Source organism: Leptospira sanjuanensis, assembly GCF_022267375.1.
Taxonomy (GTDB): Bacteria; Spirochaetota; Leptospiria; order Leptospirales; family Leptospiraceae; genus Leptospira; species Leptospira sanjuanensis.
The window spans coordinates 2,690,001-2,780,000 of sequence record NZ_JAIZBH010000001.1; the positions used below are offsets into that span (position 1 = coordinate 2,690,001).

The following is a 90,000-nucleotide window of genomic DNA, read 5'->3' on the forward strand; positions in this document are numbered from 1 at the left end:
TCCTTTCAAAGGGAAGACGGTTCTGGATCAGGAATATCTAATAGACTTTATCTTCGGCGAAAAATACCGACTCCCGTCAGAAAATTTCGACAAGAAGGAAGCGCCTCCTCTTTACGTGGCCGTTACCAATCTTGCAAAACTCCAAACGGAATACATCAAAGCGTCCGCTGCGAACGCGCTCAACCTTTTGAAAGCGGCGACTTCTCTTCCGATCGCTACGCGAGGAAAATGGAAACTCGACGGTCAATTTTACGGGGACGGCGGAATCGCGGACCCGATTCCGGTGGAGAAGGTGATCGAAGCGGGATATAAGGATATTACGGTTGTCTTAAATACCAACGAGAACGAATTTTCGGATCCGATCTCTAAATTTTCCGGTTGGCTTGCCTATCCTTCCAACAACAAACTCAACCATATGATTACGAAAGTGCATCACACGATGTACAACCGCGCGATTCAGATTCTCAAACATCCTCCGAAGGACGTTAGAATCCAAGTGATCTCCCCTGCTCGCCAAGAACTTTCGATGGTGACCACAAGCGCCGAAAAACTCACACGCTCCATCAATCGCGGCATCGACGCGGGTTTCAAAGCGGTCGCTTCGATCAAAGAAGAATTCTCCCATTTCAAAACAAAATTGAAAGACAAAGGCTGGAAAATTCTTTAATCGGATCGGATTCGAAAAACCCGAATACGATTCGATGATCAATTTCTAATTGAGCACGGTGGACGCAGGATTGATCGCTTCGATTCCGATCTGTGAAAACGGAACGGGCTTTCGTTTGTGTATGTCCATAAAAAACCAATGTGCCACGCAAACGGCAACGAGCTTTCCGTCCGAAAGACGATACGCATACTGATCGTGAAAGGCTTTTATCTTTCCCTCGAATCGAATCTTGGATTCGATTCGGATCCTCTCCGGATACGTAAGTTCGTTTTTATATTCCAATTCCACCTTCGTAAGAACCGGGCTGATTCCGAACTCTTTGAGCAAGCGGTTCATATCGACTCCCGATTGAACCATCGCCCTGAATCTCGCCTCGTCGAAATATCCTAAAAACACGATATTGTTTACGTGTTTGTTTTGATCGATCTCCTGCCAACGTACTTCCGTAAAGTATTCCTGTTTACGAAAAAGCAGCGGTTCTTCCGGGGTTACATTCGAGTTCTGCATTGAATGGGCTTTCCTTTCGATCGACGTTGATCTCTTTTTCTGAAAGAAACAACAAAGACCGTAAAACCGCTTGCTCACGATTGAGAACAAGTCCGAACGATTCGTTCCCGAAAAGACGTCGTTTATTCCCGTAACTTGTCGCTTGATTCCGTTCGACTACGGACCGTTTTTTCGCACAAAAATCGAAACGGCGAAGATATATGACAGGTTCGGACAACTACTTTAATAATATAGAATATTCAATCTTCAAAAAATATTTCTTATGGGCGATTCCGTTTTACCGCGGCGGAAGATTCGTGAGACTGAACAAAAACTAAAGGAGATTTTTTATGAAAGCAAATTGGATTCGGATTCGAAACGCGGCTACCGTCGGATCGGTGGCGGCCGTCTTGGAAGGTTTTTTGATCTTTTTTGCGGACCCGAACGCTTCCCGCTGGATCTTGATACAATCGATGTTGTTCTGGTTTTCCTGCGGCTTGATCGTAAGCGTGGCGGAGATCGGACTTCCGAAATTTTTATCCTCCGTGTTATTGACGGAACTTTTGAATCTTCCCTGGTTTATCGCCTTAGTGGTGATTCCCGGAAATTACGGACATCTGATCCCGTTGATCGTAGCCAGTTTGATTTTCGGAACCGTAATTGGAGGACTGAATCTTCTCTTAAAAACGCCGCAACCCGACTTTCCGGAAACATAAAATTCGAACTTACGAATATTCTTATTTTTGAATTTATCTTTCCTTCTTTTCCAACCGGGCAAACGAAAAGGTGTCCTTTTTAAGTTTTGAAGAATTCCACTTCCGACTTGAGTTTTCCCGCCTGCGAATTCAATTGAATCGCGAGTTCGTCGATCTGCGTCACGACTTGATTTAAAAACTCGGTCGTTTCCGAAATCGATACGATCGTTTTGGAAAACTCGGTCGAAGTCTGCGCTTGTTCCTGCGTATGATTTCGGATCTCGTCGGAAGAAAGGGAAAGATCCGCAAACGCGGACTTAACTTGATCGCTCGCCGTTAATTGTGAATCGGATAATAATGCGACTTCGGACACTCGATCCAAAGTGGTCCCGACCGTTTCTCCGATTTTTTGGAACGCTGTCTGCGTGGACTCGATGACTTCTCTTCCGCTCTTTGTTGCGTTGAGCGCCTCGGTGATCGCGGACGTGATTCGTTTCGCGTTGTCCTGGGTTTGTTCGCCGAGTTTTGCGATCTCTTGCGCGACGACGGCAAAACCTTTTCCCGCTTCTCCGGCTCTGGCCGCTTCGATCGCGGCATTCAAAGAAAGTAATCCGATCCGATCGGTGATATCGCGGATCACATTAACGGTCGCACCCATCTTTGCCGTGCTTTCTTCGATCGCTTCCATCGCCTTTTGCGTTCCTCGGAGGGCTTCTTCTCCGCTTCTGGTTTCATCCTTCATACGATCGGCGTCGCCTTTGGTTTCCAACAAGGCCAAGTGAACCTGGCGGATTCTCCCTTCCAGCTCCGCGAGCGAAGACTGCGCTTTTTTTGCGATCTGCGTCTGGCTTTCCGCGCGGGAAGCAGTGGAATGTATCGAAGCCGCGATTTCTTCCACGCCAGAACTCATCTGTTCGGTGGAAGCGGCTTGATCCTGCATCTTCCTGGATAATTCCCTCGTGTTCTCTCCGAGCGATTTGGAACTTCCCGAAAGTTTTTCAGATTCGCGGACGACGCTCTTCACGATAATACGAAGTCGCTTAATAAATTCGTTCAAGGCTCGGCTGTTGGAACCGAGTTCGTCGCTCGAAACCATCGGAAGAACCTGTGTCAGATTCCCGTCCGACATTTCTCCGAAAATGCGGATCATGTTTTCCGAATTTCTACGGATCGTCGAGGAAAGCTGATACGAGGCTACTCCGACCGCGATGAGCATAAAAACGAGGGTGAGAATCAAAGGAATCGTAACGTCTCCGAGTTTGATCCAGCCGGAAGTTTCCTCGACCAACAGATATCCGAGGATGATGATCGGAAGCATCGCGATCGAGGAAATCGTACTGAAGATTCTCGCGTGAACTCCCACGGTTTTGATCTTGTTAGAATCGGTTTGAACCTCGTTCAGTCGATCGGATTCCAGAACGTCGACGAACATGGATTCCGTTAAAAAGAAATGCGAAACTCCTAATATAGGATAGATGATCGCGGGCAAAAACAAGAAAGGGATCGATTCCAAAACGGTCGGCTCGAAGAACAGGTGCATGACTCTCCAAGCGGCGAAAATTCCGTAACTCCACTGAACCACGTAGAAAACGGTGTTGTTTAAAGGAAAGTTGAGAATCCTCGTTTTGACATCGGACCGTTCCTTCGAATTGAGAGCGAACCATTGCTTGTCTTCCAAATTTTTCAGAAGTTTTCCGAGAATCATAAATCGAACGGACGGAACGACGAACGAGGTAAAAAGCGCGATCGTCGACGAGATGATCAAAGCGATCGACTGATCGAAATCGTATCCCCCAGCCGAAATGATGAACAACACCGCAAGCGGAACCGCCAATATCGAAGTCAATAATTCCAAACCAACGGTCAATTTCCATCGTAACTTACGGGATTCAAACTGATTCATTCTCTGCTCTTTTCCTAAAAATCGAAGACAATCATTCGGACTTGGACCCGTCCGATCCACACATTATCATCCGACGAAGGATTTTTTATTCGAATACGATTCAGCGAAGAATCGTATTGAAATTATTTTTTTCGCTCCGTATTCCAAAAAGCCCGCATTCTGACACAAAAATTACAGACGTTAAATCCGGATTAGGCGGCGTCCTTCTCCTCTTCGGAAACAAGAACGAAACGAAGATCCTTTCCCGAAAGAATTAAAAAATCCAGCGTCCGACGATACAGCCTCTTGATCACGGAATAACTCCAACCGAACCAGAACGAAATCTCCTCGTGCGTATAGATCGTTTCCGTTTTCAAAAGTTTTTTCCTCAGCTTTTCCTTGGATCGCAACAAAACATCCGCGGCTTCGTTTCCTTTTGAAAAAAGAATCTGTTGTTTGATTTCCATTCTTTCCAAAACGGCCAGCTCGCGCCTTCGCGCCTCGAACCGCTTTTCCATTCTTTCTTTGAGAAAATCACGGACGGAATTTCCGGACGCGAGGAGAACGCTTTTCAAAAGAAGAATATCCTGTCTCTCAAGGAATAGATTGTGTTTGAGCTTGAAGATCAAAACGCCTCTCGGATCGAAGCCTCGCAGCGTTTCGTTCAGAAAAATACGGTGTAGGGAGGCTTTCGTCTCGTAACCGGGCTCGTCCGAAATCCTGCAAGGAAGGTCGTTCGCCTCGAACGTAACGGCTTCCCGTCTGCGGAAGCGGATCTCCTTTTTCCACTGGTTCAAAACGAGATGTCTTAAGAACACGATCGCATACGCCGGAAAATTCCTGAATCCGCGCGTTTCGTACAATTCCGAAAAATATTCGATTTTTTGAATAAACTTGAGAAGAACTTCCGCCCTCCCGTCCTCGTCGAGAGAATATTTGTGAACGGCGATTCTCCGTATCCAAAACTCCGCCTGTTCGATCAGCGCCTTCGCGTTTCCCGTATTTTTATACGTTAAATAAGAATTTATGAATATACGATCCAATTCCGTTGTGTCTTGCATGGTCGGTAAAAATTCGTACCGATCCGCCGACGTCCAATTTTATTCATAAGGGAAGAATTCTCCGATTGATCAAAATCAAACCTTGAAAGCCTAAAATCCGTAATTTTTTGATTGGAAAACGCGTTCGAGAAGGATACACTCTTTGCGAAGAGAAACAATATGCAAAGATTCATCAAAAAAATTTTAGTCCCCGTGGACGGTTCGGAGAGTTCCAAAAAGGCGCTTGAGATGGGAATCGCGATCGCGAAAGCGGCGAACGCGAGTCTTACGGTTTTGGAAGTCGTGGAAGAATTCGGTCCGCTTCCGGGTTATTACGAAAAAGCTCCCGAAGGAAAGGACAGAGTGAAATGGATTTCGGAACAAAGATTCGAAAAAATCCATTCTCCTTTGGACGAATCGCCCGAAATCAAATGGGATCGTTTGGTTCTGGAAGGATATCCGGCCGACACGATCGTGGAAACCGCAGCAAAAGGAAATTATGATATGATTGTGATCGGTTCGAGAGGACTTTCCGCCGTGGGAAGATTTCTGGTCGGTTCGGTTTCGGATCGGATCGTTCATCACGCGACCTGTTCGGTCACGGTAGTTCGTTAAACACGAGTTAGGCGGGCATCACGTCGGGTCCGAATTCCGCGCCCGGCAGCAGAGTGACTCCCGGAATATTTTTCCAATCGGGATGATCTCCGATATGTCTGTATCGATGTTCCCAAACGATCCTGTCCCGAACGACTAAGAACACTCCGGGCATTTGCAGAGGATTGCTGCCCGGAATTCCGTAAAAATGTCCTTTGAACGTGGCCCTCGCCGTTCCGATCAAAACCTCGGGACCGGCGAGCTGAACCAAGTCCGCCGTTTCCAAACCGAGATCTTTGTAAAATTCCGTCTTCGCATCGGCGACGACGCTTGCATCCTCCCAAACCCCGGCAAAGAATTCTTCCGCATCCTTTACTTTTCCCGGAAAAAAAAACAATACCGGCGGAAAGGAAAGGCAGATTTCGGAAATCTCCTTGAGATCGTGGATCGCTTCGCGGCTGAAGATACAACCCGAATGACGTAGAAAAACCAAAAGACTCAGGCGGTGCGGCAGACAGGGAAGAATCGTCTTGCTCCTCAGATGAATTCCGACCGCTTCCCTTGTCTTGAAACTCTCCGGAAGAAATTCCATACTTCCAGTATGCCTTCTTAAATTTCCTTGTAAATCGATTGATTTCTTCGTTTTCGAAAAATTAATTGCAAGCATGGAATTACTCACACTCGATAAAGTCGCCGCCGTTTTGACCCTGACTTTGATGGAAATCGTTCTCGGAATCGATAATATCGTCTTTCTCTCCATCGTTTCCGGAAAACTTCCCAAGAACCAACAAAATCAAGCAAGAAACATAGGACTGATTCTGGCGCTCGGCTTTAGAATCGGTTTGTTGTTTGCGGTCAGTTGGCTCGCATCCCTGACCTCCCCTCTTCTGACGGTCGCCGATTTCGGAATTTCCGGAAGGGATTTGATTATGCTCGGCGGAGGTTTGTTCCTCATCGCAAAAAGTACGAGCGAGATTCACGGCAAGGTGGAAGGAATCGAAGAGGATGATTCCAAATCGAAAAAGGAAAAAATTTCTTTCTGGGGTGTGATCGTTCAGCTTATCATTTTGGACATCATCTTTTCCGTGGACTCCATCATAACGGCAGTAGGACTTTCCGGTCAATTTCAGGTGATGGTTGCGGCGGTCGTTTTGTCGATGGTCGTGATGTTGATTTTTTCGGGAACGGTCAGTGATTTTATCAACGAACACCCTACGATGAAAGTGCTCGCGCTTGCGTTTTTAATTATGATCGGAGCGATGTTGTTCGCGGACGGTCTTCACTTTCACATTCCGAAAGGATACGTCTACTTTTCGATGGCGTTCTCACTCGGGGTGGAACTGATCAACATGAGAATCAGAAAAGCAAGCGTTAAGAAATCCTAATCCCCGCCTTTTGATTCCAAATAGACCATTGGAGTCGATACAGAGGCGCGAACGCCTGTTGCACCTTACGTTTCTTGAGTTCGTGGATCAAATTCGCGTTCCACAACCGATATTCTTGGAGGGCCGTTCTCGCGGCCCGTTCGCTCAGTTGATCCAAGGCCTTGGAAGGGTCTGATTTTTTTTCGAGACTTTTCAATTCCTGAAACCATGTGTTTTCCAAGGAATCGATCTTCGGTTCCACCAGAGCTTTGGCGTCGGGATAAAACCTCTGAATCTCTCGATAGAATTTTTCGTGCGTCCACCAAAGGGAAGTGTCCAATGTCGCGCTCGGTTGTTCGAAATTCTTTTCTAAAAACGTTGTGCCCGGAAATCCCGCGGGAAGAAACAAGGAGATCGAAGGAATCGCCGTTCCCGTAAACCAAAAACGGTTCTGAGAGGTTTTCGGTTTCAACTCGGCCACAAAAGAAGCGGTCGTACCGTTAGGCGTAATCGGTCCGGTCGCGTGCAGACAAACCGAGCCCATGTCCGAGGAAGAAGGATAAAAACGTCCGCCGGCACTTCCCGGTTCCCCTTCCTGTCTGAGAATTTCCATCGCGGCCTTCGGATCTAAATTCCCTTTTTTGAATGTTCCCATCGAGGCAGTTCTCGCCCTTCTTACCTTACACTTGCTGAAAAAAGTGAAGAAAGAATCCGAGAACGCTTTGCGGAAAGAAAACGGTTCGCCGTGATTCGCCCAACCTTTTTGAACCGCGGTTTCGATCGCCGAGGGATGAATCGCGTCGTAATCGTTTTCCAACGTAAGCCCGTTGGAGATCGAATAAAATCCTTCGATCTTTTTCCAAGCCCAAAATTTTCCCGCGGTTTCAAGCACGAAGGCGTTTTGAAAATCCGCGATCAAAAAACTATTGTGATAGTAAAAGGACGAATTCGTATAACCGCCGCAAGCGTCTTGTCCGAATTGTTCGAGCAACTGAAGAATCGTTTCGCGCGCGGCTTCCGCGCTGTCGCTTCTTTCCAATGCAAGACGCAAGAGGTCCATTCCCGTCAGACCCTGATTCTTTTTTTCAAAAGGAATTTTCGTAAAGACCGCTTCGTTGCCGATGACGACCCCCGAAGCGTTCGCTCCCATCTCCGCTCCCCACATCTGAAACGGTTTGGAAAGAATCACTTCTCGTGTTTGTTTTATGCCGGGAACTTGGATGTATGTACAACGGGTTTGTTTTTCCCCGGTTCGAGGAAGAACGCGCAATAACGCCTGCGCTTCGTTCGGTTCGCGATCGGAATTCTTCCCGAAGATCATAGAACCGGTTCCGGTAAATGAAGGTGTGGCAACGAACGTATCACACATGATCCGCAGAAGTTCTTCGTTTTAAACAGAAAGGCAAGCCGTTTTTCGCCGGCGCGTTCTCCGGAATCCGAATTCGAATCACGGATTATAATTCGTTACGAATCGTTACGATTGTTGCTGAAAGAATAGATTCTTATAAATCTCCGGAAGCAAGGCCGGCTTCTGAGTTGCAAAGTTGAACCAAAGAAATTCTCCCTTTGCGGTCGCGACACAATCCCCTTCTCGATTCCACATCGTACAAGAGATATGAAACGACCGGGAAGTCACCGCGTCCACCTGCATCGTTATATCCAAAGTATCGGGATAACGAACCTGCTTTCTATAATCCACGTCGATATGAGTGATCACCGGTCCGCCCTCGGACGGACGATCGGGAGTGTCCCAAAGATTGAGGTCCGTAAAGTAATTGGCGCGGGCGTTTTCAAAATACTTTGCATAAACGACATGATTCACATGTCCGAACGCGTCCATATCCCCCCAAGCCACTTTCTGGTAATAACTGTATTGATAACGAATCGGTTTAGGCATAACGAGCGACCAAGTAACTTAGCAAACCCCTCTCTATGGATCGGCGCTTAGGAAGCGAGTTAGCCAAATGACAGCGGAGTGTTGGCATTCGGCTCTCAACAAAGTTGAGAAATCGAGCGTGCAACTTACTTCCCCTACTCAAACAGAGCAGAGCAACAAAACATTTCAACTGACGCCTATTCCAAATCAACTTCCTGATTCCTTCTCCATAGATTCAAAATTCTGAATGAAATCAAAACGCACTCTGCCGAAGTCGCTGCACTCCTTCAGCCAGACGCTTTTTTATGAAATCAAAACGCACTCTGCCTGTAAGCCGGATTCTGTCCTCTCCGTGAGGAGATGGATGACCATTTATCTTGCTCCGAAAGTTACCGATCGGAGTCTTTGCTCTCTACCCGCGGCCCCGCGGAAACGGCAAAAAGGCCGCCTATTTGAGATTGCACCCGGGAGGGTTTACCGTTCCCGATTCCTCTCGGAACCGGAGGTGGGCTCTTACCCCGCCATTTCACCCTTACCGCCGGATTCCCCGACGGCGGTATCCTTTCTGTTGCACTTTCCATACTCTTTGCTTTGAAATTGCTCTCAAAGTAAGAATTCCGGGCATTACCCGGTCCCGTGTTTCCAGGTGTCCGGACTTTCCTCACCCTTTTTGAAAACCAAAAAGCAGCGCGATCATCCGGCAGAATGCTTGGTTTCGACTATTTTAAAGGCTTTCAGTAAAACGAGAAAAAAAAGAAAGAATCTAAGAATCTCACCTAAATTCTGGCACGGCACTTGCATATATATAGACAGAACACTGGAACTGGGGTGATAAGATGAACAAGTTTGCAACAATTGCTCTCTTTTTAAGCATTTTTACCGGACTTTATGCAATGCCAGAGGCCCAAAAGGTCGAGGAAGAGCTTAATAAGTTTACACCAGAGAATGAAATCCAATTAGCAAATAAGCTAAGCGCGTTGGGAAGTCTGAAACAAAAAGTGAGAGACTACAACTCTGCGATCGACCTTTACAACCAATCTCTCACCGTTCGTGAGAAAATGGGAGAAAAAGAATCCGCAGGTTACGCGCTGGTTCTCTATCTCAAATCCATCTCCGAGTTCCGCCAAGGTAAATCCTGCCAAGCTCTCGAGAACATCAAAAACGTAATTTCCATTTATCAGAAAATCGGGGACATCGATTCCGCCCTGAACGCCGAGGAAGAAGCCTATAAAAAATACCAAGAAGCTTGTTCCATCCATATGGAGAATGTTGCGAACGCTCAGTAATCAAACACCGAGCCCACTAATTCATCCCATCTCTAGTTCTAACTGACTTGGCCCGCCCGAAAGGGCGGGATTTTTTTTGATTTGACTCTTCTCCTTTCAAGACTAACCTGAAATTCCGGATTTTGAAGTTTTCTGACTTCCATCGTCGTCTAAATTGATCCGGTATAAAAAAACAATTCGGAGCAGCCTATGAAAATAAACTATAACTGGAAGAACGTAGATCATTCGAAAGCGGCCGAGGAATACGCGGACAGCAAATTGGATCGAGTTTCCAAATATCTTCATACGGTTCAGTCTTTCGAGATCTCTTTTGAAATGATTCACGGAGAAGTCAGCGCCAATCTGAATCTCCACGGAGACGGAAACAAATTCAACGCACAAAATTCGAACAAGGATATCTACGCTTGCATCGACGGCTTGGAAGATAAGATCGTAAAACAAGTCAGCAAACATCACGATAAAAAAGCAACCCACTGATCCGACCTCAAATTCATCCGGTGGGAACTCCCGCCGGATCCAAGTGAAAGAATGAACCCTCCATGTCCTTTTCCAGAAAATTAGAAGAAGCGAATCAATACTTAAGCGACGGAGATTTCGACAAGGCACAAAAAAGTTTCGATTCCCTTTTGGCCGAAGAACCCGAACATCCCGAAATCGTCGCGGGATATTTCATCTCCTCGTATTGGGACAATCGTCTGGATCGGATTCACAACGCGAAGGAAGGAAGGGAAAGAAGCCATCTTCTCGTTCAATATTTCGCCGAATTTCAAAACGCATTCGAGCTCCGAAAGTTCACGGGAACTTCTTCTTTGCGTGCCGTTTCGGAATCGGTTTTATCCGAAGCCGTCGACCAGCTCAAGATTTCGGTTCAAAGGGAAGGTCTTCACTTCCAAGATCCTTCCGCGCTTTTGGGTTTGATCCGGGAACTCATCCGCTTCCGCGATTACCGCAACGCTCTTGAAATCTTAAATTATTCCTCTTCGGTGGAACGGAATTCTCCCGAGTTTTTATATCTGCGCGCTGAGTCCTTGTTTCAAACCGGAGAAGAACGAAAATCTCTCGTGCTCTTTCGAGAGGCGTTTCTAAAAGATCCGTCCGCCGCCCCGATCGCCGTTATCAAAGCGGAACCGATTCTTTTTTGGATCGAAAAATTAAGGGATTCGTATCAGGAAGAATCGGATTTGAAAGAAGTTCTTCCCGTCGTTTTGGCCGAGCAGGGAATCTTCGAGGAAACGAGAAATTATTCCGAAAAGGAAATGCTCGTATATTATCAAAATCTAATCCGTCTGAAGGACACTCTCAACTCGAGAAAGGATCTGTATGACTTTAAGATTCGCTGTAGAATTCTTCAGCACGCTTGTCTGATTCTGGACGTTTACAGAGGAATGCAATACAGCGAAATCTATCAGGAATCCAAGAGAATTCTGGACAGCGTAGATCCCGGCTTTTTTCAAAGAAGACAGGACGAAATCAAGAAATAAGTTCCGAGCGGTGTAAACGATCCGTTTGTCTTGTCGGTCGAAGTTTTGCCGTGGGAACGGGAAGTTTGTGGTAGTTCCTACGTTTATTTTACCGAGCGATTTCGGATGGATGTGGTAGTTCCTACGTTTTTTCCACACATAGCTCGGAAGACGCCAACGGCGTATGAGTTCCTACATTCGATCGGAGGATTTCAGAACAATCGGGTTATAGGAAGGAGTTCCCACACAAAAATCAGAGATCCAGGAGACGACCGTGCGACCAACTTGTTTGTGGGCAAAAGTTTTGCTGCGGGAAATTGCAGGAGTTCCCACATGATTCAGGACCAACGGAAATGTATGAGTTCCAACATAACCGCATTTCACGGCCAATCTTTCCAATGACTGAAGTGACCAGGGGAATCACGCCGCTTCCAAAAAAAGGGCGGTGCTGAAAAGAACCGACAACAACCCTTGTTTAGTTGTTGCCTTGCGTAAATTCCAGAATTTTATCCAGCTCTTCCACCATTCTCAGATCGCCCCGTTCGGAAAAATATTTCCGGAGAGAATCGATCGTTCTTCTGGCTTCGGCTGTGGATGGAATTTGTTTCAGAAGCGCTTTGTCGGCTTCGGACTCGAACGTACCGGAGGAAGGAATGTCTTGAAAGCTGCCCGCTTCGGATTGTCCGAACACGGTTCCGGCTCTTTCGCTTTGAATTCCATCGCCCGGATTTGCAAATCGGTTGTAGGTTACGAAGACGATTGCAAGCGCCAAAATGGCCGAAAAAGATAATTGCAGGCCGCGGTTTGCGACAACGTTTTCACGAATTTTTTCCCATCCGTTTTCACGTTCGGGTTGGATTGCCTTGAGTTGATTTTTCAATCGAACCTGGAAATCTTCGCTTAGATTTATATTGCGAAGTTGTTTGTCTCTGAGTTCGGACATCGTTTTCACAAGAGAATTTTCAATCTTGAGTAAATCACCGTCTTCCTTTCGCAGAAAAAGCGGAATCTTGAATTTTGACTGTAAACTTTTCATCTTTCTTACCTAAAGTATCCTTCACCCTTACCGTCTTGTAAAATCAAGTGCTTCAGGAACTCCTTCGCCTTAAAGAGTCTGCTCTTTACGGTTCCCACGTTGGTTCCCAAAACTTCGGCGATCTGCGCGTAGGACATTTCCTCGAAGTATCGGAGCTCGATCACCTCTTTGTAGAGATCTTCCAACTCGTTGATTTTGCTAATTAGATAGTTGGACTCATCACTAAGTTCAATTTTTTTTTCGAATCCTACACGATCGTCCGTTACCTGATATTCCTTATCGTCCATGGAATTCTCTTTAGCTCGTTTCCGTTTCGCTAACAAGTCCTTGGATTTGTTGACCACGATTCGATAAAGCCAAGTATAAACGCCCGATTCCGCCCGAAAGTTTCGAATGGATCGATAACCGGAGATGAGAGCGTCTTGTACGATATCCTCCGCATCGTCTCCGTCTTTTACCATCGAGATGGCCTTGCGATAGAGTCTTTCTCGGAACGGATTGACGAGCTGGATATAAGCCTCGTCGTCCCCTTCCTTGATCTTTTTGAGAAGGCCGATTTCGATCTCTCTTAAGGTGGGCTTTTTGGGAATGATTTGTTTTTGTTCCATGTGGTAGAAGGTGAATCCCTGATTCAAAGTTCTCCAAGGAAGCGGATATGGCAATCCGGAAACGTATGGAATCAGAAAGGAATCAAGGTTCCTGTAGAGAAAGATTGATCAAAACGAGGGTTTCGGTAAGAATCATCGGCACCCGAAATCTAAGACCGTAGACGAATCTCGATTTGTGATCGATGACTTCCGGTCCGGCCCAGACGATGTCGCCTTCAAACTCGAGACGTTTACCGGACTTCTTTTCGATCACGGAACCGTGAACCGGTTCGGCCGCGTTCAAGTCTTCGCCGTTTAAGATCAGGCAAATCCCCGTCTCGGAAATATTTCCTAATTTTGCGTGCAGAGTGATCAGACCGAATTCGATTTGTATGATATAGTCGGCATAACTACCCGGATAGTAGCGGTGACTTCTCGGTTGAGGATCGGGATTACCGGACATACAAAGATCAGGGTTACAACGGAATGACGGTTTGTCGAGAAGGTTTTTGTGGATCGAATAATCCCGCAGGAACGCGCAAAAAAAGAGAGAACGGATTCATACGCGTAACGTATAGACAACGAAATTGTTTCTCCGAAAAAGAAGCGTTAAATTCCCGTTAGTCGAGAATTCTTCTTTATCAAAATTGAAAGTAGATGAATGGAATTTCAAGATCCGGAGTAAACAACGCAAGAACGACCGCGATCACCGGATAAAGAGAAAACTCGAGCCACGCGGGCGGATTCCATTCTTTCTTTTTTTCGAAGATCCAATAACCGAGCCATTGTCCGACGATGATACAAAGAATGACGGGAATTCCCGTTTTGAGCATGTACGGCCGCAAACCGCCTTCGGTGTATACGAACAAACGTTTCAACATGACCCATTCTTTTTCTACGGATTCCGCTCGAAACCAAGTTCCCACCGAAATCGAAATCAAGTTGGTGACGACGATTTGAATCGGAACTCCGATCTTTTCTGGAAGAAGACGGAAGTTCGGAAAATATTTTTCCTTGAAGCTTTTGAACATCGCCTCGATCAACAGAATCGTTCCCTGACAACTTCCCCAGATAATGAAGGTCCAATTGGCTCCGTGCCAAAAACCGGCAATGAACATCGTAATCCAAAGATTGAATCTATGTCGGACCGCGCCCGCACGGTTTCCTCCTAGGGAGATATAGACGTAATCTCGGAGCCAAGTCGAAAGAGTGATGTGCCATCGTCTCCAGTATTCGGTGACGCTTTTTCCGATAAACGGCATACGAAAGTTCTCGGGAAGTTCGTATCCGAGCAGAAGAGCGGACGCATACGCCATGTCCGTATAACCGCTGAAGTCGCAATAAATCTGAATCAAAAACAAGGTCGCCGCGAGCCAGATGGCGGCGGTTCCAAAGTTCTCCGGATGCGAAAAGATCTTATCGACGATGGGAGCCACGTTATCCGAAAGAACGACCTTCTTGATATACCCGAGAATAAAATAACGGATCGCCTTTCGAAACGGAATTTCCGTCATATTCTTAACCGTTTCCATCTGCGGTAAAAAGGTTCTCGCGGTTACGATCGGTCCTGCAACGAGCTGCGGAAAAAAGGAAACGAACAAAGCGAAACGCAGAAAACTTTTTTCGGGGAGAATTTGACCGCGATATACGTCGATCGTATAACTCAAAGATTGAAACGTATAAAACGAAATTCCCACGGGGAGAATGATATGAAGAATCGGCAACGCGTTAGTCACACCGAAATGACCGAGGAAAAGATTGATCGAATCCGCAAAGAAATTATAATATTTGAAAAAACCGAGAATAAACACTAGGTTCAGAACAAGGCTGACGGTGATCAGAATAAAACGTGTTCTTTGATTTTGGGAAGAATGGATTCTCGCGGCGAGAACGAAGTCGATAACGGTCGAAAGAAGAATCAATCCTCCGAATCTCCAATCCCAGCTCATGTAAAAGTAGTAGCTGACGACGAGAAGAAAGAAATGCGTGATTGTGAGCGCTTTGGCTTCTTTTCCGAAAAAAAACGGAATCAGATACCAGTAAACCAGGAATACGAAGATAAAAAATAAGCAAAATTCTAAAGTAGGAAAAAGCAAACTTCCGCTCCCGATGTTCCCTCTATCTTTTTTTCGAACACGGTTCCGGTCAAGGAATTATGCCTGCGCTTCCTTCCGTGTTCGAACTCGATTTTCCCCTCTCAAAAAAGAAAAATCTTGCATAATTTTTCGGGAAAGGATTCAATTCTCAGAAATCTGATTAAGGGGTTGTCCTTTCATGCAACAAAATAAGTTTCGTAAGGCTATCGTAGCAATTCTTGTCCCAATGATTCTTCTCGTTTCTTTCGCGAATTGTTTCGGTAAGTTTGCGATCGTAAGAAAATTCTATAACGCAAACGAAGATTTGAACATCGGAACGGGAATGCTCGCCAAAATGATCAAAACGATCCTGTTTTGGATTCCTTTTGTTTGGCTTATGGCGATCGGTTTCTTCTTCGATTTAGTTCTTTTCAATCTTATCGAATTCTGGTCCGGAAGCAATCCGATCGGACTGAACGAATATGATGAAAACGGAAAGTTCGTAAAATCATATGAAGAAAAGGGAGAAAAACTTTTGCTTAGCTATTCCGATTTCGGAAAGAGATTGGATATCAAATTGGAAAAAGAAGGAAATTCTCAGAACCTAATCGTTTTCCGTGCAGAACCCGGTAAATTCTTCGTTGAAAAGAACGGAAAACTCGAAGAAATCATCGTGACTTCCGAAACCGTAGGATCCAAAACGATTCTGAAAATGGCGGAACAAGGAAAGTTGAAATCCACAAAAGTGATCGATACAAAAACCTTAAGCGACCTAGAAGCAAAACTCGCTTCGGATTCTCTCTAAGAATAACGAACGGTAATCAGGGATTTTTCCCTGATTACTACTTCTTATTACTGCACTGCCTTCACTCGATCGGGCAGTTTTAACACACCGTATTTTCCGATCTTCCGTTTCGCAAACCAACCCTGATTGACCTCCAACGCATACAAAGCCTTTTCGCTGGAATGATAGAGTTCCGTGGTTTGATTCGGCTTCATATCGTGTATGTCCGTGATTCTTTTGTCGCGGTTGAAATACGCGATGCTGAGAGGAATCCAAGTGTTCTTCATCCAAAAACTCAAGTAATCCGGTTCGGAAAATACGAATAACATTCCTTCGTTTTCGGCGAGATGTTTTCGATACATCAAACCTCGCGCACGATCCGTGGGAGTGTTTACGACTTCGACGAGCAGAGGATGTTCGTCCACGTAAATCGTAATCTTTTCGGAATCACGCGCCGATACGTTAGACGAAACCAGAAGAATCGCGATGAATAAGAAAAGAAGTTCGAATTTGGGTCGAATCGCTCGAATCTTTTTTAAAAAAACGGATTCTTTCGGGAGATCTTTCTTCGGAGTTCCGACAAAATCCGCCGTGAACAAGTACGGCCCCACCCTGAACTGTGGGTGGGGGGTGAGGTGGTGGGAAGAATCGGGGAAATTCTCCAATATCACAACATCCGATTTTTGACAACGGAATTTTTTCGTTACGATTTGTCGGAACATTTCGAATGAAACTCTCTTAGCCGCAAAATCGAAAGCCGACTTAAAACTGAGCCGGTCTTTTTTCGAGGAATGCGCTCATTCCTTCCTTGGATTGTCCCCCGTCGAAACAGGCGCCGAACGCTTTTTCTTCGATGGAAATTCCGTCTTTCAAGGAAACGTCCAGACCTTGCTGAATGGTCTTCTTCACTCTTTCGATCGCCTGGGGCCCTTTTTTCAAAATGGAATTCGCAATCGTTTTAGAAAAAGCTAATAGATCTTCGCCCTCTTTTACGAGTTTGTTGAGAATTCCGATTCTATATCCTTCTTCCGCGGTAATCATATCGCCCGTAACGACGAGTTCGATCGCTCTTGCGTAACCGATCAATCGCGCAAGTCTTTGCGTTCCTCCGAAACCGGGAATCAGTCCCAAGGAAACTTCCGGCAAACCGAGTTTCGCTTTTTCGGAACCGACTCGAATATCGCAAGCCAGCGCGAGTTCCATTCCTCCGCCGAGAGAAAATCCGTTGATCGCCGCGATCGAAACGATTCTGGATTGATGCAATTTTTGGAATACTCCGTTGCCGAGTTTGGAGAATTCTTCCCCTTGTGCGACGTTTAGGTCCTTCATCTCAGCGATGTCCGCGCCTGCGACGAAGGCCTTGCCTTCTCCCGTTACGATGAGAACGCGGATGTCTTTATCGTTTTCAAGAGCTTCCACTTCCCGACCGATCTGACTCAGAACTTCCTTATTGAGAGCGTTGAGAGCGGAAGGTCTTTGGATCGTAAGAACCGCGATTTGTCCTTCCTTAGTTACGTTGATTAATTTTTCACTCATTTCTTTGATTACTCCACTTCTACGATGAGAAAGAGGGTGTCGTCCTCCAGTGCTATGTTTCCGAAAAAGGTTTCCACGGCCTTCTGCACCTTAGCTTTGAAGACTCCGATATCTTTTTCGAATCGATTCTCATTCAATATTTCAAGAAGCCCTTCCGTTCCAAGAAGTTTTCCTTCCTCGTTCTTGTTTTCTATCAAACCGTCCGTGTATAAAAAGAAACGATCGTGTTCGACAAGAGGAAGTTTAACCTGCTCCGCAATCGGCTTTTTGATTCCGAAACCGAGAATCGCACCTTCGGTTTCGATCTCATGAAATTCTTTTGTGAATGATCCGTGAATCAAATACGGATGCCCCGCGTTGGAAAAGGTGATTTCTTTGGAAATAAAATCCAAAAACATATAAATCGCGGAAGCGTGATAGGATTGAAATTGTTTTTGCAAAGAATCGTCTATGTAATCCATCAAACGCGAGGGATGCACCTTAAGAATATAAGGCATCGTGGAAACCATGATCTTTACCATGGAAGCGACAAGCGCCGAGGCGATTCCGTGTCCCGCAATGTCCGTCAAAAAAATTCCCGTGTTTCCTTCCCGGAGTTGAACAAAGTCGAAGAAGTCGCCGCCGATATGATTCGGAGTGATCCGCATCACTTCGTAACGGATTCCCTTGATGCTCAATCGACCGGGAAACAGATTCTCCTGAACCTGTTTGGCAACCGTGAGATCCTGCTGGATGTATTTGTATTCCAGATCGAGTTCGGAAGAAATCGAAATCAGTCGTTTAACGATGATTACCGAAGAGGTTCCGATCACGATACAAAGTCCGTAGACTACGTCGGGTACGAAAAGAATTCTAGGAAAATCGTCGAGTCCGAGTTCGACCCGCTTGATCGTAACGAAAAAGATATGCAGACAAATCGCGATGATTCCCGTCAAAAAACAGGAGCCTTTTTTCAAGCGGAACATCTGAAAGATCACGATCAGGGAAATGAGTAAAAAATAATTGTTATAGATCTGAAGACTTTCCAAATCCTGAAATCGATAAAAGGATTCGTGAAAGAGATTCATCATCAGAAAGATGATGACGATGTTTGAGATCTGAATCACCCAAGAAAGAAATCTCTCCTGAAACGAAAGAACCAAACTCATCACGTTGATTAGAAAGATCACTCCGAGATACAAAACTCCTCGCTCCGAATTGCGTACTTCGGGAATCGCAAGCGTCGGATACATCGTGAAGTGAAGGAGAAACGCAAGACGGATAAAGGACTGATCGATTCTCGTCTGATCCTTCCACGCTTCCGCTTCGCTGTAATTGAATTCCCTTTCAAAAAACGTAAAGGGATTCAGAAAGCCGGATTTCAACTTAGCGAATTGTCTGATCCAGGTCATACCGAGTGATTTCCGATCCGGAAAGATAAATTTTTAGATTCCAACCCGATTCCAAATACTTGTCGAGTTTTTCCGAAAGTTCGAGAGCTTCCTTTTCGTCGTTTACGCGGATGAAGAACGAACCCGATCTCGCCTTATAGTTGTAAGGAAACCGTTCGCTTAACAAAAGAGTCACCCTCGTATGATCCGCACGCGTCTCGATCACGATATGAGATACGTGTTTGCGGTTGATGATTCTTTCATGAATGGGAAGATCCCAGGGATTCGTTTCCGCGGAAAAGAGCGGGCCGATCCAAAATAAAGCAGGCAATAGGAAATAGAACATCATCGTTTCTGAATTTCCCGACCCTGGGAATTTTGTTGTCCAAATTTACAAGGCTCCCGGTTTAACGCAAACCATTCCGTTTCAAAGATTCTTTTTTTTCAAAATGATGACGAACGGATTGGGATTTACATTTTTCAAGGAGCCTGGAAAAATCTTTCCTATGCAATTATTCCGCTTTCATGTCTTGGAAAAACATTTCCGAGCGTTATGGATCGTATCCGTCATTTTCGGGATTTCCGATTGCAAACCAACTTCATTCCTAATGGGAAATAATCCGTATTATCGGCTCTTTACAACCCATCCGATCACTCGAGCGGAGCGTTATTCTCTTTCCAATCCTTGGCAGGAAAGAATTTCAAGCCTCGGCGAAGAGGAGCAAAACTTTATTCAAGAAATGAATCGAATCGACGGATTTCAGGATTCTCCCTTGCCCGAAGCGGATCTGATCGTTTGGAAGTCTCGTCTTAGCGCTGTTAGACAATCTCTTCCGAATTCGGTGAATTCTTTTTTGGACAAATCCTTGTTTCGAGTGATTCTTTGTAAAAACTTGGGAAGCACCGGCTTGAGCAGTTTCGTTTACGATCGTTCCGGTCCGTTAGGCGGAGTCGTTTTTTTGGACACGGGAATGTTGACCAAAACCGCGAACGATTGGATCACTCAAAAGGAGAATTCTTCCTTTGCTCCCGGAACATTGAAACTCAACGTGAAAATCGAGTCCGACTCGAACGATACGATCGAGACGGCTCTCGAATACATTCTGCTTCACGAAATCGGTCACATCCTAAGCGTTCAAAAAAGGATTGTGCCGGACTTCCGCGAAAAGAACCGAGACTTTAGTACATTCGAATTTTCTAATGGAGTTTGGGTAAATGAAAACGATTCCGTTTTCGACGATTCGTTTCAGATGCGCAAAAAAATCAGATTCTATTCTTCCCAACCGATTTCTTTCGATTCCGAATGGGCAGGCATTTATCCGGTTCTGGAAAAAACTCCTTTCCCTACTTTATACTCCTCGATCAACGGAGACGACTTCTTTGCGGACGCATTCGTTTCCTATGTTCATACGATTTTACAAAAGAAGATCTGGAATTTGGAAATCAAGCAAGAGAACGGGGTAAAAGTTTTTGAGATGAAGAATGGAATCCAAGAACCTCGTTGTAAAAAACAAAAGGAATTCTTGGATCGTCTGTTTGCCGAGATGAAGTAATCGCGGACTTTTTTTTTGACTCTCTAAAGTTGTTCCGACAAGAATGAAGCTTTTTACTTGCAAAAAGTATGATTTTCTGATAGAGCGGAATTTGCCGTTTTTTCCCGCCTCCTCTCCACCGCCGCCCGAAACAAGGGCGGGGCTGTTTCGTTTTTCAGCAAGATTGTCGGAACTACGGCCGCATTTTTATTCACTGCTGCATTTCCCCTTTTTTTCTCGAAACTGGAAACTCGATTCCTAAACGCCGATCCATAGAGAGGCGTTTGCAGAGTTTACTGGGTCGCAATTCTTCGCTACGCAAAGAGCCTACATAAAACTCAGCAGCTCGCTTCCTATGGGTCGCGAGAAACTCAGCAGAACGCTTCCCTATGGGTCGCGAGAAACTCAGCAGAACGCTTCCTATGGGTCGCGAGAAACTCAGCAGAACGCTTCCTATGGGTCGCGAGAAACTCAGCAGCTCGCTTCCTATGGGTCGCGAGAAACTCAGCAGCTCGCTTCCTATGGGTCGCGAGAAACTCAGCAGAACGCTTCCTATGGGTCGCGAGAAACTCAGCAGAACGCTTCCTATGGGTCGCGAGAAACTCAGCAGAACGCTTCCTATGGGTCGCGTTCTATATCTTAAATTTATTGATCAGACGAATCAGACCTTCGGATTGGGTGTGCATGTTTTTGGAAAAACCGGTGAGGTCGTCCGCCCCACTCGCGATTTCCTGCGTTCCATCCGAAATGCTCACGATCGTTTTTGTGATCTCATCGGTGGCGCGTTTTTGTTCCTGAACCGCTTCTTCGATCTGAAGACTGAAACTCATAAGAGAACTCGCGCTCTGATGAATCTTTTCCGTGTTCTTTTCCTGCGTATTCACCGAATCGAGAACGTTCTTCGCGGAAACCCCGAACATATCCACCGAACTTCGGAGCTTCGCAAGAATATCGGACGCTTCTTTAACCTTGCTCGTTCCGTTCATCACGGCGCGGTTCGTGGATTCCACGAGTTGTCCGATCTCTTGAACGCTGTTGGAAGTTTGCGACGCGAGTTTGGAGATTTCCTCCGCAACGACCGCAAACCCTTTTCCGGCCTCTCCCGCGCGGGCGGCTTCGATCGCGGCGTTTAACGCGAGTAAGTTGGTCTTTTCGGAAATATCGGTGATGATGGAAAGAATCTCGTTGATCCGGGAAGCGCTGTCTCCGATCTCATCCATCGCCTTGGTGGACTGATTCATGGAACTCTCGCCGGTCGTCGCTTGCTGTTGCGATTCTCCCGCGAGGGATGCAAGAGACTTCATCTCGTCGTTGATTCTCGCGATTTGTTCCTTCAACAAGACCACGTTCCCGTCGATGTCCTTCATGTGCGAAATCGCGCGATCCATGGACTTGCCTACATTCTCCGCGGATGCGGCCAACTCTTCGATCGCAGCCGAGGATTCTTCCGATGCGGAAGCCTGCTCCTGAGCGACGTCGTAAAAACTTTTGGAAGACTCGGCCATCTGATCCGAAGTCGAATTCAAAGACTCGGAAGAACCCTTGATCTCCAAGATGATGCTCTTGAGATTATTCTTCATATGATCCAAGGAAAGAAGAAGTTTTCCTACTTCGTCCTTGCGTTCATAGGAATTTTCCACCACAAGATTTCCGGAGGAAACCTCCTCCGAAAAGGAGATGGCCGTGTTGATTCCGTGCGTAATCAATTTTTGGAATATTAGATTGAATACGATTACGATGATGATCATCGTAAACAGAGACGTAGCGATCGTCTCCGCAATCACTCTTGAAAGATTTTTCCAGAAGATGCTGTCCGGAACGCTGACTTCCAAGATCCATTTCTTATTGTAATTCCCCAAATAGAAGGAATAAAAGAAATGCGTCGCTCCTCCTCGTTCGTAAGCTTGAATCTCGTCCTTCAGACTTCCTTCCAGGATTTTTTTCTTCCATTCGGGATCTTGAATTTCCTTTCCGACGAGCTCGGGCTGCAATCCGTTCGCAGCATAATAACCTCCGGGAGAAATCAAACTCAGATATCCTTCTCCTTGATACGGCCGAATCGGTTCGAGCATCTCCTGCATGTTTTCCATCGTGATATCCATCCCCACGACGCCCGCGACTTCGCCGTTTCTGCGAACCGGTTTTACGACGGATATCATCAGGATCTCGCGACCCGAAACGGGATACGCAAACGGATCGGCGATAAAATCGATTCCCGTTTTTTTGGGAACGTTATAAAAGTATCCGCTCGCATCCTGATTTTCGTAATAGATGACCGGCTCCAATACCAAAGGTTTGTCCGCGCCTGCAGCCTTATTGATGTAAGGAATAAATCTTCCCGTCGCGTCGTAGCCTTGTCGATTGACGTATTTCGAATCCAAAGAATCGAATTTACCCGGTTCGAATACGGACCAAGCTCCGAAATAATTCGGATCGCTCTTTGCAAGATCCTTTAACGTTTCGATCGTTTCCTCTCGGGTCGGTCTTGCGTGCGAAAGTTGAAATTCAAGACCGCGCAAGCCGCCGAGAGCCTTGTCGAAAAAGTCCCGAATTTCGAACGCGTATCTCGACGCAACCATCGCGGAAGAATCCTGAATATCCCGCGAAAGTTTAAAGTACGTCGTAATCGTATTGATGGTGGTAATCGCGATGCTTCCCGCCAAAAGTACGAGTGCAAGATATAACGATATTCGAAACCTGATGCTCATGAATCTTCCTGTGCTTCTTTATATTTTTTTAAAAACTATGCGAGAATCCGACGCTGAACCAGAATAAATGCGCCGGAATTTTCTGCAATAAATACGATTCTCGGATCGCCTGTCTCAAGGAACCGTCCCCCGCGTCCGGAATCAAAGGACTGTTCGCGATCTGATCGAGCAGGTATTGATTGATCGGACCGTTGACCTTCGAAGGATCCACGATCAACCCGTCTTTCGTGTTTCGGTTAACGTACCCGCCGGTGGCTCCGTAGTAGTTGTCCGTGTCGTACATATACAGATTCGGACGGTATACGTGATTTCCTTTGACGAAGAATTTGCCGAAGTAAAAGGTCAAGCTGCTCGTGATGTCCTGAATCCCGTAGCGGTTGTCCACGATGTTGTTGGACATCTCGTATCCGATGTTGACCGCGGGAGTAATTCTGAAAAATTTCTCCGCAAAATACTCGTGACTCATGTAGAGAGAAAGATAATTCTTACCGGCCGCCAAACTCGCGTTTTCCGCACTCAGCTGAGTATAAAAGGAAATCGTAGGACTCACGTAGGAAAGAAACGGAAGTTGCCAAAAGATATAATATTCCTGCCAAGCGAGGCGGGTCACCTGATTGGAGGTATTGTTCGAGCTGGTGACACCCTGCGCCGCGAGAGAATTATAACCTCCTAATGGAGCCGAAACATACGCCGGGTTTTTGTTGAACGTATTGTAAAACCAAGTTCCCACGGTGAATTTTCCCCAACTCGTCTTCTCGAACGTATAATAGAACGCATAGAACAATCCGTCCGCACGTTTCATACCGTTTTGTTCCTTATACGGTTTCGGAACCAGACCTCCACAGGTTGCACCGGTCGCGAGCGTTCCGTTCATCACGTTGTTCTGCGTATCGTAGACGCAGCTTTGATTCAGAAGATCCGGATTCGGGGCGGTGAACGGATTTCCTTGTCCGGGGTAGGCAGGACCGGGACCGCCGGGAAATAATTGAAAACGTCCGTCGTTGTCCTTATCGTTTCTTTCCGTTAGCTGGAAGTTTCCCCAAAACTGAATCTTAAAACCTTTCAACGGAGTATTGATGTCGATCGTGGGTTGATACGAAGGAACGATCGTAGTGGAAGGGTAGCTTTCGTTTCTTCGGCGATTTGCCATCTCTCCGGAAAAACTGAGCCCCCTCCAGATAAAGTCCGTTACGATCTCGTGCGTCACGTCGATCGTCGTGTCGTTTCCTTGGGAAGAAGCATGAGGCGGTTCCCGTTCGATCGGCGTTGCGATTCCTGCATACGGGTTTTGATGAGGAGGCGGTTCGGATTTCGCACCGGAGGATTTATCCGAAGAGATCGTATTTTTATTCTTATCTTGCGGTCTTTCGTATGTTACGCTGACCACGTTTTCTTTCGCAAAATAACGGATAAAGTCTTCGTTCTCCGCGAGAAGAACTTTCTCGTCGTCCTCCAAAACGACCTTGCCTCGGTAGATCGAACCGTTTTTAAGTCGGACGATATCGGCGGCAAAAAGGGAAGAACTCCAAACGAGGAAAAAACAGAATACGAGAAGAAGGGAAATTTTGAGCCTCATACGTTTACAACCTTGTCAATTTTTTATTTCATATTTTGCGAATTTTCAAGTAGAAATGATTCTTCAAATTGCTCTTTTGTATTTCGCGCGCAACCCGAGGAGAATAACAGAAATTAGAAATAGAGAGAAGAATCAACCAGTAAAAAACATTTTCTTTCGACGAACGGAAAGTCTGCGATCTTGCAGAAGGAATCCGCTTAAAAAGCGAGCAAAATGATTTAAGACAAAATTGCGTCTTTTCTGAGAAATATTTTTTAAAATTTCGATCGTATCCGATTCACCGCGAGTAGAATCAGTCGAGTGGATTCGATCTGAATGGAACATTCATTTTTTTTTACAGAACGAATTTCTAATTTCTGATTTCACAACATTCGCGCCGGATTATATAAAGGTATCTGAATTTTATAATTTCGCGCCGGAGTAGAAAAAAGATTTCGAATCGATTGAATTTTAAAGCAAGAAGATACGAATAACAATATCGAACCAACACGATCGTTTTTATGAGAGACCATTCAAGACATAAACAGCCCTTATACGATCTACGCAAAGCGCAGCGGTGCGATCACGCATGAAACCGGAAAAAGAAGGTTCCATCGAAACGTTAAGACGACAGTATGAGGAAGCAATCCAAAAGACGAAAGTTTTGGAAGAAACCGTCCGCGAAAACGAAACCCTCAAAGCGTCCTTACAAAAGGCCGAGATTCGGATTTCACAGATCATCGAAAATTCTCCCGATGCGATCGTGATCCTGGACATCTCCACCGGCAAATTTCAATCGGTAAATCAAAGAGCGGTCGATATTTTCGGATTTACAAAGGAAGAATTTCAGCAAATCGGTCCGGTCGATATCAGCCCACCTCGGCAAGAGGACGGAAGAACGAGCTTCGAAGCCGCTACCGCCTACATTCAAAGAGCCATTCAGGGAGAATTGGTCACGTTCGAATGGCTGCATCGGGCAAAATCGGGAGAAATCATTCCTTGCGAAGTCCGTTTGATTGCCCTGCTTGGAGAAAACATTCTCATCCGAGGAAGTATATTAGATTTTCGTGATCAAAAGAAAATCAAGGACGAACTGAAAGAGAATCAGAAACGTCTCGAATCCGCAATCTACGGAGCCGAACTGGGACTTTGGGAATGGGACGTAGAAACCAACGGAAACAAATACAACGATTATTGGGCGGAGATGCTCGGTTATAAACTCGAAGATCTCGAGCCGCACGTGAATACATGGCAATCGCTGATTCATCCGGACGATCTTGCGCACGTCAACACGGCGTTGCAGAGTTATATTGCGGGCAAATCCCCCGTTTACGAAGCCGAGTTCCGCATGAAATGCGGCGACGGCTCCTGGAAATGGATTTTTACCGCGGGAAAATTCACGGACTTCGATGCGAACGGAAAGCCGCTTAAGATGTATGGAATTCACGCGGACATAGATCGACGTAAAAAGGCGGAACAGGAACTCAAGGAAAAGGAAGCGGCCCTTTCCCGATCTCAGAAACTTTCGGGACTCGGTTCCTGGGAATACGATCGCTCGACCGGCAAAATCGCGGTTTCCGAACAACTCGGAAAAATCTACGAACGACCGAACGGAATCGAAGACGGAATCAAGGAACTGGAATTCGTTCACCCCGAGGATCGCGACCGTGTCCGCCATTACTTCGGAGAAGCGATCAAAAACAAATACATTCGAGAAATCGAATATAGGATCGTAACCCCGACGGGAAAAATCAAAACGGTATTCAATCAAAGCGAATTGATCCTGGATGAAAAGGGAGAAGTCGTTAAGATCATCGGATCGGTTTTGGACGTCAGCGAAAAAAGAAAAAACGAAAGACTTCTTCAATTCCGTCTCGGATTCGAGACGATCACGACCGCAGTCTCAAGAGCGATCATCAACCTTCCTCTATCCTCCATCTCGCAGACCATCCATTCCGGTTTGGAAAAACTGGGAACGTTTTTGAACATGCAGCGTGTCAATATCGTATTCTACAACGAAACCTTTACGACAAGAAAAGTGGTGCACGAATGGATCGATCCGAAAGCTGCGATCCGAACCTCGAACCTCAACCAAGTCGAAACGATCGATCCACATAGTTTTTTTACGGCAGAGATGCGCATGGGAAGAATCGCAAAAATCGCCAAGGTGGAAGATCTTCCGGTCGAAGCGGTTTCGGATCGGCAACTTTTGACGAACAACGGAATTCAATCCTTTACGGCGGTTCCGCTTCTCATCGGAGGAGTTCTCAAAGGAAGACTCGGATTCGGTTCAGAAAAAATCGGAAACATCCAAGAGGCAGAACTCGACACATTAGAAAATCAGCTTTTACGCAACTTTGCGGAGATCGTAATCAACGCGCTCGAACGAAAACGCGTGGATGAAGAATTAACCCAAGAGAGGGATCTTCTTTCTTCCATCACGGAGAACAGCGCGACGTCGATCGTGGTCTTGAATCCCCAGGGAAAAATTCTCTACGCGAATAAAAGTTCGGAACACGTTCTCGGAATCGAACTCACCGACATCACATCCAGAAGTTACAACTCGAAACAATGGGAAGCCAAATCGGTGGACGGCGGAGAATGGAAAGAGGAAGATCAACCGTTTACAGTCGTTATGCGAACGGGCAAACCGGTCTACGACATCCGTCATTCGATCGTGACATCGGACAAACAAATCAAATATCTTTCCGTAAACGGTTCTCCCGTAAAAAACCAGGAAGGCGAAATCATATCCCTAGTATTCCTCGTAACCGACATCACCGAAAACGTGTTAAACGAACGAGAGCTCCGAGAGAGCGAGGATCGTCTACGGCTCGCACTCAACGCGGCGAATATGGGAAGCTGGAGCTGGGACATTCGAGAAGACCGCATAACGTGGTCAGAAAAGGCGTTTCAGATTTTTCGGATCAAGCCGGAAGACTTCGGAGGAAATCTCCGATCGATTATGGATTTGGTTCATCCCGAAGACCGTCCTAGTTTGGACAAACTCATGCGAGAAGTGCTTTCGGGCGAAAGAGGGGCCGAAGGAGACGATATTTACTTTCAACACAGGGTCTTATTCGGAGACGGAGAAATCGCCTGGGTGGAAGCGAAGGCGAAACTCTTTCGAGATAAACATTCGAATCCTCTTCGCGTAGTCGGAACCGTAACCGACGTCACCGAACGAAAAAGAGCCGAGGAAGAATTGAAGGCCTCCGAATTGAGGTTCCAGACCTTTTATCAATTTTCGAACGAAGCGATTCTTCTCGTCGAACGGGGAAAAATCCGTATTTCGGATTCGAACCTTGCGTTTCAGAAATTATTCGGATATACGGCAGCGGAAGCGATCGGGCTCAACGTCGCACGTTTATTGTCCAAAGAATCACTCCAAGACCTTCTTTCGAAAAAGTTTCTCATCGGCAGCAAGGATTCGATGGAAGTCGTCGCCAAAAAGAAGAACGGAAATTTATTTCCTGCGATTATCAGCCAAAGAGTGTTCGTAAGCAAAGGTAGCACCTATTATTCCGTCAACATCATCGACACGACTCCGTTCAAGGAAGCCGAGGAACTTCGGATCATAAACGACGAGATCCGCGTTCGAAACAGATTGATCGAAATCCAAAAGACCGAACTTGAAAACACTCTCGACAATTTGAAGAAGACGCAGTCGCAGCTCATTCAAAGCGAAAAGATGGCCGCTCTGGGACAACTCATGGCGGGAATCGCGCACGAGATCAACAACCCGATCGGAGCGGTTCAAGCTTCCAATCAGAACATTCAGGAATGTTTAAATCGATTTCGTTCCCTATTGCCCGGAGTTCAAATCGCGATGGGAACCTTGAATGCTGAAATGAGGGAACTCTCAGCCGAGTTTATCGAAAGCGCGATCCAGAGCAACGAACACTATACGGGAATGGAACAGAGAAACCGTAAGAAGGCGATCACAAGCGTGCTGGAATCCAAGAAGATCCCCACACGTCTCGCGGTTTCCTACGCGGACACGTTAGTCGACATGGGCATCGGAGAACTCAACGAAAAATTCATTCCACTTCTACTGCTCGACCAATCCGAATTGATTTTGGAATATTCTTCCCTCGAGTCCTACTTTTTTAGGAATACAAAAACGGTCCAAGTCGCCGTGGATCGGATTTCCAAAATTCTATACGCTCTCAAAAACTTTTCGCACTTCGATATCGCAGGGGAAAAAATTCTCGCATCCGTCAAGGACACGATCGAAACCGTTCTAACGATCTATCACAATCAACTCAAGAAGGGTGTGGATCTTCAGAAGGACTTCGACGATGTCCCGCCGATTCTTTGTTATCCGGACGACCTTCTCCATATCTGGACCAATCTCATCTACAATTCTTTGCAGGCGATGCAGTTCAAAGGGGCGATCACCATCCGATTGAAACAGGTAAACGGAGAATTGATGGTGGATGTGAAAGACAATGGCCCCGGTATTCCGCAGGAGATACAGGATAAAATCTTCGAACCGTTTTTTACGACAAAAGCTCCGGGAGAAGGAAGCGGACTCGGTTTGGATATCGTGAAAAAGATCGTACAAAAACACGAAGGAAGAATCGAACTCGAAAGCGTTCCGGGCAGCACATCGTTTCGGATCTACTTACCGATCGAGAATTAAAACCACGCTGTAAGAAAAATCCTGTCGTAGTTCCGACAATCTCCCGTGAAAACGCGCGCCCCGCCCTAATTGGGTGGAGGAGGCGGGTCCGCGGGAAAAAATCGGAAAATTTTCTATATCACGAAATCGGACTTACGTCAAATCGAATTGTTTCGTTTTCTTAAATGTTCCGACAGGAAACAAAGAATGATTCTTGCGAAAAACTTACTCCCATTGGGTCTGTTGCGCTCAGCTTCGCTGAGAATCAACGCCGATCCATGGAGAGGCGCTTATCCCTCTAACGCAGTCGTAATCGTGGAGACGAGTTCGCGTTCGTCCCAAGGTTTTTTCAGATAAGAGCGCAGATTGATTTCTTTTTTCAGGGCTTCGATGGACGAATCGTCCGCGTGACCGGTCACGATCACCTTTTGAATCTCCGGATATTTGCTGTGAACCTGTCTAAGGAATTCGTCTCCCTTAACGTTAGGCATCAACCAATCGGAAATAATAATAAGAATACGAACATCTTCATGAATTAACTCTTCGATGATCTGCCAAGCCTCTCCGGCGTCGAGCGCCGTTTCGTACCTGTACCCGTCTCCTAGATGACGTTTCACCTGGGATTTCATGCTCATGAGGATCAGAGCTTCATCGTCTACAAAAAGAATTGCCTTATCCAACTGAAATACTCACCTATTCTATTCGACTTATCGAATCGTCAAAAAACGCAAGGCGTTACGTTATTTGGAAAAAAAATAATGGCAAGCGAATTTTGGAAAAAAGTAATCACCGGCCTCAAATCGTAACTTGGGGTATGGGGAGAATCTCCGCAGCCGGTTCCATGATATAATATCCCTGACAATATTCCACACCTAAGGAGCGAACGGTATCGAATTCTCCCCTTCCGGCTACGAATTCGGCAATCACCTTTGCTCCGATCCGGTGCGCCATCTCCGTCATTGCAGAGGCGAGAAGATAGGGAGTTTTACTAAGGTGAATTCCTTGGATGAATTTTCCGTCGATCTTGATATAATCGGGATCGATTTCCATCAGCCTCTCGAAGTTCGATTGATCTACCCCGAAATCGTCGATTGCGATCTTACATCCGCATTCCTTGAGTTCCTTCAAGGTCTCCAGACCTCTTTCCCCTCCTCGAAGACGGTCGGTTTCCAGAATTTCCAGCGTTAGGCGATCCGGTGCGATTTCGTAATGCTGCAAACGGCTGATGACCCAAAGCGCAAATCCCTTTTTTTCCAGATCCGATTCGGAAATGTTCACGGAAAAAGAATATTCCGGATATTTGGCAAAGTAGCGGATCGATTTTTCGATCATGATCGGCGTCAAAAGACGGATGATTCCCGTGGATCTTGCGATCGAAATAAAACTCGCGGGCGAGTATACTCTATCTCCTTCCTGAATTCTCGCGAGACATTCAAATTTCGTAATCTTCTCGAGTTTGTTGTCGTAGATTCCCTGAAAATACGGAATCACATTACCCGCGTTAATCGCGTCGTTCAATTTTCTTCCCAGAACGAGATTGATCTGATACTGATCCCCTTCCTCCATCGCGTTGGAGTAATTCATCAGTTCGAGTTCCCCGTTTTGGGCGGCGTGCATCATCGCGATTCTCGCTTTGTAATAAAGCGAAGACTGATGCGTCGCGACTCCGATCGAAACGTTCACGCGGAACGAAATCCCGTCCGCCTCGATGTATTCCGAACGTAAAAGAATTCGAAACGCTACCAACAAAGAATGGAACTTGCTCTCCTCCACGTTGGAAAGAATGGCAACTTCGTCCTGATAGAGATGAAAGAGACTTCCCGACTTCTCCATAAATGCGGAAAGAGAGGTCAGAAACTGATTCAGAACCTTATGATATACTCCCACTCCGAAATGATGCGTGGTCGAAGTGGAGGATTCGATCCGAATGACAGCAAGAGTGGACTGTAGTCCCTGCGTTTCCCGTTCGTCCAAGGCTCTTCGCAGACTTTCGAGATTGGGCCGCCCCGTTTCCCGATCGAACAAAAGAGTCGTTTCGAGTTTATGGTTCAATGCCAATAAGGACTGATCCGAAAAATAGGACTTCAATGCTTCGCGGATGGTAAGAATGAGATCGTTCGAATCCCAGGGTTTGGATAAATATCTGTATAAGTTCGCGTGATTCAACGCATTCCCGACGGCGTCCGCGGAAGCCTGACCGGTAAGCATGATCTTTCTGATTTCCGGTTTTTTATCGTGAATGCGGATGAGAAGTTCGTCCCCTTTCACTCCCGGCATCACTTGATCGCAGACGATTACGGGGACGTCGATTCCTTTCGAGACGTATTCTTCCAAAATCTCCCAAGCGGATTCCGCGTCTTCCGCGGTTTCGATATCGTATTCTTTTCCGAAGGCGAGCTTGAGTTGTTCTTTCAGTCCTCTCAATATGATGAGTTCGTCGTCGACCAAAAGGATGACAGGTTTCGAGTCCTTGTTTTCTTCCTGAGGATTTTGGGTTCCGTCCATTCAATGATCCTAAAACGGTAATTCGTTTAACATTTTTCTTTACCGCGTTTCCCAACGCTCAATGTGGCTTTATCAAAAGTTCAAGTTGCAAGGCCCGATTAAAATCGAATCCTCAAACACGCGTTAGTGTTTTTGAAAATCGAATCCACAAAGCCGGACCGAGTTCTTATATTGACAACCGAGTCTGCCATTCTACTCTTCCCAATTGGAAGCCAATTATTTTTTATAATTCTTCATTAAATCCGGAAGGTTTTCATGATTCTTGTAAATTTCGAAAACGAAAAAGAAATTAGTTTACCCGAAAATTCATCACCGCAGAGCCTGTTAGAAATCAGTTTGTCTCATGGAATTCCTCATACGCACGCTTGCGGAGGAAACGCCCGTTGTTCCACGTGCCGCGTATTGGTTCTGGAGAATTCTTCCAATCTATCCGAACCTGAACAAAATGAAATGGATTTGTCGCAAAAGAAAGGATTTCCGGAATCCGTTCGTCTTGCTTGTCAAGCCAAAGTATTGGGTGACGTTCGTGTCCGAAGAATCGTCTTAGACGACGAAGACTACAATCTTACGATCCCCGGCTCCGCCGCGATCTCGGGAGAAGAAAAAGAAATCGCCATATTGTTCAGCGATATCCGCGACTTTACGAGTTTCTCCGAATCGCATCTTCCTTACGACGTAATTCATATTCTCAACCGTTACTTTTACAAGATGGGCGACATCGTTTTAAAACACGGAGGCAAGATCGACAAGTATATCGGAGACGGATTGATGGCTTTGTTCGGAGTGGACGGAGGTTCTTCCGAAGAGGTTTGTCTTTCCGCGATCCGAGCCGCCAAGGAAATGGAAATCGAACTCTATTCCTTAAACGAATATCTCAAAACTCACTTCCACACGAACTTTAGGATCGGAGTCGGAGTACATTATGGAAGTTGCATATTAGGACAATTAGGACATCCCGCGAACATGTCGTTCACCGCGATCGGAGATTCCGTCAACATGGCGAGCCGGATCGAATCCAAAACCAAAAAGGCGGGAGTTTCCGTTTTGATTTCGGAATCCGCTTACGCGCAAGTCAGGGATCGAGTTCTCAAAGGAAAAACGTTTTCCACGCAGCTCAAGGGTAAAACCGGGGATTACAAACTCTACGAGGTGAAGGAGATTCTCAAGAAGGCAAGTCTAAACGTTTGGGAAGAAGCTAGAAATTCTTTGAGGAGAATCATTCTCGTTCGCGACGCAGGAAGCTGGTTGAAACTCGTCTATCATCTCGCCTGTCTCTTCGACGAAAAGGAAAACTGGATCGGACTTTCCGCGGCAAACGCTTTCCGACACTTCGCGCATCTTTCCGAAAACGGAGACTTGGTTCAGAACTACTATCAAATCAAAGATCTGCGGGAAACGTTCAACGAAAAGATGCAGACTTCCTTTTCGTTTGCGGACTTTCTCGCGTTGGCCGGAGCGGTCGCGATCGAAAAATCGGGAGGCCCCCGCCTTCACGTCGAACCCGGTAAAACGGATAAACCCGTAAACGAGGTCGTGCAGATTCTCCCTTTGGGAATGCAAACGCAAAGAGATCAACTTCCTTGTCTGAACAAGATGGGACTTAGCGTGCAAGATCTCGTTTTGATTTCGGGAGCGCGCACGATCGGATGGCTCGGAGGAGAATCGTTTACCGCAAATCCGTACAACTTCGACAACAGTTACTTTCACGTCCTGCTCAAGGCCGGATTGGAAGGACCGCTTTTGATTCCGAACGATCGAGAACTTTTGAAAAACGACGAATCACGCGCCTTCGTTTTGGAATACGCCCTGGATCAGAATCGGTTTTTCGAAGATTTTACGAAAACGTATTTCAAACTTACGGCTTGATACGAACCGCGGGGAAATTTTTTTCTTGAACGAAAAGAATCCGCGTTTATGTTGATCGATCTACAAGTTTAGGAGATTGAAATGCAATCCGAATCCGCTACCCGTTTCACGCTCGACGCAAAAGGCGAAGAGCTGTTCCTCATTTATCTGAAGAATATTTTTTTCACGATCATCACAGCCGGGATTTATTTTTTTTGGGCGAAGGTAAACACCCAAAAATTCCTCCACAGGCATATTTCATTCCAAGGACAACGTTTCGATTATCACGGCACCGGAAAAGAAAACTTCATCGGCTTTTTAAAGGGGATCGGAATCATGATCGCAGCCGGAGCGGTCTACGCCGGTCTGTTTTATATCGCTTCGAAACTGGGAGTTTGGGCGTTGGCGATTCTGATCATTCTCCTTTATTCCGTGCTTTTGCTGGCAATTCCCTATATAATCATAGGATCGAGAAAATATTTTCTGAGCCGAACTTCGTTTAACAATATCCGTTTTCGTTTCAGCGGAAAAGTCGTTCCTCTTGTGAAGCTTTTCGTTCCAAACGCGCTTTTGAGCCTGGTTACGCTCGGATTTTACAGCGCTTGGTTTATCAACAAACTCGAAAAATTCTTCATCGAACATTCGCATCTGGGAAACGCCAACTTTTCGTACGACGGGAAAGGCAAGGAGCTGTTCGTTCTTTATGTGAAAGGGTTTTTCTTTACGCTGATCACCGCCGGAATTTATTCCTTCTGGTTTCACGCCAATCTCCACAACTACTATTGGAATCACACGAAGTTTCAAGGAATCTCGTTTCGTTCCGATTTAAAACCCGGGGCCATCTTCGTAAACATGCTCATGTCGATCGTGCTCGTATTCTTCACGTTGGGAATCGGAATTCCCTGGGCGTATCTTCGTTCGATTCGTATGATTATGAATTCGTTGTCTTTGGAGACCGCACCGGATCTTTCCGGAATCAAAAGCGTCAAAGATCCCGACGCGAGCGCATTGGCGGACGGATTGCACGAAGCGGGAGAAGCGATCAGCTCGGTGTTCGGCAACTGACGAATGCCCGATCTTTTCTACGACGGCAAAACCGCCGCTCCGGTCTCCGGGACGCTCGTTCCGCAGGAGACCGGTCTCCTCTTTCTCTCAGAAACGCTTCCCGAAGGAAGAAATACATTCCATTTTTCTTATACACAAATCCGATCGCTTGAAAAACTCGGAAACGAATATAGACTCCAACTCGACGACCGCCAGGAAACGCAAAACGATCTGATTTTCACGTTCGATTCTCCGCAAAAAGCGCAACTGATTCAGGCGCACCGTAGGAAGTCGTTCGCCAACGATTTCAAAGGAATTCTTTCCCGTTTTTTGCTTTTGCCTGCGTTGCCTCAGATCCTCGTTGCCGGAATTCTCGCGGTCGGAATCGGAACTCTGATTATGACGAAGTTGGATCGACTTTATGTAATCGTCCCCGAATCCGCGGACAGATCCCTCGGAGAAATGATCTCGAAACAATTCGAAACGAACTACTCCGAATGCAAAAACGCGGAACTCTCGCAGAGCGTAAAAAAAATCCGCAACACGATCGTATCTCCGAAAAAACGGGATCGGTATTCCATCCGCATTCTCAAAAGCGAAGAGGTAAACGCGTTTGCGTTGCCCGGCGGAACCATCTACATCCTTTCCGGACTTTTGGAAGAATCCGAATCGCCGGAAGAAGTCGCGGCCATCCTCGCGCACGAAATCGCGCACGTGGAAAATCGTCACGGAATTCGGCAGATGATTCGACTGCTCGGAATTTCTCTTGTTGTGAAACTCTCGATCGGAATCGGATTCGACGATATCGGAACGCTCGAAACGATTACGGAGATCGTAAACACTCTCACCATTCTCCGCTACTCGCGCGAGTTCGAAGAGGAAGCGGACGGAGAAGCGTTCGAAACCTTAAAAAAATCCGGCATTGGTCTCGGCGGATTCGTGAACTTCTTTGAAAGGGAAGAAGCGAAGTTGGGAAAGAAATCGCCGCAAAGCGGAAAGAAAAAAGCGGAGGAACAAAAGGAATGGAACGCAGCGAAAATTTTAGATTGGTTTAGTACGCACCCGGACAATCAAAGTCGCATTCAAAAGGCCAAGGATTTTTCCAAAGGAATGAAGGCGAAACAAAGAGGAATCCGAATCGATCGATGGAAAACGATTCGGGAAAATTGTTCGTAAGATTACTTCGCGTCTTCCAAGGGAAAGAGTTCCTGAACCGTATTCCCTAAAGCCCTGTCAAAGTCCTCGAATGACTTGAGAATTTCCTGAATCAGAATTTCTCCGTTCGAAAAATCTTCCAGACGATCCAATATCTCTTCTTCTATCTCGTGATGAAACTGCGTATCTTTCATTTTGTTTCCAGTGTCTTATTTATAAGAATACTGAAGATTAGAGGAAAAAAAGGAGGGAAAGCTACGGAGGCCGAAGATTTTTTCTTAAATCGATTCCCAAATTTTTTCCCGAAAAAACTATTGTGCAAGATGATTCCCTTTCAACCCATTCTAAATTCGCTTAAAAGCTACGAAGCCGGTAAACCGATCGAACTCGTCGTACGGGAATTCGGGATCGATCCGCACCAAGTCATCAAACTCGGTTCCAACGAAAACCCGTTCGGCTGCGCACAACCAGTCGTCGAAGCCGTTCAAAAGGCCGCTTCCACGATGTCGTATTATCCGGACGATTCTTACCTGGATCTGAAAACCGCGTTAGGCGAAAGATTCGGCGTGACCCCCGATCGGATCATTCCCGGCAACGGAAGCGATCAGGTTTTGGATTTCGCTTGCCGTTGCGTCCTCGGACCGGGAGATCCGATTCTCATCAATCGAATCACGTTCGCGATGTATAAGATCTACGCGCTTCAATGCGGCGCTAAAGTTCATTCCACGGAAACCGTTCCGCACGATCTAAACGCGTTTCTGGATCTCACGAAGTCCGTGAAACCGAAAATCGTCTTTTTATGCACTCCTTCCAATCCGGTCGGCGACGCGCTCGACAAATCGGACGTTTACGAATTTTTAAGAAGGATTCCCGAGGACACGTTAGTCGTCATTGATGCCGCATATATGGAATTCGGAAACAAAAAGGATCCGAACAAGTTCATTCCAGCAAAAGAAGTCACCGATCTTTTTCCGAACGTATTTTATACGGGGACATTTTCCAAGGTTTACGGACTCGGAGGAATGCGGATCGGATACGGAATCGGAAACAAGGAATTGATCTCCAATCTGTATAAGATGCGTCCTCCGTTCAGCGTCGCCAATCTCTCCGCGCTCGCGGCCACGACCGCCCTGCAAAACGAATCGCACGTGGAATCCTATCTCGAAAACAATCTAAACGAGATGAAACGATACGAAGAGTTCGCAAAAGAACAGCGGATCGAATTTATGAATTCGTACGCGAACTTCATTACGCTTTTTGCAAGAAAGAACGGGAGATCTTCCACGGAAATCGCGCAATCCCTACTGCGTCAGGGAATCATTCTCCGCGATTTGAAAAGTTACGAATTGGGCGCGCTTCGAATCACGATCGGAAGACCGGACCAAAACGATCGGGTTCTCGACGCTTTGCGCAAAGAATTCGGATAAATTGCGGTTTTGTAATCAAATCGCAATTCTTCCTTTAAAAAAAGATTTTAGATTTTGATCGAAACGCACGAAACGTTTATTAAACCTCGCCGGTCTTACGGCCAAGGAGGAAAGATGTTCCAATCCGAATTCAAACAAAAAAAGACGAAAGAAACGATTCAGTCGATTCAACAGCGAAATTCCGAATCCAACCGGATTCAAACGGAAACGGGAAAAGGTTTTAAACTGGAAGCCGACACGAAACAAGTCAAGGCTCGTCCGGAACTTTACGACAAATAATCAATTCGCCGCGCTCTTCGAACGATCGAAGTCATTCAATCCCCTTTTTTCCAAGAAGTTTTTTCCCAGACCTTTTCCAGATATTCCTTCAACTTCAACTCGGCTCCGTTTCCCGTCGGAAAGTAAAAACGGGGCGGGTGATCTGCATATTCGTCCGGGAAATAATTTTGTTCCTTAAACCCTCCGAAATCGTGCGGATAAATATAACCTTGGGAGGCTCCTTCCTTTTTATGAAGAAAGGTGGGCGCGTTTCGAAGACGATTCGGAATTTTAATCCCGGTTCCTTTTTCTCGAACGAAAGAAAGCGCCGCTCCCAATCCCTTGTAGCTCGCATTCGATTTGGGGCAGGAGGCTAAGAAGGTCGTGACGTGCGCGAGAATCAATCTTCCTTCCGGCATTCCGATCGCCTCTAACGCGTGTAAGCCGGAAACCGCGAGGGGCAAACCGTTTACGGAAGCGTTTCCCACGTCCTCACTCGCGAGAATGATCAATCTTCGCATAATAAAAAGAGGATCTTCCCCTCCTTCCAAAAGAACGGCGAGATAATACAAGGCCGCGTCGGGATCGCTTCCCCGCACCGATTTGATAAACGCGGAAATCACGTCGTAGTGCGATTCTCCGCTTTTGTCGTATTCGATCACGCGGCTTTCTAGATATTCCTCCACGTCCGATTTGGAAATCGTATGACCTTCCGGAAAACTGAAGCTGAGTCCTTCGAGGTTCGAAAGAAGTTTCCTTCCGTCCCCGCCCGAAAAACGGATCAGCGTTTCCTTCGCTTGGTCGTTTAGATTTATCGAATATGCAAGATTTTGAATGCCTCTTTCCAAAAGGGAGGATTGTTCCTCCAGGCTCAAAGGTTCGATTTTCAGGATTTGACAACGGGATAAAAGAGGTCTTGTGATTCGGAAGGCCGGGTTTTCGGTCGTGGCGCCGATCAGTACGAGATGGCCCGTTTCCACTCCTTTCAAAAGACTGTCCTGCTGCGAAGCGCTGAAGCGGTGGATCTCGTCCAAAAACAAAAGGATGGTTCCTTCCCGTTCCGCTCGTTCCAAAAGTTTTTTGATTTCGGCGACACCGGTGGAAACGGCGTTGTATTCGACATACGGAAGATTCCATTTGCGGCAAAGAATTCCGGCTAACGTGGATTTTCCGGTTCCCGGCGGACCGTAAAGAATGATGGAAACGGGAGATCGATAGTTGACGAGTTGTTTGGTGGCCCTCGCCTGACCGATGACCTCTTCGAAACTGGAAGGACGGATTTTATGCGCAAGAGGGGGAATCGGCTTCTTTGTAAAAAGATCGCTCAAGAAACTTCCAACTCGTTTTTGATTTTTCGAAGACAGGTTCGGATCGTCGCGTTGCAGACGTCGCAGGCGCTGTGACAACAAACCAAGGATTGTTCCCGGATATTTCCCTGCAGAACGTTTTCGATCAGGGCTTGGATCCGAATCGGAAGATCGAACAGATCCAGATTCTCTCGGATGACTTCTTCTCTCGTTTTCGGAAATAGATTGGGTTGATTCGTTTCCAAGAGTTTAACCTTGAACCAAAAATTCTTTCATTCGATTGGACTGCGTTTGCAAGCCGAACGGCTCACATTCCGCCTCCGACCCAACCGAATTGAATCAGATAATAGAATACTATAAAACGCGGAATTCGAAAAAGACAACCCTGAAAAAACAAAACGTATCTCATTTTCATCGCGCCCGCCGCCAAAGAAACCCAGGAATACGGAAGCGGAGTCAATGCGGCCAAGACCACGGCCCAAAAACCGTATCGATGCAGATAGTGTTCTAGCTTTTGTTCGTGTTTTTTGACGAAGCTCGCGATTCCTTCTATCTTAGGCAGAAGAATTCTCCCGGTAAGATACGAAATCGTTCCTCCGATGAGACTTCCGATCGAAGCGGATGCGATGACTAAAATCGAATTCAACTTTCCCGCGACGGCGATCATCAAGAACACGTCGGGCGGAATAAAGACGTGTAAAGAATCCGCGAGCATGATTCCGATTCCCACTCCGAAAACCCCGGTGATCTCGATGAACTTTTGGGAAACCGCGAGCACGGGTTCTGGAAAAACACGCGCCAAAAACACGACTCCCAATACGAGAATCACGATTCCGACTAACGTTTGACGGAATAATTTACGTACGACTCGATCCGGTTCTTTTCCCGGAACTTCTTCATTTTCTGTGGAACATTCTTTCGAGGTCATCTCTGCTCAACTTTACTAAGGTGGGTCTTCCGTGCGGACAACGGGAAGGATTTTCGCAATAACTCAGTCTGTTTAAAATTTCGGCGAGGATCGGATCGGAAAGTTGATCCCCTTTTTTGATCGCGGAACGACAGGCAACACACTTCGCCATTAGATCGTATAACTCGGGTTCGGTGGATTCCTTTCCTTCGGTTCGGTTTAAAAAATCGAGAATGATTTCCTTTTCCTCTCCCGGTTCCATATAAGCCGGAATTTCCCGAAGAACCACGCTGTCCTCCCCGAGCGGATCGAGGTGAATTCCGACTTCTTCGTATTCCTTACGTCGGTTTAAAATTTCTTCCTGTTCCTGTTTGGAAACGTCGATTCGAATCGGCGTCAAAAGCGGCTGGATTCCGTAATTCTTCTTTTCTAGTTTTCGAAGAACTTCTTCGTATCGGATTCGTTCGTGCGCCGTATGTTGATCGATGATGTAAAAACCGTCTTCCGCTTCCGCGAGGATAAACGTTTCGAATAGAACTCCGAAGTGTTTTTTCGGAACAAAGGAAGAATGTTTCACCCGTTCGTCGGTAAGCGCCGAAAGAGAAGCTCCCGGTCCCATTCTTTCCAGATCGAAACCTTCCTGTCTGGGAATTTCGCTGAACAACTCTCGACTGAGCAGCGGACTCTCCTGCGCTCGGGAAGAAGAATGCGCCTGATACAAAGAACTCGTTTTAAACGCATCGGGTGTCGGTCTTAAAAGACGTTTTTTCAATTCTAAAAAACTGACCGGAGTGCTAGATCGCAATTCCTTTTGAATGAGAGTGAGAAAAAATCCGTTGAAACCTTCCTCGTCCAAAAAGCGGATTTCTTTTTTGGCCGGATGGACGTTAACGTCGACTCGGGAAGGATCGATATCGAAAAATAAAAAACAATACGGATGTCCGTTCGGAGGAAGCAGTTCGTCATACGCTTTTTTTAAAAGAACGGAGCTGTACTTGATTTCGATCGGTCTTCCGTTGATGAAGATGAATTGTCCGGTCCGATTCGATTTATAAAAATCGGGATCGCTGATATAACCGTAGGCTTTGATTCCGCCCCGTTCCAAACTCACTTCCAAAAGATGATCCCGGAAATTCTCCCCGAACAGATCGATGATCCGATCCTTTTTATTTTCTCTGGAAGGAAGAACGAACACTTCCTTTCCGTCTTGAAAAAGACGAAAGCGAACGTCTTCTCTCGCAAGCGCTTGCGTCGTTACGCGGTCGCGGATCTTTTTATCTTCGGAGCGGATCGACTTTAGGAATTTTCTGCGGACGGGAGTGTTAAAGAAAAGTTCTTCCACGAGAATTTTCGTTCCCGTAAATCCGGGAATTTCTTCTCGATCGGAAATCGTTCCTCCGGTCGAACGGATCTTCCAAGCGGTTTTCTGATCCTTGGTCCCGCTTTCCAACGTTAGGCGGGACACCGACGCGATGGAAGCGAGCGCTTCGCCGCGGAATCCGTAACTCAAAACGGATTCAAGATCCTTATAATCTCGGATCTTACTCGTGGCATGTCGTTTTAACGCAGGTTCCAAATCTTCGGGAGCGATTCCCGAACCGTTATCGGTGATCCGCAACAAGGAGAGACCGCCGTCCTTGGATTCGATGTCCACTTGAGTCGCACCCGCGTCCATGGAATTTTCCATCAGCTCTTTCACGACGGAATGCGCGGATTCGATGACCTCGCCGGCGGCGATTTGATTGATGAGTTCCGGACTGAGTTCTTGGATTTTCCCCATGGATGGTTCCAATGTCGGAACTCCGACCAAGACTGTCAATCGGGGAAATGGTCGAAAACCGGCGGAGTAGCGAATCTTTCCAAACTTCCTCCGAATCGGGAATCTTCGTAAACGGTAGAAGCTTACAATCGGAACGATTCTTTTTTTCAACGTTTTTATCCTGAATCCGCAAACCGTTTCCGGATTTCCCAAAAGAATGACAACGCGCTTGAACCTACGAACAAATGTCTGTCATATTATAAACGGAATATTAAATTTTACGAATACTCCATTCAAACGAAAAACAAACCGAAAACGTTTCACTACAATCCGCGGATGTTTCATTCACATGGAAGCCTGTTTCATAAAATTATTTCCAAATGCTGAAAATTATTAAGCGAAGTCCGGTTTCTAGATTCGGATTCGTTTGCGGCTCTGTTTCGTTCCCGTGAAAAATAAAAAGATTAGAGTAAGATAGGCCGAAGACGAACCGACTACAAACAAAGGACATACAATGTTTAAAAAGATTTTTCTTACTCTGCTGACGGGAACGATCGCAGCGACTCTTTGCTCCTGCGAAGACAAAAAGAAAGACGACACAAGTCTTCTTTTTCTTCTTCTCGGATCCGCAAGCGGCGCGATAGGAACGGCGCCCTCCTGCAAAGACGCTTCGTTTTGCAGGACGTTTATTGCGACAAACAACGGCGCCGGTTACAACGGAAACTTAGGCGGAATCGCGGGAGCCGACGCAAAATGTATGGCCGCAAGACCAAGCGGTTTAAACGGAACGTATAAAGCGTTGCTCGTTTCTTTTAACGTCCGCGAAGTCGTTTTTGCCGGAGACGGAAGTCCGGGTCTGATCGATTGGGTCTTGTATCCGAATAAACAATATCGAAGAAGCGACGGAACCACCGTTACGTTTACGACCAACGCAAACTCGACCGTCACCGCAAACCTTGCAAACGGAATCGATGCGGGAGCGCAGAAGTTCTTTTGGAACGGTTTCAACGGAGGTCCGGGAACCTTTCCTTGGGAAGTTGCATCCGATTGCAACGCGTGGGCTTCCAACGACGGAAACAATGCAGGGCAAGCCGGAAACACGACTTCGACCAATCCGAACGATGTTCCCGGAGGAGCGTTTACGGTAGATACGTGGAACTGTAACGCAAACTTAAATCTTCTCTGCGTCGAACAGTAAGTAAAATGGAGAATGGCGAGCCTAGGCCGCCATTTTCCACTCCGAATCAACCCGTTTCTAAGAGCGAGTCTAAAGACCTTAGATGTGGGAACTCTTACAAAAAGAAATAGAAGCGAATCTATGAAATTCTGTGCCAGAAACGCAATGTGTGGGAACTCTCACAAATGTTAGGAACTTGACAGCCGTTTCTTTTAGAGTTATGAGTCGCGCTCTAAATCCAACCAGTTCCTAGCATCCTAAATCTTCAGAATGTGAGATCAAAGCGGAAACCGACTTCGTTCCTTTCTTGTTTACTTGGAATCGCATTCGTTAAAAATAAATCATCCTATAAATTAACAGTCATATTTAAAATTTAGATTATTCAAAATAAAAATCAAAAGCATTTTTGTCAAAACCTCCGTATCCAGAATCGCCTAACAAAGAAATTCGACGCAAAGACCGCGACTTTAAAAAAAAGGAGCCGGTTTCGAACGCTTCTAAATGGAAGCAAAAAAAAGGGTGAAAAACACATAGTAATTTATGAAAAAAGCCGCGCTCGAAACGTTGTAAAAGTGAGAGCACAAAAAGGATTACATTTTTTGAATATGTTTCCGATAATAAATGGGATGCGATTCAAGGAAGGCCAAGGATGAATTTCGAAAAAGAATACGATCTGGAAAAACTTGTAAACAATTGTCTGGATTTGCTGTCGATTCAGCGTTTGGACGGCACCGTTTTGCAAGTAAATCCTTCGTTCGAGCGCGTTCTCGGATGGACGGAAGAGGAACTCGTCGGCAGACAACCGTTTCATCTTCTTCACCCGGACGACGAAGAAGCTACCTTTCAGGAATTCGAAAAATTAAATCAGGGACTTCCCACTCTTTCTTTTCAAAACCGATTCCGTTGCAGGGATGGAAACTATAAATTCTTCGCCTGGACCGCATTTCCCGATCTAAAGGCGGGTTTAATCTATGTGACGGGACGGGATATTTCCGAACTCGTCGAAACAAATCAAAAGGTCAATCAACTCGCTGCGGATCTCAAGGAAGCGAACGACCAATTGTTCGAACAGGCTTCCAGCGACCCATTGACAAAACTTAAAAATAGAAGAGCGTTCAACGAGGAAATGAACTGCATCGTTCATCAATCTCTCACCAAAGGACATTCCCTTTCGCTTCTGATGATCGATGTGGATTACTTTAAGGACTACAACGATCAATTCGGGCATCTCGCGGGAGATCAGGTTTTGATCGACCTTTCTTCACTGTTGACCCAAACGCTCCGCCAACACGACGTGATCGCAAGATACGGAGGGGAGGAATTCATCGTCGCCATGCCCGATACTTCCGAAACGGCCGCGAGCCAAATCGCGGAACGGCTTCTTCAAATCATCCGTGAATTCCCCTGGAAAAAAAGATCCGTAACGATCAGCATCGGAGTTTCCACCCTCTCCGGAAATCAAAAATCCCGGATCGAAAACAACGTTCATCTTATGAATCTGATAGAATCCGCCGACCGGGCCTTGTATCATTCTAAGATGTGCGGAAGAGATCGGACGACTCACAGTTCTCGAATCGCATCCGAAAGCCAATCCTTGTAATCGAAAAGATCCAGTTCTTCCTCCATCGAAAAGAACCGGCTTCCATACAAAGGATTTCGCTTAACAATTTGGAAAAATCTTTTCAGGAAGGTGCGTATGGGTTATAAAAAGGAATACAATCTAGAAAAATTCTACCAGTATTCCCTGGATTTATTTTCGATCCAAAGACTGGACGGAACGGTCATCTCGGTGAATCCTTCGTTCCACAGAATCCTAGGATGGACCGAAGAGGAACTTCTCGGAAAAACTCCCTTTCATCTGCTGCATCCGGACGATCAGGACATGATTAAAATGGAATTCGAAAAATTGGACGGAGGCATTCCTAGAACTTCCATCCAAAATCGGGTTCGCTGCACCGATGGGAGTTATAAACATTTTGCATGGACCGGATATCCGGATCTAGAAGCGGGATTGGTCTATGTTACCGGAAGAGACATCACCGAAACGATCGAGTCGAATCAAAAGATCAGTCAACTCGCATCGGAACTGAAGGAAGCCAATGATCGATTGTTTGAGCAGGCCACGACCGATCCTTTGACAAAATTGAAAAATCGAAGAGCCTTTACGGAAGAACTTCAATATCTGATGCATCACGCTCAAAATCACAAAAGTCATCTTTCTTTGCTCATGATCGACGTGGACCATTTCAAAGAATACAACGACAAATTCGGTCATCCGGCGGGCGATGCGATATTAGTAAATCTCGCCAAGTTACTCACCGAAACTCTTCCAAAAAACGCAACGCTGGCCCGATACGGAGGAGAAGAATTCATCGTAGCTCTACCCGACACGTCGCGAACGCGCGCGATCGAAGTGGCCGAAAAATTGACCTCCACAATCAGAAAATTCGATTGGGAAAATAGGAGTATAACGATCAGCATCGGCGCTGCAACAACCGGACCGATGTTAAACGAAGTCAACCATGCGTTCGACGCGAAAGAACTTTTAGAAAATGCAGACAAAGCCCTTTACGTCTCGAAAGCAACCGGAAGAAATCGGGCGACTCATAGCCACTCGGAAGCATAAAGACAGTGCATCAAAGGATAAATTTTTCAAAATTCAGCCCAAGAGGAACAAGAATCCCCGATCAGCATTATTCGTTTTTATAAAAACGAATGGATATTGAATAATATTCTATAAATCGAATGTATTCTTTGATCTCCGAATAAACTCGATTCCGTTTTTTTCTTTAATATTCTTATTTCTGCCAGTAAAATACCGATCATTAAACGAATTGGGTTTCGAGAAAAAAGATAACGATATGTATAACGGAATCAAATACGACATCGAAAAGTTTTTCGATTATTCTCTCGATATGCTTTGCATCGCTAAAATCGACGGATACATTTTCAAGATCAATCCTTCCTTTCAAAAAGCGTTCGGTTGGGCGACCGAGGAATTGCTGGCGTTTAATTCTTATTCTTACCTGCATCCGGAGGACGTGGAACCGACTTACAAGGTAATCGAGGAACTCATACAAGGAATTCCGATTTTATCGTTTCAAAACCGATATCGTTGCTCCGACGGAAACTATAAGAATTTTTCCTGGACCGCGTTCCCGGATCGATCCGCCGGTTTGATTTATGCGATCGGAAGAGACATCACCGAAATCGTGGAGTCGAATCGAAAGCTCAATCAGCTCGCGGCCGAATTGAAGAACGCAAACGATCGATTGTTCGAACAAGCCTCCACCGACCCCCTTACGAAATTAAAAAACAGAAGAACCTTCAACGAAGAGTTGCAATTCTTAATCGAAGCCGCTCGTAGAAAGAAGGGATTTCTTTCCTTAATCATGATCGACGTCGATCATTTCAAAGAATACAACGACCGCTTCGGTCATCCAGCGGGAGATAGGGTTCTCGTAGGATTGGCCCGTGTTCTTACCGAAACGCTGCGGGTAAGCGACCTTTTAGCCCGATTCGGGGGAGAAGAATTCGTAATCGCCTTGCCCGATATGCCCGAACCAAAGGCGATCGAAGTGGCGGAACGATTGGTGACGATGGTTCGAAAACAATCCTGGGAAAACACTCCGATCACGATCAGCGCGGGGATCTCGACCCTCGATTTCGGAAAACAGACGGATCAATCCCCGTACGCCGATTGTGCGTCGGAAATCATCGAAGAAGCGGATCAGGCCTTATATCGCTCGAAAGCGAACGGAAGAAATTGTCACACGCATAGTTCCAAAACATTCTAAATTTTAAATATTCAAAAATCCGAATCAGTCCAATCTCTAAATTGAAACGCGATCGAAATCCTAACCTTCTTTCCCTTGCGTTTTGATGAACGGCTCTTTCGGAGATAGAAAATATCCGCTTAAACTCGCGATCAAAACCGGAGTAAAACTGTAAAGTCCGGTCAGTTCGGACAACAAAATCGTGGTCGAAATCGGCGTTTTGGTTACGGAAGAATTTACGGCCGCCATCAGACAGATCATTAGAAAGGATTCGTTTTCGCTCGGAAGAATTCCGAACAAAAGTTTTCCGGCGCAGGCTCCGAGAAAAAACAGAGGAATGATGATTCCCCCTCTCCATCCGGTGGAAACGGTAGTCGTAATCGCGAACGTCTTCCAGAAAATCAGCGCGACCAAAAAGAGGAGAGTGAATTTTCCTTCCACAATCTGATTGAGCTGATCGTGGCCGAAAAATCGGGTCAACGGAATCTGCCAAGCGATCAAACCCAATACGAGACCGCCCAACAAGGTTTTCCAATAGATCGGTCCGGGAATTTTAGAATACGCCCAACGGTTTGCGACGAACAATCCGTGAAACATCCAGCCCAAGGCCGCGCCGATCCCCCCCAGCAAAAGTGCATATAAGAAATCTTGAATGTCTCCGGGAACGTATTGCGGAAACTGCCAGGTAGGCTGCAAACCTGCGTGCGTCATCCAAAGAAATACGAAAAACGCCGAGGTGCTGGATAAGAACGCGGGAAGAAGAGCCTTATAGTATTCGACTACGTGTCTGTGTTGCAGAATCTCAAGCGCAAATAACGCGCCCCCGAGAGGGGAACCGAAAAGGGAGGTAAAACCGGCGGCCATTCCGGCTATCGTCATGGATCTGTATTCTTCTCCCGTGAGTCTAAGTTTTTCCGCGAACCAATTTCCGAATGAACCGGTGATTTGTACGAGAGGCGCCTCCGGTCCCGCGCTTCCCCCCGCCGAGATGCTCAACAAAGAGGAAAGAGCCATGGAAGGATTTTGACTCGCTTCGAGTTTTCCGCCGCGAAACCGTATATTATCGATTACTAATGAGATTTCTCCGGGTTCTCCCAAAAGATGAATGATGAGTCCGACGAGCAAACCGCAGACGGCCATAAACGGAACCGTATAAACGCCGGAAACCGCGGACGCGAAACGGATGAGATATTCCAAGAGCATCCAAAACGCGGCTGAAAAAAGTCCGCCCGCAACTCCGAGGATCAGATAAAAAAACGTGAGCCTCGAAAGCATAAAGGGATTCTTTTTGGAAAGAACCAAAACCCTGGATCGAAGAAGTTCCGCGATCGTGATCATAGATGTGCTGTTAGACGAAGAATACTTCTTCTTTCTTACCGGAGACGATCTCACCGATCAGATGAACGGATTCTCCCGTGGATTCCAAAAACTCCTTGGCTGAGTTTACGTTTTCCTCGGAAACGACGAGCATATAACCGATTCCCATGTTGAAGGTAGCGAACAATTCGAGTTCGTCGAGTTTGTGGTCCTTTTTGATTTTTTCGAAAAAATATCCGGAAGGAATCCTGTCCTTGAAAAACTTCGCCTGCGATCCGGCAGGAAGAACTCTCGGAACATTCTCCTGATAACCTCCGCCCGTGATGTGCACCATTCCCTTTACGGGAACTTTTTGCAGAAGTTTTAATATACTGGAAACGTAGATGCGCGTCGGTTTGAGCGCGTAATCTTTGAGAAACTTGACCTGTTCCGGATCGGAAGGAAGATGTTTTCCATCCTTTAAGAGAAGTTTTCGAATGAGCGAAAAACCGTTGCTGTGAGGACCGCTGGATTCGAGTCCTAAGATTTTATCTCCGGGACGAATCAAAGAACCGTCGATCATCTGATCCTTTTCCACCGCGCCGACCACAAAACCCGCGAGATCGAATTCGTCCTCTTTCATCGTACCGGGATGTTCCGCGGTTTCTCCTCCGAGCAAGGAAGCGTTGGACAACTTACATCCGTGAACGATACCCGCGACGATCTTTTCCATTTTTTCGGGATCGAGTTTTCCGCAGGCGATATAATCCAAAAAGAAAAGAGGTTCTCCCCCGCAGACAAGAATGTCGTTTACGCACATCGCGACGAGATCGATTCCCACCGTGTCGAACGTATTCAAAAGACGGGCGAGTTCGATTTTTGTTCCGACACCGTCGGTTCCGGAAAGTAGAATGGGTTGATTGTATTTTTTAAGAACGCTGACGTCGTAGGCTCCTGCAAAACCGCCGAGGCCGCCGAGAACTCTCGGACCGTGTGTGGATTCCACGTTTTGTTTGATCTTTCGGACGAACTCTTGTCCTTTTTCAGTGTCCACACCCGCACTTTTGTATGTGATCTTTTCTTCCATTCCCAAAGTCCCGACTCTTTTTTAGGAATAGCTTGAGAAATAGGAGATCCCTGCACACAAAAAAAAACCGGACTCTTAAGGGAAATCCGGCACTTAAGGACGAAGATTCGGGAATTCAGGAAATCATTTCATTTGGTCGATCTGCTCCATTGCGGTTAATTCTTCTTTTGCGGCCGTTCTTGCTTTCAGATTCGTATCGCCCGGTTTTAAATCCACGGCTTGTCCGGCTTCGATCAAAACTTTTGCGTTGTCGGATTTACGGGTGATCTCGACGGCTCCTTCACGAACCGCAAAGGTTCCGGATTCGTCTTTGCCGTTCACTCTTCCCCAAAATTGAGTTCCGCGAACTGCGGCCACAACGGTAGGAGTGTCGACGAGCAGGCTCTGGCCTTTCGCGAGTTTGCCGGCCTTAATCAAAACGTTTCCTTCGCTCACTTGAAAGGAAGCGCTATCCGCGTTGAGTGCCGCCAAGGTCGCCGTGCTTCCCCCCAAAAGACGGAAACTTCCCAGTTTGGAAGTAAGATCCAAAACCGCATCGGCATCGGTTTTCACGGATTGTTTTTCGGTCACGTTTGCGAGCGGAGAAAGTTCCTTTCCTGTTTCGACGACGGAAGCCTTTCCTTTGAGAAAGGTAACGACTGCGTCGGAACTTTCGGCCGCTTGGCGTTTACAAACCGTGCAAAGAGAAAGAACAGCGATCGCTGTTAGTAAACGGATCATAGTTACTCCGAGATGAATCCTCTATGGAGGAGTTTTCGTATTATACTCTAGTTCGAAAAAAACGGATCGAATTTTTAGAGGAAAGTTAGGAAATTTATTTCAAAAAAAGAAAAACGGTTTTTGGAAATTTATTTCCAAAGAAAGCGCTTTTAAAAATTAGGAAAAAAATTTCCCGGATGCGGAGAAGTCGGATTCTCCCGTTACGATCAAAAATTCCGCGCCTGACGCGGTGGTGAATTTTTTGTGTTTGGATCCCGCGTTCGCCCTGTGGAAATCTCCGGCTTGCATCGTAGCTCCCGCGATGTTTAAGTCGCCTTTTATCAAAAGACAATCCTCGGCGCTACTATGAGAATGCGCTGGAAAAACCGCGTTCGGTTCCATCCGTATCATGAGCGTTACGGTTTGTCGCTTTGTATCGTGGTTGAGAATTTTGTATTCCACTCCCTCGAACGGACTCTTTTTCCAGAGAGAGATTTCGCCGTCTCGGACAAAGAGGAAGTCTTCGGCCGGAGTTCCGTCCACAAGGAAGGAGGATATAATCGTATCTCTTACGGAAGATTCGGGTAGGATCTCGTTTAAAGAAGAAAGCGCTTGTAAATGAAAAATTTCTTCGAGTTCCGCATTCGCGGGAAAGGGATCAAAGACCTCGTTCGGAAAAACGAAATCCTCCCAGCGTTCTCTCGGTTCCGGATTGGAGTGCGAAGTCATATTTCTATCACCCTACTTTTCTATACGTTCTACAAGGGAATTCGGATTCTTTTTTTTCGCAAATTTGTAGAGTTCCGACAAGATTCATGAATTCTGCTGGAATACAGGAGGTTTTTCTGATAGAGGAAAATTTGCGGAACTACTCCCGCCACCTCACCCCACCACCCAAAATCTGGGCGGGGCGCGCTCTGTGTTACGGCAAAATCCGTAGGAACTACCACAAAATCCCTCACCACAATCCTTTCACGACCAATCCTTGAGTTTGTCTCGCAATTCCAAAAGTCCCGTTCGAATTCGCGACTTCACCGTTCCTAAAGGAAGTTTGTATTTTTCAGCGATTTCGCTCTGACTGAGTCCGCTCCAATACGCTTCCTGCAAAAGAACCGAAATTTCCGGAGCTAAAGAAGCGACCGCCTCGCGAACACGAGTCAGCAACGAAGAATCCATGGCCGCTTGAAAAACGGAATCCCGGGCGACACCCGGTTTTTCCGTAAATATTTCCCGAAACTCCGTGTTTTGTTTTCGATTCTTATAATCGGAAGAACGCAACTTGGAAACCGCCGCGTTACGCGCAATCGTAGTCATCCAAGTCAAGGGAGAAGATCGTTCCGGCTTGAATTGATCCGCCTTGTTCCACAAAATCGTGAATACTTCCTGGAGAATCTCTTCGGCTTCTTCGCGATTCATTAGAATTTTATAAATTACGGAATAAAGGAGCGATCCGTAGAGATCGTAAAATTTTTCGAGCGACTTGGGATCTTTTCGAACGATTCCTTCCAGGAGCGACTGTGCCTCGGAAGAATTTTTCCCGAAAAAAGAGGATGCGGACAAAGTTACGCTCTGGTTCGCGATCCCAAAAGATCGGACGCAAGCGTAGAATGGAACGGATCTTCGCTGTTTAAGAGGAGCTTGTATGTAAGAGAGGCGGATTGCAAACCGTTATGACTCGAATTCTGCATCGTTACATCCGTTTGCAAAGAATCAAAAACGGCGTCTCCGATCTTTCCGGCAACTTGCAGAGAATTCAAAAGATGCCGAACCGTCCCCTCGTTTCCGTCGTAGATTTTCACTCCCGGAAAATTCGTTTCAATGATTTGCTTTAAAAAAACGTAATGCGTGCAGCCCAACACCAGATTGTCTACATTCTTCTCTTTCAAATCCTTCAAAATCGGTTCGAGATATTTTTCGGCCTCGTCGAATTTTCCCTGATCCACGAGACCGGCCAATCCGGGACAAGAAACCGGGAGGATCAATTCTTCCGCTCTTAATTCCTTTTTGAGCTTCTGCAGTTTCTCTTCTCTTTGCGTGACGGGAGTAGCCAGAAGAGCGATTTTTTTTCCGGGATTTTGTTGGATCGCCGGTTTGATTGCTGGTTCCATTCCGAAAATCGGGATCGTAAATTCTTTTCGAAGCGTTTCAGCCGCGGCGGAAGTCGCGGTATTACACGCGAGTAGAATCGCCGCAACGTTCTCCTCTTGCAATCGAATACAAACGTTTCGTACGATCTCCAGAATCGCCGAGGCGTCCTTTTCGCCGTACGGACTATTCTTTAGATCTCCGTAATATACGACTTCAAGCGGAATTTGGTATTTTAGAATTTCCTTAAGAACGGACAAGCCGCCCATACCGGAATCCATCAGTCCGATGCGCAGCGGCTCTTTCAAACTCGAGTCCCCATTCTCCTTTTCCAACCGACGTTAGGCGGAAGCGATGTACTCCGTAATTTTATCGCGAAGAGTTTTGTAGATCCAGTCGAACTTTTCCTCGTTTTCCTCGAGAAGAGTCACTCTGAAGCCGTCCTTTAACGTGCAGAAGGCGGACAAAGGAACCACGCAGATTCCCGTGGAAGCGAGCAGATAATACACGAATCTTCGATCATTTGCGGCGGAGCCGAGAAGCGGCTGGATGAACTCGTCCGCCTTTTGATTCTCCACCTTCAACCTCATCTTCGAATTCAGAACTCCGTCGTCGAACGCCACGGTCAGATAAAACGCGCCTTTGGGCTCGACGACCTTCACCCCTTTTATTCCCGCGAAGTATTCGGTCGCGGCGTGTGCGCGTTTTTTGAACTTCTCGTTTCTTCGTTTTAAGTGCGGAATAAACTCAGGATGAGAATACACTTCCGGAATCGCCATTTGCGGCAAAGTGGTGGAACAAACCTCGAGCATCTTGGCGTCTAACAGCGATTTTACGTAACGGCTGAAGACCGGATCCTTGTCCTTGTTGAAAATTTCGAGCCAACCGCAGCGTCCGCCCGGCCAAGGAAATTCTTTGGATATGGATCGTAACGCCATTCCGGGAACCTTGTCCCCGATGACTTCCGAAAGATGAAGGGGACCATGATCCGAATAATTCACGTGCGCGTAGGTTTCGTCGCAGATCAGCATGAGATCGTATTTTTCGCAGATGGCTACGATCTTCTTCATCAAGGTTTTATCATATACTGCGCCGGTCGGATTGTCCGGGTTGATCAAAAGAATTCCCGCGATAGAATCGTTGTAACGCACCTTGTTCTCGATATCCTCGAGATCGGGCATCCAATTGTGTTCGGGTAAAAGATTATACGTTAGGTGTTCGTACCCGCTGTGCGCGGCTTCCGCGGAGGAAATCGTGGAATACGCGGGGCTCGGTCCGAGAACGCGGGCCTCTCTTCTCATAAAGCCGAAAATCTTCGCGACCGCGTCGCCGAGTCCGTTGAAGAATAAAAGATCGTCCGCGGTGATCTGCGCTCCGCCTCTTTCGTTCACTTTCTGGGCGAGGAAGGTGCGGGTAGGTTCGTAACCTTGCGTGGCCGTGTAGGCCCAAGACTTGTCTTTCAATACGAGGTTGGAAACGATCTCTTTCATCCAATCGGGAATTGTTTCTCCCTTTTGAATCGGATCACCGATGTTTTCATACGTGATCTGAAGACCGAGAGCCTCCAGTTTTTTTGCGACGGCTACGATCTGTCTGATTTCATAGATCAGAGCGTCCGCTCCGCTGTGAACGATGTTTCTTCTCATCCCGTCTTTCTTTTTCCTCTAAAAATTCTATTCTACTTATTTCTGAATCAGCTTAACCGGAAGTTCGAGCATCGCCTTCTCCCGATAGATGCGGAGTTTGATCTTGCCGCCCAATCCCACTATTCCAACCTGTTCGCGCAGATCATTAATATTTTTAATCGGAGTTCCGTTCGCCTCGAGAATAAAATCGTAACGTTTGATTCCGCCAAGTTCCGCCGAAGATTGCGGGTCCATGTCGTAGACAAGAACTCCCGTCCAAGATTCCGGAATCCCCAATGCGATCCTGTGATCGGGAAGCGGGACGGTAGCCATCACTCCGAGAATCGCAGGTCGAATGTGTCTGCCTTGATTCGACTCGATCATACGAATGATCTTCAACGCATAGTTACTTGGAATCGCAAAACCGATGCCGGAGTTCCGTCCAGTTTCGCTTCGGATCAAACGGTTGATTCCGATGACTTCTCCATAGATGTTCAAAAGCGGGCCGCCGCTGCTCCCGGGATTGATCATACTGTCGGTTTGGATATGCGTCTGACCGGTCTCGTCCAAATCTTCCCTGTATTTTGCGGAGACGACTCCGACGCTGAAGGAACGTTCTAAACCGAAGGGAGAACCGATCGCGATCGCCCAATCCCCTACTTCGATTTGATCCGAGTTGCCGAAGACGATCGGCTTTAAACCGGAACCTTCCCGGATTTTTAAAAGTGCGATGTCCGCTCGTTCGTGACTTCCCACGTATTTCGCGGAGTGAACGCTTCCGTTCGAAGTGATGACTTCTATGCTTTCCGCGCCTTCGATCACGTGATAATTCGTGACGATATAACCTTTTTCATGCACGAAGAATCCGCTTCCGAAAGACGCCAATCTCTCGTTTCTAAAATCGAAGTAGTGATACGGACTGGAAATCGATTCGCTCTTTTTCGTTCGGATCGAGACGACGGAATCCTTTACAAGATGATAAACGTTGCGGAATGAATTCTGAATTTCGATCGCGGATTTTTGTTCGCCGGGGCTGATCGGACGTTTACCGGAGAAAAGAGAAGACAACGAACAATCCTTGGGAAAAATCAGAACCGCAATCAAAATGGTAAAAAGAATTCCGTTGATTAAGACTACCTTCGGGAGCGAGCGTAAAAATTCCATGTCAGAACCTAACTTCAATTCTCTCAATACGAAGAACAACCGTAAATTCAAAAGCGCTTTGAAAATAGGAAGAATCGGATTCTTAGTCTTTCTTTGTTTCGCTCTGCAAGGTTGTGCGGGTTATCTCTGGCATTTGGGAACGGGGCAACTCGACATTCTACTCAAACGAAAGTCGATCGAATCCGTATTGCAGGACCCGAACACACAACCGGACGTAAAAGAAAAACTTAAGTCCGTCGAAAGTTTCCGCGAATACGGAATCAAAGAATTGGCTCTCGATCCGGCGGCCGGGTTCAAGTCGTATGTTCAACTCGATCGGGAAGAATTGGGCTGGCACGTGGCAGCCTGTTATCCTTTGAAATTGGAATCTTATACTTGGTGGTTTCCGATCGCGGGCACGGTTCCTTACAAGGGCTACTTCGATTTAGCAAAGGCGAAGGAAGAGGAAAAAGAACTCAAAGAAAAAGGATTCGATACGAGAATTCGAATCACGGCCGGATATTCCACGCTCGGCTGGTTCGAAGATCCGATCTTTTCCTCGCAGCTGGACGGGAAGCCGCACGAGATCGCCTCGCTCGTGTTTCACGAAATGGCGCACGCGACCGTGTATTTTCCGGGGGATTCTTCGTTTAATGAAAGTTATGCGAGTTTCGTCGAGGAAGAAGGCGCGTTCCGTTATCTGGAATCGATCGAAGGAAAGGATAGCCCGATCAAAAAGCAGATTCTCCTTCATAAGGAAGAATCCCAAAAGCTCAAAAAACTACTCGTGGAAACCGCGGACAAACTCAAGAGCTTATACGCCACAGGTGCGTCCGATTCCGAAAAACTCGAGGGGAAAAAGAAAATATTCGATGCGTTCAAGGAATCGCTTCTTCTTGCAAAAGAAGAATTCAAAACGTTTGAGGTTGAAAAACTCGCCGCAAAAAACTGGAACAACGAGGACTTCGTGGGTTATCTTCGGTATCATTCCGGCACGGATTTTTTTAAAAACGAATTCCAAAAGACCGGCGGCGACTTCGCCAAGTTTCACGAAAGAATGAGAACTCTCGTAAATCTCTCCAAAGAGGAACGTAAGAAACTGCTGGAAAGCCGCGGAGAATAAGGAAAGAACCGGTTTACGGATCGGCGAATAAGGTAAGGACGGCTCCTATCCCGTTCGCAAATTCTATTCTTCTAATATAAAACTATTCGTATAAAGTCTATAACCGTTCCAAACCCGATCGAGCGGATGCGCCTCTTTGATGGCGTCTAACGTTTCCTGAAAGCGGATGTAAAGAGGGATTCTCGTTCCGCTTCGTTTGGTAAATCGTTTTAAAAAATCCACGTGAGCCGTGTCCGTCTGATCTCCGATAAAGATCACTCCGGGGCTCAGAAAATTCTGAGCGATCCAGTAAAAAGAATCCCTGAAGTTCTGAACGTCGTAACGTTCCTCGTCGAGATAGGAAGAAGTGTAAATCCAATTCCCTTTTCTCAACGTTCCGTACGATTCGGGAAGGGAACGTCCCCCGAAACTCAGACTGACTTGGTTGACGATCTCAAGCGGCTCCTGCAGAATATAAAGACGGCTTTTCGGATCGGAACCGATTCTGCCCGAACCGACTTCGAACGCTTCCAAATCCTTGAGGGATTTTTTCCAACCTTCTTGCGGCCTAACTCCCGTTAAAAATTGAATCTGATATTCCGGAGCGAATTCTTCTTTGGTGGAAAACGCTGGATTAGCAAGAAGCGATTCGGGATCGTTGACAAGATAAAACTTATCCTCGGTTCTCGGCACCAAGGGAATTCTAAAATGATACGAGCTCAAATACAAATAAGTGAGTTTGTTCTTCGTAAGTTTTATGTTTCTCCTATATTCGTTCTCGAGTTCTTCCCTAAGTAAAACCTCGTAACCGCCGCGTCCGGCTTCCTCCAAATAACGGAACAAAGAAGCTCTGAGTTTTCGGTTGTCCTTAAACGCAAGATCTCCTTTGGACTTGCCCTTTAAAAAACGGATGTAAAAGGATTCAACCCCCAAATCCATTACGGCGAGAAATTCCTGATCCGCCGGAATTTTTTCTTTGAGTCGTTCTGCGACGGAGGAAAAAACGCCGATGTCCTTATAATCCGGATTCGCGTTCAAGATCAAAGACCTTGCCAAGGAGATAAAATCCTTTGCGACCGCAAGATCGAAGAATACTTCCGAGTTGTTCTTTTTAAAACAAAGCTTCTGAAGATAGGTGATCCAATCCAAAAGTTCGGTCCTTTCTTTCGCGCTGAAGTTTTTTCCGCGTTTGGCGCGGATCGTAGAATTTAAGAATTCGATAAACTCGCTCGGAGATTTCGAGGATGCTTTTTCATAGAGAACCAGCCATTCCGTTTTTTCATCTCCTTCGGAGAGCGCCGGATTTTTTCCCTGAAGAAACTCGAGCTTATTCAAAAGAATATTCTTATCTTTGAATATGATTTTATAATCGTTCCCCGTTTTGAATTTGGAACCGATCCGATCCGCCCAATCCTTCGACTTGGAGAATTCTCCCCTGGAAAGCAACGCCTGCGCGTAACCCAAAACCATCCGTAGCGCCCGGGATTTGCCGCCCGAGTTCCATTCGTAGTCGACGAGAGATTCGGCGAGAAGATCGGTTTCCTCGTTTTCCTGAAACGGAACGCAATACAAGATCAAATGATACAAAAGGCTTCTTTCCTCCGGATCCAAAGATTCGAAAAGCTTCGGAGAATTTCCGTGAACTTCGGAATACAGAGAATACGGAGAAAACCAAGCGCCCGTGATTTCGCTTTTCCAATTACGGAACAATCGTTCCCTAAATCTTCCCGTATCTTCCTCGTCCTCTTTTTTCTTTATGACCTCGAGAGCCTCTTTCCAATTTCCGGATAGAATCAGATACAATTCTTCCTTGCGGTAGATCTGATTTTTGGAAAAGGACACGCCTTGCAGAAAGTATTTCTGCGCATATAACCCCTGGAGAATCTCCTCCACGTTTTTGGTTTCTTCCGCGTCGTTTGCGTTTTCGAGAGCGATTTTTCCCGCGAACTCCCCGATTTCCGGCTCGTAAAGCGTTCTTGCAAATTTTAGAATATTCTTATAATATAAATAAGGATCGTAAAACGGAGATATGAAACTTTCCTCGACTTTCAAAGAAGCGGGAAAAACGGGAATTCCGTTTCGAAACGAAAACAAGGATTGGAGCAGATTCTTTTTTGCCGCATCGGTCACGTCATCGGGATCGTAAGAATCGCAATCGGAAAGAGTTTGATCCAAATAACACGTAAGAAGCGCCGAAAACAAAACGGAATCCTTGACCGAAGTTTCTTTCGCGTTTTTCAAAAGTTCTCCGTAAACTTCCTTCATCTTTGTTCCGGGAGAAAGCTTCCATTTCAATCGAAGTAAATCCAATTCTCCGGAAAGAACGGGATCGGCTCCGTTTTGATAGGAACGAACCGTGTAAGCGTGCGTATAAGCGTCCCGAACGTTTTCCTTTCGTTCGCTTTGTCTCGCGGTCGACTGGGAAACTCCGCTTCGTTTCGGAGATTCTTTTTTGCGCAGAACGGTCGATCCCAAGTGAACGCTTCCGGCAACTTCTCCGTTTAAAATATTTTCCGGCGCGACGGTTTTACAAACGGCCTTCGTAAAACAAATCGAAACGTTCCGAATCCCCGATGCGTTTAACACTTCGTAGACCTCGGATATTTTTCCGAGATCGGGTTTTTGATTTTCGTAGAACAAAGCTGAAGAAATCTCGTTTCGATTGTGGAACAAATCCCGGATCGAAAAATGAAAGGAAGAATTCGTTTCTCCGAAAGAATTATCTCCCGGAACATCGGGAAACGAACCTACGATCAAGTCCGTGTCTAGAAGTCTCGAAAGGACGGAGTTCGAAGAAAGTTTGAGAATCTTAAGCGTAGAATCCGTGTTAGGCGATCCGTCCGCGATCGCGGCGCTGCGAAGAACTCTTCTGTCCTTTTCCTGCAACGGTTTTAGATGAGAAGGTCGAAAAATCAAGGAGGACCGTTTCGGAAGAAGATCTTGAACCGTTTCCAAATCGATCGAATCTCCGAGTTGGACGAACCAAACTTTCTGAGTCGAAAAGGGAATTTTTCCCGAAGTCGAAATTCGCTTTAAAACTTCCGCAACTCCGTCCTTCGACTCGATCCATTCCTCCTGCGACGAGGTCGCTCGGTGAATCCGTATCTTATCCTTTCCGGTTTCGATTCGCAAATACCCTTCCCCGATTTCCAGTAAATCGGATACGGACGGTTCTTCGGAAAAAATTCCGAGATATCCGTCCAGGTTCGGATTTTTCCGCATCATCGAAACGAGTTCCGCTTCCAAATTCCTAGTCGTAGTTTGATATTCTTTCAACAGCGCTTCCGAACGTTCTCGTTTTTCCAATGCGTTTTGGATCGCGGCATAAACCGTTTTTTGCTTTTTAAGAAGATTCTGCAGTTTGGCGACTTCGACGGTAAAAGTTGGATCATCGGATTCGTGCGGAATTCTTACAAACTGACGATATAGATTCAGTTTGTGCAGGCGGTCCAAATTCTTAAATCCGTCAGCCGGCCTTCCTGACTCGAAGTTGATTTCGGATTGTATTTTAAATAGTTTGTGTATTACGAAATACTTAAGTTCGCTTATCAAATGCGGGTTCGACATCAAAAGCCCGGCGGCTCGTTCGATCTTCTCCCTCGCTTTGGAGAAATTCCTTTCCTTTTTATGAATCTCCGCCTGGGTTACAAGAGTCTCGATCCATTCCTGAACGTAATAGAATTCGTTTGCGGATTCGGCTGCGAGATCCAAAGTGGCGAGCGCCTTTTCGGTATCACCCAATCGAACATACAAAGAGGAGCGGCTGATCGAATACAAAAGCCGTTCCTTTCTGGAATACGGATCGCCCGCCAGACCCACGACTTCCTTCGGAACCATCGAAGGGTTTTCCAGAAGGCCCGCGGCGCGGCCGAACAATTCAAAACCGGTTATAACGTCTCCCATTCGAAACGCCTGTTCTCCTTGATAGTAATAAACCAAGGCCAACGTCGGATCGTGATCCGGATAAGAATTATAAAATCGTAATATACATTTTTTGGTTTCGGAGTGAATCTCGTCTTCCCTGTTCTTCGTATCTCCCAGACAGTCCCGAATGAATTTTCCTTTGGAAAAAAGAAGGCGTTCCGCGGCCAGTCCGAGAGTTTCATTTTCCAACTTCGGATCCTCTTTCGCGTTTTCCAGATGCGCGAAATAGGAATAGAGTCCCCTTTTAAAGGAGATTCTCGCCTTGGAAGCGAAACCGTTTTCGGTTTCGAACGTCTCGGCTTCCGCGTATTTTTCGATCGAACTTTTAAATTCTTCCCGTTTAAAGTGAAGATAACCCAAATCGTTCAGCGAATTCGATCGGATCAGAGAACCTGCAAGAGTGGAATCCAAACCCTTCGATTTGATATACGACATTCTCTTGTTGATCTCTTCGATCGCCCGTTCGGCTTCCATCGATTGTATGAGGTTGTTCACCCGAATTCCGCTCGTCATCAAAGGTTGAAACTTGGGAGAAATCGCTTCCGGAAATCTTCCCTCGCCCGAAATTCGCACTCCGTCGGGAAGCGCGACTTCCCAAATCACGTCCCAAAAATAATCCCAGAACGTGAGTTTGACTCCTTTCGGAATCCAATCGGTTCCGCCTCGTTTCGATACGATCCGGTCCGCTTCCTCCAGATGAGAGAATGATACTTTATATTTTCCTAATTTTTGATAACAAAGCGCGAGACCGTTGTGAAGATTGACAGGATCGATCCATCCGTCGTCCCCGTTTAAGGACAATGCGTCCTTGTAATAAAGTACCGCATTGGAAAATTCTCCCGATTCCATATAAGAAAGACCGGTTAACGTGAACAATAGGGCCAGCTTGAGTTTGTATTGCTGCAACTTTTCCGCGCTGTCCTTTCCTACGAGAGTCTTTTTGGATTCGTTCTCGAAATACAACGCGGACGCCGCCTTGAGTTTTGCGATAGCGGACTTGTAGTCTGCCACGTAAATCGAAGACCGTGCGGAGTTAAAAAGGAACATCGCCTTTTGGCGGTAGTTCTCGAATTGCGTTTTGGAGATGATAAAGTCGGAAAGCGAATCGACCTTGGAATACTGCTCGTTGGCTCTCGGATAATTCTTCAAAAGAAAATAATTGTTTCCGAGGTTCAACCTCAGATCGGAAAGCGCTTTTTTGTTTTCGAAATTCTCCCCTAAGAGTTCGAGAACCTGACTGTAAAGTTCGATGTTCTCTTCGAAATTCTTTTCCGGAAAATATTTTTTATAAACGCCCGAATACTTCTCTTCGTCGTTCGGCTGATCCTCTCCCGATTTTCTGTTTTTGAGAATATCGATGTATTGATACATCCAACCCAAAAGCTGGTAGGCTTCGTAGTATCGAGGATCGGCGAAGATGATCCATCTGAGTTCATATTCGGCTTGTTTAAAGTCCCGGAGGATCTCCTCTTTTCTCGCGGCCGTCATCGAGTTAGCCGTATTATAATACGTTTCCCGAATCACGCTCCGATTGACGAGATAATACGAATAACCGTATAACGTAGCCAAATCCAGAACCGGTCTCGCACGGGGAACGGCAATCTTGTAGTATTGATTGATGTAGGCAAGCCCCTCTTCCGCAAGAGGGTCAATGCTGCGGATATCGATTACGTCGAGTTGATTCAAAAGGGCCTTTCGTTTTTCTTCGCTTAACGATCCGGAGAGTTTGAATACGGAATCGACCATCATCCTTTGATAATATACCGCGTATTCCTTATATAAGGTTTCGAGAAACAGATTTCTGCTTTTGACGAGAAACATGTTTTCCGTGTTATAGAAATAATGGAAGGCGGCGTCCTGTAAATTTCCGCGACGATCATGATCCCGCGCCTTGTTCTCAAAGTAGATAAAGGAACGTTCGATTTCCTTTTCGTCCAAATCGACTCCGAGAAGAGGATCGTATTTTTCCAAATAGATGCGGAGTTCGTCGAACGACTTCTGAACTTCTCCGAGCCCTTTGAAGTTGTTCGATTTTAACAGATGTCCCTTTAAAAAAAGCGGATCGGTTTCGGGAACGGCGCTCAAAAAAGTATTCAACAAAGAATTACTTTCTTCGAACGAACCCTTTCCGTTCAACCCCAGGGATTTAACGTATAAGAAATATTGAAAGAGCCGCTGCGATTTTTTATCCAAAGAATTGGAAGCGATAGAAACTTCCGCGGCGTTCGTGCGTTCGGCAAAATTCTTTCCTTGAACGACTTCTCGATCGATCTGTTCGTACAAAAGCCGAAGATCCTCTTTCCCCGCCTGCGGATCGTTGGCCACCCGAAAAAACGTTTCGGGGATTTTGTAGCCGTGCGAGGGAGCATCCTTGTATTGAAGATCCCCCGATTTTCGATAGATGTCCCGAATTCGATAATACGAAGGATAGTGATTTAGAATTTCATCATATACTTTCAGGGAATGATTCACGTCCCCCGCCTTTCTCGCAAAATCACCTTCTTCCTCCAAAAGAGAGGCGAGCAGATCCTTTCCTACGGAAGGAACGGTCCGCATTTGATCGTAGTATTTTCTAAGCTCTTGGATCGCGAGCGCAGGAGACGCCTTTCGTTCTCCCGCAAGAAACAAACCGTATCCGAGGCCGGATACCGGATTCAAACGGGAAGCGATGATTTCTTTTCTGACGGAATCGGCGACATTCGTATGTCTGGTTTCTTTCGCTTCTTCGTATTTCAACAAGAGCGCTTTGGCGCGGATCAAAGGATAAATCGGATCTTCGGAAAAATAAAATTCGATCGCGTCGATCGCCAAAAGAAAATCCTCGAAACTCTGTTTATCCCTGTATTTCAAAGCGAGTTCGTATTGGGAAATGATGTCCTTTTCTTTGGAAACGGAACCGGAAGCGGGAATAAAATAGATATTAAGAGTATTATAATATGCGGCCGTAAATAGGATCGAACCTCCGTTAAACGAAGAGAACTTCGAATCGAACAAAGAATCGTTTCCCGATGTCAACTGACGCACAGAGCCCGTTTGTAAATCCTTACGAACGATCAAACTATTATCCCTTTCGTCGAGTCGTCCGTTTCCGTTCGAATCGTTTCGGATCGAAGTATAGTACAAATACCGCCTATCCGAGGAAAGAGAAGGAGAAAAATTCAGATATCCGTCCTTGGTCAAACGCGTCTTTGCACCGGAAACGAGATCCAAAAGATACACGTCCCCCGTCGGACTTTCGTGATACGAAAGATATACGATCGACTTTCCGTCCGCGGACCACTGAGGAGAATCTCCCCCTTCCTGTGTCAGAAGTTTCATCGGCTTTTCGCCTTCCGTGTCGAGAACGACAAGATTCTGAACCCCCGGAGTCATACGATCGGAGGAGAAGACTACGTGTCGATTGTCCGGAGAAAAACTCGGATTTGTGTCCGTATAAGAATCCTTTTTACCCGGTTCTTCAAAATCAGGATTCGTTAATATTATAAAATCCGAATTTAAGAATCGTTTCCCCTGGAGAATCTTTTCGGCCCAAAGATTCGGATCCATTTCGAGCAAAACCAAATCCCCGGACGAATCGTATTGTTCGGAAACGAAGACCAGTTTTTTTCCGTTCGGGCTGATCGCCGGTTTAAATTCGGGCGCGGGGTGTTCGGTTATCGGAACCGTGATCGAACTCTTTAAATCCCGAAACCAAATGTCGTAGTTTCCCTTTTGCCCGGTCGTATAGAACAAATATCTTCCGTCGGCGGTCGTCGAGTTGTATAAGTTATTTCCTCTTTGCACCGTAAGAGGAAAGGGCTTTTCGTTTTCGGGCGTGAAGTAGTTTACGGCGATGGAGGAATAATTGAACTCCAAGGGTTTGATCTTAGCGGAAGCGCGAAAGATCGAACATTGATAGAGAAATAAAAAGCTGCAGAAGAACGAAAGAGTCAATCGCATGGGAACTATTCCTTCCGCGCCCATTTGCCGGGAGTTTTTTCGTAGAATTCTCCCTTTTCCACAAGACGATACCAGGTTTGTTCGAGATGTGTTTTGAGTTGCTCGGGGCTTTCTTTTGACCCGGCGCTTTTCCGTTCTCCGCCCGCGCGAGAAGATACGACCTTGTTTCTGTGATCGTTTGCAAGCGCGATCAAGGAATCGATTCTTGATCTCACTTCCTTTTTGGAAAGTTCGTTCTTGATACCCGCTTCGGAAGAAGCCGGATTGATTCTCAGCTTACCGTCCAGACCTTCCGCTAAAAAACCCTCTTCTTTCCAAGTTTTGATCTCGGGCGCAAGATAGGCTAGAGCCCTTAAGGACATTAGAATATTCTTATCTCCTCCCGCGTAATTGTCTCCGGAAAAATCCTTTTTCCAAATTTCGGAACCCGCCGAAGAGGTCTTAATCGAGGAGATGAGCCATCCGTCCTTTTCCAGAATCCGATCCTCTCCGATCATCTGTTTTTCGGAGGAAGTCTGCGTCTGCGTGAAGGTGATCAACGGGGATTTGATGATACAACCCGAAAAAAAAGCGGCCGAAACAAAGGATAAGAATATTAGATTTTTTTGATTGAGAATCGAGGGTTTCATCCTGGTCTCCTTACTGATACGTATCGATTTCGGATCTCGCTCTTTTGAGAAAGTTCGCGAGAGGCATTCTCTGTTGGGATATCTGACTGTTTTCCAAATTGATGATCGTATTTAAAATGGAACGTTTAAACTGAATGACCGCGTAGACGAGCCCCTTGGATAACTCGACTTCGATCTTATCCACGGCGTAGCTGTTGTAAATAAAATCCGTGAAAACGTTCGAAGGGGTGAAAATGTTCACCGCGCTTTTTGCGAAGTCCTGACCGATTTGAAAGACGCTGAAGAACAAATTGATGTTCGGAATCGGATCCGCGAGATTTCTCCCCGAAACGTTGAGGTCGGCCTTGATCTTACCGTCGTCGATTTTGGATCTGCTTTTCGGGGGAAGAAGTTGTTTGAGATCGATGTCCTTGATTTGAACGACCGCACTAAACTCCATCTTTTCGGGTTTTCCTTCCCCTACGTTTACGAGAATATCCTTTCCGTTCACCAAACCGTCGAGAGTAAACACTTTCAAATATTCTAATTTAAGAAAGTTCTCCGAGTAGTCTATGCGCGCCGACAAACCCGGTTGGCCGTTTTTCGGCTTCACGTAGTCGAACGGAATTCCGCTGATCGAAGGATGCGTGCCGACGATCTGTTTGATCGTGAGATTCGGAACCGGAATTCTCCCGTAGGTTTTGATGAACTTTTCCTTATTCCCTTCGATGAGATTCTGCGTAGTCTTCAAAGAAAGATCGTGAACGAAAGGAAACTCGGCGTTCAAACCTTCGATCCGATAGAGTTTACATTCCTCTCCCGGACAAAACGCGTTCGCATAACCGAAGTTAGAGTTTTTGGAAAGAAGACTTCCGTTCGCGATGGAATTTTTCAGACGAAACTGAATCGCAAACAAACCTTCGAAATTGATTCCCTTAAATAGATAGGCGATCTTTTCGGATTTTAAAACGATGCTTCCTTTCAGATCGGGGATTAGATTTCCGAAAACTCCCTCTTCGTTTTTGGAAGCGGCGCGTAGATTTCCCGCGACTTCCATCCTGAACTTGGACTCGAACGCGGTAAGATCGAACTTCTGCAGCGCGATGGAGGAATCCTTGGCGATCTTTACGTCCAAATCGGTCTTGAGATCGCGGACCTGGATCCCCGGTAAGTCAAAAAGAAGTTTCCCGAAGATCGACTGCGCTCCGTCAACGATGGAATAATCGACCGCGCCCGTAAGAGTGATTTTATTTCCGAGATTGTTCCGAACCGGCACAAGACTTTCGCGAAGAGAAAGGGGCAAGGTCGGCGTCAAACGATCCAGTTCCGTTTTTAAAACGAGCGAAGCGAGATTCATCCGAAAACCCTTCGTCAAAAATACGTTTCCCAGAGTTGAAATCGAAAGCGATTCCTTTCCTTCGGTCCCTTTCGCGATCAGCGATAAAGAATCCAGACGGACGACGTCGGGCACGAAAGGTTTTCCGAATTGAATCCGGGATTTTAAATCCAGATTCACCGGAATCGGAGCGGACTTTCCTCTTCCCATCGGAAACCGAAACCCCGCAAGTTGAACGGCTCCATTCACATTCAAAGAATGGAATGTTCCGCCGATCTTCATCTGCAGCCCGAGAATTCCGTTCAGCGTTTTCGCGTAATCGGTCAGATTGAGGTTCTGAACCGCAAGATCCAAATCGACCTCTGAACCGCGCGTGATACTTCCCGTAGCGGCAAGCCCGATTCCGTTGTAAGTCACGAGAAACTGTTTGAGTTCGAGATTCTCCAAAATGGGAAGCGGCTTACCGGCGTTAGGCGAATCTTCCGTAAGCGGATGAAGAATGGAATCGGCCAAAATTTTGAGTTCGGGAATCCTATGATTTTTTCCGCCGATCGATACAAACAAATCCTTTGCGGAAAGATCGGCCGAAACTTTCAAACGTGTGTCTTTTCCGGAAATCGTGATCGGAGCCAGACGCAATTCTCCGTCCAACTGCATCTTGGGAACTCCGGGAATCGTGGATAAAAAATCGGAAAGCGGTTTTAGACGAATCGATGATTTGGAAATCGAGAACTGAACGTTTCGTTCCTTGGAGGAAACGCCCGCGATTTCTCCCGCTCCGAACAACCAAACGTCCTGATTGACTTTGAGTTCGAGAGCGTCTAACTTTAGCTTATCCTCTTTTTCTAAATAACCGATTTCGTATTTGAGTCCGAAACCGAACGGCGCAAGAAGTTGATTGCGAACCCGGATCGGAACCGAATCGGAACCGATGTCCGCTTTCGAAACGAGCATCCCTCCGGGAATGGAATCGTCTCGGGACAATTCAAGACCGAGACGGAAGGGCTGATCCAAAGACTTCGAACTGTCTTCGAAATAAACGCGCACCGTTTTTTCGGGATTCATTTTAAAGCGAACTGAGTCGACTAACTGTAAAATCCGAACGTTCAAAGGAATCTTTCGAAAACGAACCGTATCCAATTCCAATCCGAGATTGAATCCGTCGATCCCCGCCTTATACGAGGAAGCTCCCGACTCCGAGGAAACGTGAACGAAGATGTCCTTGAGTTCGAGACCCAGATACGCGCTGACGGGAATGTAGGTCGAAATTTCTTCCAAGGGAGAGGAAGGTTCTTCCTTTTGCGGAGGCGCAGGCGAGGAAGAAGCGAATAACTTCGCGATATTCCATTCTCCCTTTTTTTGTAAGAGATCGACCTGCAATCCTACGACCGCGACCCGCGAAAGTTTGGCTCTTCCGAAAAAGACCCAGGGCAGATTGTAAGAGAGTTCGATTTCTTTTGCGGAGAGAACCGGTCGTTCCTCGAAGGCCGCGTCCGATTTTAAAAGAAGATTTTCAAGTGCGATTCCGTACAAAAGGGAGAACTTCGTTACGGTAAAACTCGCGCTTCCTCGAATCGATCCTTCGAGAGCCTTGGAAAGAATCCACTGCCCCGTGAATCGATTGAAAACCAGTTTGTAAATAAATAATAGACTAAGAAGAGAAAAATAAAGACGTCTATGCTTTTGGAAATGACGTTTGAAAGTTTCCACGACTTCTGAACGGATCAGTATTCGAAAGATTCAAGAGCCTCTTCCAGAGTCTTATAGATTTCAAAGATGCTGGCGAGTTTTGTAATCTCCATTAAGTTCTCGATATCGGAATTCAAGTTCGTAAAAACCATTCTTCCTTTTAAGCCGTCGATGTGTTTGTAAATATTCAAAAACATACCGAGCCCGGCGGAGTTAATAAAGGGAACTTTTTTTAAATCGATGATAAATTTCGGAACGTCACCTTTGGAAATGTACTCTTCGATTTTCTGACCTAACTCGAACTCATTTCCCGCTTTTATCGGCCCTTCAATCTTGATGATGTGGACGTCGTTTTTAGTGGTGACTTTGATTTTCATAACCCTGACTTGGATATTGGATGCAAGTATAGTTTAATTTCCTGGCAATTTGTAAAGAGAATTTTTAAGCAGAGCACTAAAAATCAGGGTAAAAACTAGTCTCATAAAACGGAAAGTTCCTCTCTTGTAGCAAACGATCGTCTCTTACGTTCAAGGGAATAATTCTGGACAAAAAGCCGACTCCTACGATTCTTACGGGTAACTCTTATGGCCGAAAGACCTCCTCTCCTTTCCGTAATCATTCCCATCTACAACGAAGAAAAAACCATTCCCGAACTCACGAGAAGGTTGGGCGTTCTTCAAAATCTCTTAGCCTCCGAACATTCCTTTAAAAAGGACGATCTTGAAATTCTTTTCGTAAACGACGGTTCGAGAGACGGAAGCTTCGACGTATTGAAAAAATTCTGCGGAGCGACGAACGGTTATAAACTCGTAAACCTTTCCAGAAATTACGGACATCAAACCGCGATCACCGCCGGAATCGACACGGCGCTCGGCGACGCTGTCGTCGTCATGGACGGAGATCTGCAGGATCCGCCAGAATTCGTAAGCGATCTCTACGGAAAACTGCAGGAAGGGTATGACGTAGTCTATGCGAAACGGAAAAAAAGACCGGGTGAATCCTGGTTCAAACTTTTTACGGCCCATGTATTTTATAGAATTCTAAAGAAGATCACTCGGTTCGACATTCCGATCGACACGGGAGATTTTAGAATCATGAGCCGAAGAGTGACGAACGTTCTCTGCACGATGCGGGAACAACACCGTTATATCCGCGGTTTGATTTCCTGGATCGGTTTCAAACAAACCGGACTCGAATACGAAAGAGAGGAACGTTTCGAAGGAGTCACGAAATTCTCCGTAGGAAAGATGCTCAAGTTCGCGTTAGACGGAATCACTTCCTTTTCCTCGGCTCCTCTCAAACTCGCTTCGTATCTCGGCTTTTTCACGGCGTTCGGCGGAGGTCTCTACGCGTTATTCGTCATCTATCTGCGAATTTTCACCGCGGAAACGATCACAGGCTGGAGTTCCATGATGATCGTCGTACTCATCTTAGGCGGAACCCAACTTTTGGCGCTCGGGATGATCGGAGAATACTTAAGTAGGGTCAACGACGAATCGAAAAACAGACCCTTGTACGTGATCGAAAACGTGTATTCCAACGTTTCCCCGAATCGGAAATCGATCCGAAAGAAATCCTAAAACGCAGGAGTTCGCTCCGGAGAAGAATATGAAACAAGATAAATTCAAGATCCTGGGCATCCTCCTCTGTGTCGTTTCCCTCGGACTCGCGTTTTATATGGGTTTCCGCAACTGGGAAATTTTTATCCGCACCTGCACTCTCAAAGATCTTTTGACCTGGGATGAAAACATCCGCCTCAACGTCGTTCTAGATCAGTACCAGGATTTTCGGGATTTCAAATTGTGGAGGGCCTTTTTTCCGTTTTTAGAATCACCCACTTGGCCTCCGTTACGCTCCCTTCTTTCGTTGATTCTTCTTTTGACTCCGGGAGATATGCCGATCACTTGGAAGGATTCCTTTCTCGGTCTCGTATTTTACGTTCTTTGTTTTCCCACGATTCTCTATGTCGTTTATCAAATCACGGGTTCGTTTTTAAAAGCCGGTCTGACCGCGATTCTTACGCTCGCTTTGACATTGCATACGACCGAAGCCCCTTCCTATAGCCTTTCTTCGATGCTCGAAACGCAGGGAATGTTTTTTCTTTTATGGACGTATTATACTCTTTATAAGATTTATTTTCATACGGAAGAGAACGTCTTTCTTTCCGAGTTCGCCAAAAAGGATAGAATGGAATTGTCCGTTTTTCTTTCCTTATTCGGTTTGTTTTTCACGAAATACCCGTATGGACTTCTTCTTTTTATCGCGATTTTTCTCTACGAGGTCGCTTCGAAGCCGAAAGAATATTCCGAAATTCTAAAGTTTTCTTTGACGCAGAGATACAAAGGTTTACGGAGAATTTTCGTCATTCTCGTAGTTTTGCTGGTTTTATCGCTTCCCACGTTGCGCGTCTTGACAAATCTGAATCTGGATCAGAGGCAGTTCAAACTCATCATCTACTATTGCACCGTTTTGTTGTTCATCGACTTCAACGTATTCTTATTTTCGCAAAGGGAGAAGTGGAAACAAATCGCCCCTTCCTCTATCCGTGTTTTATACGTCTACGCAATCGCGCCTTCTCTCGCTTGGATCTTCGCCAATCCCGACCGCGTCATGAGTTTGATCAACGCGCAGATGATCGTAAACGAATACGTGAAGAGTTTCATCTTCGCGTTGTTTTCTTCCCCTACTGCTACGAGCCCCGTCAGTCACGTATTCCAAGAACCTTGGATCTTCCGCGTCTTTTTCTTCGGAGTGATCGCGCTCATTCTTTGGTTTTTTAAATCGAGAATTCGGGAAGGCAAGAAGGGCGTCCTTGCCTCGGCAGCGCAGACGTTGCGCGATCCTTTGGTCGCGGTAACGTGTATTCTATTTTTGCAATATATCATCATCGATGCGACCACGGGGAACAAACAACTCAGACACGTATTTCCTCCTCTGCCAGCGCTGTTCACCGTCTTCGCGCTTTGGATCTTTCGCTTTATCGAAGACAAGTCCAAACAAATTTCGTACGCCGCGGCCGGATTTGGAATGGTCTTGTTCGTTTGGAGCGGAAGTCTTTATGTGCGGGAAGGCGGTCTCTTGCGAGCCAGCTTTGAGAAGGTTCAGTATTTCTGCCTGAAAGGATTTCAGGCGGATCTCTTTCAACCGGCCCGCGACTTAACGGCGAAGATTTCCCCGGAAGGAAAATACATCGTGTTCAACGGTTTTCACGAGGATTTCAACTTCGATAAGAAAGGAAGATTGATCGCTTCGGAAATAGATCTTCTGATGAGGATGAAAACCTTCTCGAAAGGAAAATATAGAAACGATTCCAGGCACAAGTGGAAGTCTTGGGAAGAATTCTCCGCGGCGCTTGTCATCGCGCCTACTTGCGGACAAAAGGAATTGATGGATAAGTTTGCGATTCGCGCCGCCGCAGTAGGCAAAAGCACGACTCTCAAAAAAGAGTACAAACATCCTTCCGGAAATTATTGCCTCCGAGAATACTCGATTCACTAGGTTTCAATTTATAATTCTGAACGGCCGAAAGAACGGGATCGTTTCGAAAAGAAAATGAATTGCACGAAAGCTGAAGTCCGGTATAACCTGACTTCAGTTTTAAGCCGTTATGCAATCGTCGTGGATCTTTCCTTCCATTCTTTTTTCCTTAACGACGGTCGTTATCCTCAATCTTGTCTATTTATTTCTATATTGGTCCGAAAGACATCAATTCCTTCTCTTTTGGCTTCTTTCTTGGTTTTTCCAGCTCGTGTTTCTCCTAGGGAATTTTTCGAGAGCGCTTCTGGGACCGATCGAATGGGTTTCAATTCTTACGCATACGGCCGACGTTACGAGAGGGTTCTTTCTGATCGCGGGCGCGTTTCTCTTTACAAAAAGGGAATTTCCGAAATGGATCTATGTATCCCTTTTGATCGGCGTCCTTTGGGCCGTTCTGGAAGAAATTTATTTCCAAGGTTCCGATCTCGCATCGGCCCCGATTTATTTTCTGGTCGGAGGTGCGCACATTTATTCGGGGATCATTCTTTTAAAACTTCCTTCCACGCGATATAAGGGAGGAAGGATCGGCGGATGGAGTTTTATTCTCTGGGGAATTCACATTCTGGATTATCCCTTTTTAAGACCGATCGAAGAATTCGCGATCGTCGGCTTTTTTCTCGGGGGACTTTTTCGGATGACGAGTGCGCTTTCGATCTTAATCGTTTATTTCGAATGGTCGAAGGAATCCGAAAACAGATTGGATTCACTTTACAAAAAGATCATAGACACTTCTCAAGAAGGGATTTGGATCCTGGACAAAGACGGAAACACGACCTTCGCGAACAATAAAATCGGCGAACTCTACGGCATAACCCCGGAAACGATGCTCGGTCGAAACATCTTGGATCTCGTGGAAGAAGATCGAAAACAAGCAGTGGCGGATCGGCTCGAAGCGCGAAAGAAAGGAATCGCCGAAGTTTCCGAATACAACTTCGTCAATCATAAGGGAGAACAGAAATACGCGATCGCATCCGCCAATCCCCTTTACGACGATCATGGAAATTACGACGGCGCCCTCGCAATGATCGTGGACATCACTTCTCTCAAGTTAGTGGAGCAGAAACTAAGGGAAAGCGAAAGACAGATTTCGACGATCATCAGCAATATTTCCGGAATCGTATATCGGTGTAAAAACGATCCTCCTCGATGGACGATGGATTACATCAGCGAAGGCTGCCTTCAGCTTACGGGATATTCTCCGGAGGAATTCGTCGGAAAGAAAACATTAGATTTCGGTGATATTATCTTGGAAGAAGACCGAGCCGAGGTCGAATCGGGGGTTCTTCATTCGGTCGAATCGAAAACACCCTATCAAATCACCTATCGAATCCGAAAAAAAGACGGTAAGATCCAATGGTGTTTCGAACAAGGCATCGGAGTTTTTTCGCCCGACGGACAATTGCAAGGATTGGAGGGCGTGATCATCGATTATTCTCTTCCGAAACAAGCCGAGGAGTTGATCAGCAATTCGCTCAAGGAAAAGGAACTTTTATTACGCGAAATCCATCACCGGGTCAAAAATTACATGCAGGTTTTATCGAGCCTCATCGGATTACAATCGGAATATTCCGCCGATCCGAACGCGCGCAAGGTTTTGGAGGACAGTCAAAACCGAATCGCGTCGATGGCGATGATTCACGAAACGTTATATTCGAAAAGCGTGGAGAGCCAGACCTTCCTTCCCGATTACATCCGAAAGCTAATCTCGAATCTGATGCGTTTTTTCGGATACGACGAGGGAGAATTACAGACGATCGTTTACTGCGATTCCATCGTTCTCAATCAATCGATTTTGATTCCGCTCGGATTGATCCTGAACGAGCTCATCACAAACTCGATGAAGCACGCATTCCCGAAAATCCGCGGACTGAAAAAACTCACGGTAAGTTTTAAATCGGATGAACGCGGTTATTCCCGTCTCGAAGTGAGCGACAACGGTCCCGGAAAGTTTCCTAATTCCCTACCGAAAAAGGATTCATTAGGGACGGAACTCGTTCAACTTCTTACGTATCAACTCAAAGGAACTCTGGAAGAATCGAAGACCTCCGAAGGATTCACGACGATCGTCACCTTTCCGCCGAACCAAAAATAAACGGAAATCCGATTAAACGCACTTCCCGGAAATGTTAAACGAAATCGAACGTTTACGCCGGCGCCGTGTCCGCGGAATCTACTTTCTCTAAGATTCGGTTCTCCCGTTTTCCGGGAACCCTCGACGCGACTTCTTCGAACGTGTTTCGGTATTGTTCGTGATTGGTTCCCATCATCTTATCCCAAAAGTTGAAATACAGGGAATAATTGCAATTGAAGTATTTATGATGCATGTTGTGGTGCGTGGTCGTATTGTGCCAGTTCGTAAACTTGCTTCTTAAAAACCAGGAAGGAAAGAGTTCAAAGGACAAATGTCCCAGGACGTTCAAAGAAGTCATATAGATAAAAAATACGATCATCGCTCCTTGGTGCAAAGGTAGAATCATCGCCGCTAGAGGAATAATCCCCGATTCGATCACCGCTTCCAGAGGATGAAAGGAAAACGCGGCCCAAGGGGAAGGATTCGTGGATTTATGATGCACGAGATGAACGTGTTTGAACAGAAGTTTGTTGTGCATCAGACGATGCGTCCAGTAAAAATAAGTATCGTGCAGAACGATCAACGCGAATATGCTGAAAATCAAATATACCGTTCCGTAATCGGAAACCTTATCGTAAATCAGGTTGTATCCGTTCACTTGAGCCCAAGCCGTATACACTCCTGACAACGCAAAGACAAAAAAAGTAAGAAGGGAATATTTGACTTCGTGAAGGATTCTTTCCCGCTCCGGAGTTTTTCCTTGAATGAGTTTATGGGAAAGACGTTTACCCAAAAAAATCCAGACAATCAAAAAAGCGGTTCCCGCAAAGAGCAAATAACGGACCAACAAGGTTCCCCAGACGATTCCGAAAAAACCGGAGTAACCCACCTTCGAAAGCAATTCTTCCATTCTTTAACCTCCGCATCCGTACGATTCGACTCGCGGATTCGATCTCATTATGAACGCAAAGATCTATTTAAGCTTGCTCTTTTCAAAATCGTTCAGGTTTATTTTCGGTTCGGCCCGGTTTTTTCGATATTCGGTGGGCGTCAAAGAAGTCAGTTCCTTAAAGGCTCTATTGAAAGGCCCTAAGGATTGATATCCGAGATCCATCGCGATCCGAATCACCGGGATCTCATCCTTTTCGGAATCGAGTAGAATTTCGCAGGCTTCCTGGATTCTATATCGATTTAAAAAATCGTTAAAATTGCGGAATCCTAAATTCCCGTTGATGAGCCTTCGTAGTTTGTATTCGTGAACCTGAAGTTCTTCCGCGAGACTTCGAATCGTCAAACCTTCGAAACGATACATCTTTTCCTTTTCAAACGCATCGATGAGTTTCTTTTGAAGGACCGGATCGACCGCGAGCGCTTTTTCCTCTTCGGCGCCTCCTTCCCTTTTTTGAATCAGACCTTCTTTCAAATCGAACATTAAAAATTGAAACGCAAGGATCAATCCCCAAGCAAGAAGTCCGTTTAACAAATCCAGAATTTCGGATACTTCTTTTCCGCGTAAAAAAAGATGCGAGAAAATGTTGATCGCGATGACCGTTCCCGAGATGAGAATGTGGATTTGTCGAAGGGTTCTTCTCGATTCTACGAGGTCGTCCTTTCTTCCGATATACGTTTGTATGATCGCGGCCAATACGAAACCGAGGGAGAATATCGACGGCAAAAGAATTCTAGATAGAATTCTTTCGGATTCGACCGGACCTCGCAGCGAGATTTGTCCGAGTTCGGGATATGTCGCGACCGCGGATAGGATCAGCTTGCCGATCAGCAAAAACCAAAACCATGTTTTGATCTCGAAATGATCGTCGAACGCCGCTAAGGTGATGAGCCAATAAAAAAACGGAAGGGCCAACACGACTAGAAAGAGAAGATTACGAACGAGAAAGGGAATCTGAATGTGAACGTCTAAGTTTAGAATCAAATACGAAACGATCGTAAGAATAAAACAAACCGCGATTCTTCCCCGAAGATCATACCAATAACTGGAAACGAAAAAAATCAAAAGGGAAATCAGTCCGCCGATGGAAAAGAAATGGAGAATATTCGTAATTTCGCTAATCACTGATCCCTTCCAGATTTTCCAATTCTGCCCAAAAGTCTTTTCTTTGTAAATCAGGAAGCAGATTCGAAATCAGTACGCTGTCGATAAAACAATCCTCTCTTTCCGATTCTCGGATCGGAGTTTCTGCGATCTTTCCGTGTCCTTCCAAAAAGGAAAAAATTTCTTTCCAAGTGTGCCACTGATTGTCCGAAAGATTGAGAACTTTCGGAATCCGATCCCATCCTTCCGTTTGAATCTTGGAAATCAAAAGGGAAACGGTTTCTGCGATATCGTCTCCGTGGATTAGATTGAGTTGTCTGGAACTTTTGGTTACAAGCCCCTTGCGAATCCAATCGGCGGGATTGCGGCCCGGTCCGTAGATTCCACACAACCGGAGAATCTTTCCGCCGCGCGATAGCCATTCCTCTTCCGCAGCAAATCGCTCGTGATCGGGAATCAGCGGAGTCGTTTCGATGATATCGGGAACTCTTGCGTAAATGCTCGTCGTTCCCAGAAGGATTCTCCGTTCGGTTACGGAATCCATAAGATCCATGAAAGCGGTTCGATCAGAAAGTTTTTGAATCGGAAACGTAACGATACAAAGATCGATGGATTGTTTCGGAAACTGCGCTTCGAACTCGCGCAGGGAAGAAGCATCCGAAAAATCGAATATTCTCGTTCCTGCAATTTGGGTTTTCGCCGAAAACGTCTCGAGTTCGATTCCGGCAACGGAGCGCAACTTCTCCGCAATGCGGACTCCCGTATACCCTAACCCGAAAACGCCTACCCGCATCTATTCCAGGCCCAAACGCTTGTAGATCAGTCCGACTTTTTCGAGATACGGCTCGATCTTAAAGATATCGTCCAGATCCTTTTGCGAGAGTACCTTGTTGACTCGAACGTCCTTTTCCAGTCTCGTCTTTAGGGTTTCGGATTGATTCGCCCAAACCGCCATCGCGTGTTCTTGAACGATCAGATACGCGTCTTCCCGTACGATCTTCCCTTTTTCGATCAACGCAAGAAGTACCTTTTGAGAAAAGATTAGACCGCGTGTTACGCCTAACGTTCTTTCGATCGCATCGGGATATACGTGAAGATTTTTGATTACGAAGAGCATCTTATCCAGAATATATTCCAGACCGATCGTGGAATCCGGCAGAACGACCCGTTCCGCGGAAGAATGAGAAATATCCCTTTCGTGCCAAAGAGCGACGTCCTGCAGACCTACGTTTACGTTCGCACGGATCACTCTCGAAAGACCGGAGATTCTTTCACAGATCACGGGATTTCTTTTGTGAGGCATCGCTGAAGATCCTTTCTGTCCCGCGGAAAAAGGTTCTTCCACTTCTCGTCCTTCCGTTTTTTGCAAAAGACGGATCTCGGTCGCCATACGATCGAGAGAAGAAGCGGTTACTCCTAGGACGGAAAGATAAAACGCGTGACGATCTCTCGAGACGACTTGAGTCGCGATCGGGTCCACGCGAAGTCCCATCTTTTCGCAGACATAGGCTTCGATTTCGGGATCTATATTGGAATACGTTCCCACCGCGCCGGAAAGTTTACCCACCGCGATTTCGTCGCGCGCGTCTGCCATTCTCTTTCTATTTCGGTTTAATTCTTCAAAAAATAATGCGAACTTGAGTCCGAGCGTCATCGGCTCTGCGTGGATTCCGTGCGATCTTCCGATGCAGGGAAGATCCCTGTATTGAATCGCCTTCTCTCGGACCGCCGCGATCAAAGCGTCCGTTTTTTTCAGAATCAGATCCATTGCCTGAACCATCTGAACGCAAAGAGCGGTGTCGCCGATGTCCGAGGAAGTCAATCCGTAGTGAACGTGTCTTCCCGCGGGTCCGATGTATGAGTTCATGTTCGTTAAAAACGCGATGACGTCGTGATGAACCTTGCTCTCGATTTCGAGAATTTCATCCACCTTGAACTTTGCTTTCGATTTGATTTCCTGAAAATCCTCGGGAGGAACTTCTCCGCGTTTCATGCGGATCTCGCACGCGAGAATTTCTATTTCTTTCCAAATTTCAAACTTGTTCTCTAATTCCCAGATTTTGGAAATTTCCGGATTGGAATAACGATCGATCATTTCTAACGGTCCCTTTTTGGAATTTGAATCCTAATCCACTCTTCCACGGAAGGCCTTTCTGTAAAAAGAAAAATGGGCCGACAAACCGCCTTTGTCGTACGGGCCGGGTGAATCTCTGTGGGACGGGGAAAGCGGACGGTCTTCCGTCCACTTTTACTCAGCCGAGTTCGAAAGAACGGACGAATTCCCGGATCGTGTTGATATGATCGATCTCCGGCGAAGGATTCTCCTTGCTCGGTTCGTAGAGGTGTTCGTCAAAAACGTGGTAATCGAAAATCTTCAGAGAAAAATCGGGAAAGGTGATGATGATGTTTTCGGAATGGATATCAAAGATCAGCTTCTCTTCGTCCGCGAGATATTTCGTCACTTCGATCACGCGGTGAAAATCCAAGGCGATCTTTTTCAGCTTCGAACGGCTGATGACTCCGAACTTATGCGTATCGAAGTTCAATTTCCATTTCGGAAAGAATGCGTCCTGAAACGGATTCTGCCTCACCTTCTCGTTCAAGCGGATGAACTCTTTTAGATGTTTTCCGGGAAGAAGGTTCTGATTGTCGCACGGAGTCAACGTGAAGATCGGAATTCCGAACGGAGTCGTTCTGGCTCTAAGCCCCATAAAATAACGAGTCGGTAACACGAGATCCGGAATGAGCGATTTTAATTTCCAGTAGTGCAAACGTTCCAAACCCAAACGCGCAAACTTAAAGTGAATGTCTTCCTTTGCGGATCTCGTCCATGTTTTGGATTTCAAAAAATCCATGAGTTGAATCTCTTCGGGTTTGAGATAACGATCCAGATTCTTCTTCACGTGTTTGTATAAGGAACCGAAGATCGGGTCGGAGGGAAGTTTGGACTTTCCGATCTTTACGACCTGATTCCAAGGAAGCGCATAAACGAACTTATACGAACCGCGACCGATGTATTTTTCGGCGGAGAGGGGCATAAAGTTGTCCAGATATTCGCGATCGTATCGATGCGTTATGCGAAACAGATGGGAAACCGGAAAGAATTTTTCGTACGTCTTTCGGACAAAGCCGGATTCGCGTAAACGATAATCGACCGGCAAATCTTCGATCGGAATTTCCGGTTTTGTTTTTTCCGGATCGTAGAAGAGTTCCTTATCGAGCCCCTTTTCCAGCAGCTCGATAAAGTTGGGAATCTTAGGAGAACTTAAAAAATCGCGTATGACGACGCCCAGTTCTCCGAGTCGATTCCGTTTATTCATAATTTTGAATCTACTGAAAGTAGACTTTCTCCGGTATGGAAGGTAGTTTTTCCTTTCTCAGGATCGCTTCGTTCAATTTGGAGGATTGCGCCTCGTCCAACCACCAAAGAGAAGAAGCTTCCTTTTCGCTTCCGTATTTTCCGAGAGGATTTTTCGGTGACTTGAAGCGGTTCCAATACATGATTCTTGTCGCGCTTGTGTTCCATAAAAGAACGTACGGAACTTCCGCAGTTAAGATCTTATCGATCTTTCTGAGAATTTCATTTCGTTTCGGAATGTTGAACTCGGTTCTTTGCTGTTCCACGAGCTTATCCACTTCCGCGTTTTTGAAACCGGAAAGATTCGGCTGCCCCTTCTCTTCCGCGTATTTGGAATACCACATCGCTTCCGGATCTTTGAACACTCCGCCTCCCCAAGCTGCCCAGGTCATATCGAAGTCGTATTTATCCATGCGAGAACTCCATTCCGCAAGGTCGGTCGCCTCCAAGCTGATGACGATTCCGACTTCTTTGGCTCTTTCCTGAATGAGCGTAAGATACTTCTCCGCTTTTTTATCTCTTTCTAATATGCTAAAGCGAAATTCCTTTCCGTCCTTTTCCAGAATTCCTTTCGAATTCGTTTTCCATCCCGCTTGCGCGAGCAGTTCTCTCGCTTTCTTAACGTCGAATTCGATCGGAGGATTCGGGAAAGAATTTGCGGGCCACAAATCCTGATAGAATGCGTTCGTAGGTTCGTATTCGTTGTACGCGAGTTTTTCGATGAGAAGATTTCGATCCACGAGATGAGCGAACGCCTTGCGAACTCTCACATCCGAAAAAATCTCCCGTCTCATGTTAAAAACCAAACCTTGAAATCCGATCGGTTTGGAGTTGTAGATTTTCTGCTTGAGAATATAATTCTCGTCGAACTTCTCCCCAACCGCGTCTTTGACCCAAAAAGAAGCCGTGTACGTAGGATAGATATCTATATCACCTTTTTTGAATGCTTGAAACGCGATCGGCTCCTCGTTATAAACCTTGAAAAGGATCGTATCGAAGTTATCCACGCCTTTGTAAAACGGATACGCGCGCATCCAATAATCGCCCCGTCTGCGCATCTTCACGTAACGGCCTTTCTTTGCGGAAAGCATCGAATACGGCCCTGAAACCACGGGAAAATCGAAATTCTCCTTATCGAAGTTTCTGCCTTGATAATAATGCGAAGGAAGAATGTAGAGGGAATTCGCGATCGTATTAAAGTTCGACCAATGAATTTCCTTTTGTGTGAATTCGATTTCCCGTTCGCTCAGAACGACCGGTTTTTCAAAACGGGAAAGATCGATTCGAAAAACCGCAGTGTTGTTGTTCTTGTCCATCAGCGTTTCGTAAGTGAATAAGACGTCGTTCGCGGTGATCGGCTTACCGTCCGACCAAACCGCATTCGCGTCGATGGTGAACGTGAATTTCCTTTTATCGGGAGAAATCCTCCAGGAAGAAGCGAGATGCGGAATCGGTTCGAGCGTCAACGGATGATAGTCGAGAAGAGGTTCGAACATCAATCCGAAGATATGAGCCGTGGTTGAAAACTGATCCAAATAATAGTTCAGAGATTTCGGAAACTGATGACTATAAATCCTAAAAGTTCCGCCCTTTTTCGCATCGGGAGAAACGATCGGATTGTGAGCGCGCAGCGCGACCGGAATCGAATCTGGATTCCCTTTCCAAGGAAGAGTTTCGACGACCACGGAAGTTTCGGATTCTTCCTTTTCCCCGCAGCCGACAAAGGCGAAAGCGGCCGACATTAAAAATATGCAAAAAACGGAATATGATAGTTTCTTCAAGAAGTTACCTCTTTAATTCTTAATCCTATGGGCTTGATATACGTCCGGTATTTGTTTGAGATTACTCAGAATCTCCTTGAGCTGATCCAAGTGTTCCACATCCACTTCGAAACTCGCGACCAAGTTTCCCCGTTGATCGGTGGTCGCCTTGGATTCTCGGATATTGGTCTGCGTATTGGAAATCGACTTTACGATTTCCATAAAGATTCCCTGTCGATCCTTCGATTTCACTTCGACCAGCACGGGAATGGATTCGCTTTGACCGTAATCCCATTCGACCGTGATGACGCGCATGGATTCTTCCTGCTCCTGCTGTTTGGCGGTCGCGCAGCCTTTTTTATGAATGCTCACGCCCCTTCCCCGCGTGACAAAGCCGATGATCTCGTCTCCGGGCAAAGGAGAACAACAACCCGAAAGACGAACCGGAATTCCTCGAAGACCGGCCACGATGACTTTGCCAGCGCCGAGATCGATTTGTTTGGCCGGTTTTGCGGAAGGTTTTTTCTTAAGTTCTTCGAGAACCTCCGCATTCAGAGTGATCTCGGCGGCAAACTCCGCTTCTTGCTGCAGATCTTTTTTGGTCTCTTCTCTGAGTCTTCGGAAATAAGCACGGAGTTTTTGTCTTGCGGAGGGAGTTCTTACGATACGAAGCCATATCGGAGAAGGTTTCGTTCTTTTATCGGTGATGATTTCGATCTGATCTCCGGAACGGATTTCCGTTCGAAGCGGAAGCATTCTTCCGTTGATTCTTCCGCCTTTCGCTTTTAAACCGACATCGGTGTGAATTCGGAACGCAAAGTCGAGAATGGTCGCGCCCTTCGGTAACTGGAGAATCTCGCCTTTCGGTGTGAAGACGAATACCTCGTCCTCGTGCAGATCGTATTTCAGTTCTTCTACGAATTCTTTCGGATCAAGCGCAGAGTCCTGCCAAGAACTGAGAAGTTCGAGCCATTTTAGTTTTACGCTTTTACCCGAAGCCGAAGGTTTACTCTCCTTATATATCCAGTGCGCGGCGATTCCATATTCGGCGATGTCGTTCATCTCCCGCGTGCGGATCTGAACTTCAAGCGGTTTCCCGTCCGGTCCGATCACGGTCGTGTGAAGCGATTGATACATATTCGTTTTCGGCGTGGCGATATAATCCTTAAAACGTCCGGGCACGGGATTCCAAAGTGTATGCACGATTCCTAATACACCGTAACAGTCTTTGACTTCGTTCGCGATGATCCGAATCGCCCTTAGATCGAAGATTTCGTTGAAGGTTTTTTCCTTCAGCTTCATCTTTCGATAAATCGAATAGAAGTGTTTGGCTCGACCATCCACGTCGGCTTCGATCTGAATTTCGGAAAGTCTTTGCAGAAGGATGATCTTGAGTGTTTCGATAAAACCTTCCCGCTCCGATTTTTTGGAGTTGATGTTCTTCTTAACTTCCTGATATTCTTCCGGATTGAGAATCTGAAACGCAAGGTCTTCCAGTTCCGATTTGATTTTATAAATTCCTAATCTACCCGCGATCGGCGCGTATAAGGACAGTGTCTCCTGAGCGATTCTTCTTTGTTTTTCAGGAGGTTGAAAGGAAAGAGTCCGCATGTTGTGCGTTTTGTCCGCCAGTTTGATAAGAATGACGCGGATATCCTTGATCGTCGCGACGATGATCTTTCTGATATTCTCCGCCGCTTCGGTTTCCTTAGATTGACTTTTGATTTTGGAGATTTTCGTTACACCTTCGACGAGATCGGTGATATCCTCTCCGAAATCGCGAATCATATCGTCGCGGGAATATTCCGTGTCTTCGATTACGTCGTGAAGAAGTCCGGCGCAGATTACCTTCTCATCCAAACCGAGTTCGAATAAGATAAAACCGACTTGAAGCGGATGAACGATATACGGTTCGCCGGAAAGACGGAACTGTCCTTGGTGCGCATGTTCGGACACGTCATACGCCTTTTGGACCGCTTCGTAGGCGTTATCGCCGAGAGTTTCGCGAACCCCTTCCAGGAGCATATCTTTGGTTGCAGGAGCTTTCACAAATCCCATTACTCAGTGTTGCTCGATGTCCAAACCGAGGTCCAGAAAACGAGTCGTGTGCGTTAGATATCCCATACTAACACCCGCACCGGAAAATTTCGAGAGGGCTTCCAATTTTTCGGGTGTAATTCCGCCGGAAAATTCGATCTGGATGCTTGGCGCTTTCTGTTTGAGAATCGAATAGGCGACCTTCGTATCTTCCAAAGAAAAGTTATCCAATAATACGACATCCGCACCCGAGCCGATCACGTCGTCGAGCTGGGAAATAGAATCGATTTCCACTTCCACCAGTCTGCCGGGAAAACGTGCTTTTATCTTTCCGACCGGTTCGTGAGAAGAGGAATACATCGCAAGATGGTTGTCCTTGATCATCGCCATTTCGGAAAGATTGAGTCGATGATTGCTTCCGCCTCCGCAATAAACCGCATACTTCGCGAGTTTGCGGTAGCCGGGAAGAGTTTTGCGCGTATCGAGAATCATAAGTCCGTTGCGTCCGTATTTTTGGACGACTTCTCCCGTTCGAGTGGAAATGCCGGAAAGGTATTGCAGAAAGTTCAGTAGAATTCTTTCCACACGGAGAATTTGAACCAGACTTCCGTGGATTTTCAGAAGAGTTTCCCCTTTTTGAAAACTTTCGGAATCCTTTTTGAAAAGTTCCGATCGGATTTGGTTTTCGGAAAGGATATTCAAAACTTCTAATACTCCTGTTCCGCAGAGAATTCCCGGTTCTCGTGCGTTCAGGCTTGCGGTCGCTTTTTGATCCGGTGAAAAAAGGGATACAGAAGTGATATCTTCGTCGGGACAGTCCTCTTCCCATGCAAGTTTCACCAAGGTTTGGTAGTCCTGATAGCTCACTGAGGAAATCGGCTGGGTATAAGCGCGTTTCATTTTACTTCAAAAGAAAGTTTTACAATCGGAAAGCGGTAATCAAGTGAATTTCGGCGGGATTCGAAAATATACGACTGTCGTTGATTTCTGGGGGAGTTTGGGCGGAGTTCCGTCCAAAATTTCCGTTGTTAAGTCGAATTCTTTTGTGGAATGGGAAGCAGGCGGTCTTCCGTCCACGTATGTTCGCCGTTCAAAAAGGAACAACGCGGACTTCGTTCTCTCTTTTTCGGTTCAGCGAAAACCAAAATCGACGTCGAAGTCTTTTTGATTCAGATCTAATGGAAATATTTTGGACGGAACTCCGCCCCAAAAACAAAAAAGGCCCGGTTTTTCAACCAAGCCTTCTTTACCGCGAAAACCGAATTCGGATTTACTGAAGATTTTCCGGATTTTCTTCTTCTCCGTTTTCTTCCTCAGTGGGCTGTTCTTCCGTCCCAGCATCCGCAGGCATATCATCGTCTGCCGCAGGTGGAGGAGTTGCCTCGGTTTTCTTTTTGTTATCCGGCTCACCGGATTCTGATTCTTCAGAAGCAGCCGGTTTTTGGTTTTGCTCGATCGCTTCTACTTCTTCCGCAGTCGGCTTCTTCTTTTTGGAAGGTTCAGCCTTGTGAAATTTAGTAGGCCCTTTTTTAGGAGGAATCAACAATACCTGTTTTGGATAGATCAAATTTGGGTTTTTAATCTTACTACGATTCGCCTCGTAGATTCTTCTCCAAAGTTTCGCCGTTCCGTAATGTCTCTTATCTTTGGAAATTCTCCAGAGACAATCCGCAGGAACCTTCTTGCGAACCACATAACGTTTCCATCCTTCCGGCAAACCGTCTTCCCCGACTTTGGCAGAAGAATGCTTATCGGTAGAAGTTTGATCCTTACCTGTATTCTTAGAATCGTTTCCTGTTTTTGTATCGCGGCCAGCAACCTTGTCACCAGTCGTTTTTCTTTCCATTCTTTCAGCCAATTCGGTAGATTGGTCTACGACAATTCTGGAAAGACGGATCGCTTCTTCGGAACGCGCAATCGAATCCTCGTATTTTTCGGAAGAATACAAATCTTCCGCGGACACTCTGGATTCTTCCGCTGCTTTCAGATTTTCTTCGGCTCTTTGGTAAGAAACTTGGAAATCACGAGAAGCATTTACTTTATTCTTATCGAAAGATGCAAGTTTTGTAGTCGCAGTCGCCACGCTTTGTTTCGCGAGTTCTTTTTGTTTTTCTGCGTAAGCTTTGATATTCTTTGCGACGAGTTCGCCGGATTTTTTGCGGATATCATCGATCTCAGCATAACCTTCTTTGATTTTGCCTTCTTCGATTTTATATTTTGCGCCGTCTAAACGACTTTTCGTTTCTGCGACTTCCGGATCTTTTCCTTCCGCATATTTATCCGCGTCGTTCAGATTTTTTTCGATATCTGCAAGAGAATCGATCAACTGCTGTTTTTGCGAAAGCGCCAATACCTTGGATTCGTCCGCGGATTTTTTGGAATCGGCGTATTTTTGACGAGAAGCTTCGTACTGATCAAAAGCGGCCAGTCTGGTTCTTAATTTTGCATCGTCACCGGATTCTCTTGGATAGGATTCCAGAGTGCGATCCGCAGTTTCGCGCAGCGTGTCTCCCTCTTTGCGAAGTTGAACCGCAGCGTTATAAGGCTCGGAAGCGAGTTGAGAAGCGAACGCTTCGTCGGCGGAATCGATGGATGAAGTGGACTCTTTACGAGCGTCATCAACGGAGGATGGAAAGGACTTCTCGGATGCATCCAGAGCTTTGGCTCTTGCGTATTCCGCGGATTTTTTGGTTTCCGCGAGATCTTCTTCCGAAGCCTTTTGATGTGCATTCAGCAAACTCTTGCGAGCTTCTTCCAATTCTCCCGGAGCGTATTTTTCGGCGCCGGCCGCTTTCGCTCTCGTGATGGAGTTTTTCGCGTCGCTCAGCTCCTGAATCGGAAGTTCGGCTCCACAGGCAATGAGAAAACCTGCGAGTAAGATTATAAAAGAAGAAAATATTTTTCTTTGGGTTGATTTCATTGCGGCACCAGGTTTCAGAAAAGGTAGGATAAAATTATAATCCGATCTTACTTAAAGGCAGAAACAGCTTCTGCCTCATTATCAAAAATCTCAAAGAAAGAAGTCAGCTTGGTCAGCTCGAAAACTTTTCTAACGGATCCGGAGACGTTGATAATTTTAAGTCCGCCCTGATATTTCTTCAGGTTGGAAAGGCTGGAAATCAATGCACCAATACCAGACGAGTCAATGTAGGAAACTTTTTCCAGATTGATAATGGTATAATATTTTTGTTCCTCGATGAGTTTAGCGATTACATCTTTAATCTCTGGGGCATTGTAGAGATCGATCTCTCCGTTTATGTCCAGAATCACAATGTTCCCGCTTTCTCTTCTGGTTATTTCCATAAATAATCAGCAACTCCTTTCTGTCTCTTTCCGGCCAGCTCTACTAAAGGAAAGGCGATTCTGTAAATAGTCAACCGGAAAATTCAGGCTTTTCGTACAAATTTTTCCATCTGGCATAGGTTTCTAAAAATTCTCCCGCTTGAATGGACTTTCTTATCTCTGCAAGAAAACTTTTCATGAAATATAAATTGTGATACGTCGAAAGTGAGAATGCGGTGATCTCTCCGACGTGATGTAAGTGTCGAATGTACCCGATGCTGTATCTCTCGCACACCTTACACCTACAATTCGGATCCATCGGTGCGTCGGAATTCTTCCACTTCTCATTTCTCAAATTAATTTTTCCGAGCGATGTGAAAACTTGACCGTTTCTTGCGTTCCGAGTCGGCAGAACGCAGTCGAACATATCGACTCCATTCTTCACTCCGTCCAAAATATCAGGTACCGTCCCTACTCCCATCAGATACAAAGGACGATTTCGATCTGTATACATCGAAATCCCTTCCAAAATTCGGATGAAATCCTTGCGCGGTTCTCCGACCGAAAGCCCTCCGATCGCAACTCCGTCAAACGGCAGTGAGGTGATCGCCTTCAGACTTTCTAATCGGAAATCAAGATCGATGCCTCCTTGAAAGATTCCGAAAAGATGCTGAGAATTCTTCCTTTTTTCCCAATATTCCACGGACATCTCCGCCCATCGATGCGTTCGATCCAAGGATTGCCTGAGCCGTTCCGGGGTGGAATCGAAAGGAGCGCAGTCGTCAAGAACCATCATGATGTCGGAACCGATGCTTCTTTGTATGTCGATGACGGAACTTGGAGTGAAATAGTGACGGCTTCCGTCGATATGCGACTGAAAACGAACGCCGTCCTGTTCGTATTTAAAGAGTGAATTCAGACTGAAGACCTGATAACCTCCGCTATCGGTCAATAACGCTTTTTTCCAAGTGGAGAATTTTTTGAGCCCTCCGAACCGATCCAACACGTCCGTGCCGGGTCGGAGGTAGAGATGATACGTATTCCCTAATATTAAAGAATACTCAAGTTCTTCGAGGTCGTCCATCGTGAGAGTTTTAACGACGCCTCTGGTTCCCACCGGCATAAATACCGGCGTTTCCAGTTCCACTCCGTTTAAGTTGAGAATTCCGGTTCTGGATCGAGTCTTTGAATCTTCGGAAAGCGTTTTAAAAATCATCTACCGGAAGAATGCTCGTTGCAGGTTCCATAGATGTTCAAGCTGTGGCCCGTTATCTTAAAACCGTTGTCCTTTGCGGCTTGCTCTTGAAGCTGTTCGATTCTTTCGTCTACGAACTCCACGATTTTTCCGCAAACCGTACAGATGATATGATCGTGATGTTTATGCCCGATGATATGTTCGTAATACTTGTAATCTTTTCCGAAGTTGTGTTCTTGTAAAAGTCCCGCCGAAACCATGATCGAGAGAATTCTATAGATGGTCGCTTTAGAAATCTGATCTCTCTGATCCTTGAATTCCTCCAAAAGCCCTTCCGCAGTGAAGTGATTGTGAAGGGAGAAAATTCTTTCCGCGACCAGCATTCTCTGGTTGGTAATTTTCAATCCCTCTTTCTGGAGATATTCCGAAAAAGTCTGCATTTCCATGCGGACCGCTGGTTCCGTTTTGTTTAGAATGGCTTCTTGTTTTTCTCGATTCATAGGAGATTACTCAAGGGGCGGGTCAAGATTATCAGGGATCGATCTTTCCGGCAATAGAAAAATACCAAGCTCTTTCCATCTCCTCCGCGATCCGGATCGCCATGATCTTTAGCAGTCGGGCTTGCGCCTGATTTTCACTCTCTCTAAATCCGACTTGATCGGAGAAGATAATTCTAACCGGTATCTCTTCCCTTTCCAATGTTATTTTTTGTCCTCCGGCTTTCTGGAGTTCCAGCCGAACAATGACCAACATTTCCCTAGAGATGGACTGTCCTCCCTGATCCAAAAGATTTCCGACGAGCTGATAGTGAACGACTTCTCCGTAAAGACGATACGCCGCGATCGACTTTTCCCGGGTTTGCAAAAATCTTCCGCGGGCGTCGATTTCGGATCGGACGAGTTCCGTCAATAGGGTTTGAATTCCCATTCCGTAGGAATTGTTTCGAAAATTTTGGACGTAAAGCCGACGTTGGTCGTCCGGAATCGGAACCCCGTCGATCTTAGGCGGATTTCTCGGTTCTCTTGTAAAATAAGTGCAGTGAACGAGCGAAAGAAGGAGCGTGAAGAAGATTGCCAGTCGGGCATTGGACATAGTTAGAAGGATCTTTTGTGGACGGAACTCCGTGCAAGGAGAATTTTCCGGAGGTTCTTTTCGACTTTACAAATTTCGATTTTGACCGCAGCTTTTGCGAAAGATGAAAAGATTCTCCGGAAGTTCCCTTCTTACTTTATTGTTATTCGTTTTGATTTTTCCGTGGAGTGGATTGTGGACGGAAGACCGGCCCGAATTACAATTATTTCCGGAGTTGCAGGGAAAACTAAGCTTTCCGATGGAGATCCAGACACCGATCTCGGGTTCGTTTGCAGAATATAGAACGCATCACCTCCACATGGGAGCGGATTTTAAAACGTTTCACTTAAACGGTCTTCCGGCCATCTCACCTTTTGACGGAGTTGTAGAATCGGTATCGGAGTCACCGAACGGCTATGGACTGAATCTAATGGTTCGTTCCCCGTCGGGCCTTAGAGCAAAATTTGCACATTTGTTCAGCTTAGAGGGAGCCAAAAAAGAACTGGAACATCTTCGACAAGCGTTACATCTACTCAGCGACGGAATCTTCTCCATAAAATTTACGGACCACAAATATTCTATAAAACAAGGACAGGCCATCGCGAGAATTGGAGAATCAGGAACTGGAGTTCCACATTTGCATTTTGAACTTCATGGAAACGGAGATACGTTCAACCCTCTCGCGTATCTCAAGATGAACGATCGGGACGGAACTCCGCCCGAACTACTCGTTCTCTATATCGATTCTTCCGATGGTCAAAAATTTAGACTCCCTCTTGTGAAAAAAGAAGAAGGAATCTACGAGCTGAACGATCCGACTCCTTTGAAAATCGGGGGGGAAGTACGAATCAAGTTAGGCGCCTTTGACCGAATGAATTCTCGAAATAAAAACAATCTCTATTTCGCAAAACTTTTATCCGAAGGGAGAATTCTCTACGAAAGAAAATTTGAGAAAATGAGTTATGTCGAGGCCAGAGATCATCAGTCGATCTATGATTCGAATCGATCCTCTTTGAATCCACCCGTATATGTTTACAATCTTTTTCCGACATCGAAATCCAGCTTCGACCTCAAGGAATATCACGAGGGACAGGAGGTCCAGTTCGAGATCGTTGCAGGCGATAAAGAAGAGAATCAGTCTTCTCTCAAAATTAAAATTTTCAACTCTGGATTCAAAGGACGTCCCGAAAAAGCGGCTGCTACGGAATATTCTTCTCCTGACGGTCGCTTTTCTCTGAAGACTCCCAAAGGAAATACGTTCGGAAAAGGCAATATTCTTTTTGAAAAGGCCGGAGTTCCGTCCAAAAAAGGATTACCGGAAGGCTTAACCTTAAAAAGCGAGCTGATCGAAATCGAATCCACAGGAATCAGCTGGTCAGGGGAGGCAAAATTTTTATGGAAAGGGAAACGACTAACAAAGTCTGAGAATTTATATTTATTTGAAGAAGCGACCAGTCGTTGGGTCATCCTAAAAACGTCCTCCGAAGGAGGAGGAATTCAGGCCATTTTAAATAAGATCGGTATCATCGCTGTCTTAGAGGACCGTTCAAAACCGAAAATAGATCACCCATATTTAATTTCCCGTCATCGATTCACGCCGGAGGTCCGTCCACAAAGTTTCATCGAAAGAATGTACTCCGTATCTGACATCGGCTCCGGCTACGCAGGCGGAGCAGAAATCCTCTTAGATGGAGAAACGTTCCCTTACGAGTTTGAAGCCGATCGAAAAATGATTCTCGTAAAGATTCCGAAATCGTTTTCAAAGTTTAAAAAAAAGCTGCTACTTCAGGCGAGAATTAAAGATAGAGCCGGAAATGTCTCAAGTTGGTTAACGGATCTAATAGATCTCGATCAAAATTCGAGTGGTGACAATGGATAGCCCCGCTTCCTCATAATAAAATACATTCAACAATCCCACTCGAGTAGAAAATTAAAAAGGGACGGTCTTCCGTCCCTTTTTCTAAAAATTTCGATTAAAACCCGATTACTTCTTCGTTTCCGAATAAACGCCGCCGGCAGGAGCTTTATAATTGATTTCAAAAACATCGTAATCCGACTTTCTCCAGCCGGTTGCGAAAGCGACGGAAATTCCGATATAATACTTCGTTCCGTATTTCATCGTATTCCAAGCAAACTTCGCAATTTCTTCGTTGGTAACCGAAAAAGGATGAACCTTTCCACGAACCTCGTCCAGATACAGACCTTCATAGGTTCCGATCGCAGTTCCTTGATAATCAAGCTGAAGAATTCTACCCGTAACCGAGAAATTTCTTTTCGATCCGGATTTATCTCCAATCATCTTATCCACTGCTTCCTTTGGAAGAACCGTAACTTGCCTCTGGGCGGATACAACTTCAAAATCCGTGGACAAAGCGACGGGTTCAAATCTATGAATCCGATATTGAACTAAAATTTCCTGATTTAAGTTGTTGCTCAAAAAGTTAACGACTTCACCGTTTTCGGGGCGAACGGAGAATTCTACTTTTTCTTTCAAAGGAGAAAAGCATTCGTCTTTTGCCGCTTCGCATTTTTCGGATTTGTCAAAGGTCGTAAATTCGAGAAGCCCTTCGTAAGAATCAAAAATCAATCCGCGGCTTTCAAATTGAACGAGCTTTACGACCGCCCAACCCTCCGAATAAGTCCCTGCCGCAAATACGGAAGAAGAAAAGAATATGGAAGCGATAGGGAAAAATAAAACGCTAATTCTTCTTAAATTTTTAAACATTATACACTCCGAGATTTTCTTAAATTCTAAGATTCGAACACTTTAAGAGCAGAATCTTCAT

Annotated in this window: 73 protein-coding genes and 1 other RNA gene (1 of these 74 cut by a window edge); 24 read left to right on the forward strand and 50 right to left on the reverse strand. The window is 46.0% G+C overall.

From position 1 onward, the window contains the following. Positions 1–667: the 3' portion of a patatin-like phospholipase family protein gene (locus tag LFX17_RS12090; RefSeq protein ID WP_238746892.1), read on the forward strand. Its footprint begins 314 nt before the window's first position; the window shows 667 of its 981 coding nt (coding positions 315–981); its start codon lies beyond the left edge, outside the window; the stop codon is at positions 665–667. A 45-nt stretch (positions 668–712) separates the two neighbouring features. Here the strand turns inward: LFX17_RS12090 and LFX17_RS12095 are convergent, their stop codons facing one another. Further along, positions 713–1,174, reverse strand: coding sequence for an acyl-CoA thioesterase (locus LFX17_RS12095; protein ID WP_238730481.1), 462 nt, complete (start codon positions 1,172–1,174; stop codon positions 713–715). 329 nt (positions 1,175–1,503) lie between these two features. Between LFX17_RS12095 and LFX17_RS12100 the strand changes: the two genes are divergently transcribed. Further along, positions 1,504–1,869 carry a hypothetical protein gene (locus LFX17_RS12100; RefSeq protein WP_238730482.1) on the forward strand — a complete coding sequence of 122 codons (366 nt, stop codon included), beginning with the start codon at positions 1,504–1,506 and terminating at the stop codon, positions 1,867–1,869. A 79-nt stretch (positions 1,870–1,948) separates the two neighbouring features. On the opposite strand, the gene LFX17_RS12105 is transcribed toward LFX17_RS12100, so the two are convergent. Both LFX17_RS12105 and LFX17_RS12110 read right to left on the reverse strand, forming a co-directional pair. After that, positions 1,949–3,751, reverse strand: a complete 1,803-nt coding sequence (locus LFX17_RS12105) for a methyl-accepting chemotaxis protein (protein WP_238730483.1) — start codon at positions 3,749–3,751, stop codon at positions 1,949–1,951. Between the two features lie 191 nt (positions 3,752–3,942). Beyond that, positions 3,943–4,791 (reverse strand): sigma-70 family RNA polymerase sigma factor, encoded by an 849-nt coding sequence (locus LFX17_RS12110; RefSeq protein ID WP_238746894.1) that lies wholly within the window; start codon positions 4,789–4,791, stop codon positions 3,943–3,945. Between the two features lie 159 nt (positions 4,792–4,950). On the opposite strand from LFX17_RS12110, the gene LFX17_RS12115 reads away from it, so the two are divergent. Continuing rightward, on the forward strand, positions 4,951–5,385 hold the full coding sequence (locus tag LFX17_RS12115; RefSeq protein ID WP_118966370.1) for a universal stress protein: 435 nt from the start codon (positions 4,951–4,953) through the stop codon (positions 5,383–5,385). Positions 5,386–5,392: 7 nt separating this feature from the next. Here the strand turns inward: LFX17_RS12115 and LFX17_RS12120 are convergent, their stop codons facing one another. Next, positions 5,393–5,956 (reverse strand): SelL-related redox protein, encoded by a 564-nt coding sequence (locus LFX17_RS12120; protein ID WP_238730485.1) that lies wholly within the window; start codon positions 5,954–5,956, stop codon positions 5,393–5,395. Between the two features lie 73 nt (positions 5,957–6,029). Here LFX17_RS12120 and LFX17_RS12125 point away from each other — a divergent pair, with 73 nt between their 5' ends. Then, positions 6,030–6,749, forward strand: a complete 720-nt coding sequence (locus LFX17_RS12125; protein WP_238746896.1) for a TerC family protein — start codon at positions 6,030–6,032, stop codon at positions 6,747–6,749. Here LFX17_RS12125 and LFX17_RS12130 read toward each other — a convergent pair. The 3 genes from LFX17_RS12130 to rnpB form a co-directional block, all read right to left on the reverse strand. After that, complete coding sequence (locus tag LFX17_RS12130) at positions 6,736–8,097, reverse strand: Ntn hydrolase family protein (RefSeq protein ID WP_238746898.1); 1,362 nt, start codon at positions 8,095–8,097, stop codon at positions 6,736–6,738. The two genes, LFX17_RS12125 and LFX17_RS12130, sit on opposite strands and share 14 nt — an antisense overlap. A gap of 105 nt (positions 8,098–8,202) precedes the next feature. Continuing rightward, positions 8,203–8,625 carry an acyl-CoA thioesterase gene (locus LFX17_RS12135; protein WP_238746900.1) on the reverse strand — a complete coding sequence of 141 codons (423 nt, stop codon included), beginning with the start codon at positions 8,623–8,625 and terminating at the stop codon, positions 8,203–8,205. A gap of 293 nt (positions 8,626–8,918) precedes the next feature. Further along, an RNA gene (gene rnpB / locus LFX17_RS12140) (RNase P RNA component class A) lies at positions 8,919–9,313 on the reverse strand. A gap of 127 nt (positions 9,314–9,440) precedes the next feature. Here rnpB and LFX17_RS12145 point away from each other — a divergent pair. From LFX17_RS12145 to LFX17_RS12155, 3 genes are all read left to right on the forward strand, one after another. Beyond that, a complete protein-coding gene (locus tag LFX17_RS12145; RefSeq protein ID WP_118957742.1) occupies positions 9,441–9,890 on the forward strand; it encodes a tetratricopeptide repeat protein in 450 nt (149 codons plus the stop codon). A gap of 189 nt (positions 9,891–10,079) precedes the next feature. Continuing rightward, positions 10,080–10,367: a ribosome hibernation-promoting factor, HPF/YfiA family gene (gene hpf, locus LFX17_RS12150; RefSeq protein ID WP_010574237.1), complete on the forward strand. Its 288-nt coding sequence runs from the start codon at positions 10,080–10,082 to the stop codon at positions 10,365–10,367. A 62-nt stretch (positions 10,368–10,429) separates the two neighbouring features. Next, on the forward strand, positions 10,430–11,371 hold the full coding sequence (locus LFX17_RS12155; RefSeq protein WP_238730489.1) for a tetratricopeptide repeat protein: 942 nt from the start codon (positions 10,430–10,432) through the stop codon (positions 11,369–11,371). Positions 11,372–11,825: 454 nt separating this feature from the next. Here the strand turns inward: LFX17_RS12155 and LFX17_RS12160 are convergent, their stop codons facing one another. The 4 genes from LFX17_RS12160 to LFX17_RS12175 all read right to left on the reverse strand — a co-directional run bounded on the left by LFX17_RS12160 (position 11,826) and on the right by LFX17_RS12175 (position 15,069). Continuing rightward, positions 11,826–12,386 (reverse strand): LIMLP_12425 family protein, encoded by a 561-nt coding sequence (locus tag LFX17_RS12160; protein ID WP_135781255.1) that lies wholly within the window; start codon positions 12,384–12,386, stop codon positions 11,826–11,828. A gap of 5 nt (positions 12,387–12,391) precedes the next feature. Beyond that, positions 12,392–12,994 (reverse strand): RNA polymerase sigma factor, encoded by a 603-nt coding sequence (locus tag LFX17_RS12165; protein WP_020986867.1) that lies wholly within the window; start codon positions 12,992–12,994, stop codon positions 12,392–12,394. An 82-nt stretch (positions 12,995–13,076) separates the two neighbouring features. After that, entirely contained in the window at positions 13,077–13,436 is a 360-nt protein-coding gene (locus LFX17_RS12170; protein WP_238746902.1) for a PilZ domain-containing protein, read from the reverse strand. Positions 13,437–13,614: 178 nt separating this feature from the next. Next, positions 13,615–15,069: an MBOAT family O-acyltransferase gene (locus LFX17_RS12175; protein WP_238730492.1), complete on the reverse strand. Its 1,455-nt coding sequence runs from the start codon at positions 15,067–15,069 to the stop codon at positions 13,615–13,617. Positions 15,070–15,247: 178 nt separating this feature from the next. Here LFX17_RS12175 and LFX17_RS12180 point away from each other — a divergent pair, with 178 nt between their 5' ends. Continuing rightward, positions 15,248–15,853, forward strand: a complete 606-nt coding sequence (locus LFX17_RS12180; protein ID WP_238746903.1) for a DUF3332 family protein — start codon at positions 15,248–15,250, stop codon at positions 15,851–15,853. Between the two features lie 47 nt (positions 15,854–15,900). Here the strand turns inward: LFX17_RS12180 and LFX17_RS12185 are convergent, their stop codons facing one another. The 4 genes from LFX17_RS12185 to LFX17_RS12200 all read right to left on the reverse strand — a co-directional run bounded on the left by LFX17_RS12185 (position 15,901) and on the right by LFX17_RS12200 (position 19,084). Next, on the reverse strand, positions 15,901–16,362 hold the full coding sequence (locus LFX17_RS12185) for a DUF192 domain-containing protein (protein WP_238747768.1): 462 nt from the start codon (positions 16,360–16,362) through the stop codon (positions 15,901–15,903). 232 nt (positions 16,363–16,594) lie between these two features. After that, positions 16,595–17,368: an enoyl-CoA hydratase-related protein gene (locus LFX17_RS12190; protein ID WP_238730494.1), complete on the reverse strand. Its 774-nt coding sequence runs from the start codon at positions 17,366–17,368 to the stop codon at positions 16,595–16,597. Positions 17,369–17,376: 8 nt separating this feature from the next. After that, on the reverse strand, positions 17,377–18,759 hold the full coding sequence (locus LFX17_RS12195; RefSeq protein ID WP_238746904.1) for a PP2C family protein-serine/threonine phosphatase: 1,383 nt from the start codon (positions 18,757–18,759) through the stop codon (positions 17,377–17,379). Next, positions 18,734–19,084: a hypothetical protein gene (locus tag LFX17_RS12200; RefSeq protein WP_238731591.1), complete on the reverse strand. Its 351-nt coding sequence runs from the start codon at positions 19,082–19,084 to the stop codon at positions 18,734–18,736. Before LFX17_RS12200 ends, LFX17_RS12195 begins: the two co-directional genes overlap by 26 nt. 160 nt (positions 19,085–19,244) lie before the next feature. On the opposite strand from LFX17_RS12200, the gene LFX17_RS12205 reads away from it, so the two are divergent. After that, a complete protein-coding gene (locus tag LFX17_RS12205) occupies positions 19,245–20,291 on the forward strand; it encodes a hypothetical protein (RefSeq protein WP_238746905.1) in 1,047 nt (348 codons plus the stop codon). A gap of 611 nt (positions 20,292–20,902) precedes the next feature. Here LFX17_RS12205 and LFX17_RS12210 read toward each other — a convergent pair. Then, a complete protein-coding gene (locus tag LFX17_RS12210; protein WP_238730497.1) occupies positions 20,903–22,978 on the reverse strand; it encodes a methyl-accepting chemotaxis protein in 2,076 nt (691 codons plus the stop codon). A 28-nt stretch (positions 22,979–23,006) separates the two neighbouring features. Beyond that, a complete protein-coding gene (locus LFX17_RS12215) occupies positions 23,007–24,554 on the reverse strand; it encodes an LA_0442/LA_0875 N-terminal domain-containing protein (RefSeq protein ID WP_238730498.1) in 1,548 nt (515 codons plus the stop codon). A 568-nt stretch (positions 24,555–25,122) separates the two neighbouring features. Here LFX17_RS12215 and LFX17_RS12220 point away from each other — a divergent pair. Beyond that, on the forward strand, positions 25,123–29,178 hold the full coding sequence (locus LFX17_RS12220) for a PAS domain S-box protein (RefSeq protein WP_238746906.1): 4,056 nt from the start codon (positions 25,123–25,125) through the stop codon (positions 29,176–29,178). A gap of 269 nt (positions 29,179–29,447) precedes the next feature. Here LFX17_RS12220 and LFX17_RS12225 read toward each other — a convergent pair whose 3' ends face one another. After that, positions 29,448–29,837 (reverse strand): response regulator, encoded by a 390-nt coding sequence (locus tag LFX17_RS12225; protein ID WP_118957727.1) that lies wholly within the window; start codon positions 29,835–29,837, stop codon positions 29,448–29,450. Between the two features lie 115 nt (positions 29,838–29,952). Then, positions 29,953–31,662: a GGDEF/EAL-containing response regulator gene (locus tag LFX17_RS12230; protein WP_238730500.1), complete on the reverse strand. Its 1,710-nt coding sequence runs from the start codon at positions 31,660–31,662 to the stop codon at positions 29,953–29,955. 255 nt (positions 31,663–31,917) lie between these two features. Here LFX17_RS12230 and LFX17_RS12235 point away from each other — a divergent pair, with 255 nt between their 5' ends. The 3 genes from LFX17_RS12235 to LFX17_RS12245 all read left to right on the forward strand — a co-directional run bounded on the left by LFX17_RS12235 (position 31,918) and on the right by LFX17_RS12245 (position 35,727). Further along, complete coding sequence (locus tag LFX17_RS12235) at positions 31,918–33,528, forward strand: peroxidase family protein (protein WP_238730501.1); 1,611 nt, start codon at positions 31,918–31,920, stop codon at positions 33,526–33,528. A gap of 81 nt (positions 33,529–33,609) precedes the next feature. After that, a complete protein-coding gene (locus LFX17_RS12240; protein WP_238730502.1) occupies positions 33,610–34,572 on the forward strand; it encodes a YjgN family protein in 963 nt (320 codons plus the stop codon). Between the two features lie 3 nt (positions 34,573–34,575). Continuing rightward, complete coding sequence (locus LFX17_RS12245; RefSeq protein ID WP_238746907.1) at positions 34,576–35,727, forward strand: M48 family metallopeptidase; 1,152 nt, start codon at positions 34,576–34,578, stop codon at positions 35,725–35,727. Between the two features lie 2 nt (positions 35,728–35,729). On the opposite strand, the gene LFX17_RS12250 is transcribed toward LFX17_RS12245, so the two are convergent. Next, positions 35,730–35,900 carry a hypothetical protein gene (locus tag LFX17_RS12250; protein ID WP_238730504.1) on the reverse strand — a complete coding sequence of 57 codons (171 nt, stop codon included), beginning with the start codon at positions 35,898–35,900 and terminating at the stop codon, positions 35,730–35,732. Between the two features lie 129 nt (positions 35,901–36,029). Here LFX17_RS12250 and hisC point away from each other — a divergent pair, with 129 nt between their 5' ends. After that, the gene (hisC, locus tag LFX17_RS12255) at positions 36,030–37,133 is read left to right on the forward strand and encodes a histidinol-phosphate transaminase (RefSeq protein ID WP_238730505.1); all 1,104 of its coding nucleotides are present in this window, start codon (positions 36,030–36,032) and stop codon (positions 37,131–37,133) included. 114 nt (positions 37,134–37,247) lie between these two features. Beyond that, positions 37,248–37,412 (forward strand): transcriptional regulator, encoded by a 165-nt coding sequence (locus LFX17_RS12260; RefSeq protein WP_238746908.1) that lies wholly within the window; start codon positions 37,248–37,250, stop codon positions 37,410–37,412. 35 nt (positions 37,413–37,447) lie between these two features. Here LFX17_RS12260 and LFX17_RS12265 read toward each other — a convergent pair whose 3' ends face one another. The 4 genes from LFX17_RS12265 to mutL form a co-directional block, all read right to left on the reverse strand. Beyond that, entirely contained in the window at positions 37,448–38,719 is a 1,272-nt protein-coding gene (locus tag LFX17_RS12265) for a replication-associated recombination protein A (RefSeq protein WP_238746910.1), read from the reverse strand. Then, entirely contained in the window at positions 38,716–38,943 is a 228-nt protein-coding gene (locus LFX17_RS12270; protein WP_238730508.1) for a hypothetical protein, read from the reverse strand. The genes LFX17_RS12265 and LFX17_RS12270 overlap by 4 nt, the downstream gene beginning before the upstream one ends. Positions 38,944–39,005: 62 nt before the next feature. Then, the gene (locus LFX17_RS12275) at positions 39,006–39,626 is read right to left on the reverse strand and encodes a YqaA family protein (protein WP_238746912.1); all 621 of its coding nucleotides are present in this window, start codon (positions 39,624–39,626) and stop codon (positions 39,006–39,008) included. Next, positions 39,595–41,385, reverse strand: a complete 1,791-nt coding sequence (mutL, locus tag LFX17_RS12280) for a DNA mismatch repair endonuclease MutL (RefSeq protein WP_238747771.1) — start codon at positions 41,383–41,385, stop codon at positions 39,595–39,597. Before mutL ends, LFX17_RS12275 begins: the two co-directional genes overlap by 32 nt. 493 nt (positions 41,386–41,878) lie before the next feature. Between mutL and len the strand changes: the two genes are divergently transcribed. The 4 genes from len to LFX17_RS12300 all read left to right on the forward strand — a co-directional run bounded on the left by len (position 41,879) and on the right by LFX17_RS12300 (position 46,338). Next, on the forward strand, positions 41,879–42,562 hold the full coding sequence (gene len / locus LFX17_RS12285) for an endostatin-like outer membrane protein, LenA/LenB family (RefSeq protein WP_238730510.1): 684 nt from the start codon (positions 41,879–41,881) through the stop codon (positions 42,560–42,562). A 628-nt stretch (positions 42,563–43,190) separates the two neighbouring features. Beyond that, entirely contained in the window at positions 43,191–44,141 is a 951-nt protein-coding gene (locus tag LFX17_RS12290; RefSeq protein ID WP_238746913.1) for a sensor domain-containing diguanylate cyclase, read from the forward strand. Between the two features lie 96 nt (positions 44,142–44,237). Then, positions 44,238–45,167: a sensor domain-containing diguanylate cyclase gene (locus LFX17_RS12295; RefSeq protein ID WP_238746914.1), complete on the forward strand. Its 930-nt coding sequence runs from the start codon at positions 44,238–44,240 to the stop codon at positions 45,165–45,167. 235 nt (positions 45,168–45,402) lie between these two features. Next, positions 45,403–46,338, forward strand: a complete 936-nt coding sequence (locus LFX17_RS12300; RefSeq protein WP_238730513.1) for a sensor domain-containing diguanylate cyclase — start codon at positions 45,403–45,405, stop codon at positions 46,336–46,338. Between the two features lie 60 nt (positions 46,339–46,398). Here the strand turns inward: LFX17_RS12300 and LFX17_RS12305 are convergent, their stop codons facing one another. The 8 genes from LFX17_RS12305 to LFX17_RS12340 all read right to left on the reverse strand — a co-directional run bounded on the left by LFX17_RS12305 (position 46,399) and on the right by LFX17_RS12340 (position 54,273). Continuing rightward, positions 46,399–47,655 carry a chloride channel protein gene (locus LFX17_RS12305; RefSeq protein ID WP_238746915.1) on the reverse strand — a complete coding sequence of 419 codons (1,257 nt, stop codon included), beginning with the start codon at positions 47,653–47,655 and terminating at the stop codon, positions 46,399–46,401. Between the two features lie 10 nt (positions 47,656–47,665). Next, positions 47,666–48,700 (reverse strand): phosphoribosylformylglycinamidine cyclo-ligase, encoded by a 1,035-nt coding sequence (gene purM, locus LFX17_RS12310; protein ID WP_238746916.1) that lies wholly within the window; start codon positions 48,698–48,700, stop codon positions 47,666–47,668. 123 nt (positions 48,701–48,823) lie between these two features. Then, positions 48,824–49,420 carry an adhesin Lsa19 gene (gene lsa19, locus LFX17_RS12315; RefSeq protein ID WP_238746917.1) on the reverse strand — a complete coding sequence of 199 codons (597 nt, stop codon included), beginning with the start codon at positions 49,418–49,420 and terminating at the stop codon, positions 48,824–48,826. Between the two features lie 156 nt (positions 49,421–49,576). After that, the gene (locus LFX17_RS12320; protein ID WP_238746918.1) at positions 49,577–50,128 is read right to left on the reverse strand and encodes a cupin domain-containing protein; all 552 of its coding nucleotides are present in this window, start codon (positions 50,126–50,128) and stop codon (positions 49,577–49,579) included. Between the two features lie 243 nt (positions 50,129–50,371). Then, the gene (locus LFX17_RS12325; protein WP_238746919.1) at positions 50,372–50,959 is read right to left on the reverse strand and encodes an RNA polymerase sigma factor; all 588 of its coding nucleotides are present in this window, start codon (positions 50,957–50,959) and stop codon (positions 50,372–50,374) included. Between the two features lie 2 nt (positions 50,960–50,961). Beyond that, positions 50,962–51,792, reverse strand: coding sequence for a glutamate racemase (gene murI, locus LFX17_RS12330; protein ID WP_238746921.1), 831 nt, complete (start codon positions 51,790–51,792; stop codon positions 50,962–50,964). Positions 51,793–51,825: 33 nt separating this feature from the next. Beyond that, entirely contained in the window at positions 51,826–53,130 is a 1,305-nt protein-coding gene (locus LFX17_RS12335) for a pyridoxal phosphate-dependent aminotransferase (RefSeq protein ID WP_238730520.1), read from the reverse strand. A gap of 36 nt (positions 53,131–53,166) precedes the next feature. Next, positions 53,167–54,273, reverse strand: a complete 1,107-nt coding sequence (locus LFX17_RS12340; protein ID WP_238746923.1) for a S1C family serine protease — start codon at positions 54,271–54,273, stop codon at positions 53,167–53,169. Here LFX17_RS12340 and LFX17_RS12345 point away from each other — a divergent pair. After that, positions 54,272–55,375 (forward strand): aminopeptidase, encoded by a 1,104-nt coding sequence (locus LFX17_RS12345; protein ID WP_238746924.1) that lies wholly within the window; start codon positions 54,272–54,274, stop codon positions 55,373–55,375. The genes LFX17_RS12340 and LFX17_RS12345 overlap by 2 nt on opposite strands. A gap of 63 nt (positions 55,376–55,438) precedes the next feature. On the opposite strand, the gene LFX17_RS12350 is transcribed toward LFX17_RS12345, so the two are convergent. Genes LFX17_RS12350 through LFX17_RS12365 form a run of 4 tightly spaced genes read right to left on the reverse strand, consistent with a single transcriptional unit; the run spans position 55,439 to position 67,227 of the window. Further along, on the reverse strand, positions 55,439–63,217 hold the full coding sequence (locus tag LFX17_RS12350) for a biopolymer transporter TolR (RefSeq protein ID WP_238746925.1): 7,779 nt from the start codon (positions 63,215–63,217) through the stop codon (positions 55,439–55,441). Between the two features lie 5 nt (positions 63,218–63,222). Beyond that, positions 63,223–63,846 (reverse strand): DUF1318 domain-containing protein, encoded by a 624-nt coding sequence (locus LFX17_RS12355; protein ID WP_238746926.1) that lies wholly within the window; start codon positions 63,844–63,846, stop codon positions 63,223–63,225. 10 nt (positions 63,847–63,856) lie between these two features. After that, entirely contained in the window at positions 63,857–66,871 is a 3,015-nt protein-coding gene (locus tag LFX17_RS12360; RefSeq protein ID WP_238746927.1) for an LIC_11026 family protein, read from the reverse strand. Between the two features lie 14 nt (positions 66,872–66,885). Continuing rightward, a complete protein-coding gene (locus tag LFX17_RS12365; protein ID WP_000695903.1) occupies positions 66,886–67,227 on the reverse strand; it encodes an STAS domain-containing protein in 342 nt (113 codons plus the stop codon). Between the two features lie 207 nt (positions 67,228–67,434). Between LFX17_RS12365 and LFX17_RS12370 the strand changes: the two genes are divergently transcribed. The 3 genes from LFX17_RS12370 to LFX17_RS12380 all read left to right on the forward strand — a co-directional run bounded on the left by LFX17_RS12370 (position 67,435) and on the right by LFX17_RS12380 (position 72,479). Continuing rightward, positions 67,435–68,430 carry a glycosyltransferase family 2 protein gene (locus LFX17_RS12370; RefSeq protein ID WP_238730526.1) on the forward strand — a complete coding sequence of 332 codons (996 nt, stop codon included), beginning with the start codon at positions 67,435–67,437 and terminating at the stop codon, positions 68,428–68,430. A 28-nt stretch (positions 68,431–68,458) separates the two neighbouring features. Beyond that, entirely contained in the window at positions 68,459–70,348 is a 1,890-nt protein-coding gene (locus tag LFX17_RS12375) for a hypothetical protein (RefSeq protein WP_238730527.1), read from the forward strand. 109 nt (positions 70,349–70,457) lie between these two features. Next, positions 70,458–72,479 (forward strand): PAS domain S-box protein, encoded by a 2,022-nt coding sequence (locus LFX17_RS12380; protein ID WP_238746928.1) that lies wholly within the window; start codon positions 70,458–70,460, stop codon positions 72,477–72,479. A gap of 52 nt (positions 72,480–72,531) precedes the next feature. On the opposite strand, the gene LFX17_RS12385 is transcribed toward LFX17_RS12380, so the two are convergent. The 13 genes from LFX17_RS12385 to lptE form a co-directional block, all read right to left on the reverse strand. Beyond that, positions 72,532–73,368, reverse strand: coding sequence for a sterol desaturase family protein (locus tag LFX17_RS12385; RefSeq protein WP_238746929.1), 837 nt, complete (start codon positions 73,366–73,368; stop codon positions 72,532–72,534). A gap of 63 nt (positions 73,369–73,431) precedes the next feature. Beyond that, positions 73,432–74,532 (reverse strand): AraC family transcriptional regulator, encoded by a 1,101-nt coding sequence (locus LFX17_RS12390; RefSeq protein ID WP_238746930.1) that lies wholly within the window; start codon positions 74,530–74,532, stop codon positions 73,432–73,434. Next, positions 74,525–75,304 carry a Rossmann-fold NAD(P)-binding domain-containing protein gene (locus LFX17_RS12395; protein ID WP_238746931.1) on the reverse strand — a complete coding sequence of 260 codons (780 nt, stop codon included), beginning with the start codon at positions 75,302–75,304 and terminating at the stop codon, positions 74,525–74,527. The genes LFX17_RS12390 and LFX17_RS12395 overlap by 8 nt, the downstream gene beginning before the upstream one ends. Next, positions 75,305–76,606 carry an adenylosuccinate lyase gene (gene purB, locus LFX17_RS12400; RefSeq protein WP_118966337.1) on the reverse strand — a complete coding sequence of 434 codons (1,302 nt, stop codon included), beginning with the start codon at positions 76,604–76,606 and terminating at the stop codon, positions 75,305–75,307. A 157-nt stretch (positions 76,607–76,763) separates the two neighbouring features. Further along, on the reverse strand, positions 76,764–77,831 hold the full coding sequence (locus tag LFX17_RS12405; protein WP_118966336.1) for a hypothetical protein: 1,068 nt from the start codon (positions 77,829–77,831) through the stop codon (positions 76,764–76,766). Positions 77,832–77,841: 10 nt separating this feature from the next. Next, on the reverse strand, positions 77,842–79,650 hold the full coding sequence (locus LFX17_RS12410; protein WP_238746932.1) for an extracellular solute-binding protein: 1,809 nt from the start codon (positions 79,648–79,650) through the stop codon (positions 77,842–77,844). 12 nt (positions 79,651–79,662) lie between these two features. Further along, positions 79,663–81,687, reverse strand: a complete 2,025-nt coding sequence (locus tag LFX17_RS12415; protein ID WP_238730534.1) for a RelA/SpoT family protein — start codon at positions 81,685–81,687, stop codon at positions 79,663–79,665. A 3-nt stretch (positions 81,688–81,690) separates the two neighbouring features. Further along, positions 81,691–82,566 carry a carboxylating nicotinate-nucleotide diphosphorylase gene (nadC, locus tag LFX17_RS12420; RefSeq protein WP_238730535.1) on the reverse strand — a complete coding sequence of 292 codons (876 nt, stop codon included), beginning with the start codon at positions 82,564–82,566 and terminating at the stop codon, positions 81,691–81,693. Between the two features lie 370 nt (positions 82,567–82,936). Beyond that, positions 82,937–84,586, reverse strand: a complete 1,650-nt coding sequence (locus LFX17_RS12425; RefSeq protein ID WP_238730536.1) for a lipoprotein LipL71 — start codon at positions 84,584–84,586, stop codon at positions 82,937–82,939. A gap of 47 nt (positions 84,587–84,633) precedes the next feature. Then, the gene (locus LFX17_RS12430; protein ID WP_002745051.1) at positions 84,634–84,969 is read right to left on the reverse strand and encodes an STAS domain-containing protein; all 336 of its coding nucleotides are present in this window, start codon (positions 84,967–84,969) and stop codon (positions 84,634–84,636) included. A 70-nt stretch (positions 84,970–85,039) separates the two neighbouring features. Further along, positions 85,040–86,164 (reverse strand): tRNA guanosine(34) transglycosylase Tgt, encoded by a 1,125-nt coding sequence (gene tgt, locus LFX17_RS12435; protein ID WP_238746933.1) that lies wholly within the window; start codon positions 86,162–86,164, stop codon positions 85,040–85,042. Beyond that, the gene (locus LFX17_RS12440; protein ID WP_002996754.1) at positions 86,161–86,643 is read right to left on the reverse strand and encodes a Fur family transcriptional regulator; all 483 of its coding nucleotides are present in this window, start codon (positions 86,641–86,643) and stop codon (positions 86,161–86,163) included. Before LFX17_RS12440 ends, tgt begins: the two co-directional genes overlap by 4 nt. A gap of 31 nt (positions 86,644–86,674) precedes the next feature. After that, on the reverse strand, positions 86,675–87,235 hold the full coding sequence (gene lptE / locus LFX17_RS12445) for an LPS assembly lipoprotein LptE (protein ID WP_238730538.1): 561 nt from the start codon (positions 87,233–87,235) through the stop codon (positions 86,675–86,677). A gap of 103 nt (positions 87,236–87,338) precedes the next feature. Here lptE and LFX17_RS12450 point away from each other — a divergent pair, with 103 nt between their 5' ends. Further along, the gene (locus LFX17_RS12450) at positions 87,339–89,093 is read left to right on the forward strand and encodes a M23 family metallopeptidase (RefSeq protein ID WP_238730539.1); all 1,755 of its coding nucleotides are present in this window, start codon (positions 87,339–87,341) and stop codon (positions 89,091–89,093) included. A 105-nt stretch (positions 89,094–89,198) separates the two neighbouring features. Here the strand turns inward: LFX17_RS12450 and lsa26 are convergent, their stop codons facing one another. Further along, positions 89,199–89,939, reverse strand: coding sequence for a surface adhesion protein Lsa26 (gene lsa26 / locus LFX17_RS12455; protein ID WP_238746934.1), 741 nt, complete (start codon positions 89,937–89,939; stop codon positions 89,199–89,201). Positions 89,940–90,000 lie beyond the last annotated feature (61 nt).

Bases quoted from the DNA above. Each gene is read 5' to 3' on its own strand.
- LFX17_RS12095 (WP_238730481.1), bottom strand. From the start codon at position 1,174: ATGCAGAACTCGAATGTAACCCCGGAAGAACCGCTGCTTTTTCGTAAA.
- LFX17_RS12100 (WP_238730482.1), top strand. From the start codon at position 1,504: ATGAAAGCAAATTGGATTCGGATTCGAAACGCGGCTACCGTCGGATCG.
- LFX17_RS12105 (WP_238730483.1), bottom strand. From the start codon at position 3,751: ATGAATCAGTTTGAATCCCGTAAGTTACGATGGAAATTGACCGTTGGT.
- LFX17_RS12110 (WP_238746894.1), bottom strand. From the start codon at position 4,791: ATGCAAGACACAACGGAATTGGATCGTATATTCATAAATTCTTATTTA.
- LFX17_RS12115 (WP_118966370.1), top strand. From the start codon at position 4,951: ATGCAAAGATTCATCAAAAAAATTTTAGTCCCCGTGGACGGTTCGGAG.
- LFX17_RS12120 (WP_238730485.1), bottom strand. From the start codon at position 5,956: ATGGAATTTCTTCCGGAGAGTTTCAAGACAAGGGAAGCGGTCGGAATT.
- LFX17_RS12125 (WP_238746896.1), top strand. From the start codon at position 6,030: ATGGAATTACTCACACTCGATAAAGTCGCCGCCGTTTTGACCCTGACT.
- LFX17_RS12130 (WP_238746898.1), bottom strand. From the start codon at position 8,097: ATGTGTGATACGTTCGTTGCCACACCTTCATTTACCGGAACCGGTTCT.
- LFX17_RS12135 (WP_238746900.1), bottom strand. From the start codon at position 8,625: ATGCCTAAACCGATTCGTTATCAATACAGTTATTACCAGAAAGTGGCT.
- LFX17_RS12145 (WP_118957742.1), top strand. From the start codon at position 9,441: ATGAACAAGTTTGCAACAATTGCTCTCTTTTTAAGCATTTTTACCGGA.
- hpf (WP_010574237.1), top strand. From the start codon at position 10,080: ATGAAAATAAACTATAACTGGAAGAACGTAGATCATTCGAAAGCGGCC.
- LFX17_RS12155 (WP_238730489.1), top strand. From the start codon at position 10,430: ATGTCCTTTTCCAGAAAATTAGAAGAAGCGAATCAATACTTAAGCGAC.
- LFX17_RS12160 (WP_135781255.1), bottom strand. From the start codon at position 12,386: ATGAAAAGTTTACAGTCAAAATTCAAGATTCCGCTTTTTCTGCGAAAG.
- LFX17_RS12165 (WP_020986867.1), bottom strand. From the start codon at position 12,994: ATGGAACAAAAACAAATCATTCCCAAAAAGCCCACCTTAAGAGAGATC.
- LFX17_RS12170 (WP_238746902.1), bottom strand. From the start codon at position 13,436: ATGTCCGGTAATCCCGATCCTCAACCGAGAAGTCACCGCTACTATCCG.
- LFX17_RS12180 (WP_238746903.1), top strand. From the start codon at position 15,248: ATGCAACAAAATAAGTTTCGTAAGGCTATCGTAGCAATTCTTGTCCCA.
- LFX17_RS12190 (WP_238730494.1), bottom strand. From the start codon at position 17,368: ATGAGTGAAAAATTAATCAACGTAACTAAGGAAGGACAAATCGCGGTT.
- LFX17_RS12195 (WP_238746904.1), bottom strand. From the start codon at position 18,759: ATGACCTGGATCAGACAATTCGCTAAGTTGAAATCCGGCTTTCTGAAT.
- LFX17_RS12200 (WP_238731591.1), bottom strand. From the start codon at position 19,084: ATGTTCTATTTCCTATTGCCTGCTTTATTTTGGATCGGCCCGCTCTTT.
- LFX17_RS12205 (WP_238746905.1), top strand. From the start codon at position 19,245: ATGCAATTATTCCGCTTTCATGTCTTGGAAAAACATTTCCGAGCGTTA.
- LFX17_RS12210 (WP_238730497.1), bottom strand. From the start codon at position 22,978: ATGAGCATCAGGTTTCGAATATCGTTATATCTTGCACTCGTACTTTTG.
- LFX17_RS12215 (WP_238730498.1), bottom strand. From the start codon at position 24,554: ATGAGGCTCAAAATTTCCCTTCTTCTCGTATTCTGTTTTTTCCTCGTT.
- LFX17_RS12220 (WP_238746906.1), top strand. From the start codon at position 25,123: ATGAAACCGGAAAAAGAAGGTTCCATCGAAACGTTAAGACGACAGTAT.
- LFX17_RS12230 (WP_238730500.1), bottom strand. From the start codon at position 31,662: ATGGACGGAACCCAAAATCCTCAGGAAGAAAACAAGGACTCGAAACCT.
- LFX17_RS12235 (WP_238730501.1), top strand. From the start codon at position 31,918: ATGATTCTTGTAAATTTCGAAAACGAAAAAGAAATTAGTTTACCCGAA.
- LFX17_RS12240 (WP_238730502.1), top strand. From the start codon at position 33,610: ATGCAATCCGAATCCGCTACCCGTTTCACGCTCGACGCAAAAGGCGAA.
- LFX17_RS12245 (WP_238746907.1), top strand. From the start codon at position 34,576: ATGCCCGATCTTTTCTACGACGGCAAAACCGCCGCTCCGGTCTCCGGG.
- LFX17_RS12250 (WP_238730504.1), bottom strand. From the start codon at position 35,900: ATGAAAGATACGCAGTTTCATCACGAGATAGAAGAAGAGATATTGGAT.
- hisC (WP_238730505.1), top strand. From the start codon at position 36,030: ATGATTCCCTTTCAACCCATTCTAAATTCGCTTAAAAGCTACGAAGCC.
- LFX17_RS12260 (WP_238746908.1), top strand. From the start codon at position 37,248: ATGTTCCAATCCGAATTCAAACAAAAAAAGACGAAAGAAACGATTCAG.
- LFX17_RS12275 (WP_238746912.1), bottom strand. From the start codon at position 39,626: ATGACCTCGAAAGAATGTTCCACAGAAAATGAAGAAGTTCCGGGAAAA.
- mutL (WP_238747771.1), bottom strand. From the start codon at position 41,385: ATGGGGAAAATCCAAGAACTCAGTCCGGAACTCATCAATCAAATCGCC.
- len (WP_238730510.1), top strand. From the start codon at position 41,879: ATGTTTAAAAAGATTTTTCTTACTCTGCTGACGGGAACGATCGCAGCG.
- LFX17_RS12290 (WP_238746913.1), top strand. From the start codon at position 43,191: ATGAATTTCGAAAAAGAATACGATCTGGAAAAACTTGTAAACAATTGT.
- LFX17_RS12295 (WP_238746914.1), top strand. From the start codon at position 44,238: ATGGGTTATAAAAAGGAATACAATCTAGAAAAATTCTACCAGTATTCC.
- LFX17_RS12300 (WP_238730513.1), top strand. From the start codon at position 45,403: ATGTATAACGGAATCAAATACGACATCGAAAAGTTTTTCGATTATTCT.
- LFX17_RS12305 (WP_238746915.1), bottom strand. From the start codon at position 47,655: ATGATCACGATCGCGGAACTTCTTCGATCCAGGGTTTTGGTTCTTTCC.
- purM (WP_238746916.1), bottom strand. From the start codon at position 48,700: ATGGAAGAAAAGATCACATACAAAAGTGCGGGTGTGGACACTGAAAAA.
- lsa19 (WP_238746917.1), bottom strand. From the start codon at position 49,420: ATGATCCGTTTACTAACAGCGATCGCTGTTCTTTCTCTTTGCACGGTT.
- LFX17_RS12320 (WP_238746918.1), bottom strand. From the start codon at position 50,128: ATGACTTCGCACTCCAATCCGGAACCGAGAGAACGCTGGGAGGATTTC.
- LFX17_RS12335 (WP_238730520.1), bottom strand. From the start codon at position 53,130: ATGAGAAGAAACATCGTTCACAGCGGAGCGGACGCTCTGATCTATGAA.
- LFX17_RS12345 (WP_238746924.1), top strand. From the start codon at position 54,272: ATGTCAGAACCTAACTTCAATTCTCTCAATACGAAGAACAACCGTAAA.
- LFX17_RS12340 (WP_238746923.1), bottom strand. From the start codon at position 54,273: ATGGAATTTTTACGCTCGCTCCCGAAGGTAGTCTTAATCAACGGAATT.
- LFX17_RS12350 (WP_238746925.1), bottom strand. From the start codon at position 63,217: ATGCGATTGACTCTTTCGTTCTTCTGCAGCTTTTTATTTCTCTATCAA.
- LFX17_RS12355 (WP_238746926.1), bottom strand. From the start codon at position 63,846: ATGAAACCCTCGATTCTCAATCAAAAAAATCTAATATTCTTATCCTTT.
- LFX17_RS12365 (WP_000695903.1), bottom strand. From the start codon at position 67,227: ATGAAAATCAAAGTCACCACTAAAAACGACGTCCACATCATCAAGATT.
- LFX17_RS12370 (WP_238730526.1), top strand. From the start codon at position 67,435: ATGGCCGAAAGACCTCCTCTCCTTTCCGTAATCATTCCCATCTACAAC.
- LFX17_RS12375 (WP_238730527.1), top strand. From the start codon at position 68,459: ATGAAACAAGATAAATTCAAGATCCTGGGCATCCTCCTCTGTGTCGTT.
- LFX17_RS12380 (WP_238746928.1), top strand. From the start codon at position 70,458: ATGCAATCGTCGTGGATCTTTCCTTCCATTCTTTTTTCCTTAACGACG.
- LFX17_RS12385 (WP_238746929.1), bottom strand. From the start codon at position 73,368: ATGGAAGAATTGCTTTCGAAGGTGGGTTACTCCGGTTTTTTCGGAATC.
- LFX17_RS12395 (WP_238746931.1), bottom strand. From the start codon at position 75,304: ATGCGGGTAGGCGTTTTCGGGTTAGGGTATACGGGAGTCCGCATTGCG.
- purB (WP_118966337.1), bottom strand. From the start codon at position 76,606: ATGATCGATCGTTATTCCAATCCGGAAATTTCCAAAATCTGGGAATTA.
- LFX17_RS12405 (WP_118966336.1), bottom strand. From the start codon at position 77,831: ATGAATAAACGGAATCGACTCGGAGAACTGGGCGTCGTCATACGCGAT.
- LFX17_RS12415 (WP_238730534.1), bottom strand. From the start codon at position 81,687: ATGGGATTTGTGAAAGCTCCTGCAACCAAAGATATGCTCCTGGAAGGG.
- nadC (WP_238730535.1), bottom strand. From the start codon at position 82,566: ATGAAACGCGCTTATACCCAGCCGATTTCCTCAGTGAGCTATCAGGAC.
- LFX17_RS12425 (WP_238730536.1), bottom strand. From the start codon at position 84,586: ATGAAATCAACCCAAAGAAAAATATTTTCTTCTTTTATAATCTTACTC.
- LFX17_RS12430 (WP_002745051.1), bottom strand. From the start codon at position 84,969: ATGGAAATAACCAGAAGAGAAAGCGGGAACATTGTGATTCTGGACATA.
- tgt (WP_238746933.1), bottom strand. From the start codon at position 86,164: ATGATTTTTAAAACGCTTTCCGAAGATTCAAAGACTCGATCCAGAACC.
- LFX17_RS12440 (WP_002996754.1), bottom strand. From the start codon at position 86,643: ATGAATCGAGAAAAACAAGAAGCCATTCTAAACAAAACGGAACCAGCG.
- lptE (WP_238730538.1), bottom strand. From the start codon at position 87,235: ATGTCCAATGCCCGACTGGCAATCTTCTTCACGCTCCTTCTTTCGCTC.
- LFX17_RS12450 (WP_238730539.1), top strand. From the start codon at position 87,339: ATGAAAAGATTCTCCGGAAGTTCCCTTCTTACTTTATTGTTATTCGTT.
- lsa26 (WP_238746934.1), bottom strand. From the start codon at position 89,939: ATGTTTAAAAATTTAAGAAGAATTAGCGTTTTATTTTTCCCTATCGCT.